The following is a 113,850-nucleotide window of genomic DNA, read 5'->3' on the forward strand; positions in this document are numbered from 1 at the left end:
TCCGCCCCTTGCCCCGCACCTCGACCGTGGCGCCGTCGCCAGGCTGGCGAGCGTCGGCCCGGCTATTGTTGCAGGATCCGATAAGCCCGCCGCCCATGCCGCGCGCGCGGCCCAGGCCGCCGTCGATCCGCACCTGATCGCCGCGACGTTCGATGCGCAGTTCCGGCAGATCGGCTGAGCCCTGGGTGATCTCCACCCCGACATCCGCGCGGTCTTCCGGAATGACGATCACACGCGCCACCGCATTGCGGATGGTCACTTCAGCGGCGAGCGCCGGAGCCGCCAGAACGGCGGATGCGGCCAGGGCGGATCCCAAGGCGGCGGCGATAGCGGCGGGTTTCATCAGCGAGCTCTCCCTGTCTCTGTGTCCAGGCGAGACTGGGGGCCCCACGTCGCAAAGTCAGTTTAAATCGAGGTCATGAACCCCTTTTAACCTTGGCCTCCGGCCGCCTCGGCGTTCAGTCGCCCGGCGCCGTCCACGGCGCCCGCCTGGGGCACGAAGTCACGCTCGAAGTTCTCCAGACGGCTCTTCAGGGCGCCGGTCTTCTTCAGCAACACCGACGCCGCCCACCGCGCGGCCAGTTCAGGCGTTCCCATCTGGTCGGTCGAGCGGGGCGCCCCTCCCCGGCTGCGCACCACGGCGTTGGTGTAGAGGGCCCCTCGTCTCAGTCGCGAACTCCAGGTCTGGAAGTCGACCGAAAGGGAGACGCAGAACCGGTCCAGATTCTCCACCCGATGCGGCGCGAAGAAGGGCCAGGTCAGCGCTTGACCAGGCTCCAGGTCGATCGCCTGAGCGTCCTGTTCGAAGGCGCGGACATAGGGGATTTCCTCGGTCGTCTGCCGTGCAATCACCTGCTCCATGCTGCGCTCGGGCAGATGCGCCTCATCGCCCGGAAAGACGAACAGCCGCTTGCGGCCGCGCATGTGGAACAGGATCACCCCGGACGCGTCGAAGTGGTAGGGCACCCGAGCCTTCGGCGACGACAGGATCAGCTGACCATTGCGGCTGACCGCCTTCAGACCCGGATAGGCCTCGCCCATGATGCGGTCGAACTCGGCCATCGTCGCCTGCCACAACTCGGGCCAGCCGCGCTCGACGTCGCGCATATTGACCCATAGACGGCCCTGCTGGATCGCCTCAAGCAGTTCGGCGCCGTTCAGCCGCCCGCGCGCGCCCGTCCTCAGGCTGACCTGCCCTTCGTCGTCGTAGTCGTACAGGTTGATGTCGAACAGATCCGGAGGATACCGGTCCAGCACCTCGGCCAGGGCCTGATCCTCAGCGAAGCCGTTGGCGACCAGGGCATGCGCATGGACTGCCGCCTGGCTGATCGGACCCGCATAACGCGTCATGGAAGCCGTCATTCCGTTTCCTCCTCTACCGGCCTGTCCGGCCGCCCCTATTTCCGCACCATGTCGACGGCGGCGCGCAGCGCCCCCGAGGCTCGGCCCGCCAAGCTCGTTTCACACGCCTCGATCACGGCCCAGCGGCGCCGCGTACTGGTGCGCAGACGCTGCGCCCGCTCACGGCCCGCCAGGCCGACCGCGGCGCTCATCGTGGCGCACAGGGCCCTGGACACGCCGGGCCGGGCCACGACGCCTTCGACGGTCGCCAGACCCCCGTCATCGTAGTATTTCTTGTAGTAGCCGCCTACGCCGACGCCGTAGTCGAAGGTCCGGTAGCCCCGTTCGGACCCCAGCCGGATCGTCTCCTGCGTCAGCACTATGCCCGGCGACCAGCGCGCGACTTCCTGGTTATAGACCGGGAACCACAGGTGGAAATGACGCCCCGCGTGCATGGAGTATTCCATCGCCACCACGCGGCCATCGACGCGCAGCACCGCCATCGAGGCGCCGAAACCGTCTTCGCCCTCGCAGTCCATCAGGGCGTGCAGGACCGGGCCGGTCCAGCCGCAGGCGAAAATGTCATGCAGCCCGGTGCGGCGGTACTGTTCGCTTTTTTCGATGATCAGCCGCTCCAGCAGGGCGTGATCGTGCAGGCAGATTTCGATCTCGACCGTCTTGAAAGCCCCGTCCAGCCCCCGCCGCGATCGCTCCTTGTCCTTGAAGTATTTCGGAAAGGCCTTCCTGCGCCGCGCGTACCAGGCGTCGAAGCCCCCTTCGTCCGGCACGATCGAGACGACACTGTTATTACGGGGCATCTGTTCCGGCGCTTCACCGATCCAGGCGGCGGCGGCGAAGCGCGGCGCCCCCAGCAGACGCGCCGCCTCCTGCATCGAGGGCTTCTGATCCTTGGGACCGATGACCCCGTGATAGTCGTTCATCGGCGCCGCCAGCGGCTGGATCGTCCCGCCCCGGCGCTGATGCGGATAATAGCCTACGACGCGGCCGTCCCGTTTGAAGACAGCCACGGCCGAGCCGGGACAGATCGCCCCCGCCGTGCGCGCGAACTCCCAGCGGAAATAGGGGCTGCTCAGGTCCGGATCCGCGCGCGCCCAGTCATTCCACTGCGCGCCGTCATGGGCCGTCAGCTCGGCCAGGCTGCGGATTTCGACTGACAGTGTTTCCGACATGACGCTCCCTTCGGAACGATCACAGCAAGTCCCGTTCCATCCCGGCTTGATAAGGCCAAGCTCTTGAGGCGGGGTTAGCGCGCAGTCGCGTTGGCGCAGAAACGGAGCCTCTTGTCGCCCCCGGCATTGTCTTGGGCAGGAGGTCCCCATGACAACGCCCCGCCCCAAGAGCCGCGACACCGAGAACGAGAACCAGCGCCCCGACAAGGCCGGTCATCCGCCGCGTCCCGCGACCGAACCGAAAGGCGCCGAAGGCAGCAGCAACTCCGGCCGCACCGAAACCGACCCTGCGACCGGCGAACCGAACCACTGAATGCAAAACGGCCCCCGGATCGCTCCGGGGGCCGCTCTGTTACGCTTACGCTTACTCGTTACTGGCGAACCAGCGAGGGCCAAGGCCCCCGCTCATTCTGACGTCGATATTACTCGACGATCTTGGCCACGACGCCGGCGCCGACGGTGCGGCCGCCTTCGCGGATGGCGAAGCGCAGCTTCTCTTCCATCGCGATCGGCGTGATCAGCTCGACGTCCAGCTCGGCGTTGTCGCCCGGCATGATCATTTCCACGCCTTCCTTCAGGCGCACGATGCCGGTCACGTCCGTCGTGCGGAAGTAGAACTGCGGGCGGTAGTTCGTGAAGAACGGCGTGTGACGGCCGCCTTCTTCCTTGTTCAGGATGTAGGCCTCAGCCACGAACTTGGTGTGCGGGGTGATCGAACCCGGCTTGCACAGCACCTGGCCGCGCTCGACGTCTTCACGCTTGGTGCCGCGCAGCAGCACGCCCACGTTGTCGCCGGCTTGACCTTGGTCCAGCAGCTTGCGGAACATTTCGACGCCCGTGCAGGTCGTCTTCTGAACCGGACGGATGCCGACGATTTCGACTTCTTCACCGACCTTGACGATGCCGCGCTCGACGCGACCCGTCACCACGGTGCCGCGGCCCGAGATCGAGAACACGTCTTCGACCGGCATCAGGAACGGCATGTCGATCGGGCGTTCCGGTTGCGGGATGTAGGCGTCGACCGCCGCCATCAGCTCCAGAATGCGCTCTTCGCCGATCTGCGGGTCGCGGTCTTCGACAGCGGCCAGGGCCGAGCCCTTGATCACCGGAATGTCGTCGCCCGGGAACTGGTACGAGCTGAGCAGCTCGCGCACTTCCATTTCGACCAGCTCCAGCAGCTCCTCGTCGTCGACCATGTCGACCTTGTTCAGGAACACCACCAGGGCCGGAACGCCGACCTGACGCGACAGCAGGATGTGCTCGCGGGTCTGCGGCATCGGGCCGTCAGCGGCCGAGCACACCAGGATCGCGCCGTCCATCTGGGCGGCGCCCGTGATCATGTTCTTCACGTAGTCGGCGTGGCCCGGGCAGTCCACGTGCGCGTAGTGACGGTTGGCCGTCTCATATTCCACGTGCGACGTGTTGATGGTGATGCCGCGCGCTTTTTCTTCCGGCGCGTTGTCGATGTCGGCGTAGTTCATCGCCTTGCTGCCGCCGGCCTTCGCCAGCGTCATCGAGATCGCCGCCGTCAGCGTCGTCTTGCCGTGGTCAACGTGGCCGATCGTGCCGATGTTCACGTGCGGCTTAGTGCGTTCGAACTTTTCCTTGGCCATTCTCTAGCTCCTGGAATCCCCAAAGCGGGGGTCCAAATGGGTTTGGGGATAGGTGGGGCGATTTGTGCTCAAACCGCCCCGTTTTCAAGTGCGTCCGTCCGAAAGACGGATTTAGGCGTACTTCTTGATCACTTCGTCGGCGACGTGTTGCGGCACCGCTTCATAGTGGTCGTACTGCATGGTGAACTGGGCGCGGCCCTGCGACATGCCGCGCAGCGTGTTCACATAGCCGAACATGTTGGCCAGCGGCACGAAGGCGTTCACGACGACAGCGTTGCCGCGCATGTCCTGACCTTGGATCATGCCGCGACGGCCGTTCAGGTCGCCGATGATCGAGCCCAGGTACTCTTCCGGGGTCACGACCTCGACGGCCATGATCGGCTCGAGCAGCTTCGGTCCGCCCTTCTCCTTCAGTTCGCGGAACGCGGCCCGCGAAGCGATTTCAAACGCCAGCACCGAGGAGTCGACGTCGTGGAAGGCGCCGTCGATCAGGGTCGCCTTGACGTCGATGACCGGGAAACCGGCCAGCAGGCCGTTGTCCTTGGCCGACTTCAGGCCCTTTTCCACGCCCGGGATGTATTCCTTGGGCACGGCGCCGCCGACGATGGCCGACTCGAAGACGAAGTCCGAACCCGGCTCGCCCGGCTCGAACACCAGCTTGACGCGGGCGAACTGGCCCGTACCGCCGGTCTGCTTCTTGTGGGTGTAGTCGATCTCGGCCTTGCGGCTGATGGATTCGCGATAGGCCACCTGCGGCGCGCCGATGGTCGCTTCGACCTTGTAGGTGCGCTTCAGGATGTCGATCTTGATGTCCAGGTGCAGCTCGCCCATGCCCTTCAGGATCGTCTGGCCCGACTCGTGGTCGGTCGAGACGGTGAAGGACGGATCTTCCGAAGCCAGCTTGGCCAGGGCGACGCCCAGCTTCTCTTGGTCGGCCTTGGTCTTGGGCTCGACGGCGATCTCGATCACCGGCGCCGGGAATTCCATCTTCTCGAGGATGACCGGCGACTTCAGCGGATCACACAGGGTGTCGCCGGTGCGGGTTTCCTTCAGGCCAGCCAGGGCGACGATGTCGCCTGCGTAGGCTTCCTTGATGTCTTCACGGTTGTTCGAGTGCATCAGCAGCATGCGGCCGACGCGCTCGCGCTTGTCGCGCGACGAGTTCAGCAGCGACTGGCCGGTCTCCATCTTGCCCGAGTAGACGCGGCAGAAGGTGATCGAGCCGACGAAGGGGTCGTCCATGATCTTGAACGCCAGGACCGACAGGGCTTCATCGTCCGAAGCCTGACGCGAGGTCGGCTCTTCGGTCTTGAAGTCGATGCCCGGAATGGCGGGGATGTCCACCGGCGACGGCAGGTAGTCGACGACGGCGTCCAGCAGGGGCTGCACGCCCTTGTTCTTGAAGGCCGAGCCGCACAGGATCGGATAGAAGGCGCCCGAGATGACGGCCTTGCGGATGCAGCGCTTCAGCACTTCCACCGACGGCTCTTCGCCGCCCAGGTAGGCCTCCATGGCCTCGTCGTCGATCTCGACGGCGTTGTCGACCAGGTACTGGCGGGCTTCGGCGGCGGCGTCGGCCAGGTCAGCCGGGATGTCGCGCACATCGGCCGAGGCGCCGACTTGGTCGGTTTCCCAGACCAGGGCCTTCATCTCGACCAGGTCGATCACGCCCTTCAGGTTCGATTCCGAACCGATCGGCAGTTGGATCGGCACAGCCTTGGCGCCCAGACGGTCGCGGATCGACTCGACCGACTTCTCGAAGTCGGCGCCGATCTTGTCCATCTTGTTGACGAAGACGATGCGCGGAACCTTGTACTTGTCGGCCTGGCGCCAGACGGTTTCCGTCTGCGGCTCGACACCGGCGTTGCCGTCCAGAACGGTCACGGCGCCGTCGAGCACGCGCAGCGAACGCTCGACTTCAATGGTGAAGTCCACGTGGCCGGGGGTGTCGATGATGTTGAGGCGCTTCTCTTTCCAGAAGGCGGTCGTCGCGGCCGACGTGATGGTGATGCCGCGTTCCTGCTCCTGGTCCATCCAGTCCATGGTGGACGCGCCATCGTGCGTCTCGCCCATTTTGTGGTTCTTGCCGGTGTAGAACAGGATCCGCTCGGTCGTCGTCGTCTTGCCCGCGTCGATGTGGGCCATGATGCCGAAGTTGCGGTAGTCTTCGATTTTATGTGTGCGGGGCATTGGATTTGCCTTCCGGGAGCTTCGCGGACGCGCGAGCGCCCTGGGATGTCGGATATGACGGCGCGGGCGGTTCAGTCTGAACGCCCGCGCCGGATCGTCTGATTGGCGACCGTCCCATTATCCGAAGAAGAGGGACGGTTTTAAGACGTTACCAGCGGTAGTGGCTGAAGGCGCGGTTGGCTTCGGCCATCTTGTGGGTGTCTTCGCGCTTCTTGACGGCGGTGCCACGGTTGTTCGAGGCGTCCAGCAGCTCGGCGGCCAGCTTTTCGGTCATGGTGTTCTCGCCGCGGTTGCGCGCAGCGTTGACCAGCCAACGGATGGCCAGGGCGCGACGACGGTCCGGACGGACCTCGACCGGCACCTGATAGGTGGCGCCGCCGACGCGACGCGAACGAACTTCGACGGCCGGAGCGACGTTTTCCAGCGCAGCGTGGAAGGTTTCGACCGCAGTCTGTTCCTTCTTCTTGTCAGCCAGGATGTCGAAGGCGCCGTAAACGATGTTTTCGGCGACGGCCTTCTTACCTTCGTACATGACGTAGTTCATGAACTTGGTGACCACCAGGTCGCCAAACTTCGGATCCGGCAGAACTTCACGCTTCTGAGCGCGGTGACGACGGGACATGGATGTATCCTCTTAAATCTGTAGGGCGCTAGGAGCGGATTACTTCGGACGCTTGGCGCCGTAGTGCGAACGACGCTGCTTGCGGTCCTTGACGCCCTGGGTGTCGAGCACGCCGCGCAGGATGTGGTAGCGAACGCCGGGCAAGTCCTTCACGCGGCCGCCGCGGATCAGCACGACCGAGTGCTCCTGCAGGTTGTGGCCTTCGCCGGGGATGTAGCACACGGCTTCGACGCCGTTCTTGGCCAGACGGACCTTGGCGACCTTACGCAGAGCCGAGTTCGGCTTCTTCGGGGTCGTGGTGTAGACGCGGGTGCAGACGCCGCGGCGCTGGGGCGAACCCTCCAGGGCCGGGACCTTGTTGCGGACCGGCTTCGGCTTGCGGGGCTTGCGGATCAGCTGGTTGATCGTGGGCATTCGAATTCGTCTCTTTTCGATGTGGAGGCGTGTGTCTTTCGACCGGAGCGCCTCATGAGCCTTCTTTTGAACGGGACCGAAGCCCCGCCCGGGTGTTATCGAGCCGAACGAGACGCCCAAACAGAAAAACCGGAACGCGCGCTTCGGGCGTTCCGGCGGGCGCAGCCCGTCCGTTCGATTGTCACGATCTGAGCGAACGGCGAACCGCCCACCTCTCGAAAGTGCGCGGCTTCTACGCGCGATCCGTTAACAGGTCAAGAGATTCGCAGAGGCGCCGGCCTTATCGCACGCCGTTCGTCCTGTTCAGCGCTCCGCCCACATATCGCCACGCTTGCAAAGCCATGTTCTCATTGAGGGATGGGGAGGTCGCATGACCGTCGCGGTTCTGGACAGATTGAGCTCGGGCCGCCCGTCGGGCCGACGACGCGCGGCGACGATCGGCGTCTCGGTGCTGATCCACGGCCTGCTGCTGGCCCCCCTTGCCTTCCAGACCGTCAGACCGGCGCCGAATCTGGTCACAACCACGCTTCCGATCGTCTATCTCGATATAGAGCCGCGCCCTCTTCTGCCCGATGAGCGGCCGCGCCTGCCCGCCGTCGCCCCCGCGCCGCAGGTCCGCCCCGCGGGTCCGTTCAGCCGCGAAACGGCGCCCGCTCTTACCGCCGCCGAACGCCCCGCCCCGCTGGCGCCGCGCCTGGCCCGCGAAGCCCCCGACGGCGCGCCCGCCCCGCCCGGCGCACAAGCCGCCGATCCCTGGCAGGTGACGCCCGAAAGCCAGGCCGCCGCCACGGCGCGTGCGCTGCGCACCTCTCCGGCGGGCTGCCGCTCGACGGAACTGCTGACCCGCGCCGAACGGGCCCTCTGCGACGAGCGGTTCAATGAGCGCGCCGCCGAGGCTGCGGCGCGTCGCCCCATCGCCGGCAGCGGCAATTCAGAGCGCGACGCCCGTTTCGCTCGCGAAGGCGCGCGCGAGCTGCAACGCTATGAGGCCAAGCGCCGCCCGCTCAGCGGGGGCGTCGGCGTCCTGGCGCCGCAGGACTGCCCCGGCTCCAACTTCGGCACGGGCTGCGCGGGCGCCCATCTGGATTCCTCGATGCAGATGGACTCCAGCCGGAATGTCCAGACCCGCCGCGACGGCGCCCCCGCCTCGGGCCGCCCGATGACGCCCGGCGCCGCCGGCCCCCGCGAGGCGATGCGGCCGCAGTAGGCTTCCAGCACACGGCCCCCATGAGCTCGCCACGCCCAACAGCCTCAAGTAGCGCAAGGCGCGGTAGGCCGACAAACGGCCTCAAGCAGCGCAAGGCGCGACAGGCCAAACAACCGGCCTCAAGTAGCGCAAGGCGCGATAGGCCAAACAAACGGCCTCAAGTAGCGCAAGGCGCGATAGGCCAAACAAACGGCCTCAAGTAGCGCAAGGCGCGATAGGCCAACAAAAAAGAGCGGCGCCTTTCGACGCCGCCCTCTTCAGTCTTTCAGGTCTGAACCCGGATCAGTCGGCCGACTGTTCCAGCTCCAGGGCCAGATCCGCGGGAAGCGGCTCGACCGCCTCTTCGCGGGCTTGGGTCAGCACAGCGTCGCGCTCGTTGGCGATCTTCTGCAGGCTGCGCAGGTAGGCGCCGGTGCCGGCCGGGATCAGACGGCCGACGATGACGTTTTCTTTCAGGCCTTCCAGCATGTCCTTCTTGCCGTGGACCGAAGCCTCGGTGAGGACGCGGGTGGTCTCCTGGAACGACGCCGCCGAGATGAAGCTGCGGGTCTGCAGCGACGCCTTGGTGATGCCCAGCAGGACCGGCTGCGTGATCGCCAGACGGCCGCCACGCTTCTCCACCTTGGCGTTCTCGACAGCGGCTTCAGCCACTTCGACCGTGTCGCCACGGATCAGGGTGGTTTCGCCGGAGTCGATGACTTCGACCTTCTGCAGCATCTGACGGACGATCACCTCGATGTGCTTGTCGTTGATCGGCACGCCCTGCAGTCGGTAGACCTCCTGCACTTCGTTCACCAGATACTCGGCCAGCGCCTCGACGCCCTGGATGCGCAGCAGGTCGTGCGGATCCGGGTTGCCGTCGATGATGTAGTCGCCCTTCTGGATCAGGTCCCCGTCGTGGACGGAGATGTGCTTGCCCTTGGGGATCAGGAACTCGACCGCTTCGCCCTGGTTGCCGTCGGCATCCGGCTCCGGGGTGATCTTGATGCGGCGCTTGTTCTTGTAGTCGCGACCGAATTCGACGCGACCGTCCATCTCGGCGATGACCGCGCAATCCTTCGGACGACGGGCTTCGAACAGTTCGGCCACGCGCGGCAGACCGCCGGTGATGTCCCGGGTCTTGGCGCCTTCAGTCGGGATACGCGCGACGATGTCGCCCGGCTTGACCTCGTCGCCGTTGGCCACCGACAGGATGGCGCCGACGGGCAGCAGATAGCGCGCGTCAGAGCCGCTCGACAGCTTGGCGTAGCTGTCGCCCTGGGTGACGCCCATGGCCGGACGCAGGTCCGCGCCGCGCGGGCTGGCGCGCCAGTCGGAGACGACGCGCTGGGCGATGCCCGTGGCCTCGTCGGTCTCTTCCTTGACGGACAGGCCGTCGACCAGGTCCTCGAAGCGCACCACGCCGCCGACTTCCGTCAGGATCGGGGTGGTGTAGGGGTCCCACTCGGCCAGGCGCTGGTTCTTGGCCACTTCGGAGCCTTCCTTGACGCGCAGGCGCGCGCCGTAAGGCACCTTGTAGGATTCGCGGTCCTTGCCGTCGACCGTCACGGTGACCACGACGTTGCGGCTCATGGCCACCGGATCGCCGTGGGCGGCGATAACGGTCGGGCCGACGACCTTGATGACGCCGGCGTTGGTCGCCTCGAAGAAGGAGGTTTCCGCCACCTGGGCCGTACCGCCGATGTGGAAGGTCCGCATCGTCAGCTGGGTGCCCGGCTCGCCGATCGACTGTGCGGCGATGACGCCGACCGCTTCGCCGATGTTGACGTTGGTGCCGCGCGCCAGATCGCGGCCGTAGCAGGTCGCGCAGATGCCGGTGTCGGCTTCACAGGTCAGGGCCGAACGGACCTTGATGGACTGGACGCCCACCTTGTCGATCAGCTCGACTTCCTCTTCCTGCAGATAGGTGTCGGCAGGGAACAGGACTTCGCCGCCCGGCTCCTTGATGTCCTCGGCCGCGTAACGGCCCAGGACGCGCTGGCCCAGCGAGACGAGCACGTCGCCGCCTTCGACCACGGCGCGCAGGGTGATGCCGCGCGTCGAGCCGCAGTCTTCCTCGGTGACGATGGAGTCCTGCGCCACGTCCACCAGACGACGGGTCAGGTAACCCGAGTTGGCGGTCTTCAGCGCGGTGTCGGCCAGACCCTTACGGGCGCCGTGGGTGGAGTTGAAGTATTCAAGGACGGTCAGGCCTTCCTTGAAGTTCGAGATAATCGGCGTCTCGATGATCTCGCCCGAGGGCTTGGCCATCAGGCCGCGCATCCCGCCCAGCTGCTTCATCTGCGCCTGCGAACCACGGGCGCCCGAGTTGGCCATCATGTAGACCGAGTTGATGTCCGGCTCCTGACCCTTGATCAGGACGCGCGGCTGGGCGATTTCGCCCATCATCTCATCGGCGATCTTGTCCGTGGCCTTGGCCCAGGCGTCGACGACCTTGTTGTACTTCTCGCCCTTGGTGATCAGGCCGTCGGCGTACTGTTGCTCGTACTCCTCGACCTGAGTGCGGGTTTCGTTGACCAGCTGTTCCTTCTTGGCCGGGATGACGATGTCGTCCTTGCCCACCGAGATGCCCGCCTTGGCCGCCTCGCGGAAGCCCATCTGCATCATCTGGTCGGCGAAGATGACCGTCGCCTTCTGACCGCAGTGGCGATAGACCTGATCGATCAGGTTGCCGATTTCCTTCTTGGTCAGGTTCTTGTCCAGAAGGTTGTAGCCGATGTTGGCGTTGAGCGGCAGCAGAGCGCCCAGCTTCATCCGGCCCGGCGTGGTGTCGATCACCTTGGTCACGACTTCGCCTTCCGAGTTCATCTCGGTCCAGCGCGCCTTGATCTTGGTGTGCAGGGTCACGACACGGGCGTCCAGCGCCGCGTCGATTTCGCCCATGTTGGCGAACAGCTTGCCCTCGCCCGGCTGACCTTCCTTGACCAGCGACAGGTAGTAGAGGCCGAGCACGATGTCCTGCGACGGCACGATGATCGGCTTGCCGTTGGCGGGCGACAGGATGTTGTTCGTCGACATCATCAGGACGCGCGCTTCCAGCTGGGCCTCGAGGCTCAGCGGGACGTGCACGGCCATCTGGTCGCCGTCGAAGTCAGCGTTGAACGCCGTACAGACCAGCGGGTGCAGGCGGATGGCCTTGCCCTCGATCAGCTTGGGCTCGAACGCCTGGATGCCCAGACGGTGAAGCGTCGGAGCGCGGTTCAGCAGAACCGGGTGCTCGCGGATGACCTCGTCCAGGATGTCCCAGACGGCGGGCTGCTCGCGCTCCACCATGCGCTTGGACTGCTTGACGGTGCCCGACAGGCCCTTGGCGTCCAGACGCGCGTAGATGAAGGGCTTGAACAGCTCCAGCGCCATCTTCTTGGGCAGGCCGCACTCGTGCAGCTTCAGCTCGGGGCCCACGGTGATGACCGAACGGCCCGAGTAGTCGACGCGCTTGCCCAGCAGGTTTTGACGGAAGCGGCCCTGCTTGCCCTTCAGCATGTCGGCCAGCGACTTCAGCGGACGCTTGTTGGCGCCCGTGATCACGCGGCCGCGACGGCCGTTGTCGAACAGGGCGTCGACCGACTCCTGCAGCATCCGCTTTTCGTTGCGGATGATGATGTCCGGCGCGCGCAGCTCGATCAGGCGCTTCAGGCGGTTGTTCCGGTTGATGACCCGGCGATACAGGTCGTTCAGGTCCGACGTCGCGAAGCGGCCGCCGTCCAGCGGCACCAGCGGGCGAAGCTCGGGCGGGATGACCGGCACGATGGTCAGGATCATCCACTCGGGCTTGTTGCCCGACTCGATGAAGGCCTCCAGCAGTTTCAGGCGCTTGGACGCCTTCTTGGCCTTCAGCTCCGACGGGTTGTCGGCCAGTTCGGCGCGGTGCTTCTCGGCCTCGGCGTTCAGGTCGATCGCCATCAGCAGGTTGCGGACGGCTTCAGCGCCGATCTCGGCCGTGAAGCCGTCGTCGCCGAACTCTTCCTGATAGTGATAGAATTCGTCTTCCGTCAGCAACTGGTTCTGCTTCAGCGGGGTCAGGCCCGGCTCGGTGACGATGTAGTTCTCGAAGTACAGGACGCGTTCCACGTCCTTCAGCGCCATGTCCAGCATCAGCGAGATGCGGCTCGGCAGCGACTTCAGGAACCAGATGTGGGCGACCGGGGCGGCCAGGTCGATGTGGCCCATGCGCTCGCGACGGACGCGGGCCAGGGTGACCTCAACGCCGCACTTCTCGCAGATGATGCCCTTGTACTTCATGCGCTTGTACTTGCCGCACAGGCATTCGTAGTCCTTGGTCGGGCCAAAGATACGGGCGCAGAACAGGCCGTCACGCTCGGGCTTGAACGTGCGGTAGTTGATGGTTTCCGGCTTCTTGATCTCGCCGAACGACCACGAGCGGATCTTCTCCGGCGAGGCCAGGGCGATCTTGATCTGGTCGAAGGTCGGGGTGACCGGAACCGGGTTGAAGATGTTCAGGACTTCCTGGTTCATCTTTTTTCCTTCTGCGGGAATGCCCCGCGAAAATCATTCAGAGAGGAGAACAGGCGGACCGCCCTTCCCCGCCGGGGCGAGGAAGGGCGCTTGATCCGATCAGCTGTTTTCCAGCTCCACGTTCAGGCCCAGCGAGCGCATTTCCTTCACGAGCACGTTGAACGACTCGGGGATGCCGGCCTCGAAGCTGTCGTCGCCGCGGACGATGGCCTCGTAGACCTTGGTCCGGCCGGCCACGTCGTCCGACTTCACCGTCAGCATTTCCTGCAGGGTGTAGGCGGCGCCGTAAGCTTCCAGAGCCCAGACCTCCATTTCCCCGAAGCGCTGACCGCCGAACTGCGCCTTACCGCCCAGCGGCTGCTGGGTGACGAGCGAGTACGGGCCGATCGAACGGGCGTGGATCTTGTCGTCGACCAGGTGGTGCAGCTTCAGCATGTAGATGTAGCCGACCGTGACCGGACGCTTGAACTGCTCGCCGGTCTGACCGTCGTACAGGATCGACTGGCCCGAACGGTCCAGGCCCGCCGATTCCAGCAGGTCCTCGATGTCCGAGATGCGCGCGCCGTCGAAGACCGGGGTCGCGAAGGGCACGCCCTTAGACAGATTCTTCGCCAGTTCGATCAGGTCTTCCTCGTCGTCCGGCAGCGGGGTGTCCGCGCCATAGACCTCGGTCAGACGCTCGATCAGAGCCTGCTTCTGACCGCCGTGCTGCCAGGCTTCCAGCAGACCGGAGATCTGCTTGCCCAGACCGGCGGCGGCCCAACCCAGGTGGGTCTCGAAGATCTGACCGATGTTCATGCGCGACGGCACGCCCAGCGGGTTCAGCACCACATCGACGTGGGTGCCGTCTTCCAGGTACGGCATGTCCTCGATCGGCAGGATCTTGGAGATGACGCCCTTGTTCCCGTGACGGCCGGCCATCTTGTCGCCCGGCTGCAGCTTGCGCTTCACGGCCACGAAGACCTTGACCATCTTCATGACGCCAGGCGGCATCTCGTCGCCGCGTTGCAGCTTCTCGACCTTGTCTTCGAAGCGGCGGTCGAGGGCCTTACGGGCGTCCTCGAACTGCTTCTTCATGGCCTCCAGCTCGCCCATCGCCTTCTCGTCGTCGAGGGCGACCTGCCACCACAGGCCCTTGGACACTTCGGCCAGCTTCTCTTCGGTGACCTCGCCGCGGCCCATGCCCTTCGGGCCGGACACGGCGGTCTTGCCGAGTAGCAGCGGCTTCACGCGGCCGTAGACGTTGCGCTCAAGGATCTTGAGCTCGTCGTCGCGGTCCTTGCCCAGACGCTCGATCTCGGCGCGCTCGATCGCCATGGCGCGCTCGTCCTTGTCGATGCCGTGGCGGTTGAACACGCGCACGTCGACGATGGTGCCGGCGACGCCGGGCGGCAGGCGCAGCGAGGTGTCGCGCACGTCCGAAGCCTTCTCGCCGAAGATGGCGCGCAGCAGCTTCTCTTCCGGAGTCATCGGGCTCTCGCCCTTCGGCGTCACCTTGCCGACCAGGATGTCGCCCGGCTGGACTTCGGCGCCGATGGCCACGATGCCCGCCTCGTCGAGGTTGCGCAGGGCTTCCTCGCCGACGTTCGGAATGTCGCGGGTGATCTCTTCCGGGCCCAGCTTGGTGTCGCGGGCCATGACCTCGAACTCTTCCAGGTGGATCGAGGTGAAGATGTCGTCGCGCACGATCCGTTCGGAGATCAGGATCGAGTCTTCGAAGTTGTAGCCGTTCCAGGGCATGAAGGCGACCAGGGCGTTGCGGCCCAGAGCCAGTTCGCCCAGGTCCGTCGACGGGCCGTCGGCGATGACGTCGCCGGCCTTCACCGCATCGCCCACGCGCACGATCGGGCGCTGGTTGATGCAGGTCGACTGGTTCGAACGCTGGAACTTCGACAGGCGATAGATGTCGACGCCCGAGCGGCCGGCTTCCACATCGCCCGTGGCGCGCACGACGATACGGGTGCCGTCGATCTGCTCGACCACGCCTTCACGACGGGCGACCACGACAGCGCCGGAATCCACGGCCACGACGGCTTCCATGCCGGTGCCGACCAGCGGCGCGTCCGACTTCACCAGCGGCACGGCCTGACGCTGCATGTTGGCGCCCATCAGCGCGCGGTTGGCGTCATCGTTTTCCAGGAACGGGATCAGGGCGGCGGCGACCGAAACGACCTGCTTGGGCGACACGTCCATCATGTCGACCGCTTCCTTGGTCAACAGCTGGGAATCGCCGTTGATCCGGCCCGGCACCAGCTCCTCGACGATCTCGCCGTCCTTCAGCTCGATGTTGGCCTGGGCGATGACGTGCTTCGCCTCTTCCATGGCCGAGATGTAGACCACCTCGTCCGTCGCCTTGCCGTCGACCACGCGACGGTACGGGCTTTCGATGAAGCCGTACTTGTTCACGCGGGCGTGGGTGGCCAGCGAGTTGATCAGACCGATGTTCGGGCCTTCCGGCGTTTCGATCGGGCAGATGCGGCCATAGTGCGTCGGGTGAACGTCGCGGACTTCGAAGCCCGCGCGCTCACGCGTCAGACCGCCCGGGCCAAGCGCCGACAGACGACGCTTGTGGGTGATTTCCGACAGCGGGTTCGTCTGGTCCATGAACTGCGACAGCTGCGACGAGCCGAAGAATTCACGCACCGCGGCGGCGGCCGGTTTGGCGTTGATCAGGTCGTGCGGCATGACCGTGTCGATATCGACCGAGGACATGCGCTCCTTGATGGCGCGCTCCATGCGCAGCAGGCCGACGCGGTACTGGTTTTCCAGCAGTTCGCCGACCGAACGGACCCGGCGGTTGCCCAGGTTGTCGATGTCGTCGATCTCACCGCGGCCGTCCTTCAGGCCGACCAGGATCTGCAGCACCTTCAGCACGTCGTCCTTCTGCAGGACGCGGATTTCGTCAGAAACCTCAGGGGTTTCCAGACGCATGTTCATCTTCACGCGGCCCACGGCCGACAGGTCGTAGCGCTCGGCGTCGAAGAACAGGGAGTTGAACATGGCCTCGGCCGCTTCCGGCGTCGGCGGCTCGCCCGGGCGCATGACGCGATAGACGTCGAACAGCGCGTCCTCGCGGCCCGTGTTCTTGTCCACGCGCAGGGTGTTGCGCATGTAGGCGCCGACCGTGACGTGGTCGATGTCCAGCACGTCGATGGTGGTGAAGCCGTTGGCTTCCAGCAACTCGATCGCCGCGGCGTCCAGCTCGTCGCCCGCCTCGGCGTAGATTTCGCCGGTCTGATAGTTGACGGCGTCGGAGGCCAGATACTTGGTCAGCAGGGCGTCAGCCGCCAGCGACAGCGACTTCAGACCGCCGTCGGCCAGCTTCTTGGCGGCGCGGGCGCTGATCTTCTGACCGGCCGGGGCGACCACTTCGCCGGTGTCGGCGTCGACCAGGTCGAACTCCGGCTTCACGCCGCGCCAGCGTTCCGGCTTGTAGGGCGTGACCCAGCCTTCGCCGCGCTTCTCGTACGGAACCGTCTCGTAGAAGGTCTTGAGGATCTCTTCCCCGTCCATGCCCAGGGCATAGAGGAAGGTCGAGGCCGGCAGCTTACGACGACGGTCGATACGGACGTAGACGATGTCCTTGGCGTCGAACTCGAAGTCCAGCCACGAGCCGCGATACGGGATCACGCGGGCGGCGAACAGCAGCTTGCCCGACGAGTGGGTCTTGCCCTTGTCGTGGTCGAAGAAGACGCCCGGCGAGCGGTGCATCTGCGAGACGATCACGCGCTCGGTGCCGTTGACGATGAAGGTGCCCTTGTCCGTCATGAGCGGGATGTCGCCCATGTAGACGTCCTGCTCCTTGATATCCTTGACCGAACGGGCGCCCGTTTCTTCCTCGGTCTCGAACACGATCAGGCGCAGCTTGACCTTCAGCGGCGCGGCATAGGTCATGTCGCGCTGGATGCATTCCTCAACGTCGTACTTCGGGTCCTCGAACTCGTAGGAGACGTATTCCAGGACGGCGCGCTCGTTGAAGTCCTTGATCGGGAACACCGACTTGAAGACCGCCTCGATGCCCTCGTCGTTGCGCAGGCCCGGACGCGACTCGCGCTGCAGGAACTGCTCGTACGAAGCGCGCTGAACCTCGATCAGGTTCGGCATCTGCACGGCTTCGGGAATGCGCCCGAAGCTGTAGCGAATGCGCTTCTTGCCGGTAAACGACGTGGCGGCAGCGATCTTACCCAAGGCGAGACCGTCGGTGGACTTGGCCATTCTGTTTTCCCAATCGCGGCCCCTTGCGAGGCCCGCTCTCAATGCAGCAGCCACGGCGCGCCGACCGGCGATCCGTGACCGTTAAATGTCTCTCGGCGTCCACCCTCGATCCTCACGCGGATCAGGACGCCTGGATGTATCCGCCCCCTTGGGGAGGGGCGACGCCTTCGCACCGGTCGGAGGGCGACAAACCGGGCCTCGGCGCTTTCGCGCGGGATTCATGGAATCTGCGAAGCGCGCATATATACGCCCTTCTTCGGCGAAATAAAGGCCCTGTGCATAATCTGATCCTGGACCGTCATCCCGGCCATGCGGCGCAGCCGGGCGGAGCCGGGACCGCCCAAGACGCGGCGCTTCCGGACGATCCCGGATAGCCGCTGCGTGTCTTCCAGGATGACAGGAGCGGGGCGTTCGCTCAATCATCTGGCGCGATGACGCTGATATGATAAGCCTTGCGTTATGAAGCACATCGCCCTGCCCCTCTTCGCCGCTCTATCGCTCGCCGCCTGCGCCTCGACGTCCGATGTCGGCTACCCCGGCCTGCGCGAGGCGGTCGGACCCGCGACTCAGGAAAATTGGGAGGTCGGCCAGGCCGCCTATCTGATGTGGAACAGCCAACGTCGCGGCTGGACCTCGACCCCCTCGGGCCTGCAATATCGCCTCGTCAGCAAGGCCAATCCGAACGGCGCCCAGCCGACCGCGACCGACACGGTCAAGGTCCACTATCGCGGCACCTTCATCGATGGGCGCGAATTCGACAGCTCCTACTCGCGCAACGAGCCCGCGACCTTCCCCCTGAACCGCGTCATCAAGGGCTGGACCGAGGGCGTGGCTCTGATGCGCGAGGGCGAGACCTATGAGTTCGTCATCCCCGCCGACCTGGCTTACGGCTCGCGCTGGATGGGAACGGAAATCCCCGCCAACTCGGCGCTGCGCTTCACGGTCGAACTGCTGGACGTGAACCCGCAGGGCTGACGGGTCGGCCGCGACACGGAATCGTCATTCGCCTTGACGACGCCGGCGACACGCTGTCGTCTGCGCCTCCTTGTCGAGGTCGCGTGGGGGCGGCCGTCCTGAGATAGCCGTCATGCAACGTTTCCTCCTGGCCGCCAGCGCCTCGGTCCTTCTGTTCGCAGCGGGCGCGCCCGCGCTGGCCCAGGTCGGCACGCCCGCCCTTCGCGTCGCGCTCGCGCCGATTCCGGCCGCCAAGGACGAAGCGTATCCCGGCGTCATCAAGCTGCATGTCGACGCCACCGACATCGACCGGCGCCTGATCCAGGTGCGCCAGACCATCCCCGTCAGCGGCCCCGGCCCGCTGATCCTCTTCTATCCGCAATGGATTCCCGGCCAGCACGGCCCGGTCGGCCCGGTCGCCAACGTCGGCGGCCTGACCTTCACCGCCAACGGCCAGCGGCTGGCATGGGTGCGCAACACCGTCCAGCCCTGGGCCTATCAGATCGAGGTTCCGGCCGGGGTGAGCGAGGTCGATGTCGCCTTCCAGTGGCTGACGCCGATTGAGGGCGCTCAGGGCCGCGTCGTCGTCACGCCCGAGATGCTCAACATCCAGTGGGAAAAGGCCCTGCTCTATCCAGCGGGCTATTACTCGCGCCAGATCACCTTCCAGCCGACGCTGAGGCTGCCGCAGGGCTGGAACTACGGCGCCGGGCTCGACACCGTCAGCTTCGAGAATGGCCTGGCCACCTTCGCCCCCATCACGCTGGAGCATCTGGCCGACAGCCCGGTCTTTGCGGGCGCCCACTATCGCCAGATCGACCTGGATCCGGGCGGCCGCTCGCCGGTGCGCCTGAACGTCGTGGCCGACACCGCCAAGATGCTGGAAGCCAGCGACGAGCACATCCAGCTTCACCGCAATCTGGTCCAGCAGGCCGACCGCCTGTTCGGCGCGCGCCACTTCAACCACTACGACTTCCTGCTGGCGGTGACCGACAAGCTGGGCGGCATCGGCCTGGAGCATCACCGCTCGTCCGAGAACAGCGTCGACGTGAAGTATTTCACCGACCGCGAGGCGACCCTGGCCGACCGCGACCTGCTGGGCCACGAATACACCCACAGCTGGAACGGCAAGTGGCGCCGCCCGGCGGATCAGCTGACGCCCAATCTGAACGAGCCGCTGCAGAACTCCCTCATGTGGGTCTATGAGGGCCAGACACAGTATTGGGGCCTTGTCCTGACCGCCCGCGCGGGGCTGATGAGCAAGCAGCAAGCGCTGGACGTGCTGGCCATGAGCGCAGCCAGCTTCCAGAACATCCCCGGCCGCCAGTGGCGCGCCATGCAGGACACCACCAACGACCCGATCATCAGCCAGCGCCGCCCGCAGCCGTGGGGCTCCTATCAGCGCAGCGAGGACTATTACCGCGAGGGCTCCCTGATCTGGCTGGACGCCGACACCCTGATCCGAGAGCAGACGAGCGGAAAGCGATCGCTGGACGACTTCGCCAAGGCCTTCTTCGGCGTCGAGGACGGGAACTGGGATCCAGCCCCCTACACCTTCGCCGACGTGACCTCGACCCTGAACGGGGTGCAGGCCAACGACTGGGCCGCCTTCCTGCGCGAGCGGCTGGACGCGGTCGGCCCCGGCTCGCGCGGTCCCTTGGACGGCATCGAGCGCGGCGGCTACCGCCTGGTCTTCAAGGAGGAGCCGTCCGGCTACATGGGCGCCCTGTATAAGGAACTGGGCCGCAACGACTTCACCTATTCGCTCGGCTTCATGATGAACAATTCGAACAAGATCACCTCCGTCCTGTGGGGCGGCCCGGCGTTCGAGCAGGGCCTGACCTCGGGCTGGGAAGTCGTCGCCGTCGGCGGCCGCGCCGCCTCGGCCGACGTGCTGAAGGAGGCCGTCACCGCCGCCAAGGGATCGCCCGAACCGATCGAGCTGATCCTGAAGAACGGCGACGTCTTCAAGACGGTGCGCTTCGACTACCACGACGGCCTGCGCTACCCGCACCTGGAGCGCATCGAAGGCACGCCCGACCGGCTGGGCGACATCCTGTCGCCGAAGCGGCGGTAAAGCCACGCGCGGCGTCTCTCCCTCCCCTTCATGGGGAGGGTGGCTGATGCCGTCAGGCCGAAGCCGGGTGGGGCGGCAAGGCTGATCAAGCGCCGGCGTCCTACATCGCCAAGCCCTCCCCACCCGGTCTCCGCTTCGCTGCGACCACCCTCCCGATGAACGGCAGGGAGAAGGTCGCGCTCCGTCGCCGCCCACCTTCTCCCCCGAGGGGAGAAGGGTTACGAGAACAGTATGATCATCACTCGCCGCCTGCCCGCCGCCGCCCTCGCCCTGCTGCTGTCCTCCGCCGCCTCGACCGCCCTCGCCCAGCAATGGACCGGCCCGCAGGCGCCCGCCGCACCGACGCCGCAGAACACGCCCTTGGCCCTGCCCCGCGCCCTGCCGCCGATCCCAGCGCCGAACGCCGAGGCCTATCCTGGCGTCATCCGCTATGAGGTGGACGCCACCGACGTCGAGAAGAAGATCGTCCGCGTGCGCCAGACCATCCCGGTCCAGCCCGGCCATCTGGTCCTGCTCTATCCGAAGTTCTTGCCCGGCAACCACGCCGCCACCGGCCCGATCCAGCTGGTCTCTGGCGTGACGGTCCAAGGCGGCGGACAGCGCATCGGCTGGCTGCGCGACACCATCGACCCCTACGCCTTCCACCTCGACGTGCCGCAAGGGATCAGCGAGATCACCGTCGAGTTCCAGTGGCTGACCCAGCCCGACAACTCAACCTGGCGCGTCGTCATGACGCCCGAGATGGTCAATCTGCAGTGGGAGAAGGCCCTGCTCTATCCGGCGGGCTATCGCTCGACCGGCATCACCTTCGCCCCGTCGATCCGCCTGCCGCAGGGCTGGAAATACGGCGTCGCCCTCGACACCGAAAGCTTCGTCGACGGTTTGGCCACGTTCAAGCCGACCGACCTCTACACCCTGATCGACAGCCCCCTGTTCGGCGGCGCCCACTTCCAGCGCATCGCCATCGACCCGCGCCGGGGCGACGGCGAAGGCGCCGTGCACCTGAACATCATCGCCGATACGGCCAAGGATCTGGCGCCCACGGCCGAGCAACTGGGCTGGTTCGAAAATCTGGTGACCCAAACCGACCGTCTGTTCGGCGCCCGCCCCTATGACCGCTACGACTTTCTGCTGGCGGCGACGTCCAAGCTGGGCGGCATCGGACTGGAGCATCACCGCTCGTCCGAGAACTCGGTCCCGGCCGACTTCTTCACCAACTGGGGCAAGAGCATGGGCGCCGTCGGCCTGCTGCCGCACGAGTTCACCCACGCCTGGAACGGCAAGCGCCAGCGCCCCGCCGACGAACTGACCGCCAACCACAACATTCCGACGCAGAACACTCTGCTGTGGGTCTATGAAGGCCAGACCGAATACTGGGGCGACGTGCTGACGGCGCGCTCGGGCCTGGCCTCCAAGGCCGACATCCTGACCAGCTTCGCCGAGGTTGCGGCTTTCTACGCCAACCAGCCGGGCCGCGAATGGCGTCCGCTGCAGGATACGAACAACCACAACTTGCTCGGCTATCGCACTTCGAACCCCTATTCCTCGTGGATGCGCGGCACCGGGGACTACTACCGCGAGGCCCTGCTGATCTGGCTGGACGCCGACACCCTGATCCGCGAGGCGACGGGCGGCAAGAAGTCGCTGGATGACTTCGCCAAGGGCTTCTTCGGCGGCGACGACGGCTCTTGGGCGCCGCGCGGCTATACGTTCGACGACGTTGTGACGGCGCTGAACGCGGTCCACCCGCACGATTGGGCGACCTTCCTGCGCACGCGCCTCGACGCCAACGGGCCGGACGCCAAGGCGCCGCTGGACGGTCTGACCCGCGGCGGCTACCGCCTCACCTACACCGACAGCCTGACCGCCGATGAAAAGCGCGTCCAGTCGGGCTGGGCCAACGATTTCCAGTATTCCCTGGGCTTCACCCTGTCGTCCTCGAACAAGCTGACCGGCATCCGCTGGGGCGGCCGCGCCTTCGAAGCCGACATCGGGCCGGGCTGGGAACTGGTCGCCGTCAACGACGTCGCCGCCTCGGCCGAGAAACTGCGCGACGCCGTCACTGCCGCCAAGGGAACCGACGCCCCGATCCGCCTGCTGCTCAAGAACGGCGACCGCTATCGCACGGTCGACTTCGACTACCACGACGGCCTGCGTTACCCGCGCCTGGAGCGCATTCCCGGCACGCCGGATCGGCTGGGCGACATCCTCAGCCCGCGTCGGCGGTAGGGACCAAGGCGCGGCACCTCTCCCTCCCCGTCTCGGGGAGGGTGGTCGGAGCGAAGCGGAGACCGGGTGGGGGCGGCCAGGCGATCCCGACCTCGGCGTCCTGAGAGCCTCGTCGCGCCCACCCGGCTTCACCCTGTCGGCTCAGCCACCCTCCCCGGGACAGGGAGGGAAAAACGCAGCGCATATCTTTACCGCCAAAAAGAAAACGGGCCGGAGGTTTCCCTCCGGCCCGTCTTGCTTTGAAAGCTGTCTCTGGCGAACCAGAGGCCAGATCCGAAATCTTACTTGATTTCGACCTTGGCGCCGGCTTCTTCCAGCTTCTTCTTCAGCTCTTCAGCGGCTTGCTTCGAGACGTTCTCGACGACCGGCTGCGGAGCGCCTTCGACCAGGTCCTTGGCTTCCTTCAGACCCAGGTCGGTGCGGACGCCGCGGACTTCCTTGATGACGTTGATCTTCTTGTCGCCGCCGTCAACCAGGACAACGGTGAACTCGGTTTGCTCTTCAGCAGCTTCAGCCGGAGCAGCGGCGCCGGCGACAGCAGCGACGGCGACCGGAGCAGCAGCCGAGACGCCCCACTTGTCTTCCAGCAGCTTCGACAGTTCAGCGGCTTCCAGGACGGTCAGAGCCGACAGTTCTTCAACGATTTTGGCGAGATCAGCCATGTTAGTCTTCCTTCGGTAGGATGAGGTTCAGAGAGATATGCAGAGATGACGGGGCTTAGGCGGCGTCTTTGGTCGCGTACGCGTTGAAGACGCGAGCCAGTTGGCCGGCCGGCGCCTGCAGGACGCCAGCAACCTTGGTCGCCGGGGCTTGCAGCAGGCCGATGAGCTTGCCGCGCAGTTGATCCAGCGACGGCAGCTTGGACAGGGCCTCGACGCCCTTGGCGTCCAGAACCTTGTCGCCCATGAAACCGCCAAGGATGTTGAACTTGTCGTTCCCCTTGGCGAATTCGGCCGTGACCTTGGCGGCGGTGACCGGGTCGGCTGCATAAGCGATGCCCACGGGACCCTTGAACAGGTCGTGGTACTCGCTGCCTTCCTCGACGCCCAGCGCCTTGAGCGCCAGACGGTTCTTCACCACCTTGAACGCACCGCCTTCTTTACGAAGGCGACGGCGCAGGTCTTCCATCTCCACAACGGTCAGACCCAGGTTGTGGGTCACGACCACGGCGCCCGCGTCGGCGAACACGCTCTTCAGCTGTTCGATCGACTCGGCTTTTTGTGCGCGGTCCATTGTGGTCTCCAGTTTTGGCATTCGCCGCCGGGCTTATTCCCGACGACGGATTTGGCTTAAGCGCCATGCATCGCTGCACAGCGTTCAGGCCGGTCTTATTGTCCGAAGGAAGCGCGGCCCGCCCGCCGGATACCGGCAGGACGAAAGCTCTTTGCATCCCCATCTCCCCACGGCGCCAGAGGGCTCTCTGGACGATTATGACGCGGGCGACCCCCGCATCCCGAAGTTCTCGGACAGGCATCGTCAGAACCGAGGCCCTGACGAGATGCGGGCTCTATACACGGCCCGGCGGGAAAATCAACCACAGGGCTTGGGTGGAAGGCAATCGCCCTACTCGGGCGCGCCGCTAGGCTGAAAGTGAAGGATCAGTTCCGCCAGTTCCGCCTCGTCCACCACGGCTGCAGCGTCATCAGCCGACATCCAGCGGCGTTCGCGCTGGGCGTCCTCGGGCCAGGCGCCCAGCTGGATGAAGACCTCCAGCGGATAGACGCTGGCGATGGTGGCCTGGACCCGCCCGGACTTCAGCCGCTTGCCATAGCGGAACCAGCCGATGGGCGCGCCCATGACGTCGCCTTGAACGCCCGCCTCCTCATAGGCCTCGATCACGGCGGCCTCGGCGTCGGTCTTGCCCGCCATGCGGTTGCCCTTGGGGATGACCCAGCGCCGCGTCTCACGCGAGGTGATCATCATGATCTCCACGCCGTCCGGCCCGTGCCGCCAGGGCAAGGCCGCGACCTGGCGCGTCTCCGATGACAGGGTCCGGGGCTTGTTCGACATCAGGTCAGGAACAGGCCGCCCAGGGCGTAGAACAGGGCGCCGATGGCGGCGGCCGCCGGCATGGTGATGAACCAGGCGGTGACGATGCTGCGCGCCACGCTCCAGCGCACGGCCGAGACCCGCTTGGCCGCACCCACGCCGACGATGGCGCCGGTGATGGTGTGGGTGGTGGACACCGGAATGCCCATGCTGGTCGCCGCGAACAGGGTGATGGCCCCGCCCGTCTCGGCGCAGAACCCCTGCTGGGGGCTAAGCCGCGTGATCCGCGACCCCATGGTGTGAACGATCTTCCAGCCGCCGAACAGCGTGCCCAGGGCGATGGCCGCCTGACAGGTGATGACCACCCAGAAAGGCACATGGAACTCGGCCCCCAGCATGCCGCGCGAATAGAGCAGGATGGCGATGATGCCCATCGTCTTCTGGGCGTCGTTGCCGCCGTGCCCCAGCGAATAGGCCGAGGCGGAGACGAACTGCAAACCACGGAAGATTCTGTCGGCGAAGTTCGGATTGGCCTTGGCGAACAGCCAGGACACGATCAGCACCAGCAGCAGCGCCAGCAGGAAGCCGATGGCCGGAGACATGAAGATGGCGCCGACCGTCTTCAGCACGCCGCTGATGACCACGGCTCCGCTGCCCGCCTTGGCGATGCCGGCCCCCAACAGGCCGCCGATCAAAGCGTGCGAACTGGACGACGGAATCCCGAACATCCAGGTGATGACGTTCCAGAGAATGGCGCCCATCAGAGCGCCGAAGATCACCTGATCCGAAATGACGTCGGGCGAGATGATGCCCCGGCCGATCGTGTCCGCAACGTGCAGCCCGAAGAACAGAAAGGCGATGAAGTTGAAGAAGGCCGCCCACCCGACCGCATAGATCGGCGGCAGGACGCGCGTGGCGACGATGGTGGCGATAGAGTTGGCCGCATCGTGCAGGCCGTTCAGGAAGTCGAACAGCAGGGCGACGCCGATCAGGAAGACCAGGATCAGGAGGGCGTGATCCATGATGGTTCTACAGGTGCTCGACCAGGACGCCGTTGATGCGGTTGGCCACATCCTCGAACCGGTCGATCACCTTCTCCAGGTGATCCAGCAGTTGGCTGCCGATGATGAAGCCCAGAGTGTTGCCGCCCGTGCCGTCATGGCGGTGCGCCTCATACAGCGCCTTCATCCCGGCGTCGTACAGGTCGTCGCTGCGCGCCTCCAGGTCGGTGATCTGTTCGGTCAGGACGTTCAGCCGGTCGTGATTCTTGCGCATGGCCGGCAGCAGGGTGAAGGCTTCCTGCGTCAGGGCCGCGCACTGCACGGCGATGTCGGCCAGTTCCTGCATCTTCGGCGAGAAGTCGCGCATCTCGTACAGGGTGACGACCTTGGCCGCCTTCTGCATCTGGTCGATGGTGTCGTCCAGAGAGTTGGTCAGCCCCCGGATGTCGGCCCGGTCGAACGGGGTGATGAAGCTACGGCGCACGGCGAACAGAACCTCGCGCGCGACCTCGTCGGCTTCCTCTTCATGCGCGACCACCTTGGCGCACCATTCGCTGGTCTCGGGCCCGCCGTCCATCATCTTGCGCAGCGCGGCAGCGCCGTGGGCCAGGCTCAGAGCATGGGCGTCGAACAGCCGAAAGAAGTTATCTTCCTTAGGCAGCAGCGCCTGAAACCAGTTGAGCATGAAGCCTCTCCGATACGGTCGCCGCCGGGGCGCCCGGGCTCCAAGACCGGATTCCCACCCGCCTCGTCAAGTCATCCGGGTACAGAACGGTGGATTAGCCTCGCTGTTCCGCGCTCCGTGGCCCGCCCACGGTGCGTCTGCGCGGCCCATCGAACAAAGAAAACGGCCCCGGAAGATCGCTCTTCCGGGGCCGTCGTCATTCTTAGCCGTGAAGCCTATCAGGCGCCCAGCGAAGCCGGGTCGACCTTGAAGCCCGGGCCCATCGTCGAGGACAGGGCGATGCGCTTCACATAGGTGCCCTTGGCGCCCGACGGCTTGGCGCGGACGAGAGCGTCCACGATGGCCTTGACGTTGGCTTCCAGGGCGTCCTGGGTGAACGAGGCCTTGCCGATGCCGGCGTGGACGATGCCCGCCTTCTCGACGCGGAACTCAACGGCGCCGCCCTTGGCGTCCTTGACGGCCTGAGCGACGTTCGGGGTCACGGTGCCGACCTTCGGGTTCGGCATCAGGCCGCGCGGGCCCAGCACCTTACCCAGACGGCCGACCAGGGCCATCATGTCCGGCGACGCGATCACGCGGTCGAACTCCATGAAGCCGCCGGCGATCTTCTCGTACAGGTCTTCAGCGCCGACGTGCTCGGCGCCGGCCGCCTTGGCTTCTTCAGCCTTGGCGTCCTTGGCGAAGACGGCGACGCGGACGTCACGGCCGGTGCCCGAGGGCAGGTTCACCACGCCGCGGACCTGTTGGTCGGCGTGACGCGGGTCGACGCCCAGGTTGATGGCGATTTCGATCGACTCGTCGAACTTGGCCTTGGCGTTGTCTTTCACCAGCTTGATGGCTTCCGAGAAGACCAGCAGGTCTTCGGTCACGCCCGTGCGGGCCTTATGGGCTTTGGTCTGCTTAGCCATGTCTTTAGCCCTCCACCACTTGAATGCCGATGGCGCGGGCCGAGCCCTCGATGATGCGCGACGCGGCGTCCAGGTCGTTCGCGTTCAGGTCCTTCATCTTCTTCTCGGCGATTTCGCGCAGTTGCGTCTGCGTGATCTTGCCGGCGAACTCGCGGCCGACGAGCTTGGAGCCCGACTTGATGCCAGCGGCTTGCTTCAGATACCAGGTCGCCGGGGGCGTCTTGGTGATGAAGGTGAACGACTTGTCCTGATAGACGGTGATGACGGTCGGAAGCGGGGTGCCCTTGGCTTCCTTCTCGGTCCGCGCGTTGAACTCCTTGCAGAAGCCCATGATGTTCACGCCGCGCTGACCCAGAGCCGGGCCGATCGGGGGCGAAGGCGTGGCCGAGGCGGCCGGCACTTGCAGCTTGATATAGCCGAGAATCTTCTTGGCCATTGGTCTCTCCTATGAATGACCCGATGACGATGCGTCGGGCCGGTGAGCCGTGGTCCGGCATGGCTGCCTCCCACGGATTTGACGCTGGGCGACTCCAGGGTCGTCCAGCGAAGGCGCGCGTTTAGCAGGCAGACCCTGAAAACGCAAACGGGACCGCCCGGAGACGGTCCCGATCTCTGCGTGGCGTCAGCGGCCGATCAGGCGCTGACCTTCTCCACCTGATTGTATTCCAGATCGACCGGGGTCGGGCGGCCGAAGATGGAGACGGCCACGCGCAGGCGGGCGTTCTCTTCGTCGACGCTCTCGACCTGGCCGTCGAAGCTGGCGAACGGGCCGTCGGTGACCTTGACGTTCTCGCCGATGTCAAAGCGGATGGTGGGTTTCGGACGCTCGACGCCCTCTTCCACCTGGCCGATGATGTTCTGGACTTCGCGTTCCGAGACCGGCAGCGGCTTGGTGCCGCCCGCGGCGCCCAGGAAGCCCGTGACCTTCGGCGTGTTCTTGACCAGGTGATAGGCCTCGTCGGTCATCTCCATCTTCACCAGCACATAGCCGGGGAAGAATTTGCGCTCGGCGTTGACCTTCTTGCCGCGACGGATCTCGACGACATCCTCGGTCGGGACCAGGATTTCGGAGAAGGCGTCTTCCAGGCCCTGTTGCCTGGCCTGGTCGCGCAGCTGTTCGGCGACCTTTTTCTCGAAGTTGGAATAGGCGTGGACGATGTACCACTTGTGGCGGGGATTGGCTGCCGGCTTGGGCGCTGCATCGGTCATGTGCGCGTCTCCTTTATTGGCCAAGGCTGAGGATGATGCGGGACGCGAAGCCAAGGCCCGTATCCACGATCCAGAAGAAAGCGGCTGCGATCAGCACCATGATGAAGACCATCACCGACGTGATCCAGGTCTCCTTGCGGCTGGGCCAGGTGATCTTGCGGGCCTCAGCGCGGACTTCGCTGATGAACTGGGGGATGGACGTCTTTTTCTTCGGCGCGGGCGCGTCGACGGCCACGGTCGCTGCGCCTTGCGCGGCTGCTGCGGTCTTGGTCCCCGTGGTGCGGCGGCCGCCGGGGGTCTTCGCCTTGGCCATTTGACGTCTCTTCAACCTCTGGATCCTGCTGCCCCACATGGGAAGTCCCAGGCGATAACAACAGGGGGAATGGCAGGAGTGGAGGGACTCGAACCCCCGGCCCTCGGTTTTGGAGACCGATGCTCTACCAGCTGAGCTACACTCCTAGTGTCCCGGACAAAGATCAGCGCGCCGTGGAAATCGTTCCAGCGGCGCGACCCTCGCCAGAGGGGGGCGTATGCCCGAGCCCTACGGCCATTTCAAGGGCCATCTGCGCCGCAGACGCATGAAGCCGCGGATTTTCCTCAGAACAACCGCGCCACCGCGCTCGGCTCATAGCTCAGGCCTTTGACCAGATCGTCGGCGTCGCCGATCGAGAAGGTCTGGGCGCGGCTGCGGCCATCGATCACCGCCACAGCCTCGATCTCCTCGGGAACAACCTTAACCACCGCCACGGCGTCCCCGCCCGGCGCCCAGGGGCTGACTTCTGGCGCGCGCTTGATGATCAGATCGTTGACGCGCTTCACCTCGTCGCCGTCCGTGACCTCTTCGGCGCGACCGTCGATGGAGACGCCGACCGCCTCCCCCTCCTCGCCCACGCCGCGCACGGCCACGCCCACGCGCGGATCTGCGGTCAGGTTCTTCAGCTTCTCGCTGTCGCGGCCGGTAACGAAGTAGAGGTTCAGCCCGTCGTTCAGATAGCCGAGCGTCGCAGCCTGAGGCCGCCCATCCGCCCGATTCACCGCCAGGGTCATCAGCTTCTGACTATCCAGCAGCTTCAGGATGGCGGCGACCGCCCCGCCATGGATCGGGGTCGTGCGCGAGGTCGAGCTCATGGCGATTCTCCAACAGAAGGCGACAGCAGACTGGGACGGCAGCTTCGACCCGGCCTTGACGCAGATCAAGGCGACTGGACGCCGCTTCGGTTCCAATCGTCCCATGACAGAGTCCCGCCTCGCGCCCGAAGCGCCTCGTCTCGAGGTGTCCCCCCTCAGCAAAGCCGAGGCGCCCGCCGCCTTTGCGCTGGCGCGGTTGTGGCGCCCCAGTCTGGAGCCCGCCCAGTGGGACGCCTTCCTGTCGGCCTGGCGCGCCGCGCCGGAAAGCCGCGGCATCCTCAGCGCCCGTAATCAACGCGGCGGCGTTCTGGGCTTCGTCAGCTGGTGGCGCCAGCCTGATCTGGAGTACGGCGAAACGCTGTGGGCCGGCCCCTTCGTGGTGCGCGAAATGGGCGTGCGCCCGCTGGTGCGTCAGAGCCTGGCCGTCGAGCTGACCGCCTTGGCCGCCCAACTGGGCGCCCGGCTGCGCTATGCCGAAGAGGCCCAGGCGCCGGACTGCGCCGTCGAAAGGACGGCTAGGACAGGCTGACCTATTCGGAATCGGCGACGCTTGGCCTAGACTGCTCCGTCATCCGGGAGACGACCTTCGTGAACACCGCTGCGGCCCAGACCCAAATCGAAGAGGTGCGTCTGGAGGACGTGCATCCGTGCGCCAACTGCGGCGCCCGTCCGCTGGGCGTCTGCGCCGACCTGAAGGGGCATGAGCTGCAGAGCATGGCCTGCGCCAGCGAGACCGTCACGGCCCAGCCCGGACAGGCCCTGTTCCACGAAGGCGATCCGAATCCCTTCGTCTTCAATGTGGTGGACGGGGCGGTGAAGCTGTATCGCCTGCTGCCCGACGGACGACGCCAGATCACCGGCTTCCTGTTCCAGGGCGACTTTCTGGGCCTGGGCGGACGCGGCGCGTCCAGCTTCACGGCCGAGGCGCTGACGCCGCTGAACGCCTGCCGTTTCCGGCGCAGCGATTTCGATCAACTGCTAAACGCCCTGCCCGCGCTGGAGCACCGGCTGGTGGCGCTGGCCGGGGACGAACTGATGGCGGCGCAAGAACAGATCGTGCTGCTGGGCCGCAAGACCGCGCGCGAGCGGCTGGCCAGCTTCCTGACCCGTCTTGCGGAACGTCAGGTTCAGTTGGGCGGCCCGGAGGGTCAGGTCCACCTGCCGATGACCCGGCTGGACATCGCCGACTACCTGGGCCTGACGATCGAGACCGTCAGCCGGGTCTTCACCCAGTTCAAGACCTCGGGCCTGATCCAGCTGCTGCCGGGCAATGACGTCGCCCTGCCGGACCCAGCCGCACTCAAGGCTCTGGGCGAAGGCGCCGCCTGATCCATTTCGACGAATAGGGTGAAGGGGGCGCGGCCTGACGTTCCGCGCCCCTCCCCGCATCGGCTCTTAGAACTTGCGGCCGACGCCCACCGACACGACCCAGGGATCCAGACTGACGCTGCTCTTCAGCGCGCCGCCGTTGATCTTGGCGTCCGTGTCGAACCACACCTTCTTGGCGTCCAGGTTCAGCGTCCACGGGCCGGATATGTTCCAGTCGGCCCCGGCCTGAAGCGCGACGCCGAAGCCGTCATCCAGATCGACCTCGAAGCCGTTTTTGTCCTTGCCGCTGAAGAAGGCCATGTAGCTGACGCCCGCCCCGACATAGGGGCTGACCGTTGCGTTCGGCGTCGGCCGGTATTGCAGCGTCACCACCGGCGGCAGCACCCAGGTCTCGTGCACGGCCACATCGGTCGTCCCGCCCTTGGCGCGCACCTCGTGCTGGGTGGCGCCCAGAATGGCCTCGACGGCCCAGTGGTCGGCGACGAAATAGGTAAAGCCCAGCGTCGGCATCCAGTCGTCGCCCACATCGACCTTCAGGCCGCTGTCGGCCCTGGCGGCGGTGACGATGGCGTCGTCGGCCTGGGGCAGGACGCCCGTCATGCGGGCCGTCACAATCAGCGAGCCCTTGCCCACCGGTTCGGGGGCGGTCGTCTGGGCGGATGCGGCGCCGGCGACGGCCAGCAGGCTGACGGAGGCGATAAGGGCGGCGGCGGTTTTCATCGGTTCAATCCCCGACATTCGCCGGGTCGGAAGAGGGCCCGGCTTCGATGTCCCAATCACTGTGAACACACGCCGCCTGCTCCGCCTTGATCCATCGCAAGCGACGGATATTTCATCCGTTTCGCCCAAGAAAAATCCCCTCCGGCGGGCGCCGAAGGGGATGATTCAGTCCAGTCCGTCAGAGGACGGGGATCAGGGCTCGGAGTGCCCCTCGTCCCCTTCGTCGAACAGGCGGAACTCGTGCCACAGGCCGTTCAGAACACCGAAGGCCACCGCCAGGCCGAGGCCCAGGATCCAGGCGAAATACCACATGAGATGATCTCCTTTCGCGGGATCAGTAGAGGTCGGGGTTGGTCTTCAGCGCGTCCATCGTCGAGCGACCCCACAGCACCTTATAGACCCAGGAGGTGTAGAGCAGGACGAAGGGCAGGAAGACCACCGTCGTCACCAGCATGATGAACAGGGTCGTATGGCTGGACGAGGCGTTCCACACCGTCAGGCTGGACTGGGCGTCGATTGAGCTGGGCAGGATGAAGGGGAACATCGACAGGCCGACCGTCGAGATGATCCCGACCGCCGAGGCCGACGATCCGCCGAAGGCCAGGGCGGCCGACTTGCGCCACATCCCCAAAAGGCCGACCGCAGCGCCCGCAAAGCCTAGAACGGGTGCGATGATCATCCACGGATAGCGGCCGTAGTTGTCCATCCAGGCGCCCGGCGCCGCCTCGACCGCCGTGCGCAGCGGGTTGGAGGCGCCCGCCGTATCGACCACGCCGGTGATGCGGAAGCCCATGTCGCCGAAGGCCACTATCGCCCCGCCGATGGCGAACAGCACCAGGCTGGCCACGCCGGCGGCGGTGCCGATGGCGCGGGCGCGTTTCAGCACCGGACCCTCTTCGCCCTTGATCGCCAACCAGGCGGCGCCGTGCAGGACCAGCATGGACACCGACAGCAGGCCGCACAGCAGGGTGAAGGGCGTGAACAGGCCCAGCAGGCCGCCTTCATAGAAGCTGCGCAGGTCGCTGGTCAGGCGGAAGGGCGCGCCGATGAGGACGTTGCCGACCGCCACGCCGAACACCAGAGCCGGGAAGAAGCTGCCGATGAACAGGCCCCAGTCCCACATGGAGCGCCAGCGCGCCTCAGGCCGCTTGGAGCGGTATTTGAACGACACGGGCCGCAATATCAGCGCGGACAGCACCAGGAACATCGCCAGGTAGAAGCCCGAGAAGCTGACGGCGTAGACCTGCGGCCAGGCGGCGAAGATCGCCGCCCCGCCCACGATCAGCCAGACCTGGTTGCCTTCCCAGGTTGCGCCGATGGTGTTGATCACCATGCGACGCTCTTCATCCTTCTTGGCGACGAAGGGCAACAGGGCGCCGACGCCCATGTCGAACCCGTCGGTCAGGGCGAAGCCGATCAGCAGCACGCCCAGCAGTCCCCACCAGATCAGGCGGAGGGTGGTGTAGTCGAGGGGGAGTTCCATCTCTCTTTTCCTTCAACGACCGGGTCAGGCGACCGCGGGCTCGCCTTCCGTGCGGGCGTCTTCTTCACGGGCTTCCTGTTCGGCGAACGGCCCCTTCTTGACCGCGCGCAGGATCAGGCCGACCTCGACGACGGCGAGGGCGCCGTACAGCAGGGTGAAGCAGATGATCGTGGTCCACAGGTGCGCCACGGTCAGGCTGGACGCGCCCAGGAAGGTCGGCAAGACGCCTTCCACGGCCCACGGCTGACGACCCACTTCGGCCAGCAGCCAACCGGCCTCGATGGCGATCCACGGCAGCGGGATGGCCAGGACGGCCAGACGCAGGAACCACTTGGTCTCATGCTTGCGCAGGGTGCACAGCACGAAGGCCGTGCCGAACAGGCCGATCATCAGGAAGCCGATGCCCGCCATGAAGCGGAAGACCCAGAACATCAGCGGCACGTTCGGCACCGTCGACCAGGCGGCCTGCTTGATCTGGTCCGGCGTGGCCGTGCGCGGGTCCTCGACATAGCGCTTCAGCAGCAGGCCGTAGCCGAGGTCGTTGCGGACCGTCTCGAACTGACCGCGCGCGGCCATGTCGGTCGGATCGGCCTTGACCTTCTCCAGCGCGTCATAGGCGACGACGCCGCGTTCGATGCGGTCTTCGGCGACGGCGACCAGCTCCAGGATGCCCTCGACCGGCTTGTCGATGCTGCGCGTCGAGATCAGGCCCAAGACATAGGGCACCTTGACCTCGAAATGGGTGTGACGGTCCTCAAGGCTGGGCAGGCCGAACAGGGTCAGGCCGGCCGGCGCCGGCTCGGTGCGCCACATGGCTTCCAGCGCGGCCAGCTTCATCTTCTGGTTGTCGGTCAGGGCGTAGCCCGACTCATCGCCCAGAACGACCACTGACAGCGAGGACAGCAGGCCGAACGCTGCGGCGACCGTCATCGACCGCTTGGCGAAGCCCTTGTGCTTGCCCTTCAGCAGATAGAAGGCCGAGATGCCCAGCACGACCACGGCGGCGCAGACGTAACCGGCCGACACGGTGTGCACGAACTTGGCCTGGGCCACCGGGTTGAAGATCACCGCCATGAAGTCGGTGATTTCCATGCGCATGGTGTCGGGATTGAAGGCCGCGCCGACCGGGTTCTGCATCCAGCCGTTGGCCACCAGGATCCACAGGGCCGACAGGTTGGTGCCCAGGGCGACCATGAAGGTGACGAACAGGTGGGCGTGCGGCTTCAGCTTGTCCCAGCCGAAGAACATCAGGCCGACGAAGGTCGCCTCCAGGAAGAAGGCCATCAGGCCCTCGATCGCCAGCGGCGCCCCGAAGATGTCCCCGACGTAGTGCGAATAGTAGCTCCAGTTCATGCCGAACTGGAATTCCATCGTCAGGCCGGTGGCGACGCCCAGCACGAAGTTGATGCCGAAAATCACGCCCCAGAAACGGGTGATCGTCCGCCAGATCGGCCGGCGGGTCATCACATAGATGCTCTCCATGATGACCAGCATGAAGGAGAGGCCCAATGTGAGGGGCACAAACAAAAAGTGGTATAGCGCCGTCAGTGCGAACTGAAGGCGTGAAAGGTCTACGACCGCCAGGTCGATCATCGTTCCAGGCTCCTGACCGCCAGCCCCCATCGACCGGCGTTCTACTCTAACCTAAAGCCACGCGGTTTGGCGCGCCTTGATCCTGATCAAAGCCGACAGGGCCGACTCGGACTAGACGGCGTTTCGCCCAAGGTCCTTTCGTCCCATGGGCCTTTTGCCCAATCCCGCGTCGTCGGCGATCATGGCTGATCCGCTGATCGACCCTGGAGACAAGATGACGGCCCAGCCGATCGCCCCCAACGCCCCGGCCTTAGACGAGACGCCGCCCGCCGCCTGGCTGAAGGCTGCGCTGACGCCGTGGCGGCGGCTGATGACGCTGGGCGGGGCGCTGGTCATCGCCGACACCGTGCCTGCGGTCGGATTCGCAGCCGGTCTGGCCCTGGCGGTCGGGGCCCTGCCTCAAGGCATCGACGGCGCCCTGCCGGGCCTGGGTCTGGCGGCTGTCTCCCTGCTGGCGCGCGGCGCGCTCAGCCACACGGCGGTCAGGGTGAACACTCGCGCCGCCCGCGCCGCCAAGAACGGGATACGCCGCTCCATCCTGACGGAGGCCCTGTCCGGCCGCCTGTCCGACGCCGCCGCCATGACCGCCGTCGTCGAAGGGGTCGAGGCGCTGGACGGCCATGTCGCGCGCTTTTCGCCCGCCCGCACGGCGGCCGCCGCCTCACCGCTGATTCTGATCGCCGTCACCGCCGTGGTCAGCCCCTTCACCGCCGGCATACTGATCTTCACCCTGCTGCCCTTCATCATCGGCATGGCCCTGACCGGCATGGCGGCGGGCGTCGAAAGCCGCCGTCAGTTCCAGGCGCTGGAGCGCCTGTCGGGCCTGTTCCTGGACCGGGTGCGCGCCCTGCCCGCCATCCTCGCCTTTCAGGCCGAGACGCAACAGAGCCGCGTCATCGCCCGCGCCTCGGACGACCTGGCCCGCCGCACCGGCAAGGTGCTCAAGGTCGCCTTTCTGTCCTCGGCGGTGCTGGAGTTCTTCTCCGCCCTGGCCGTGGCCCTGGTCGCTGTCTATTGCGGCTTCAACCTGCTGAAGCTGCTGCCCTTTCCGGCGCCGGAACAGCTCAGCCTGACTCGCGCCTTCTTCGTTCTGGCCCTGGCGCCGGAAGTCTATCAGCCGATGCGCCGCCTCGCCGCCGCCTACCACGACCGTCAGGCCGCCGAGTCCGCCGTCCCCAGCCTGCGTCGCCTGAGCGTCGAAGCCGCGCGGACCACGCGCCCGCCTCGCCCCGGCCAGGCGCCCGCCATCGCCTTCCGCGACGTCGCCATCGCCTATGACGGCGCGCCTGTGATCGAGGGCTTCACTCTGGATGTCGCCCCCGGCTCCATCGTCGCCCTGACCGGCCTCAGCGGTTCGGGCAAGAGCAGCCTGCTGCACTTGTTTCTGGGCCTGTCGCCCCTCAGCGCGGGAGAGATCATGGTCGGCGATACGCGCCTGTCGCAGGCGGGCGACCTGACCGAGTGGATCGCCTGGGCCGGGCAAGCCCCTGTCGTCATTCGCGGAACCCTGGCCGAGAACATCGCCCTGGCCCATCGCGGCGCGACGCCCGAGGCGGTGGAGCAGGCTGCGCGCAAGGCGGGCCTGAACGGCGCGCTGGATCGTCTGATCGACGAACGCGGCGGCGGACTGTCGGGCGGCGAGCGCCGCCGTCTGGGCCTGGCCCGCGCCTTCCTGAAGCCCGCACCCCTGCTGCTGCTGGACGAGCCCACCGCCAACCTGGACGCCGAAGCCGAAGCCGCTCTGCTGCCCGTCATTCGGGAGGCCGCGCGCGGCCGCACCGTGCTGATCGCCACCCATTCCGACGCGGTGGCAGCCCTGGCCGACAAGGTGGTGCGCCTGTGAGCCGGTCCGATTCGCCCGGCGTCGCCCGCCTGAAGGCCCTGACCCGCGCGCAGGAGAAGGCTCAGCGCCCGCGCCTGCTGGCCGCCTCTGTCACCGCCGCCCTGGTGTCGGCCGGCGCCGTCCTGCTGCTGGGCCTGTCGGGCTGGTTCATCACCGCCGCCGCCCTGGCCGGGGCCGCCGGACCCGCCGTGGCCCACGTCTTCAACTACATGGTGCCCAGCGCCATGATCCGCTTCTTCGCCATCGTGCGCACCGCCTCGCGCTATGGCGAGCGCGTCACCGGCCACGACGCGGCGCTGAAGGCGCTGGCCGCCCTGCGTCCGCAACTGTTCATCGGCCTGGCCCGCGCCCCCACGACCAAGGCCCTTTCCTTGGCGGGCGGCGAGGCCTCCGCTCGACTGGTTCAGGACGTGGACGCGATTCAGGACCGTTTCGTGCGCCTGTCGACGCCCTGGGGCGCGGGGGCCGGCCTGATCGCCGGCGTCGGCATGGCGGCGCTGGCCGGATGGGCCCCGGCGCTGGTCGTCGCGGGCGCCGCCGCTCTGGGCGTCATCCTGGCCGTCGTGATCGGACGCCGCTTCGCCGAGCCCGCCGGCCAGCGCCTCCAGCAGGCGTCCGGCGCCCTGAAGACCGAGTTCGCCGCCCTGGCCGCCGCCGCGCCCGAGCTTCAGGCCTATGGCATGAAGGCCTGGGCCGCCGACCGCCTGGCGGAGCACGGCGACGCGGTCGAGGACGCAGCCGAGCGACTGGCCCGCGCCGGCGGTCTGATCATGGCCAGCCAGAGCCTCGCCATGGCCGTTGGCGTGACGGGCGCCGCTCTGGCGGCAGGCGCCGGCGCTCCTGCGCTGACCGCCCTGTCCATGCTGGCCGCCGTCGCCACGGTCGAAAGCGCAGGAACCCTGCTCAACGCCCTGCGCCAGAACGGCGCGGTGAAGGCGGCGGTCCAGCGCCTGGGCGAGCTTCTGGACGAGGAAGCGCCTGCCTCGCCGATCTCCGCCGTTTCCCCGACCCTGCGCCTGCCCAGCGCCGACCTGACGGTCGCCCCGCCGCAACGTCTGGCGATCGCCGGCCCGTCCGGGGCGGGCAAGACGACCCTGATCGAACGCCTGATGAGCCTGCGCCCCGCCTCGCCCGGCGAAATCCTGCACGGAGAGGTCGACGCCGCCGCCCTCGACGCCGAGACCCTGCGTCCCCTGTTCGCCTATGCGCCGCAACAGGCTGTGCTTCTGACCGGCAGCGTGCGCGAAAACCTGCGCCTGGCCGCCCCGTCGGCTGCCGACGACGATCTATGGGCCGCGTTGGAAGACGCCGCCTTGGCCGACCGCGTCCGCGCCGCGCCGGGCGGGCTCGATGCGTCCGTAGGCGAGAACGGAGCCCGCCTGTCGGGCGGCGAGCGCCGCCGTCTGGGCCTCGCCCGCGCCTATCTGCGCCCGGCGCCCTGGCTGGTGCTGGATGAACCGACCGAGGGTCTGGACGCCGCTACCGAAGCGCAGGTTCTTGAACGGCTCGCCGCCCGTCTGCACCACAGCGGCCAGGGCCTGATCGTCGTCAGCCACCGCCCGGCGCCCCTCGCCCTGTGCGATGTCGCCCTGACCGTTTCAGGCATAGCCGCCGACGGCCGCATCCAGATCAGCGCAAAGCCCCGGCAGGCCGCCGCCTGATAGGGCGATATCTTTGATCTCTATCAAGGCGACGCTTGCCGTCAGCCGCTTTTCTGTAGGCAGAGGAGAACACCCATGCCCGCAGACATCATCGCCCCCGTCATCGCCATCGGCGCCTTCTTCATGACCTTCATCGTCGGCATGGCCTACGGCTGCATCGCCAGCAGCCTGGCCAAGCCTGAGAAGGGCTGAGCATCATGGCCCTGCATCACATCCGCCTGGAACTGGCGCGCGAGCCTGACCATCCGCACGGCAACGCCGACGACGGCTATGACCTGGTGCTGACGCTGGACAAGGACGCCCGCCTTGACGCAGCCGCCATCGCCGCCGCGCCAGAGAACACCCGCGTCCGCCGCTTCAAGGGGACCCAGACGCTGGCCGTCGGCCAACTGACGCGCGCCGAAGACGGCCGGTGGGTTCTCGACCTTCCAGGCGAAGATACGGACGCAGAGGGCTTCCGTCTGGACGACGAACAGTTCGTCGTCGGCGAATACGTCTCCCTGGCCCAGCCGGGCGGGGATATGCGCGCCTATCGCGTCACCCTGGCCCAGCCGCTTCCCACGGCCTGACGACCGCCGACAATCGAAGGCGTCCGCGCGACGCCGCCTGAGAGATCAGGCGGCGTCGTCGGCGTGTGTGTGGATCATCGGACGGAACAGCAGCTTGTCGATGCGGCGGTCGTCCATGTCGATGACTTCGACCTCGAAACGGCCCAGTTGCAGGATGTCGCCCTCGTTCGGCACGCGCGACAGGTGGTGCAGCACCAATCCCGCCACCGTGTGGAAGCCTTCGTGTTCGCCGAAGTCTTCGCCCAGGATTTCACCCAGTTCGTCCAGGTCGACCTGACCATCGACGGCCCAGGTGCCGTCGGTGCGCTTGCGCACGGCGGTCTCGGTCTCGTCGTGGCTTTCGTTGAAGTCGCCGGCGATCATCTCCAGCAGGTCCGTCGCCGTGACCACGCCTTCAAACGCGCCGTATTCGTCGACGACGAAGGCCATGTGCACCTTCGATCCCTTCAGGATCTCCAGCGCCTTCAGCACCGAGGTCGACTGGGGGATGAAGGCCGGTTCGGCCACCAGCGTCTCGACGTTGAACTCGCCATTGGTCAGCAGGCTGTCCAGCAGGTCCTTCTTGTGGACCACGCCCAGCGGATTATCGATGTCGTTGTCGCGCGCCACGACGATGCGCGAATAGGGACAGGTGCGGATTTCCTCGCGCAACGTCTCTTCGGAATCGTCCAGCGCGATCCAGTAGACCTCGTGACGCGGCGTCATGGCCACGCGGACGGCCCGGTCGCCCAGACGCAGGATCTCTTCGATCATCTCCTGCTCTTCCGGCTCGATCAGGCCCGCAGAGGTGCCCTCGGCCAGAATGCTCTCGACCTCTTCCTGGGTGACATCCGAACCATCGCGGTCCTTCACGCCCATCAGCTTGAGGATGCCCGAGGTCGAAGCCGTGAGCAGCAGCACGAACGGCTTCATCGCCAGGGCCAGGGTCGCAATCGGGCCGGCCATCTTGGAGGCGATCGCCTCAGGGAAGATCAGGGCCAGACGCTTGGGCACCAGCTCGCCGACGATCAGCGAGACATAGGTGATCAGCACCACCACCACGGCGGTGGCGATGATCTGCGAATACGGCGCCAGGGCGGGCAGGTTCGCCTTGAGGATTTCATCCAGTTGGCCGGCGATGGCCGCTTGACCATAGGCGCCCGCCAGAATGCCGATCAGGGTAATGCCCACCTGGACGGCGGACAGGAACTGCGTGGGCTCCTCGGCCAGCTTCAGCGCGGCTCGGGCGCCCCGGTCGCCTCTTTCGGCGCGGCTCTGCAGCTTGGACTTTCGGGAGGACACGACCGCAAGTTCGGTCATGGCGAAAAGGCCGTTCAGCACCACAAGCAGCAGCACGACGACGATAGCGATGGTCAACATCGAAAAGGGAGAAGCCCTGACGCGGCGCGACTAACGGCGTCCGCGCAGCCTATAGTAAAGATGAACTTCGGTCTGCGCCAGCGTTCTTGTCCCCTATGCGGCGAGCATTACGCCGCCCCGCATCAGGCCGCCGTTGAAATCGCGACTTCCGACCAGGCCTCGGCCGCTGCGGCGCCCCGCTCCATCCCGTCCAACAGAATCTGCAACGTCACCGGCTTGGCTGTCAGATGGTCCGCCCCGGCCTGCATGGCCTTCACATGATGCGCCTCGGTCGTGTTGGCGGTCAGCATGACGATCGGCGTACGTCGCCGGCCTGATTGCGCCTCGGCCGCCCGAATTCGCCGCATGGCCTCAAGCCCGTCCATGACGGGCATCTGCATATCCATCAGCACCATGTCGAACGGCTCAAGCATGAAGCGCTCGACGCCCTCGGCGCCGTTGTCTGCGGTGACGATGTCAAAGCCCAGCGGCTCCAGCAGACAGCGCACCACCATCTGATTGGCCGGATTGTCCTCCACCGCCAGCACGCGCAGGCGTCCAGGCGCTTCAGACTCGTCCCCCGTCGCCGTCGGAGCCTCGGCGGGATTCGACGCCTGCCGCTCGATGGGTATGGCCACGCGGAATACGCTGCCCCGTCCCGGGGCCGACTCCGCTGAAATCGCGCCGCCCATCAACTCCGCCAGCAGGCGACAGATCGACAGACCCAGGCCGGTGCCGCCGAACTGGCGAGAGATGGCGTCGTCGGCCTGGACGAACGGCTGGAACAGGCGCTGCGCCGCCTGTTCGTCGAAACCGATCCCCTCATCCTCCACTTCGATCAGCAGGCGTTCAGCCTGTGCATCGCCGGCCACATCGACGCGGACCGCCACATGGCCCTGAGCCGTGAACTTCACCGCATTGGACACCAGATTGGAGACGATCTGCGCGATTCTTACGCCGTCGCCGACCACCATGCCGTTCGCCGCGTCGCTGAAGGTCGCCGCCAGCGTCAGTCCCTTGGCCTCCGCGCCCGCGCGGCGCATCTCCACGACCGCGCCTATGTCGGCCCTCAGGTCAAACGGCGCGGGCGCCAGGGTGAACTGGCCGGCCTGCATTTTCGACAGGTCCAGCATGTCATCCAGCACCCGCCGCAACGCGTCCCCCGCCCCCGTAATCAGATCCAGCATCTCGTTCTGACGCGGCGTCAGGGCCGTGTGCGTCAGGGCCGACGCCAGCCCCAGCACGGCGTTCAACGGGGTGCGGACCTCATGGCTGATGTTGGCGAAAAACCGATCCCGCGCCTCGGCGGCCACGCGCGCCTCGGACTGGGCGACCTCCAGCGCCTTCAGCGCGCGCACGTGGTCCGAAACCTCGAACCGAATGGCGGTATAGGTTTCCGGCCGCCCGTCAGGCCCGAGGTTCGGCACAATGGTGGTGTCCACCCAATAGGGCTCGCCAGCCTTGCTGCGGTTTTCAATGGTGCCGCGCCAGACCTGCCCGCTCGCGATAGTGCGGTACAGATTGCGAAAATAATCGCGCGGGTGGGCGCCTGAGTTCACCACCCGGTGCGTCTGGCCGATCAGTTCCGCCCGCGAATAGCCGCTGACCGCCTCGAATTTGTCGTTGCAATACAGGATCCGACCCGCCCGATCGGTGATCGCCACAATGGCGGCCTCGTCCAGTGCGGCAGAGAGCCCTGCCCGGCGGGGCCAATCGACGTCAGACATAGGGTGGGAGGTCCTTTCAGACCGCCACATGCGCCCGTCATCGCTGCCAAATGCTTAATCTTAACCACCGACCAAGGTCTATGGTTACGCTTTGATCCCGCGCAACGCGCCCGTCGGCCATGCAAAACGGCCCCCGGATCGCTCCGGGGGCCGCTCTGTTACGCTTTACGCTTGGCCTAACGCCCTTGCGGGCTGCTTGAGGCCGGCACTGCGGCCTAAGGCCTTTGCGGGCTGCTTCAGGCCGGTACGCTTACGCTTACTCGTTACTGGCGAACAAGCGAGGGCCGAGGCCCTCGCTCATTCTGACGTCGATATTACTCGACGATCTTGGCCACGACGCCGGCGCCGACGGTGCGGCCGCCTTCACGGATGGCGAAGCGCAGCTTCTCTTCCATCGCGATCGGCGTGATCAGCTCGACGTCCAGCTCGGCGTTGTCGCCCGGCATGATCATTTCCACGCCTTCCTTCAGGCGCACGATGCCGGTCACGTCCGTCGTGCGGAAGTAGAACTGCGGACGGTAGTTCGTGAAGAACGGCGTGTGACGGCCGCCTTCTTCCTTGTTCAGGATGTAGGCCTCAGCCACGAACTTGGTGTGCGGGGTGATCGAACCCGGCTTGCACAGCACCTGGCCGCGCTCGACGTCTTCACGCTTGGTGCCGCGCAGCAGCACGCCCACGTTGTCGCCGGCTTGACCTTGGTCCAGCAGCTTGCGGAACATTTCGACGCCCGTGCAGGTCGTCTTCTGAACCGGACGGATGCCGACGATTTCGACTTCTTCACCGACCTTGACGATGCCGCGCTCGACGCGACCCGTCACCACGGTGCCGCGGCCCGAGATCGAGAACACGTCTTCGACCGGCATCAGGAACGGCATGTCGATCGGGCGTTCCGGTTGCGGGATGTAGGCGTCGACCGCCGCCATCAGCTCCAGGATGCGCTCTTCGCCGATCTGCGGGTCGCGGTCTTCGACAGCGGCCAGGGCCGAGCCCTTGATCACCGGAATGTCGTCGCCCGGGAACTGGTACGAGCTGAGCAGCTCGCGCACTTCCATTTCGACCAGCTCCAGCAGCTCCTCGTCGTCGACCATGTCGACCTTGTTCAGGAACACCACCAGGGCCGGAACGCCGACCTGACGCGACAGCAGGATGTGCTCGCGGGTCTGCGGCATCGGGCCGTCAGCGGCCGAGCACACCAGGATCGCGCCGTCCATCTGGGCGGCGCCCGTGATCATGTTCTTCACGTAGTCGGCGTGGCCCGGGCAGTCCACGTGCGCGTAGTGACGGTTGGCCGTCTCATATTCCACGTGCGACGTGTTGATGGTGATGCCGCGCGCTTTTTCTTCCGGCGCGTTGTCGATGTCGGCGTAGTTCATCGCCTTGCTGCCGCCGGCCTTCGCCAGCGTCATCGAAATCGCCGCCGTCAGCGTCGTCTTGCCGTGGTCAACGTGGCCGATCGTGCCGATATTCACGTGCGGCTTAGTGCGTTCGAACTTTTCCTTGGCCATGGCCAAACTCCTGTGGCCCGGGTCCGGAACGGAGGGGCGCTGTGCTCAGTTCATAAAACCTGGAGCGGGTAGCGGGAATCGAACCCGCATATTCAGCTTGGAAGGCTGCTGCACTACCATTGTGCTATACCCGCGCGAAGAATGCGGCTGCACCGCCCTTCGTTTGAAGAGCGACGTTTCCGCACCCGATTCCTTTCTGGACTCCCGGCCCGGCGGGCATTGAAGGCGCGTGGTGGGGGAAGCAGGACTCGAACCTGCGAAGCTTACGCAGCGGATTTACAGTCCGCCCCCTTTGCCGCTCGGGACATTCCCCCAGCGCGCCTTATGTCAATGCCGGTCTGGAAACGCCGAAAACAATCTTTCGATCATTTCGCGACGAAAGCCTTCGCTGTCGGGCGACGCCTGCAGTAGAGGAAGCGCCTGAACCGAAAGCCCTGGGGCCCAAATCGGAGGCCGTCTTATAGTGTCGTCATTTCGAGAACGCAACGACCGGAAAACCGGTAAAAAACAATCTTTCCACAAGAGGGACGAAACACGCCCAAAGCGGGCTCAAACCCCCGCGCCGCAAGGCCGCCACCCCGCCGAAAACGAGCGCAAACCCGCCCGGTCGCGCCCGGACGCCGATAATTTTCTTTGGGGACGCCACCCGGTTCTGGCCGCTTTGGCGAATCCGGCCCGTCGCGGAACGGGCCGTCTGATGGTCACCGAAGACCGCGCCGAAGAGATTCAGCGCGAGAATCTGGCGAACGGTCACCGAATCGAGGTGATCGATTCGGTCGCTCTTGGCCGGATGCTGCCCGCCGGGGCCGTACACCAGGGCATGGCCTTCAAGGTCCAGCCGCTGGAAGGCGTCGATCTGGAAGACCTGGCCGAACCGGCTGAAGGCGTCATCGTTATGCTGGATCAGCTGACGGACCCTCAGAACGTCGGCGCCATCTTCCGCTCGGCCCTGGCCTTCGGCGCGCGCGGCATCGTCGTGCAGGACCGCCACTCCCCCGCCCTCGCCGGCGCCCTGGCCAAGGCCTCGGCCGGCGCGACCGAGCGCCTGCCCTGCGCCCGGGTGACGAATCTCAGCCGCGCGCTGGAGAAGCTGGCCGATCACGGCTGGCGCGCCATCGGCATGGACGGCGGCTCGGACCTGACGCTGGAGCAGGCGCTGGACGCCCGGCCGACCGTCATCGTCATGGGCTCCGAAGGCGACGGCGTGCGCCGTCTGGTGGCCGAGCACTGCGAGGCCATGGCCCGCATTCCCATGCCCGGCGGCTTCGAGAGTCTGAACGTCTCCAACGCCGCCGCCATCGCCCTGTATGAGGTCGCCAGGGCCCAAAGCCGCGCGAGCTAAGAAGGCGAACGCCCGCGTCAACTCGCCCCTGCGGCGTCTTGGCGCGGGCCCCGCCGGGCATTAAGAGTCGCGCATGGACTTCCTCTCAAATCCCGAATTGATCAGTCAGGCCTCCGCCCTCGGCAAGGTGCTGATGATCGACCTGGTGCTGGCCGGCGACAACGCTGTCGCCGTCGGCCTGGCCGCCGCCGCCCTGCCGCAGGAACAGCGTCGCAAGGCCATCCTGATCGGGCTGGCCGCCGCCGTCGTCATGCGCATCGGCCTGGCGCTGATCACCGTGCAGTTGCTGGCTATCGTCGGCCTGCTGCTGGCGGGCGGCTTCCTGCTGCTGTGGGTCTGCTGGAAGATGTGGCGCGAGCTGCGCGAACAGGCCACCCACGATCAGGCCGAAGCCGAGGCCGAGATCGAACGGGCCATGGCCATTGAACACGGCGGCGGCCCTTCGCCTGAAGAGTTGGGCCTGAAGCGCAAGACCTTCGGCGCCGCCCTGATCCAGATCATGATCGCCGACCTGACCATGAGCCTGGACAATGTGCTGGCCGTGGCCGGCGCCAGCCATGACCACCCGTGGATCATGGTGTTCGGCCTGATCCTGTCCATCGCCTTGATGGGTCTGGCGGCCACCTTCATCGCCAAGCTGCTGAACCGTTATCGCTGGATCGCCTATGTGGGCCTGGTCATCGTCCTGTACGTCGCCCTGCACATGATCTGGGACGGCGGACGCTCGGTCATCGTGCGCACCGGCCACACAGACCAGTTCAACGCCTCGGCCCCCGCCTTCCTCGACATCAGCGCCGAGGAAGAGGCAAAGCACCTGCGCCACAGCGGCGAGGGTCCGGGACGGCACACGCCCGAAGCCTTGCCCGGCGGCCGCGAGCGACGCGATCCGCCCCCGCCGACTGTCGCGCCGACGGATACCGCCTCCTAGAAACACGAAAGGCCCGGATCGCTCTGGGCCTTTTTTCATGGGGCGGACACTGCTGAAGCCACGAGAAAGGGTGGAACAAGATCATTGTTATCATTGTGGAGCTTTGAATAACGACGTAAAAACTTGTCAGTTTTCCAACCTCCGGGGGCCTTATGGCAAAGGGATTTAACTACCGAAAGGCCACCGGCTGGACAGCTGCGGCCCTGGCGGCCAGTGCGGTCCTGGGCATGGCAGCAGCCGCTCAGGCGCAGATCACCCTGGGCGGTAACCACACCAATGTATCCTGCAATGGCGGTGCGAACGGCACGGCAACGGTCAATCCCTCTGGCGGTTTAGGAACCTATACCTATAGCTGGTCCCCCTCGGGTTGGGCAGGGGCGACGGCGGTAGGGCTGACGGTCGGTACCTATACGGTCACAGTGAACGATGGAGTCTCAACACCCGCTACCCGGTCCTACACTATTACTCAACCGACGGCCCTGAGCGCCAACGCCTTCAAGACCGATGTTACGGTTAACGGCGGTTCAGATGGCACGGCGAGGGTGAACGTTACCGGTGGCACGCCGGGCTACACCTATTCGTGGTCACCGACTGGCGGTAGCGCCGCGACCGCTACTGGCCTCGCTAGCGGCACTTACACCGTGACAATATATGACAGCAATTCCTGCTATCTACAGCACCACGTGAGCGTCGGCGACCCGGCAGCCGTCGTGGCCCCCACGGTATCGAGCGTTAATGTTCCTGCCAACGCCACATATGGGCCGGGCAACCCGCTGAACTTCACCGTAAACTTCAACCAAGCGATTACAGTCGACACCACGGGCGGGACACCCTATCTGAACCTAATGGTCGGTAGCACCACGCGCCAAGCCACCTATGTAAGCGGGTCTGGATCAACAGCCCTCATCTTCCGCTACACGGTTGTCGCAGGCGACAATGATGCCGACGGCATTACCATTGGCACCCTAAACGCCAATGGTGCAACACTCCGCAACGGATCGACCGATGCCAACCTGACGCTGAACAGCGTGGGTTCAACCACGAGTGTTCTGGTCTCATCACCGCCGCCGGTCCCCATCCCTACCCTGACGGAATGGTCGATGATTCTGCTGACCGGTGTCCTGGCGCTATTTGGTGCGGCCCGTCTTGGCTGGCTGCCTGCTGCGCGCAAAAGCTGACACTGGCTGAACCGGTTTCCGAAATAGCAAAAAGGCCCAGAGCGATCCGGGCCTTTTTCATATCCTTACGGCTGCTGATCAGCCTTCTGCGCCGCCAAAGCGTTCGGTCCATTCGGCCACCTGGGCGTCCTCGATCTTGGCGAAGAGGACAGCCGCCGCCGCAACGGTTTCGCCCTCAGGCACAAGGTTCAGCAGGTCGGCATCTAGATCAGGCCAGGACAGGTCCGTGGCAGTGACCGTCTGACCAATCTTTTCGGCGCTGGACGGCATGAAGGGGGCGGCAATCCTGGCAAACAGGGCCACCAGCGACAGGCCGGTACGCACCACAACGGCAGCGCGTTCGCGGTCGGTCTTGAGTGCCGTCCAGGGGGCGGCCTCTTGCAGGTACTCATTACCCATGACCCACAGGGCGCGCGCAGCCTGAGCTGCCTTGCGGAACTCCATAGCCTCAAACTCGGCGGTCAGGGCTTCCAGACCAGCCTTGATATCCGCCGCCAGCTTGGCCTCCAGCGCGCCCGGCTCTCCGCCCGCAGGCACGACGCCGTCGAACTTGGATTCCGTGAACTTGACGATGCGGTTGACGAAGTTGCCCAGCACGTCGGCCAGGTCCTTGTTCGTCGTCGACTGGAACTGTTCCCAGGTGAAGGCCGCGTCGGAATGCTCCGGCCCATAGGCCGTCAGGTGCCAGCGCCAGTAATCGGCCGGAAGCAGCTCCAGCGCCTGATCCATGAACACGCCCCGGCCCATGCTGGTCGAGAACTTGCCGCCGTACCAGTTCAGCCAGTTGAAGGCCTTCAGCTGGTCCACCGTCTTCCACGGCTCGCCTGAGCCGAGGATGGTCGACGGGAAGCTGACGGTGTGGAAGGCCACATTGTCCTTGCCCATGAACTGGACGTAGCGCACGTCCTCGGCGCCCTCGTCCAGACGCCACCAAGAGCGCCAGTCGCCGCCGGTCTTGTCGGCCCATTCCTCGGTCGCGCCGATGTATTCGATGGGGGCGTCGAACCAGACGTAGAAGACCTTGCCCTCCATGCCCGGACGCGGGCCGCCGTCGGGTCCGACAACCGGCACGCCCCATTTCAGATCGCGGGTGATGCCCCGGTCGATCAGGCCCTCGTCCAGATGCTTATAGGCGATGGAGCGGGCCAGCGGCTGCCACTGAGGCGAGCGGGCGTCGACCCAGGCGCGCACTTCGTCGGCCACCTTGGTCTGCAGCAGATAGAGGTGGCGCGTGTCGCGGACCTCCAGGTTGCGACTGCCCGACACTGCTGAATAGGGGGCGATCAGGTCGGTCGGATCCAGCAGGCGGCCGCAGTTGTCGCACTGGTCCCCGCGCGCCTTCTCATAGGCGCAGTGCGGGCAGGTCCCTTCGACGTAGCGGTCGGGCAAGAAGCGGGCGTCGTCGATCGAATAGATCATCCGGTCGACGCGCTCTTCGATCAGGCCGCGCTCTTCCAGCACCTTGGCGAAGTGCTGGGTCAGGCGGGTGTTCGGGGCGTTGGAGCTGCGGCCGAAGATGTCGAACGACAGGTTGAAGGCCTCGCCCGCGCGGCGCTGCACCTCGTGCTGTTCGTCGCAATAGGCGCGCACGTCCTGGCCGGCGGCGGCGGCGGCCAGTTCGGCCGGGGTGCCGTGTTCGTCGGTGGCGCAGACATAGAGGACGTCATGCCCCCTCGCCCGCATGAAACGCGCCCACACATCGGCGGGCAGCATCGACCCGGCCAGATTCCCAAGGTGCTTGATGCCGTTGATATAGGGCAGCGCCGAGGTGATGAGGATGCGGGCCATGATTATCCGAGTGACAAGTGACGAGTGACGAGTGACGAGTGGTTAGTGGCGAGTGAGGCGAGCTACCGCAACACCGAACGGCGCATTAATGCGTTTCGCTCGCCACTCGATACCCGCCACTCGCCACTTCTCAAAGCCTCCGCGCGATGCGCACGAAGCGCCCGGTCAGCAGCGCGCCCGAGATCAGGCTGGCGACGATCACCGACCAGACCAGTCCGTCCACCCCGATCCGATGCGCCAGGAACCAGCCCAGCGGGATCATGATCAGACCATAGGACAGCAGGTGCATCAGCGTCGGCCACACCACGTCGCCTGCCGCACGGTTGGCCTGCGCGGCGACCACCTGCATGGCGTCGGCGACGAAGAACAGGGTCGCCAGCACCAGCGCCGGCGCCGCGATGGCGAGGATCGCCGGGTCGGTCGTATAGGCGCCGACGATCAACCGCGCCGACGGCCAGATGATCAGGGCGATGATGAAGGCCAGCACCGTCACTACGCCGATGCCGGCCAGGCCGCCGCGCATCACGCCCGCCTTGTCCGCTGCGCCATAGCTGCGGCCCACCAGCACCGCCGTCGCGGACGACAGTCCCATCGGCACCATGAAGACGATGGCCGAGATATTGATCACGACCGCCCAGCTGGCGGTCTGGGCGGCGCCCAGCTGACCGGCGAACAGGGTCATGGCGGCGAATGCGCCGACCTCGATGAAGTTCGACGCGCCCGCGCCCAGGCCGACCTTCATCTGCTGGCTCTCGACCGCCTTGTCGCGTTTGGGCTTCTTGAACACGCCCCAGGCCCGCGCCTCGGGCAGGCGCAGGATGAAGATGACCAGAAAAACCGCCAGCGCCGTGCGCGCGCCGAACGTCGCCCACGCCGAGGCCACGGCGCCGTGCAGGCCGATGCCCAGCAGGTCCGGCACCAGCAGCAGGTTCAGCGCCAGATTGACCGCATTGGCCACCCACATGGCGACCATGCCCGCCTTGGGCCGGTGCAGTCCCTCCAGGAAGAACTGGGCGCAGACCGAAATCAGATAGGCCGGCATCGACAGGGCGAAGACCATCAGGGCGGGCGTCGCGCCCTCGCCCAGACCTTCCTCCAACCCCATATGAACGAGTCCGAACGGTCCGAGCAGCAGCAGACCGATCATCGAGACCAGACCGATCTGCAGCGAATAGGTCATGCCGCGCCTCAGGACGGCGCCGACCTCGTCGCCCCTGCCCTCGCCCAGCAGGCGGGCGGTCATGACCTGCACCCCCATCATCAGGCCGACCGCCGTGGTCAGCACGACTGAGGACGGCGCCCAGGCCAGGGAATGAAAGGCCAGCTCGCGGCTGGCGTAGTGGCCGACGACGATGGCGTCCGTCAGCCCCATGGTCATGATGCCCAGACGCGCCATGACGACCGGCCAGGCCAGCTTCAGCAGCTCGGACAGGGCGGCGCGGGTTTTGAAGCTGAACAGGGCGTGGGTCATCGGAGGCCGCAACAGCCACGCGCCCATGCGCGCGTCAATCGATTTTCCGAGCGCTTCGGGCGCCTACCAGGCGCCCAGTTCGCGCAGCTCCCGCGCCAGCTCGGGTGGCAGGTCCGTCGGCTCGGCCACCGACAGGTCCGGCGGAACGTCCTTGTCGAAATAGCGCCAGCCCTGAAACGGCCGCCGGGCCAGCGGCGCGGTGCGGATGACCTCGCTGTCCAGCTTGATCTCGCACCGGCCGGCCTTGCCCTCGCCCACCGTCGTGATGTCGAGGATGCGCTGACGGCAGGTCACGACGCCCTTCATCACCCAATAGAGCGAGCCGCCGTCCTCGATCTCAGCGGCGCGCTTGGGCGTCATGCGGGTGTGGACGATGCGCCAGTCGGACCGCTTGGCGTTCGCCTCTAGGGTCTCGACCTCGGAGACGCCGACGCAGAGCTTGATCATGTGCAGGGGCATGAAACGCCGCCTCTACTCCGTTCATCCCGGCGGACGCCGGGACCCAGTAAGAGCCCCGCACGCGACGCTCGACAAAACGCTCAGCCCAGTTCCCGACCTCGGCGATGAGACCAGAGAACTGGATCCCGGCATCCGCCGGGATGAGCGGGGGTTTAGTCCGCCGCCTTTACTACGGCCAACACCGCGCCGTCCGCGACCTGATCGCCGACAGCGACGTTGAACTCGGCCACCACGCCGTCGAAGGGCGCGGTCAAGGCGTGCTCCATCTTCATGGCCTCCAGCACCAAGACCGGTTGCCCCTTGGTCACCGCGTCCCCGGCCTTGGCGGGCGCAGCGACGATCTTGCCCGGCATGGGCGCGCGAAGGCCGCCGTCGGATGCGGCGACGCCGGCCGGGCCGCTGGACTTGCGGCGCCGGAACTCGACCACGTCGCCGCCGTCGAACACCAGCACCCGCTCGGCGTCGGGCGACAGGGTGCTGACCACCTCGCCGTCAACTACAACCATGCCCGGCTCGCCATAGACCTGAGCCGAGCCGAAGTCGCCGTTCACCGTGAAGCTGGACGACCGGCCGTACCAGCCCGGCTCGCCCGTCAGGGTCAGGGCGTGGGCCACGCCGTCATGGTGAAACGCCGTATGCGCTTGCGGCGCTGCGTTCAGGCGGAAACCGAACAAGCCTGCGCGGGCGGGCGCAAGCACATTGTCCGGCGCGTCAAAGGCGGCGGCGTCCGCCTCGAGCCCGATCTGACCGGCCGCAGCGGCCAGGGCGCGAGCGGAAACCTGAGCCGGGGCGATCAGCGCTCCCTCCTCCGCCGCGATGAAGCCCGTGTCCACGTCGCCCTCAATGAAGCGCGGATGCTCCAGGCAACGCGCCATGAAGCCCGCATTGGTCTTCACCGGCCAGACCTCGACCTCGCGGCAGGCGTCGGCCAGGCGGGCGGCGGCAGCTTCGCGGGTGTCTTCATGGACGATCAGCTTGGCGATCATCGGGTCGTAGAACTGGCTGACCTCGCCGCCCTGCATCACGCCGGTGTCGACGCGGATGTCGTCGGGCATGACGAAGTGCTCCAGATGCCCGATCGACGGCAGGAAGCCGTTGGCCGGGTCCTCAGCATAGAGGCGGGCCTCCATGGCCCAGCCCTTCATCTGGATGTCGGCCTGCGCCAGCGGGATCGGCTCGCCTGCCGCGACGCGCAGCTGCCATTCGACCAGATCGACGCCGGTGATGGCTTCCGTCACCGGGTGCTCGACCTGCAGCCGGGTGTTCATCTCCATAAACCAAATGCGGTCGGCCTTCAGCCCGTCGGAGGCGTCGGCGATGAACTCGATGGTGCCTGCGCCCTGATAGTCCACAGCCTTGGCGGCGCGCACGGCGGCGGCGGTGACGGCGTCGCGCGTGGCCTGATCCATGCCGGGCGCGGGAGCTTCCTCGATCACCTTCTGGTGGCGGCGCTGCAGCGAGCAGTCGCGTTCATGCAGGTGGACGACGTTGCCGTGGCTGTCGCCGAAGACCTGCACCTCGATGTGGCGCGGGCGAGTGATGTAGCTCTCGATCAGCACGCGCGGATCGCCGAAGGACGACTGCCCCTCGCGCTGAGCCGACGCCAGATTTTCAGCGAAGTCCTCGGGCCGGTCGACCTTGCGCATCCCCTTGCCGCCGCCGCCCGCGACCGCCTTGATCAGCACCGGGAAGCCGATACGGTTCGCCTCGGCCGCCAGGGTCTCCAGCGACTGGTCCTCGCCCTGATAGCCTGGGGTGACGGGCACGCCCGCCTCGATCATCAGCTTTTTCGCCGCGTCCTTCAGACCCATGGCGCGGATCGACGACGGCTTGGGGCCGATCCAGACGATGCCGGCCGCCGCCACCGCCTCGGCGAAGTCGGCGTTTTCGGACAGGAAGCCGTAGCCGGGGTGGATGGCCTCCGCCCCCGTCGCCTTGGCCGCCGCCAGCACCTTGGCCGCGTCCAGATAGGACTCGCGCGCCGCCGCCGGGCCGATCAGCACCGCCTCGTCCGCCTCGCGCACATGCAGGGCGTTGGCGTCGGCCTCGGAATAGACGGCGATGGTGCGCAGGCCCATGCGACGGGCGGTGCGGAAGACGCGGCAGGCGATCTCGCCGCGATTGGCGACCAGGACGGATTTGAACATCAGGCTTTCCGAAGTGGCGAGTGACGAGTGGCGGGTGACGAGAAGGCGCGGGCGATCATGCGTCGCGCGAAAAGAGTCGGAGTGGCGAGATCCGTCGACGAGTCAGCCTCGCCACTCGTCACTCGCCACTCACCACTCATTGCGCCCAGTTCGGCGCGCGCTTGTCGAGGAAGGCGCGGACGCCCTCCTGGCCCTCGGGCGAGACGCGGGCGCGGGCGATGCGCTTGGCGGTCTCTTCCAGCAGACGGTTGTCGATATCCTCGCCCGCGACATCGTTGACCAGCCGCTTGGCGTCGCCCATCGCGCCCGGCGCATTGGCCGACAGGCTGTCGGTCAGCATGGAGATGAACTCCTCCACCGAGCCTTCGGGCAGGACCATGTCGATCAGCCCTGCATGGGCGGCGTAATCGGCGTCGAAAATGTTGGCCGTCAGGAACAGCTGGCGCGCGCGGCGCGCGCCGACCGCCTCGATGACATAGGGGGCGATTGTGGCCGGGATCAGGCCCAGTTTGACCTCGGAGAAGGCGAAGCGCGTCCCCTCGACCGCCACCGCCATGTCGCAGGCGGCGACGATGCCCGCCCCGCCGCCCATGGCCGCGCCCTCGACCAGGGCCACCGTCAGCGCCGGCACGTCGTGCAGGGCCTTCAGCATCTTCGCCAACCCCATGGCGTCGTCGCGGTTGTCGCTTTCGGACCAGTCGGCCGCGTCGCGCATCCAGTTCAGGTCAGCGCCCGCGCTGAAGGTCCCGCCGGCGCCGCGGATGAAGACCACGCGCACCCGGTCGGCGCCTTGCAGGGTCTCAAACGCCTCGTACAGGGCGGCGATGGTGGCGGCGTCGAAGGCGTTCTTCTTCTGCGGCCGGTTGATGGTGACGAAGACCACGCCGTCGGCCGTGGCGTCGATCTGCACCAGATCGTCGTTCGCATCCGGCGCCGGGTCGGCGACGAAGGGATGGGCGATGGCGTTCATCTCCGCCGCCTCGGCGTCGGTGATGTCCAGAGCGTTCAGCTCGTCTTCGTTAGGGTTTTGATCAGTCATGGTCGGCTCCTCTCAGCCGGTAGAACGCATCAGGCGGCGTCACGGCGCGCCGCAGAGAAATATCCCGCCTAGACCGGATCACAGCGGCTGGCCCGAACGGTCTTGCCGTCCTGCTCGATCCGCAGCGACACCCCGGCCACCGGCGACAGGCGCAGGATCTGAACCATGGTCTGGTCGCCTTCAGACGACTGGTTCTCCAGCACCACCCGAATAGCCTCGCCCTGATCCTTCAGCGGCTCCAGCGCCACCAGTCTGGAGGTGTCTTCATAGCCCTTGATCTCGGTGGCTGTGATGACGAAGCGCGTGCCGCTTTCCTGTCTGGCGCAGCCGTCGTCGCTATAGTCCCACTCACCGCGATAGCCGACGGGAAAGACCGCCTGCGCCGGTTCGCCCGCGCGGGCAGCAGCCTCTTCCGCCGCCGAAACCGGGTCGGCCTGGGGCTGTGCCGCGGCTTCCAGCGCAGGCTCGGCCACCTCTGGCGTCGGAGCGTCCGCCTGCGATCCGCAGGCTGCGAGCAAGGCCGTCAAAGCGATCAGGGCCGCGGTCTTCTTCATGTCTCAGTCCTCGTGGCGGGCATTCGGCCCTGACGGGCCGCGGCGGTCATTACATCCGGAACACGCCGAAGGTCGTCTCGGGGATGGGGGCGTTCAAGCTGGCGCTGATGGCCAGGCCCAGCACGTCGCGCGTCTGGGCCGGATCGATGACGCCGTCGTCCCACAGGCGGGCGGTGGCGTAATAGGGATTGCCCTCGTCCTCGTACTTCTGACGGATCGGCGCCTTGAAGGCTTCGGCCTCCTCCGGCGTCCATGTGTCCGCGTCGCGGTGAACGGTGGCCAGGACGGAGGCGGCCTGCTCGCCGCCCATCACGCTGATGCGGCTGTTGGGCCAGGTGAACAGGAAGCGCGGCGAATAGGCCCGGCCGCACATGCCGTAGTTGCCGGCCCCGAACGACCCGCCGATCAGGACGGTGAACTTGGGCACCTCAGCCGAGGCGACGGCCGTCACCAGCTTGGCGCCGTGCTTGGCGATGCCTTCGGCTTCGTATTTGCCGCCGACCATGAAGCCCGAGATGTTCTGCAGGAACAGCAGCGGGATCTTGCGCTTGCAGGCCAGTTCGATGAAGTGTGCGCCCTTCTGGGCGCTTTCGCTGAACAGCACGCCGTTGTTGGCCAGGATGGCGACCGGCTGGCCCCAAATGCGGGCGAAGCCGCACACCAGCGACGTGCCATACAGCGCCTTGAACTCGTCCAGTTCCGAGCCGTCGACGATGCGGGCGATGACCTCGCGCACGTCATAGGGGGCGCGGACATCCTCGGGGATGATGCCGTAGAGCTCGGCCGGATCGTAAGCCGGGGCGCGCGGCTCGCGCACGTCCAGGGGCTGGGGCTTGGTGGTGTTCAGATTGGCGACGATGGAGCGCACGATCTCCAGCGCATGCTCGTCGTTCTCGGCCACATGGTCGACCACGCCGGACCTGCGCCCGTGGGTCTCGGCCCCGCCCAGTTCCTCAGCCGAGATGACCTCGCCGGTCGCAGCCTTCACCAGCGGCGGCCCGGCCAGGAAGATGGTGCCCTGATTGCGCACGATCACCGTCTCGTCCGACATGGCCGGCACATAGGCGCCGCCCGCCGTGCAGCTGCCCATGACGCAGGCGATCTGCGGGATGGCCTTTGCGCTCATCCGCGCCTGGTTGAAGAAGATGCGGCCGAAGTGGTCGCGGTCCGGAAAGACCTCGGCCTGGTGCGGCAGGTTGGCCCCGCCCGAATCGACCAGATAGACGCACGGCAGATTGTTCTGCTCGGCGATCTCCTGCGCGCGCAGGTGTTTTTTCACCGTCATCGGGAAGTAGGCGCCGCCCTTCACCGTCGGGTCGTTGGCGACGATCATGACCTCGCGCCCCGACACCCGGCCGACGCCGCAGATCATGCCAGCGCCCGGCGCCTCATCGCGATACATGCCGTTGGCGGCCAGCTGACCGACCTCCAGGAAGGGCGAGCCCGGATCCAGCAGGCGCTCGACGCGATCACGCGGCAGCAGCTTGCCCCGCGCCACATGGCGCTCGCGGCTGGCGTCCGAGCCGCCCCGGGCCGCCATGGCGACCTTTTCATAAAGCTCGTCCCGCAGGGCGCGATTGTGCGCATCCAGCGACTTGAAAGCAGGACTGTTGCGATCGACGGCGGAAATCAGCTTGGGCATGCCTAAGGTTTAGGAGGCTTCCGCGCCGGGGGGAAGCCGTTCGGTTCACCGAAGACAAAATCCGCTATATCTCCTCCTCATGGCCCCGCTTCGACCGGACACCCTCGCCGCCGCCCTGACCCGCGCCTTCGAGGGCGCGCAGGACAGCCGCGCCAGCTGGTTCGCCCTGACGCGGGGCGAGCGGCTGTTTTCCGCCGGCGACCGGGCCGACACCCTCTATCTGCTGCGCGCCGGGCGGCTGGGCGTCTTCCGTCGCGACGACGGCCGCGTCCCGCAGATGATCGCGGTCATCAAACCCGGCGAGCCGGTCGGCGAACTGGCCATGCTGGCGGGCACCTCGCACATGTCGGACGTGGTCGCCCTGCGCGACAGCGACGTGCTGGCCCTGCCGCGCGAGGCCTTCTTCGACGCGGCGCGCACTGATCCCCTGCTGATGTCGGAACTGGGTCAGATCATGCTGACCCGCGCGCGTGAGCGCGGCGGGGGGACCGAGCCCAATGTCTTCGGCTTCGTCTCAGCCCGCGACAAGCCGATCCGCGCCTTCGTCGAGCGCGTCGCCCGCGCGGTCGAGGCTCGGGGCGTGACCTGCCACGTCATCGACAGCTCGGCCCTGTCATCGGCGGCCGAATGGTTTTCGCGGGTCGAGGACGCCCACGACTACGTCCTCTATGTCGCCGAGGCGAACGAGCCGAACTGGGCCGCCCTGTGCGCGCGTCAAGTCGACCGCCTTTTCCTGGTCGGCGCCGCCGACCGCCCGCCGCCCCCCGCCCCGCCTGTGGCCGACGAATGGGACGACGCTGGGCAGCGCACCGATCTGATCCTGCTGCGCGACCCGCGGATGCCGCGCCCCAGCAACACCCGCGCCTGGCTTGACGTGCTGAAACCCGGCCGCTGGTTCCACGCGGTCGAAGGCCTGTTCGACGACACGGCGCGGATCGCCCGGCTGATTACCGGCTCCTCCGTCGGGGTGGTGCTGTCCGGCGGCGGCGCGCGCGCCTATGCCCACATCGGCGCGCTGAAGGCCTTGCGCGAGTCTGGCACGCCCATCGACTTCATCGGCGGCGCCTCGATGGGGGCGGTCATCGGCGCCGGCCCCGCCCTGGGCTGGTCCGACGAAGAGCTGGAGCACCACATCCGCCAGGCCTTCGTCCTGTCCGACCCTCTGGCCGATATCGCCCCGCCCATCATCGCCATGACCCACGCCCGCAAGGTCAAGGCGCTGATGAAGGAGGCCTTCGGCGACGTGCAGATGGAGGACATGCTGCTGCCCTTCTTCGCCGTCTCGACCAATCTGACTGCAGGCAAGCTGGAGGTGCACCGCGAGGGCACGCTGCGCCACGCCTTGCGCGCCTCCATCTCCATTCCCGGCGTCATGCCGCCTGTGGTGATGAACGGCCAGGTGCTGGTCGACGGCGCCGTTCTGCGCAACTTCCCCAGCGACGTGATGCGCCGGTTGAACAGCGGCCCGCTCGTCGGCGTCGACGTGTCCCAGTCGCGCGGCGTGGACGCCAAGGCGCTGGAGAATCCCCCCTCCTGGTGGCGCTGGATCCTGTCGGGGGCGTGGAAGCACGGCCCGCCAATCGTCTCCATCCTGATGCGCGCGGCCACCCTGTCCAGCGAGGCCGAGCGTATTCAAGCCCGCGCCGAGACCGATCTGTTGATCCTGCCGCCCTCCGACGGCGTCGATATCCGCGACTGGAAGGCCTATGAGCCCGGCGTCGCCGCCGGCTATGAGGCCGCGCGCGCCGCCCTGGACAGCCTCAACGGCCCGGTCGAGACCCTGCACCGGCGCCGCCGCGCCGACGCGCCACAAGAAACAGTCGAGGAAATGGCAGAAGCGTCCTTCCCTCAGGACGTTTTGGAAACGCCCGGCCCAACACCTGGCCCAGGCGCGTCAGGAAGGCGTCGCGGCTGGCTGGGTCTTCGCAAAGCGCGGTGAGATAGGGCCGCAGCGCCGTCCCCTTCATCCACTCCAGCACGGCGTCGTCGCCTTCCAGCACATGCAGATAGGTGGTGGACCAGATGTCGACCTCCTCGCACAGACCCGCCACGGCGTCGTAATAGGCCTCGGCCCCCAGCAGAGGCTGAATGGTGTCCACGCCGTTCAGCCGCTCGCTCCAAGGGCCGCCCGCCGCCGTCTGGCGCATCAGCGCATGATGGCGCGTCTCCCACGCCATCGGCATCTGCACCGCGAGCACGCCGCCCGGGGCCAGCGCCTCGGTCATCCGCCGGAACAGGGCCGCATGATCCTGCGCCCACTGTAGCGAGGCGTTGGCCAGGATCAGATCGACGGGCGCATCCGGCGCCCAGCTCTGCAGATCGCCCTGCACCCAGCGCACGTCGTCCGGCAGGCCGCGCGCCTGTTCCAGCATCGCCGCGCTGGAATCCAGCCCGTGCACCCGCGCGCCCGGCCAGCGTCGTTTCAGCAAGGCCGCATGCTGTCCCGTGCCGCAGCCGATGTCCCAGACCTCATGCGGGTCCAGATCGTCCGGCAGATGCGACAGCAGGTCGATGGCCGCGCGATCACGCTGGCGCTCAAAACGATTGTATTGGTGGGGGTCCCACGCCGGCGACGTCATCGTCATTATTCTCCCTCGATCATCGCGAAAGCGATTCGAGGGAGAATGGTACAGCCTCTCAGGATTGAACTGAGGACCTCCGGCTCCACAAACCGGCGCTCTAACCAGCTGAGCTAAGGCTGCACATCTCTGCGCGAGGGCGGTTCTCTAGCGGGCCTCGCCGTCGGGGGCAAGCGGCCTTTTCGCCCTCGCGCGGATTTTATCTTCTTTACCCGTCAGTTCCAACCGCGGCTGGCGATATACTGCTGCAACTGGGCGATCCGGGTCTGGTCCGACGGGTGGGTCGAGGCGAACTCCGGCGTGCCCGACTGACGCCCCGCCGCCATCGCGCGCCACAGCGTCAGCGACTCAGACGGCTTGTAGCCGGCCGCCGCCATGTAATCGACGCCCAGCCGATCCGCCTCCAGCTCGTGGCTGCGCGAGAAAGGCAGCAGCACGCCCAACTGGGCGCCCAGGCCGCCGAAGGCCTGCACCGCCTGGCCATAGTCCCCTGCCCGGCTCTGCACCGCGCCCAGCACCAGGCCCGTCGTCTGCGTCGTCGAGGCCCGCTCGGCCGCATGGCGCGCAACGACGTGGCCGACCTCGTGACCGATCACGGCGGCAAGCTGGTCGTCGTTCTTGGCGATGGCGAGCAGGCCCGTCGTCACGCCCATATGGCCGGACGGCAGGACGAAGGCGTTCGGCGTGGCGTCGTCGAACACCGCATAGTCCCAGTGACGATTGGTCAGGTTCGCCGCCTGGACGATTCGATCGCCGACGCGGCGGACGCGCGCGTTCTGGGCGGCGTTGTTCGACACCTTCTGCGTCCTCAGCGTCTCGGCCCAGGCGCCCTGCGACTGCTGGATCAGGGCGCTGTCGTCCATCAGAACGAACTGGCTTCGGCCCAGCGCCTCATTATAGGCGCAGCCGCCGACGCCGACGCCAAGAAGGCTCGCGCCAACGGCCAGAGCAACGAGGATGGGTTTGTGGGACATGGGGCCTCCAGACAGCAATCGCTGTCCATAATGCACAGCCTGTCGGCTCGGCTCCACGCTCTCTTCACCTTGAGCGGCGGCAGCGCGGCTTGGACCGGCCTCATCATCGCCTTCGCGGCAAGGAATCAGTCTCTCAACGTGAGCCGTGATCCGCGCGGATCGCTCCAAACGGCTCATGCGCCGTGTTCGGATCCTCGGAACAGGCCCGAAGATGACGCGACGGAATAAACCACGCCCATGACCCTGCTGGTACGCCAACCTCGAGGCCGAAGACGGCCACAAAAAAACGCCCCGAGGCGAAACCTCGAGGCGCTTCTTTTCGTTCAGTGCGATCGCTCGCTTAGTCCAGGTTAAACGGCACCCGGACCACGAACTTGGCGTTCGTTGCAGCGCCATCGACCGTGCGGGGCGAAAGCTGCCCGCGCTGGACGATGCGGACCGCAGCGGCGCCGAAGCCCATGCCCGACGGCTCTTCCGAGACGACACGGCAGTCTTCAGGACGACCGCTCGGGGTCACCGTACATTCGACCGTGGCCGAACCACCCACGCCGCGATCAAGAGCGCGCTGCGGGAAGTCCCGTTCGGTCGGACGCGGCGGGCGAGCCCACTGCGGGTTGGTGATCACCGAAGGACGCGGCGGCGCGGGCGGCGCCGGCGGAGGCGGAGGACCTGGGACGATCACGGGCGGGCCCGTGTATTCGACGCGGTCTTCCTTCTTCGTCGGCTCGATCGGCAAGGTCACCGGCGGCGGAGGCGCCGAGGTGTTGACGACCGGCTCGCGCACCTGAAGCTTCGGCGGCGGAGGCGTGTCCGGCGGCGGAGGCGGCGGCGGCGGAGGCGGAGGCGGTGGCGGCGGCGCCATCAGCTCCACATCTACAGCCTCGTCCACATAGTTGAACTCCTGGAGTTCGAACTTGCTCTTGTAGAGGTAAAGACCCGCAAGAACGTGAACGGCGATAGAGATGCCGATCCCGATCATTGCGCCCGTCGAAAGTTTTTTCTTTCTCGGAGCGTCGAGCAGAGGGTCGCGGTGCTCGCGATGTTCAGCAGTCATGCTTGCGTCACGCCCCCTTACGACTGATCTTCGCCAACCAGGGCGACACTGTAGAAACCATTATCCTGCAAGGCGTTCATGACCTGCATGAAGTCCCCGTAACGCGTTTGCTGGTCAGCGCGGATGAAAATCCGCTCCTGCTCAGGGTCACGTGTTCCGATCTGGACTTTCAGATCATCGCCCAACGAGCCCACCGTGGTCCGGAAGTCGCCGATCCACACTTCACCGCCATTCTGGATGGAGATGAAGACAGGCTTGGGCGGATTCTGGGCCGGCGGAGCGACGGCGCGAGGAAGCGTCACCGGCACCGACACGGTGGCGAGCGGAGCCGCCACCATGAAGATGATGAGGAGAACAAGCATAATGTCCACGAAAGGCGTGACATTGATTTCGCTGTTCGCCTCGACGGTGTACTTGCCGCCGCCGGAACCGGAAAGTTTGGCGGCCATTCGGCTTACGCTCCCTTGTCGAGTTGACGCGAGATCGAGTTGATCAGCTCAGCGTTGAACCCGTCGGCGCGAGCGCCGTACGAAGCGATGCGGGTGTTGAAGTAGTTATAGAAGATAACCGCCGGGATAGCCGCGAACAGGCCGATACCGGTGGCCAGCAGGGCTTCAGCGATACCCGGAGCAACGACGGCCAGGTTGGTGGTGTTCGATTCGGCGATGCCGATGAACGAGTTCATGATGCCGTACACGGTGCCGAACAGACCGATGAACGGACCGCCCGAACCGACCGACGCCAGGAACTGCTGGCCGCCCGACAGACGGATGCCCAGACCACCTTGAACGGCGCCGATGGCGTTGTTCGCGCGGTCGATCGTCGAGCCGCGGTGAACGCCGGCGACGTCCAGGCCGGCTTGACGCGACAGCTCCACTTCGCCGGTGGCGGCGGCGGCCATGTCGGCCAGCGGGTTGCCGTCGAACTCTTCCGAGGTGGCCAGGCGACGGATGTCAGCCAGGGTGCGAGCACCGCGGTACTCTTCCAGGAAGCGGTTGGTCTTTTTGCTCAGCGAGCTGAACTCGACCAGCTTGATGAGCAGCAGCGTCCAGGAGAAGATCGAGGCCAGGATCAGGCCGGCCATGACGACCTTAACGACCGGGTGCGCCATCATGAACATGGCGATCGGGGTCAGGCCCGCACCGCCGTGACCTTCGGCGGCGGCTTCTTCCGTGGCGGCTGCATCAGCGGCCGGGGTGGCGGCGTCGGCGGCCGGAGCGGCGGCGTCGGCAGCGGCGGGAGCCGAAGCGGCGGCCGGAGCGGCCGGAGCGGCTGCGTCCTGCGCCAGAACCGGCGAGCTCGCCATCAGGACGGCGGCGCCGGCCATTGCGAGGAGGATATTCGTCTTCTTATCGAGCATGTTTCGCCAGTTCCTGCTTTGGTCTGACTCGTGGAACCCAAGACGGCGGCCGCGTCAGTCGGCCGCGCCTTTACAGTGAAATCTTTTCCTCCCGCCGGATTTCTCCCCCGCCGGTCGGCGCCGCAATCCTCCAAACGTCGAAACGTCTGCGGACCTGGCGACAGAGACAATATCTCGCCGCCCACAGCCTGCAAGCAGGAATGCGGTCCTGTCCCTTTGGCGAAGCCCTATCTTAGCGTCAAGGGCGGAAAATGTCTTTTCACCCCCGGCCGGACGCAGCGCGGCGCGACACGCACAAAAAATGCACGTCACTGTCATGATCCGGCAACAAACTTGCAGTGTTACCGATTGTTAAGAAAAGTTTAGGCCCATGACGAATTTTCGGCTTTTTTGCGGCCGAAGCGAAGATTCATCATTTAGGGGAAAGTGGTGCCTGGAGGCGGATTCGAACCACCGACACGCGGATTTTCAATCCGCTGCTCTACCAACTGAGCTATCCAGGCTTCGCTTTGCGTCGCGAGAGGCGGCTCTATAGGCGAGCCTGGGCGGGCTGTCCAGACGCCAATTCACTCAATTCCGCGATCTTTTTCATCATCGTGCGCTTCTTCGGCGGGAATGGCGTATCCGCCGGTGAACCAGCGTTGCAGATCAACGTCGGCGCAACGCTTGGAGCAGAAAGGCTTATAGGCTGCGACAGACTCGGCGCGGCGGCAAATGGGGCACTGGGCCATGCATCAGCCCTCCTTGATATGAAATTCGCCCGGTGCGGCGTCGGGGCGGATATGGGCGCGCGGCCCCAGTTCAGCCGCCCACGGCGACAGAATCATTTCAGAGGCCGGGCTGCAATGCAGCGTGAAACGCGGCGTCGCCCGATCTGTCGCCAGCGCCAGCCGCAGGCGATGCAGGGCGGCGCGTTCGGCTGCGCCCGGCCCGGCCAGCCGCTCGTCCGCCGGCGTTCGGCCCCACGGCAGGGACAGTTGCAGCAGCCCGAACCGACTGAGCGGCCCCACCGCGACGCCTTGCGTCCCGGCGAAAGCCTGACGCGCCATGTTCAGGGTGCTTTCGGGATGCAGGCCCACGCCCGCCAGATCGACCGCCGCCAGACCGCCCCACCCCGTCAGGCCCAGCAGGCGCGCGGTCTGGCGCAGGCCCTCGCGATTCACCGCCTCGCGCCCCTTGCGGGAATCACGACCGGCGACAGGGGCGTAATCAATGTCGACCGCGATCAGGGCGCGCGTGCGCTGGATCGCCAGATCCAGGCCGACCTCCGAAACAACGACGCCGCCCGCCAGCGCCTCGTCCTGAGCCTCGGTCGCGGCGCGAATGGCCGCGGCGCCGGTCTCTATAGGCATATCGGGATAGAGAGCCCGCAGGATCGCCTCAACGTCAGGCCCCGGCGCCAGCAGGCGCGGCTCGCCGCTCGCCTCGCCCAGACGACGCAGCACCGGCCCCTTGCGCTCGCGGGGCTCGGCGGTGATTTCCAGTTCCAGCTTGGCGCCTTCGGTCGGGCGATCCGCCTTGCCCAGAGGGAGGAAGCCGAACGGCTCGCCGCAGCCCAGGTCGACGAAGGCGCCGTGCAGCCCCGGCGCCAGCCGCGCCACCCGGCCCACGAGGCGCGCGCCCAGGCGATACTCGGGGCGGTCGTCCTCTCTATGAAGGATCAGCGTCTCGGCGCGGCCGTCGCGGAACGCCACGCCTCGGGTCTCGCCCGGAGCCGCGTCCAGGAAGACCTCGACATCGGCCATCAGGCCGCCCCGCCTCGCCATCCCGCGCCGCGAAGAAGGTTCGCCGCCTCATACAAAGGCAGCCCCATGACGGCGGGATGGCTGCCGACGATTCGGGTGATGAAGGCCGCCGCCCGGCCCTGGATGCCGTAGCCCCCGGCCTTGCCCCGCCATTCGCCCGCGGCGACATAGGCGGCGATCTCGCCGTCCGACAGCGGCTTGAAGCTGACGCGGGTTTCCACCACCCGCCAGGAGGTCCGCCCGCCTCGCACTACGGCCACGCCGGTGAAGACGCGATGATTGCGGCCCGACAGCAGCTTCAGAAACCGGGTCGCCTCGGCCTCATCGACGGGCTTCTCCAACAAGCGACGCCCGACAGCCACCACCGTATCGGCGGCCAGGACCACGTCGTCGGGATGGCGTTCGGCCACGACAGCGGCCTTGGAACAGGCCAGGCGCTGGGCCAGACGCGGCGGCGTCTCGGCCCGCTGGGGCGCTTCGTCGATGTCGGCAGGATCGACCACATCGGGCGCAATGCCGATCTGCGCCAGCAGCTCGATGCGGCGCGGGCTCGACGAGGCCAGGATCAGCCTCGGAGCCGGAGCGTCAGGACGCGACACGCGCGTCCTTACTTGAAGCGATAGGTGATGCGACCCTTGGTCAGGTCATAGGGCGTCATTTCGACCAGCACCTTGTCGCCGGCCAGCACCCGGATGCGGTTCTTGCGCATCTTGCCCGCAGTGTGGGCGATGATCTCGTGATCGTTTTCCAGCGTCACGCGAAACGTCGCGTTGGGCAGCAATTCGCTGACCACGCCGGGGAACTCAAGCAGTTCTTCCTTAGCCATGCGGCCTCTCTCGCCCGGTGAATACGGCATAAGGCTCGCGCCGGGCGTGAGCGCGAGCCGTAAAAGTGAGGGCGCCTAATGCACCAAAACGCTTAGATAGTCGAGTTCAGCCCCGACGATAGAGCGCGCAGACCAAAGTAAAGAGCCGCCGGGCGGTCTCCTGGTCCATCTCGACCTTGCCTTCCAGACGCGCTTTCAGCAGGGCCGCGCCTTCGTTGTGCAGGCCCCGGCGCCCCATGTCGACCGACTCGATCTGACTGGGCGAAGAGCCGCGCAACGCCTCGTAATAGCTTTCGCAGATCAGGCCGTAGTCGCGGATCACAGTCTTCATCGGCGTCAGCGACAGGACATGGGTGCGGCTGAAATCCGGGCCGGTGATCTCGAAAGCCAGGCGATTGTCCTGCGACGACAGCTTCAGCGCATAGGGGCCCCCTGCGGCGCCTTCGGGCACGAAACGGTTCTGCTCCACCAGGTCGAAGATGGCGACGCGGCGCTCATGCTCGATCTCAGCCGTCGCGGCCGGCAGGGAGGCGTTGTCGATCTCGATCGCCGTCAGCTTGTGCGTCGCGCTCATCAGCCCGCCTCGTCCAGATGGGTGGGCGCCACCCGCGCAGGCCAGCGCTCGGACAGATCGGTCAGGACCGCGTCCAGGCATTCGACGTCGATTCGCAGGTCTCCGCCGCCAGCGAACATCATGAACACCCGGCCGCCTGGCGCCTCGGTCGGCTGAAAGTCCATCGCCAGCAGCTCCAGCGCCTGATCGGGTAGGCGCGGCAGACGGCGGCTCTTGACCGCCTGGACGTCCCCGAACTGCATGGCCGCCATCACGCGCGCGCCCCCGCATTCCCAACAGAAGCGCGACAGGACCACGGTCAGGCGCCGCGCCTCCTTTTCCCAGCGGATGTCGACCGGACGCATGATGGCATCCTGAAGCGCGGCCGAAATGATCTGCAGGTCGTCCGCGTCCTCGGCCAGCAGGCGCAGCGGCGCGATCGGCGCGGCCTCCCCGCCATCGCCGTCGATCACCGGATCAGGGATGGATTCGCCGTCAGTGCTCATCGCCCTCCCCCTTGATGCGTCGGACATCGGCGCCGCAGGCGCCTAGCTTCTCTTCCATGCGCTCGAAGCCGCGATCCAGGTGATAGACGCGGCCGACCGTCGTCTCACCTTCGGCCACAAGACCGGCGATGACCAGAGACATGGAGGCGCGAAGATCCGTCGCCATCACCGGCGCCCCCTTCAGCTCCTCGACGCCGCGCACCACCGCCTGGCCGGCGTGGACGGTGATGTCGGCGCCCAGACGCGCCAGTTCCGGCGCGTGCATGAAACGATTCTCGAAAATGTTTTCGTGGATGACGCTCGTACCTTCGGCCGTCGTCATCAGGGCCATGAACTGCGCCTGCAGGTCGGTAGCGAAGCCCGGATAGATCTCGGTCGTGGCGTCGACCGCCTTCAGCCGCTGCGTCGGATCGCGGCGCACGATCAGCCCGTCGTCAGTCGGCTCGATCTCGACCCCCGCCTCGATCATTTTGTCGGTCAGGGCGGTGATCAGGTCAGCGCGCCCCTTGGTCAGGCGCACTTGGCCCCCGGCCATAGCCGCCGCGAGCGCATAAGAGCCCATCTCGATCCGGTCGGGAATCACCGACCAGGTCGCGCCCGACAGGGACGAGACGCCGGTGATCGTCAGCACGTCGGTGTCCAGGCCCTCGATCTTCGCGCCCATCGCGATCAGGCAGCGGGCCAGGTCGCCGATCTCGGGCTCGCGCGCCGCGCGCTTCAGCACCGTGGTTCCGTTCGCCAGCACGGCGGCCAGCAGGGCGTGTTCGGTCGCGCCCACTGATACGAAGGGGAACTCGATCTCGGCCCCGCGCAGCCCCTTGGGCGCCGTGGCGGAGACATAGCCCTCTTCCAGCTCGATCGCCGCGCCCATCGCGGTCAGCGCCTGCAGGTGCAGATCCACTGGACGGGCGCCGATGGTGCAGCCCCCCGGCAGGGAGACCTTGGCGTGCCCCGTGCGCGCCAGCAGCGGCCCCAGCACGTTGAACGAAGCCCGCATCTGACGCACCAGGTCATAGGGAGCGAAGGTCGAGGTGAGCTCTGGCGCGTGGAACAGGGTCTCCTGGCCGTCCGCTCCGTCGCGCTCGGTCACTTCCACGCCGAACTGGCGCAGCAGCTGGCCCAGGAATCGCGTGTCGGCCAGGCGAGGCATATTCGTCAGCAACAGGGGCTGATCCGTCAGAATCGACGCCGCCATCAGCTTGATCGCCGAGTTCTTGGCGCCGCTGACCGGAATGGAGCCGTTGAGGCGGTGGCCGCCGTGGATGACGATGCTGTCCATGAGTATCGGGGAAGTCCTGGGGGGCTCGGACCCCTACGGCCCGGCGAACCGGCTATCTAGCAAGCCTGGCGGCGCCGGCGAAAGGCCGGAACGTCGCAAGAGGGATGACTTTCAGTTGCTTTCCTTGGCCGGGCGCGCGCCGCCCGCGCCCGGCGCCTTGCGGCGACGCAGATTCGCACGCAGGGCGGCGGCCAACCGGGCCGCCCGCTCGGCCTTCGCTGCGGCGGCAGGTGCAGGTGAAGATGGGACGGCGGCCTCGGGGCCCGCCCCATCAGCGTCTTTAGTCGGCTTATCCATGGACGCAGCAGACCGCGCCGAAAGATTTTGATCAAGCGTGCATTTTTGGCTTGGCCCGGCCAAAACCTTTGGCTATACGGCCGCTTCCTCAGTGACCCGCCGCCGTAGCTCAGTGGTAGAGCGCATCCTTGGTAAGGCTGAGGTCGGCAGTTCAATCCTGCCCGGCGGCACCATCGGAGCCCAAACCTGCAAGGGTTTGGGCTCCGGCCATTTCTGGCCCCTGAAATCCTGATCTACTGCGCCACTGCCGATAACAGAGCAGGCTGCAGGCTTTGCTTTTGGACAGGCGCGCAGGGGTCCCGAGACTTCTCCGAAGAATATTCGGCCTTATCGGTCTTATCCCGACTGGCCAAGGTCCGGCCGCTGCCGCTAGCCTCGCCCCCATCTGTATACGTTTGATAGCCGAGGGGGCTTTCATGAAGCGCGTTCTATTGACTACGGCTGCGGCTTTAACCGTAGCCTTTCCGGCGTTCGCCCAGGATCCGAACTCGGCGACCACGCCCAAATGGGACGTGCAGAACCCAACCGGCGGCGCCCAGCGCGACATCAACATCAACGTCGATGAAGGCACCTGGATGGCTGTCGACGTCAGCTCTGACGGCCGCGAGATCGTCTTCGACCTGCTGGGCGACATCTATGTGATGCCCATCGGCGGCGGCGAAGCCCGCCCCATCGCCTCGGGCGTCGCCTGGGACATGCAGCCGCGCTATTCGCCGGACGGCCGGTTCATCGCCTTCACCTCGGACCGTGGCGGCGGCGAAAACCTGTGGGTCATGGACCGCGACGGCTCCAACCCGCGCCAGGTTTCGAATGAAACGTTCCGCCTGCTGAACTCCCCGGCCTGGACGCCGGACAGCCAGTTCGTCGTCGGCCGCAAGCACTTTACCTCTTCACGCTCGCTGGGCGCGGGCGAGATGTGGATGTACCACCGCTCGGGCGGCGGCAGCGGCGTGCAGCTGACCGAGCGCCGCACCCAGCAGAAGGACACGGGCGAGCCCGCCTTCTCGCCCGACGGTCGCTATATGTATTTCAGCGACGACGCCACGCCGGGCGGCGTCTTCGACTACTCCAAGGACCCGAACACCCAGCTCTATGTGATCCGTCGACTGGATCGCGAGACGGGCGAGATCAAACCCTTCGTCACCGGCCCGGGCGGCTCGGTGCGCCCGACCCCATCGCCGGACGGCAAGTCGCTCGCCTTCGTGCGTCGCGATCGCTACCAGTCGGTCCTCTACGTCATGGACCTGGAATCGGGCCGCGAGACGCCGATCTACGACGGCCTTGACCGCGACATGCAGGAGACCTGGGCCATCCACGGCGTCTATCCGGGCTTCGCCTGGACGCCGGACAACGGCTCCATCGTCATCTGGGCGGGCGGCAAGATCCGCCGCATCGACGTGGCCTCCAAGGCCGTCAGCGAGATCCCCTTCCGGGTCACCGACACCCGCCGGGTGCAGGAGACCGCCCGCTTCCCCGTCGAGGTGGCGCCGGACCAGTTCGAAGTGAAGATGATCCGCTGGGCGCAGACCTCGCCCGACGGCTCCAAGGTGGTGTTCGAGGCCTTGGGCAATCTGTGGGTCCGCGACCTGCGCAACGGCGTGGCCGGAACGCCGCGCCGCCTGACGCGCCAGAGCGATCATTTCGAGCTGTATCCGTCCTGGTCGCGCGACGGCCGCTCGATCGTCTACACGACCTGGAACGACGACAAGCTGGGCTCCATCCGCGTGGTTCCCGTCGCAGGCGGCGAAGGCCGGACCATCACGACCAACCCCGGCCACTATCTGGAGCCGCGCTTCTCGCCGGACGGCCAGACGGTCGTCTACCGCACGTCCAGCGACGGCTATTTGCGCTCGGCCCTGTGGAGCCGCGAGCCGGGCATCTACCGCGTTTCCGTCCGCGGCGGCGAACCGGTCAAGATCACCGATTCGGGCACGACGCCGCAGTTCGGCGCCAGCAACGACCGCATCTTCGTCAGCGCGCGTGAGGGCGACAAGCGCGTCCTGCGCTCGATGAACCTGTCGGGCGGCGACGTGCGCAACCACCTGAGCAGCGAATGGGCGGCCGAGTTCTCGGTCTCGCCGGACGAGCAGTGGATCGCCTGGACCGAGCGTTTCAACGCCTATATCGCGCCCTTCGCCTCCACGGGCCGCGCCATCACGGTCGGCGCCGACACCAAGGCCCTGCCGCAGACGCGCGTCACCCGCGATGCGGGCGAATGGCTGCACTGGTCGGGCGATTCCAGCCGCCTGCAGTGGTCTCTGGGACCGGAGCTGTTCTCGCGTCCGCTGAGCGAGAGCTTCGCCTTCGTCGACGGCGCTCCGGCAGCTCTGCCCAAGCCCGCCGAGCATGGGATCAAGATCGGCTTCACCGCCGACTACGCCCGCCCCAGCGGCGTCACCGTCCTGTCCGGCGCCCGCCTGATCACCATGAAGGGCGAGGAAGTCATCGAGGACGGCGTCGTCGTCATCAACGGCAACCGCATCGAGGCCATCGGCCCGCGCGGCTCGGTCACGGTTCCGGCCGGCGCCCGCGTGATGGACATGGCCGGCAAGACGATCATCCCGGGACTGGTCGACGCCCACTGGCACGGCCGCATGGGCTCCGACGAGATCATCCCGCAGCAAAGCTGGGTGAACTACGCCGCCCTGGCCTTCGGGGTGACGACGCTGCACGACCCGTCGAACGACACCAGCGAGATCTTCGCCCACAGCGAACTGGCCAAGGCCGGGCGTGTTGTGGCGCCGCGCATCTTCTCGACCGGCACCATCCTCTACGGCGCCGCGACGCCGACGACGGCCGTGGTCAACAACCTGGACGACGCGCGCTCGCACCTTCGCCGGATGCAGGCCGCCGGCGCCTGGAGCGTCAAGAGCTACAACCAGCCGCGCCGCGAACAGCGCCAGCAGATCCTGCAGGCCGCCCGCGAACTGGGCATGATGGTCGTGCCGGAAGGCGGCTCGCTCTATAACGTCAACATGAGCATGCTGGTCGATGGTCACACCACCATCGAGCACTCGGTGCCGGTGGCGCGCATGTACGACGACGCCGTCCAGCTGTGGTCGCAGACGGGCACGGCCTATACGCCGACCCTCATCGTCGGCTTCGGCGGCGCCTGGGGCGAGAACCATTGGTATGAGGTCACCGACGTCTGGAAGGACCCGATCCTGAGCCAGTATGTCCCGCGCCGCATTCTGGACGACCGTTCGCGCCGTCCGGTGAAGACCCCGCCGGAAGAGCTGAACCACATCTCCATCGCCCGCGAATCCAAGCGGCTGATGGATCAGGGCGTCTCGGTCCAGATCGGCGCCCACGGCCAGCGCGAAGGCCTCGGCGCCCACTGGGAGCTGTGGATGTTCGAACAGGGCGGCATGAGCGCCCACGAAGCCCTGCGTGTCGGCACCATCAACGGCGCCCGCGCGCTCGGCATGGACAAGGACATCGGCTCGCTGGAGGCCGGTAAACTGGCCGATCTGGTCGTGCTGGACGCCAATCCGCTGGTGAACCTGCGGGACTCGACCAAGATCAGCCACACCATGATCAACGGCCGCCTCTACGATAACCACATGAACGAGGTCGGCGGCCCTCAGCGCAAGCCATTCTGGTTCGAGAGCGAAGACGGTCAGGCCTGGAGCGCCTCGGGCACGGCTACGGCCGCCGAGAGCCACGGCCACACCCACGACTGATCCCGCCGCACGGCAGGAACGCGAAAGGGCCCGGCATCCGCCGGGCCCTTTTTCGTGAGCAGTTCAGTTGGGGCGTTGATCACGCCCTTTCATCCCGCTCATCCCGAAGGACGCCGGGATGAGCGGCGATAACAGACGCAACTCAGAACAAGCCCGAGGATGGCCGAGGGCCGGCCTCTCGCCCCTGCGCCCCACAACCGCACAATGAGCGAGTTGAGGTTACTCCCCCAGTCCGCGCACCGAGGCTTCCAGCAGGGCGTTGCGCCGCGCCGCGCGGCCCTTCAGCCAGCGCATGGCGAGGACCAGCGCCGCCACCACCGCGCCGAAGGCCAGCAGCCACAGGGTCGGGTTGTGCGCCTCGCTCATCATCTCCAGTCGGGCCAGCCCCTTGGCGGCCAGATAGCCGGGCGCCAGCATGGCCAGCACCCACACGAAGGCCGAGGTCACGTTGGCGAACTGGAACACGCGCTGGCGCATCTGCAGCACGCCCACCATCACCGGCACGAAGGCGCGCAAGGGACCGAAGAAACGGCCGATGAAGATCGAAGCCACGCCGTAGCGACGGCAGTACAGGCGCGTCCAGGCCAGCTTGCGGCGGTGCGGCACCAGCAGGTGATGACGTAGCACCCGCGTGCCCAGCCGCCGGCCGATCCAGTAGGAGATGGCGTCGCCCATGACGGCGCCGATCACGCACCCGCCGATGACGGTGAAGGGATCCAGCACGCCGGCCGCCACCAGTCCGCCTGCGGCGACCAGCAGGCCCGTCGCGGGCACGAAGGCGCCGATCACGACCAGCGACTCAAAGAAGGTCACTGCGCCAAGGATCACGCCGGCCCACATGGCGTTGCGGGCGATGAAGTCGGCGGCCGAACTAAGCAAACTGTCCATACTGATCCTTTGCACGAGGGCATATGGGATCAGGCGCTATCAAGGGAATGCGACGATGCGACGCCCGGCCCTAAAAAAGGTCGGCGTGGCCTATGGGACGCACTTTATCGCCCGTCTGACTATCGTCCGGCGTCGCCATCCCGGTCGCGCGCGGGGTCAGCCTGCCGCTCGTCCATGCTGAAGGGGCGGATGCGACTGGGGCGTTCATGCGGACTGCGCACCCCCATCGGCCCCGGCACGGCGCCATAGGCGTCGCGCCAGCCGTAGCCGTTCAGCCCATAGCGGCCCGCGTCATAATAGCCGTAGGGACCGTAGCCATAGCCCCAGGGCGCGTTCTTGGTCTGGCTGACGCTCAGGTTAAGCGTGCCGTTTTCACCCAGCGGCATGGAGACGGCGGCGGCGAAGTCGCGATAGCCGCCGGTGCCGATCCCGGCGCTGACCTCGCCGTGCATCTTGCGCGGCGCGGCCTCTTCCCAGGCGTCGGCCCATTGCTCGACCGGCGGCGGCGAACCCGCCTTGCGCTCGCCGATCCAGCGAGAAATCTGGTCTTCGGTGCTGAGGCCGTGCGGCGCCGCCGTCTGCAGCGTCACAGCAGGCGAGGCCTCGCCCACGGTCTCGGCCAGGGCGGCCGCGCTGGCGGTCGGCACGGCGCCCGAACCCGCGCGCGGAGCGGTCGAAACCACGCCTTCGGGATCATTGCTCGCCAGCAAGAGGGAGGCGGTCATGAGTTCGATCAGCATACGCATCTACTCCCGTTCACAACCACCCTACCCCTAAATGCGGCCAAGGTCAGGCGGTCCCGTCGCCGCGCCCCAAAGGATCGGGCAAGGCTTCGCCTTCGGCCACGAAGCTCAGCGCCACCGAGTTGATGCAGTAGCGCAGGCCCGTGGGCGGCGGCCCGTCTGGGAAGACGTGGCCCTGATGGCTGTCGCAACGGGCGCAGCGCGTCTCGACGCGCACCATGCCGTGGCTGTCGTCGCGCACGGCGCGGACATGGGCCGGATCGACCGGCTCGGTGAAACTGGGCCAGCCGGTGCCGCTCTCGAACTTGGTTCCCGACCGGAACAGCGGCAGGCCGCATTCGCGACAGCAGAACACCCCTGCCCGCTTTTCGCCCAGCAGGGTGCCGCAAAACGGCGCCTCGGTGCCGTGCGCCAGAAGCACGCGCTTCTCTTCCGGCGACAGGTCGGCCTCCAGCGCAACGCGCTGGCTGTCGGTCGGAGGCGTCAGGTCATAGCCGGAGGCGGAGCGCATGGCGGCGTGAGATTCGGTCTGGGTCATGGTCTGAAAATAGGAAGGGCCGGACGGTCGTTCCACCGTCCGGCCCTCGATAGGCTGATTTAGATGGTTGCGATCAGCCGAACAGGCCGGCGACCCAGGCGCGAACGGCCGTCTCATCCGTGGCGTCGCCCGTGTAGGCCAGCGCGCCTGCAGGCGCGTAGGGCGAGTTGTTGCCGCGCTGACGCGTCGTCCACGCCTTATGACCATAGCTCAGGTCGGCGTAGTTGGACGGCAGACGCAGGGTCGTCGGCTCGATGAAGATGGTGTCCTCGGCCGTGGTCGAACCGGCGATGCGCACGTTCGGCAGGCGGCTCAGCAGGTCCAGCGTGTCCAGGCACCCGCCCGAGCAGCCGGCGTCCACCAGCACGACCACCTGGCCCTGCACCGGATTGGCGGCGCCGGTGTCCGGGGTCGCCGGACGGCCCGGCATGACGAAGGTCGGCTGGCCAGCGGCGATAGCGCTGTCGAAGGCGGCGACGATGGCCTGGGTCTGTTCGATCACCGCGCCCGATTCCTGAACGAAGCGCGGATCAGACTGCATCCGGTTCAGAGTGTCGGCGAACCACTGGCGGTTGCCCGGCGTGGCGCGATAGGTGATCTGACCGGCTTCCGGCTGGCGGCTGACGGTGAATTCCGGCGACCAGATGCGGTTCGCCAGCCCATAGCCGCGCGAGGTGGCGTTGACCGAGGCGCCGTTGGCGCCGCGCAGGTCCAGCACAAAGCCCTGCGGCCCGCGAATAGCGGCGGACTGGGCCTCGACCTGGGCGAAGAAGGCGTCCCAGCCCGCGTCATCGGCCAGCGAGTGAACGCTGACCCACGGACGCCCGTCGACCATCTGAACCGACAGCGGCGCGCCCGAAGGCACATAGACCGAGGCGCGATAGGCGGCCTCCAGATTCTGGGCCGTGGCCGGCTGCGGCGACAGGGTGAAGCTGCGGGTGCGGCGGCCGACCTGGAACTCGCAGGTCCCCGGCACGCCCGTCGTCATCGGGTTGTTGCGGTTCCAGAGCAGATAGGGGGCGCTGCGGACGCGACCGGCTTCGGTCGTCAGGTCGCCCTCGAACTGGTCCAGCTTGGCCTTGGCCAGGTCCTCGATCGGCTCGGCGTTGCAGCTCTTCAGCACGGCGCCCAGCGGCGGCGCGCCGCGCACGCCGTCCTGAACATAGGAGACGACGTACTGGCCGTTGCGCCAGGCCGTGGCCACGCCCGGCCAGCTGGTGGCGAAATACGGGCCCAGGCCCTCATAGGTCGGGCGGGCGGCGATGTTGGAATCGCGGAAGCCGTTGGCGTACCAACGCAGCAGATAGGCGTGGCTGTCGCCGCTGTTGACCTGTCCGGCCTTGGCCTGGGCCTGCTGCAAGCCGGCGTCCAACCAGCTGCGGAACGTCGCGCTGGCCTCGCCCGGCGTCACGGCGGCCGGATGGTTGTCGCGCAGGGCCGCGTGCATAGCCTGTAGATCCTGACGCGCCAGATCGCTGAAGTTCTGGGCCGAGGCGGCCGAGGCGGCGAAGGTCAGGGCCAGTGCGGCCGCCGACGCGGAAAGCAGGCGTTGCATGAGGGAATCTCCCGGTGTCCGTCTAAAACGCGGTATCGCCGGGTTTTAGACTCATTAACGGCGCCGTCGCCACCCCTGCGGCGAATTGCGCAGCTTATTCGCCGCGCGCGGCTTCCGCTCGCGCCTGATCCATTTGATGGCTGGCGCCGCAGCCGCCAATGAGGTCAAAAGACGACGCTTATGATCGCCCTGACCGACCTTTTCCTGACTTCGACCGGCCGCGTGGGACGCAGCGGCTTCATGGCGGGCGCCGCCGTCCTGCTGGGCCTGTGGACCGTCGTAGACCTCGTGCTCGGCCTGTCCGGCTGGCTTCACGCCCTGATCGCTGCCGCCCTGATTTATTGCGGCTTTTGCATCCTGTCGCAGCGCCTGCATGACCGGGGGCGCTCAGGCTGGTGGAGCGGACCGGTCCTGCTGGCCTTCGCCCTGGCCTGGCCGCAGCCCATGACCCTGCTCGGCTGGATCGCCGTCGCAGGACTGGCCGTCGTCGCCGTCGACCTGGGGGTCCTGCCGGGCCAAAAGGCCTTTAACCGCTACGGCGCCGCGCCCGGCGCCCGGCGTCACAGCGGCGCGACGCCCGGCTGAACCGGGCCGAACACCCGCTGGAAGGACGACTTCAGCGCGTCGTCCGCCTCGTCCATCGTCGCCAGCACCCCCAGATCGACCAGGCTGGTCACGCCGTGCTCGGTGATGCCGCACGGCACGATGCCGCCGAAATGGTCCAGGTCCGGCTCCACGTTCAGGCTGATCCCGTGGAAGCTGACCCATTTGCGGACCTTGACGCCGATGGCGGCGATCTTGTCCTCACGGCTCCAGCCCGCGCCCTTGCGCTCGACCCAGACGCCGACGCGGCCCTCGCGCATTCCGGCCTCGACGCCGAAACGGTCCAGGGCGCCGATGATCCAGTCCTCCAGCCCATGGACGAAGCCGCGCACGTCCTTGCCTCGCTTGTTCAGGTCCAGCATCACATAGGCCACGCGCTGGCCAGGCCCGTGATAGGTGAACTGCCCGCCCCGCCCGGTCCGGTGCACAGGAAAGCGATCCGGCGCCAGCAGGTCGTCGTCCTTGGCCGAGACCCCGGCCGTATAGAGCGGCGGATGCTCCAGCAGCCAGACCAGCTCCTCAGCCTCGCCGGCCGCGATCGCGGCCACGCGCGCCTCCATGGCGGCTTCGGCGGCGGCGTATTCGACATAGCCGGACGACAGCGCCCATTGGACGGGGCGCTCATCCTCGCGGAGCAGGCTGTGTTGGGCAGAGTTTAACGGGTCGGCAAGCATGATGCCCTCAATGTGGGGCCGAACGCGGCGGCGCAAGGGTCGCCCGGTGATTTGCGAGTATCTTCTTTGAGCCAGATCGAAGCCGTCGATGTCGAGATTTCGGTCGTGCTGGGCCGTTCGGTCCTGCCTATGCAGCAGCTGCTGCGCATGGGCCGTGGCGCGGTGATCCCGCTGGACGCCTCGGAAAGGGACGAGGTCTGGATCCTGGCCAACAACCACCCGGTCGCGCGCGGCGAGATCGAGATTCGCGACGACCGCATCGCCATCACGGTGACGCGGCCCGCGGATGTCTATGATTTCATGGCCGGCGCCGCCTAAGTCTTCCCTCTCCCGGCGGGAGAGGGAAATGCGCCTGTCTCTGCTATTTCCGCAAAACGCTCTTTTCTTTCCGCTCTCTCTCCGCTATTGCCCGCCCTCCGATGCGAGCGGTCGTGGCGGAATTGGTAGACGCGCAGCGTTGAGGTCGCTGTGGGGCAACCCGTGGAAGTTCGAGTCTTCTCGACCGCACCATCTGATCTGACAGGGCGAATCTCGGCTAGATACGGCTGACAACCAACTCCAGAGGAGGCAGACACGTGACCCACACGGACCTTGCCCCTCTGCGCCCCGAAGACGCCCAGCTGGAAAACGAAAGTCACGCCGCCCTCGGTGAAGACTACGCCCTGACGGCGGCCTTCGTCGAAAAAGTGGTGGACGCGGCGGACGACGGCGATGGCCTGCGCCTGCGCAGCCTGCTGGAAGACCTGCACCCCGCCGACGTCGCCGATCTGATGGGCTTTCTGACCGCCGAGCATCGCTCGGTCGTGGTCCAGTGGCTGCCGCCGGACCTGCTGGCTGAATCCCTGCCCGAAATGGACGACGGCATCCGCGAGCAGGTGCTGGAGCGGGTCCCCTCGGCCACCTTGGCCGAAGCCCTGCAGGAGCTCGATTCGGACGACGCCGCCTCGGTGGTCGAAGACCTTGAGGACGATCAGCGCGAGCGCGTCCTGGCCGCCATGCCCGAGGTTGACCGCGCCGCCATCGAATCCTCGCTCGGCTATGAAGAGGATTCGGCCGGCCGCCTGATGCAGCGCGAGTTCATGGCCGCGCCGCAGTTCTGGAACGTCGGCGACACCATCGACCACGTCCGCGCCCAGGGCGACGACCTGCCCGAGCTCTTCTTCGACATCTATGTCGTCGACCCGATGAACCGCCCGGTCGGCGGGGTGGCCATCAGCCGGATGCTGCGCAGCCCGCGCACCACTCCGCTGACCGAACTGATGGAGCCGGTCAACGTCATCGAGGTCGACGTCGATCAGGAAGAGGTCGCCTATATCTTCGAGAAGTATCACCTGATCTCGGCGCCCGTGGTCGATACGGGCGGGCGGCTGGTCGGCCAGCTGACCGTCGATGACGTCGTCAACATCATTCAGGAAGAGAACCGCGAGGACATCCTGCGTCTGGCCGGCGTCTCGGACGAGGACCGCTCGTCCAGCGTGCTGGAGATCGTGCGCGGCCGCGTGCCGTGGCTGGGCATCAACCTGTTTACCGCCGTCCTGGGCGCCAGCGTCATCGCCCTGTTCGAGGGCACCATCCAGCAGATCGTCGCCCTGGCCGTGCTGATGCCCATCGTCTCGGCCATCGGCGGCAATGCAGGGACGCAGGCCCTGACCGTCACCGTGCGCGCCCTGGCGACGCGCGAACTGAACGCATCGAACGCCCTGCGCACCTTCTGGCGCGAGATGGCCGTGGGCCTGGCCAACGGCTTCATCCTGGCGCCGCTGATCGGCATGGCGGCAGGGTTCTGGTTCCAGGATTGGCGCATCGGCGCCGTCATCGGAACGGCCATGATCCTCAACCTGCTGGTCGCCGCCAGCGTCGGGGTGCTGACGCCGCTGACCCTGGCCAAGCTGAAGTTCGACCCGGCCGTGTCTTCGGCCGTGTTCGTGACGGCGACGACCGACTTCTTCGGCTTCCTGATCTTCCTGGGCCTGGCGACCATCGTCCTGCTGTAGATCTGACCTGAAACGGCCCCGCCCGTTTCGGAACAAGGCTTGCTCCGCCCCGGTCAGGGCGAGAACGCCCGTTTCGAATTGGGTCAGTCCGTGTCCGCAGCCGCGCCGCAACGCCGCAAGGTCTCTCGTGAAGGCCTTCTGCTGATCAAGAGCTTCGAGGGCTTTCGCCCGCGCACCGTACTGCGCCGCGACGGGACGCCGGTCATCGGCTATGGCCACGCGCGCTCGGCCCGGCCCGGCGCCGTGGTCAGCGAGGCCGAGGCCGAGCTGCTGCTGCAATACGACCTGATGCCCATCGTCGCCCTGTTGAACGAGCGGATGCGCCTGCCGCTGAACCAGCATCAGTTCGACGCCCTGGCCAGCTTCATCTTCTCCATCGGCCTTGAGCGGTTTCAGGCTTCCGACGTACTGGAGAAGCTGGACGCCAACGCGCTGCCCGAGGCCGCCGTCGCCCTGTCCGCCTGGCCCGAGCGCGCGTCCCCGCCGGTCGACGCCCTTTATCGCCGCCGCTCGGCCGAGCGCGCCCTGTTCGACACGGCGCCCGACCAGCCCGCCCCGCTGGACGCCCTGCTGACCGCCCCGGTGCGGGGCCCCGGCGCGGAGGCCGCCTCCGCCGACGCCCCGCCGCCCAGCGTGCCCGTCCTGCGTCACGAGAAACGCGCCGCCAAAGCCGCCGCCGGCGACGCCGCCCTGGGCGACAAGGGCGCCGTTCTGTTCATCGGCGGCGTCGGCGCCCTGGCCTTCGCGGCCGGAATCGCCGCCTTCCGACGCGCCCTGAACGCCCCCGCTTCGGGCGACGCCACGGTGGTGATCGGCGCCGGGCTGGCGGCGGCGGGGCTGGTCTTCATCGGCGTCGCAGCCTGGAGCTTCCTGCGCGCCAAGGACCATCCGCCAAAGCACAAACAGTCGCGCTAACAGGCGTCTTTGCGAAGGCCGCGCACGATGCTACGCCTTTGGGCATGAGCATTCCCTTCGCGCCCCAATCCATGGAATTCGGCCTCGGCGAGACCGCTGACGCCATCCGCGACACCACCGCCCGCTGGGCCGCCGAACGGCTGGCCCCCCGCGCCGCCGAAATCGACGAAAAGAACGAGTTCGCCCGCGACCTGTGGCCCGAGATGGGCGAACTGGGCCTGCACGGCATCACCGTCGAGGAAGAGTTCGGCGGTCTCGGCCTCGGCTACCTCGAACACGTGGTGGCCATGGAGGAAGTGTCGCGCGCCTCGGCCTCGATCGGGCTCAGCTACGGCGCCCACTCCAATCTGTGCGTCAACCAGATCCGCCGCTGGGGCACGCCCGAGCAAAAGGCGAAGTATCTGCCCAAGCTGATCTCGGGCGAGCACGTCGGCTCGCTGGCCATGTCCGAAGCCGGCTCTGGCTCGGACGTCATGTCCATGCGCACCCGCGCCGAGAAGAAGGGCGACCGCTATGTCCTGAACGGCACGAAGTTCTGGATCACCAACGCCCCCCACGCCGAGACCCTGGTGGTCTATGCGCGCACCGGCGACGGCAACGGCGGCGTCACCGCCTTCCTGATCGAAAAGGGCATGAAGGGGTTCAGCGTCTCCAAGAAGCTGGACAAGATGGGCATGCGCGGCTCGGACACGGCCGAACTGGTGTTCGAGGACTGCGAGGTCCCCGAAGAGAACATCATGGGCGGCGAAGGGCGCGGCGCCGCCGTGCTGATGAGCGGCCTGGACTATGAGCGCGCCGTCCTGTCGGCCGGTCCGCTGGGCATCATGCAGGCCGCGCTGGACGTGGTCCTGCCCTACGTCCGCGACCGCAAGCAGTTCGGCAAGCCTATCGGCTCCTTCCAGCTGATGCAGGCCAAGGTGGCCGACATGTACGTCGCCCTGAACAGCGCCCGCGCCTATGTCTATGCCGTCGCCCGCGCCTGCGATCAGGGCAAGACCACCCGCTACGACGCGGCGGGCGCCATCCTGCTGGCCTCCGAGAACGCCGTGAAGGTCACCCTGGAGGCCGTCCAGGCCCTGGGCGGCGCCGGCTACACCAAGGAATGGCCGGTCGAGCGCCTGGTCCGCGACGCCAAGCTCTACGACATCGGCGCCGGCACCAACGAAATCCGCCGCTTCCTGATCGGCCGCGAGCTGTTGGGAAGCTGATGTGATCGGGCGGGGGGCTTTGCTGGGCGCTCTGGGCGCGCTTTTCGCCTCCACGGCCTGGGCTCAGGCCCCCGCGCCGACACTTGATCAGGACGCCCTGATAGCGCAGGCCGAGCGCGTCGAACGACACGCCGACGCGCTCAGCCGCCTGTGGCCCGGCTACTGGCCCAACGATCAGCCCTTCATCCTCTATGCGCCGGATATCGGCGCCGTCTTCGGCGGCGCCCGGCGGCCTGGCACGCCCCGCTTCCGACCCGGCCGCTTGGAAGGCGCCGAGTTTCATTTCGTCCTCGATTATCCTTCCGGCGTTCCGGACACGGTGCTGTTGCGACCCGACGGCGCCGACGACGACCTGTCGACCCTCTTCCACGAACAGTTTCACGACTTCCAGAACACGGCCTTCCGCTGGATGTCCGGCGACGGGCATCAGGAATTCGTCGATCTGGATGCAATACCCGACCTGGCCGGTTTCATCGCCGCGCTGGATCTGGAGCGTCTGGTTCTGCAGGCGGCCCTGCTGGAGCCTGACGCACCCGCCCGAAAGCAACTGGCGCGAACCTATCTGGCGCTCAGGACAGCGCGCAGCGCCGATCTGCCGGCCGAAGTTCTGGCGGTGCAGCAGCAAAGAGAATGGTCCGAAGGCACGGCCGAGTTCATCGGTCTGCAGGCCAGCCACCTGATCGCCGGTCGCCCCGACGCAGCCCTGCCTTCCGCCATCGCCAGAGCGCTCGCAGCGCCCGGTCAGAACGACATGAGTCTGGTTTCCGAGCTGTTCCGTTGGCGCGCCTACCCCGTCGGGGCCGCCCTGACCTGGCTGTTGGCGGACGTGGGCGCGGACCAGTGGCGAACCCAGGTCGGTCAGGGCGCCCCGCTGGATGTCCTTCTGCGCCAGACGATCGGCGAAGGTTCCGCCGAGGACGTTTCGGCCGCAGCCGCGCGTTTCAACCTTGCCGCCCTCAAAGCCCAGGCGATTGAGAGACTGGCCCATGCGCCCGCAGGCGTCACGACCCGCGAAGCCTTCCTGGATCAGGCCCCGCACTGGCTGGTTCTGGAACTGAAATCGCCCGTCGATCGCGGCAAGGAAATCCAGTTGTCCTTCTCGGCGGCGGAGATGACCCCGCTGGCCGACGGCGCCATCGCCCTGCCGCACGGCATGGTGGTCATGGAGGCTCCGGGGCTGGCTTTGAAGAGCGAACGCAGTCCGGCCCTGATCGAGGCTCCGGTCGGCGTGGTGGCGAACGGCGTGATCGCACACGCCGTCACCCTGCCCCTGGCAGCCGTCGACCTTCACGAATTACGCGCCAGCGAACCCTTTCTGCTTGAGAAGGAAGGCCTGTCGCTGCGCATCGACGCGGCCGACGAAATCCAGCAGCAGGCCGGCCGAACCCGGATCAGTTTAACCCTGCCCAAGGAACCCTAGGACAGGCGAACAGTTGCTCCCTTCTCGAAAGGAGATCGTCATGCCCGCCAAATCCGCCGCCCAGCAGAAAGCCGCCGGAGCCGCCCTGGCGGCCAAGCGCGGCGATACGCCCAAGTCCAAGCTCAAGGGCGCGTCGAAATCCATGATGGAATCGATGAGCGAGAAACAGCTGGAAGAGTTCGCCCACACCAAGCGCAAGGGCAAACCCGAACACGTCTCGAAACATTAGGCGTCTAGTGCACAGCAACCGTAGCGGTAGGGATGGCGCAAGGCGCTGCGGCCTCCTAACTACGCGTATGACACCGTTCTGAGTCTCGCTTTATGACGCTCGTTTCCGCCCCACCGCCCGATGAGGGACGGACCTTTTCCGACGTGCTGGAGCAACTGGGCCAGGGCGAGGCTGAAAAACTGTCTCTGCGCGAAATGATCGAGGCGTTCGGCGAGCGCGGCTTCGGCGCCGTCATCCTGATGCTGGCCTTGATGGCGCTGTTTCCCTGGCCGCCGGGCGGCAAGGCGGTGTTTTCAGTTCCTATCATCCTGATCGCCGCGGAGTTGGCGCTTCAACGCGACCGAGTATGGCTGCCCCGCTGGCTGCTGAAGCTGTCGGTGAGCCGCGCCGCCTATCGGACGGCCGTCGAAAAGGTCCTTTCGCGCCTGCGTCGGGTCGAGCGTCTGACGCGCCCCCGCTGGCCCGCTCTGACCGGCGAAGCCGCAGACGTTGGAATCGGCGTGATCTGCATCCTTTTGGCGCTGATGATGGCGTTGCCGGTGCCTTTCGGCGACGCCCTGCCCGGCCTGACCCTGGCCCTGTTCGGCCTGGGCATCATCCAGCGCGACGGCGCCTTCATTCTGGCCGGCATGTTCGGCACGGCGGTGTGCGGCGTCTATCTGGCTCTGGTGTGGACCACGGTGGTCGCGGTGGTCAGCGGCGTCGCCCACTGGGCCGCTAATCTGTTCTAGGGCCGCCTGACGGAGCCTCAGCCTGCGTCGGTCTGACCGCTGAGCCCCTGCATGATCATGCGGTTGATCTCGATCAGGGTCGAGAAATCATCCTCGCCGCGCATGACTTCGGACGTGTGCCGGCTGACGAACAGGCTCAGTGAAATGAACTGCGCCCGCATCGCCTGCGGTAAGGCGTTGTCCGGGTCCGTGCAGGCGGTCGCCAGCGTCGACCACAGCCGACGGTTCCAGTCCAGCGCGTCCATCCGCCCGGCGACATCCGACCTTTCCAGGGTCGAGGCGTGCATCAGGGCGCGCGTCACCTGGCCGAACAGCCGGTATTCCATTTCACGCGGGGATTCAGCCCGCGTCGCCGCCGTCTTGTACGCCTGAAGCGACATTGCCGAGCCTTTGATCTTCGTAATCGACGATTTTGCGAGCGCCCATCAGGGCCTTGTAATACTGACGCGCCAGCACGTGTTTCGAGCAGGCGACGCATTCGGTCAGGATGTCTGGATTGCGCACCGCGCCCATGAACTCCGTCAGGCGCAGGGCGAACTCGTCATAGAATTTCGGCGCGTCGGCCTCATCCAGATACATCATCATGACGGGGAAATAGATGCGGCGCGCAGGGCTGGTGACGTCCTCGGGCTGCATGATGTCCTTTTCGCGCAGGACGCTGGCTTTGTTCTGCAGGATCAGCACGCCGCGACGGTCGCCGTTCTGGACGACGGCCCCGTTCAGCACGAATTTCTCGCCGGGTTTCAGCGACAGTTTCAGAGGCAAGGGAAGGTCTCCGTGGCGCCGCCCTCACCGTGACGGCCGGCCGCTGACGAACTGTAAACCGACGTGGTTAACCATCCCTTCACTTGGGCCTTCCCCGCGTCGTGGCGGCGCAGGCGGGAACGCCCTGACGAGCCGCGCCGTTGATCTGTCGTAAGGGAGACAATGATGGCAGGACCCGACTTCGAAACCGACGCCCAGGATCAGGCCGAGGTTTATGACGAGACCCATATGGACGATGAGGGCGACGGCGAGCTGTCGTTCGACGAAGCCGACGACGTTCTGGACGTTACCCAGTTGGACGGCGACGCAGACGCCGAACCCTTCGACGAAGACGACCCCGATCTCGATGCGGAACTGGCTTTGGACGGCATAGAGGCCGAGGCGGACGCCCTGCTGGGCGTCGACAGCGTCCGGCTCAGCCAGGCCGACGGCGACGGCGCCCCCGCGTCGGGCGCCGACGAAGTGGAGCTCGTCTACGCCGGTCTGATGCGCAACCAGCGCGGTGCCCAGGCCAGCGCCGCCCATTGGGAAGCCAAACGTCTCTCCGACGACGACATCGAAGACCTGGGCTACGGCCCCGAACAATGAGGAAACCCATGACCGACAAAACCTACTCCAAGACCCAGGAAGACGCTGACCCCAACACGCCCCCGGCCAAGCGCGCGCCCCACGAAAGCGGCAAGCCCGACCAGCTGAAGGACAAGGAAAAGGACGCCGAAAACCGTCAGGAAGCCCTGATCGACGAGGGCGTCGAGGAAACCTTCCCCGCCAGCGACCCGGTGTCGGCCAAGCGCATCACCTGATCCTGCCGCCTGTTCACGCCCATCTCTTTAAGCTACCTGCTCCCTTCCCCCGGAATGGAGCAGGTTTTGCATGAGCCGGTTCGAAGGCACGTCCAACTACATCGCCACCGAAGACCTGAAGGTCGCCGTCAACGCAGCCGTAGCGCTTGAACGGCCGTTGCTGATCAAGGGGGAGCCCGGCACGGGCAAGACGGTCCTGGCCTATGAACTGGCCCGCGCGCTGAATGCGCCGCTGATCACCTGGCACGTCAAGTCGACGACCAAGGCTCACAACGGCCTGTACGAATACGACGCCGTCAGCCGCCTGCGCGACAGTCAGCTGGGCGACGCGCGGGTCCACGACGTCCGCAACTATCTGAAGAAGGGCAAGCTGTGGGAGGCCTTCACCGCCCCCGCGCGCCCCGTCCTGCTGATCGACGAGATCGACAAGGCCGACATCGAGTTTCCCAACGACCTGCTGCAGGAACTCGACCGCATGGAGTTCTACGTTCAGGAGACGGACGAGACGATCCGCGCCGAGGTCCGCCCCGTCGTCGTCATCACCTCGAACAATGAGAAGGAGCTGCCGGACGCCTTCCTGCGCCGCTGCTTCTTCCACTACATCCGCTTCCCCGACGCACAGACGATGCAGGACATCGTCGAGGTCCACTTCCCCGGCATCAAGCCGCGCCTGGTGTCCGAGGCTCTGAAGACCTTCTATGAAATCCGCGACACGCCGGGCCTGAAGAAGAAGCCGTCGACGTCGGAACTGCTGGACTGGCTGAAGCTGCTGCTGGTCGACGACGTGGCGCCGGAGACCCTGCGTGAAAAGACGCCGGGCAAGCTGATCCCCCCGCTGCACGGCGCCCTGCTGAAGAACGAACAGGACGTGCATCTGTTCGAGCGCCTGGCCTTCATGAGCCGTCGCGAAGGCGCCCGTCCCGGGGGCTGAAGGGGCGGCGGTTTTTCGCCCCTATCCCGCCGCCTTTCGATTACCGCGATTTCACTGGTCCCAGGGCGCTTATGGCGCACAATCGGGACCTTGAGTGGAGCCGACCATGCAACAGATCACCTGGCCTGTTATCGCTTTGGCGCTGATGGCCGCCGCCTGCGACAACCCGGGTACGGTGCGCATCACCACCTCTTCGACCTCGGATTCATCCGGGGTGCTGAAGGTCGTCGACGCCCTGCAGTGTCCCCAGACCCAGGGTGTGCTGACGCGCAAGGGTTCGGCCCGCGCCGACGGGTCGTGCGTCTATGGCGGGCCGCGCGGTTCGGAAGTCATCCTGCAACTGGTTCAACTGGACGGCCGCTCTTCCACCGAGGCTCTGAAAAGCTTTGAGAACCGCCTGACCTCCGACCTGCCCGAGGCCGTGGCCGAGGTGGAGGCTGAAAACGCCCGCGTGGAGGCCGAGGCCGTCAGGGCTGAGGCGGACGCCGCCCGCGCCGAAGCCGATGCGTCGCGCGCCGCCGCAGACGCCGAGGCCGCAGCCGGCGAAACCGCCCAGGTCAGGATGCCGGGCCTGCGCGTCGATGCTCAGGGCGACAAGGCCACCGTCCGACTGCCCGGCATGCGCATCGACGCCGACGGCGACCGCGCCAACATCCGCATCGGCGGCCTGACCATCCGCGCGGACGACAAGTCCAGCCGCGTCAACGTCTCGTCCGGCGACGATGCGGTGAACATCGACGCGACCGACGCCGCCGCCCGCATCCGCACCAGCGGTTCCGGCGAGGCGGTGCGCGCCACCTTCCTGATGACCGGCAAGGAGGCCTCGGCCAGCGGCTGGCGCACCGTGGGTTATGAGGCGCGCGGCCCGGTCGGCGGCCCGATCGTCGTCGCCACCGTCCGCAGCAAGGACCGCGATCCGGACCGCCTGTTCGACGCGGCCAAGGCGCTGGTGACGCTAAACGTCGGCGATTAACCCCCATCTATCGCAACGGCCGCCCTTGATCGCGCGTTCGGTCTGAGTCACCAGCCTGAGCATGCGCAACATCAAGACCTTGGCCGAAGAAATCGAAGACGCCGGCCCCGCGCCCCGAGTCCGCAAACCCAAGCCGCCGCGCGCCTGGCAGCGGATGCTGTCGGGTCGCCGCCTGGATTTGCTGGACCCCTCGCCGTTCGACATCGAGATCGAGGACATCGCCCACGGCCTGGCCCGCGTCGCCCGCTGGAACGGCCAGACCATCGGCGAGCACGCCTTCTCGGTCGCTCAGCACTCCCTGGTGGTCGAGGAGATCGCCGCCCACATCCGGCCGGGGCTGGAGCCGAAATGGCGCCTGGCCGCCCTGCTGCACGACGCCTCGGAATACGTCATCGGCGACATGATCTCGCCGTTCAAATCGGCGCTTGGCTCCAGCTACAAGGATTTCGAGGCCCGGCTGGAAGCCGCCATCCACGTCCGCTTCCAGCTGCCGCCCAAGACGCCGCAGACGATCAAGACCCTGATCAAGAAGGCCGACAAGGCCTGCGCCTTCTATGAGGCGACGCAGCTGGCCGGCTTCACCCGCCGCGAGTCCCTGCAGATCTTCGGCGCCCCGCCGCCCGGCTATGACCTGGTGATCGAGCCCCAGCCCGCCGCCATCGCCCAACAGCGCTATCTGGACCGCTACCGCGTTCTGGCCGAAGCTGTCGGCATCCTGCCCGGCGCCGACGCCTGGCACACCGAATAGGACGCTTGATGAAGCAGGGGGGCGAACAGGGCGTGCGGATCGGCCTGTCGGCCGTGGTCATCGCCCTGCGCGACCGTCAGGCCGTGGTGCTGACCACCCATGCCTCGGACGGCGCCGCCGCCCTGCCCTTCGGCCCGTTCGATCCGGCGCGCGACCGCACCTTTGAACTGGCCCTGCGCGCCTTCGTCACCGAACAGACCGGCTTTCCGCTCGGCTTTGTCGAGCAGCTCTACACCTTCGGCGACGCCGGTCGCGCCTCGCCCCGCGCCACCCCGGGGCCGGAACGCGCGCGCGAAGTCTCGGTCGGCTATCTGGCCCTGACCGCCGAGGCGCCCGACGCGCCCGGCTTCGCCTCGGGCCGGGACGCCGCCTGGACGCCCGTTTTCGACATCTTTCCCTGGGAAGACTGGCGCCAGGGCCGCCCCGCCGTCCTGGCCAGCCTGCGCTCCGACCTGGCCGATTGGGCAGGCGATGATCCCGCCCGACGCGGCCGCGCCGAGTCCCTGTTCGCCCTCTCGCCCGACACGCGCTGGAACGAAGAGCGCGTGCTGGAACGCTATGAGCTCCTCTATGAGGCGGGCCTGGTCGCCGAATCCGCCCGCGATCATGACCGGCCGATCCCGGCGCCCCTGGGCGACCTGTCCATGACCTCGGACCACCGCCGCATCGTCGCCACGGGCCTTGGCCGACTGCGCTCCAAGCTGAAGTACCGCCCGGTCCTGTTCGACCTGACGCCGCCGACCTTCACCCTATCCGCTCTGCAGAACGCAGCCGAGGCTGTGGCGGGCCTGTCCTTGCACAAACAGAACTTCCGGCGCGGCGTTGAGCGCACCGGCCTGGTCCAGCCCACAGGCGTTTTCGCCAGCGACACCGGCGGCCGCCCGGCCGAACTTTTTCGCTATATCGGCCCTGAACCGTCCGGCGGCGCCCCCTCTGGACTGGCCCTTCCCGGACAGCGTTGAAGCGCCAGTCGATTTTCTTCGACATACGGCTTGCAGCCCGGCACGGCTTTCATTAGAGAGACCGCTCGCTCAGCCCCATTAGGGACTACCGACCCGCGGAGAGGTGGCAGAGTGGTTGAATGTACCGCACTCGAAATGCGGCGTACGTGGAAGCGTACCGGGGGTTCGAATCCCCCCCTCTCCGCCACACACTTTCCCTCCTGAAATTGTAGAATTGCGCTCCCGCCCGATAGCTTGGGTGGTTGTAGGGCAGGCGTCGCTGTCTTCAGGCCAGAGCCACGGGCGGATCACTGCGGCGTCTGGGTTTCCCATCAGTTCCCGCCCGGTTCCCAAACTTTTCGTGTAGCGCTGCAGTAGGAACCGGCTTCACCCCTGTTGCTTGATTTCACTCAATCAACAGGGAGAACCGCCATGACAGACGTCCAACCGAACGGCCCCAACCGCGACGACGAGACCGGCCTCGATGGCGACGAGGTCGAAGCTGGCCGAGCCGCTCGGAAGGCGGCCGCCAACCAAGATTCAGAGCAAACCAGCAACCCCGCTGACCGAAGCGCGACGCCCGCAACCGGCGGCGCTGGCGCGGCTGGCGCCGGCGGTCCCAAGGGCTTCGGCACAGGCACCTGAACAGGACGGAGGGGAGAGCGAGGCGCGAGCAACGACCTTGTTCTCCCCTCCTTCACAGGGAGAAAACAATGACGGCAAACGATCAAGACCCTCGCAGCCCCGCTGACAAAGACAGCCTTCAGGCGCAGGCCCGCCGCGAAACCGGCGATGCGGAACGCCGCGACCGACACCCCGATCCCAGCGTCACCACTCCTCAGCCGGACGGAAACCCTGACCAACGCCGAAAGTTGGAAGAAGAAGCCGCCAAGGCGCCCGCGCCGACGGTGCCGATCGCCAACCCGGATTGAGCCATTCGTTGAGATTGGCCAACATCGCTCAATATTTTGAGCATCACAAACGCTAAATCAACAACTTAGCCCCCGCGCAAAAAGGGCTTGTTGCATAATCCGTAATGCGGCCCACTCTCACGCTGGCGATCCCTCAGAGAAGATCGCAGGCAGGATGGGCGGAAACGAGTGGCGGCGCCATTTTCCACGGACAAGGTTTTCATCAACGGCGTATGGCGGTCCGCCGCCGACGGCGCGACCCTGCCCATCGAGAACCCGTCGACGGGCGAGGTCATGGGAGCCTTGGCCGCCGGGACCGCCGCAGACGTGGACGCCGCTGTCCGCGCCGCGCGCGCCGCCTTCGATGGAGACTGGGGCCGCATGACGGCCGTCGAGCGCGGCCGCATCCTGGCCCGCATGAGCCGCGAGGTTGAAGCCCGCATCGACATGCTGGCCGAGCTTGAGGCGCTGGACGTCGGCAAGCCGGTGAAGCAGGCTCGCAACGACGTCGTCGCCCTGGCCCGCTATCTCGAATTCTATGCCGGCGCGGCGGACAAGCTGCACGGCGAGACCATTCCCTTCCAGGACGGCTACACCGTTTACACCCTGCGCGAACCGCACGGGGTGACGGGCCACATCATCCCCTGGAACTATCCGATGCAGATCATCGGGCGCTCGGTCGTGGCGGCCCTGTGCGTCGGCAACGCCGTGGTGCTGAAGCCCGCCGAGCAGGCGTCGCTGACCGCCCTCGCCTTCGCCCACATCGCCGCCGACTGCGGCCTGCCCGCAGGCGCGCTGAACGTCGTGACCGGCACAGGCGCCGAGGCGGGCGCGGCGCTGGCCGCCCATCCGGGCGTCAACCACCTGTCCTTCACCGGCTCGACCGGCGTGGGCGTCGCCATCCAGCAGGCGGCGGCGGTCAACGCCGTGCCGGTGACGCTGGAACTGGGCGGCAAGTCCCCCCAGCTGGTGTTCGACGACGCCGATCTGGACAAGGCCCTGCCCTTCCTCGTCAACGCGGGCGTCCAGAACGCAGGCCAGACCTGTTCGGCCGGATCGCGCGTGCTGGTTCAGCGCGGCGTCTATGACCAGGTCGTGCGCCGCATGGCCGAGCGCTTCGCCGCCCTGACCGTCGGCCCTGCCATGGACGACCGCGATGTCGGCCCCCTGGTGTCCAGGAAGCAGCAGGCCATGGTCGAGAGCTTCGTCGACAAGGGCCGCGCCGACGGCCTGATCGTGGCTCAGGCGACGCTGACCGACCTTCCGTCCGGCGGCGCTTATGTCGCCCCGACCCTGTTCGCCAATGTCGCGCCCGATCACCCGCTGGCGCAGCAGGAAATCTTCGGCCCCGCCGTCGTCGTCATCCCGTTCGAGACGGAAGACGAGGCTGTCGCCATCGCCAACGGCACCGACTACGGCCTCGTCGCCGGGGTCTGGACTAGCGATGGCGGACGGCAGATGCGGCTGGCCAAGCGGCTGCGGGCCGGACAGGTCTTCATCAACAACTACGGCGCGGCGGGCGGGGTCGAACTGCCCTTCGGCGGCGTCGGCAAGTCGGGCCACGGTCGCGAGAAGGGGTTCGAGGCGCTCTACGCCTTCACCACCCTGAAGACCGTCGCGGCCCATCACGGATAGCGCAAGGGAGTGGCCTCTTGGGGGAGAACAGATCGAAGCGGCTGGAGGGCAAGCGAGCGATCGTCACGGGCGGAGCCTCCGGCTTCGGCGCCGGCATCGCGCGCCGCTTCGCCGAGGAAGGCGCCCGCGTCATCGTCGCCGACCTGAACGGGGAGGCCGCCCGCGCCCTGGCCGCTGAATGGGGCGACGCCGATCTGGGCGTGAAGGTCGACGTATCCAGCGCCGCCGACGTGGCGGCTCTCGCTGAAACGGCGAACCGCCTGCTGGGCGGCGTCGACATCGTGGTCAACAATGCGGGCGTCGGCCACACGCCCCAGCCGCTAGACGAACTGTCGGACGAAGCGTTCGACCGCATCGCCGCCGTCAACATGCGCGCCATCTATCTGATGTCGAAGGCCTTCGTGCCGGCGATGAAGGCGCAAGGGTCCGGCGCCATCCTCAACATCGCCTCGACCGGCGGGGTCAGCCCCCGGCCAAACCTGACCTGGTACAACGCCTCCAAGGGCTGGGTCATCACGGCCACCCGCGCCATGGCGGTCGAACTGGCGCCCTTCCAGGTGCGGGTGAACGCGCTCAATCCCGTGGCGGGCGACACCCCTCTGCTGAAGACCTTCATGGGCGAGGACACGCCCGAGATGCGGTCCAAATTCCTCTCGTCCATTCCGCTGGGCCGCTTCTCGACGCCGGAGGACATGGGCGCCGCCGCCGCCTTCCTCTGTTCGGACGACGCCTCGATGATCACCGGCGTGGCGCTGGAGGTGGACGGTGGCCGCTGCATCTGACCGCGTCTTCAAGCTTCTGGTCCTGCCGGGCGACGGCATCGGCCCGGAGATCATCCGCGAGACCCTGCGCATCGTCGACTGGGCCCGGAACGCCGGGCTGCGGATTGAACTGAGCGAGGGACTGGCCGGGGGCGCCAGCATCGACGCCGTCGGCGCGCCCATAGCCGAGGATGTGGTAGAGCAGGCCCTGGCGTCCGACGCCGTCCTGTTCGGCGCCGTGGGCGGGCCGAAGTGGGACCACCTGCCCCGCGCCCAGCGGCCCGAGATGGGCATTCTGCGGCTGCGTCAGGCGCTGGACCTCTACGCCAACCTGCGCCCCGCCGTCTGCTTCGACGAGCTTCTGGACGCCTCGGCGCTGAAGCCCGAGCTGATCCGGGGCCTCGACATCCTGATCGTGCGCGAGGCGACGGCGGGGGTCTATTTCAGCCTGCCCCGCGCCAACGAGGTCGGCCCCGACGGTCAGCGCCGCGCCTATGACACCCAGGCCTATACGGAAGGCCAGATCGCCCGCGTCTGTCGCACGGCGTTCGAGCTGGCGCGCACACGCCAGCGCCGCGTCTGCTCGGTCGACAAGGCCAATGTCATGGAGACCGGCGCCCTGTGGCGCGCGGTCGCCACCGAGGTCGCCGCCGACTATCCCGACGTGGAGCTGTCGCACATGTACGCCGATAACTGCGCCATGCAGTTGGTGCGTCGGCCGGACCAGTTCGACGTCATCGTCACCGACAACCTGTTCGGCGACATCCTGTCCGACGCGGCGGCGGCCCTGACGGGGTCGCTGGGCCTGCTGCCCTCGGCCTCCCTGTGCGGGCTTGGACAAGGCGGCCGCAGTCGGGGCCTGTATGAGCCGATCCACGGCTCTGCGCCGGATATCGCCGGGCAAGGCGTCGCCAACCCCATCGCGACCATCCTGTCCTTCGCCCTGTGCCTGCGCTGGTCCTTCGACCGAGCGGACCTGGCCGACCGGCTTGAGCGCGCCGTGCGTCACGTCGTCTATAGCGGCGTCCGCACCCCCGACATCGCCCATGCCGGCATCGCCGCCGTCTCCACCATCGAGATGACCGACGCGGTTCTGACCGCCCTGCACGCCCAGTGAGGTTCGACCCATGAGCACCCCCACCCTGCAGACCGTCATGGAGCTGATCGACGGCCGCACCGACGAACTGGTCGCGCTGACGCAAGACCTGATCCGCTTCCCCACCATCAACCCGCCGGGCGAGGCCTATCGCCCCTGCGCCGAATACATCGGCGAGCGGCTGAAGACGCGCGGCTTCACCGTCGAATATGTGCGCGGCGAAGGCTCGCCGGGCGACAGCGACGCCTATCCCCGCACTAACGTCATCGCCCGCTGGACAGGCAGCGAGCCCGGCCCTTGCGTCCACTTCAACAGCCATATCGACGTGGTCGAGGTCGGGTCCGGCTGGACCGTCGATCCCTTCGCAGGCGTAGTGAAGGACGGCCGCGTCTATGGCCGGGGCGCCTGCGACATGAAGGGCGGGCTGGCCGCCTCCATCATCGCCGTCGAGGCCCTGATCGATTCCGGCCTGCCCCTGCCCGGCGCGCTCGAAATCTCCGGCACGGTAGACGAGGAATCCGGCGGCTACGGCGGCGTCGCCTATCTGGCCGAGCGCGGCTGGTTCTCAGAGCCCAAGGTCAACCACGTCATCATCCCCGAGCCGCTGAACGTGGACCGGGTCTGCATCGGCCATCGCGGCGTCTGGTGGGCCGAGATCGAGACGAAGGGCCGCATCGCCCACGGTTCCATGCCCTTCCTGGGCGATTCCGCCATCCGCCACATGGGCGCGGTGATGGAAGAGTTTGAATCCAAGCTCTATCCCGCCATGGCCGCCCGCCATTCCGACATGCCGGTGGTGCCCGAGGGCGCGCGCCAGTCGACGATGAACATCAACTCCATCCACGGCGGTCAGGCCGAGGGCTTCGACGGCCTGCCTGCGCCCTGCGTCGCCGATTCCAGCCGCATGGTCATCGATCGCCGCTTCCTGATCGAGGAGACGCTGGAGGATGTGAAGGGCGAGGTGAAGGCCATCCTCGACGGGCTGGCGGCCCAGCGCCACGGCTTCCGCTATGAGATGCGCGACCTGTTCGAAGTGGCGCCCAGCATGGCCGACCGCGACGGCCCCGTCGCCAGCACGACCGCCGCCGCCATTGAGACGGTGTTGGGACGCAAGGCCCAGTTCGTCTGCTCGCCCGGCACCTATGACCAGAAGCACATCGACCGCATCGGCCGGCTGAAGGACTGCATCGCCTACGGCCCCGGCGTGCTCGACCTGGCGCACCAGCCCGACGAATGGGTGGGCATTGAGGACATGACCAACTCGGCCAAAGTCATGGCGCGGGCGGCCTATGATCTGCTGACCCGCAAACGGAACTGACAGGGTGGCGCGTGGCGATATGGACGAAGAGAACATCATCGGCCCGCGCCTGCGGGCGCTGCGGGATCGCCTTGGCCTGTCGCAGCGCGCGCTCGCTCGCAAGGCGGGCGTGCCGTCCAGCACCGTCAGCCTGGTCGAGAGCGGCCGCACCAGCCCCTCGGTCGGCTCGTTGAAGCGGCTGCTGGACGCGGCGGGCATATCGCTGGGCGACTTCTTCAGCTCGGAGTTCGAGACCCCGACCAAATACTTCTATCGCCACGACGAACTGACCGACATCTCGCGCGGCGAGGTCTCCTACCGTCAGCTGGGCTCCAGCCAGGATTCCAGCCTGCAGATCCTCTACGAGACCTATCAGCCCGGCTCGGACAGCGGGCGGGTCATGCTGTCCCACGAGGGCGAGGAAGGCGGGCTGATCATCTCCGGCCGGCTGGAAGTCACGGTCGACGGCCAGTCGCGGGTGCTGAAGGCAGGCGACGGCTACCTGTTTCCCAGCGTCCTGCCGCACCGTTTTCGCAACGTCGGCGACTGCCCCTGCGTGGTCATCAGCGCCTGCACTCCGCCGACCTTCTGACCGCGCCGTTGCGGGCGATCATTATAACGATCACTGGAATATTTTTGCCATCAATCTCAGCGGTATAGTCCTATGAAGAAACAGGCTTGCCGTAATTAGCGATCCGTCGGCTACTCATTCCCGAAAGGGGGAAGGCCGTGACGAAGGATGACTGCATGACCGCCGCCAGAGCCGCCAACGATCTCGATCCTTTCTGGATGCCGTTCACGGCCAACCGCGCCTTCAAGGCCCAGCCGCGCCTGCTCGCCTCGGCCAGGGACATGCACTACTTCACCCCCGACGGCCGGGCGGTGCTGGACGGCACGGCCGGCCTGTGGTGCGTCAACGCCGGCCACGCGCGCAAACCGATCGTCGAGGCCATCCAGCGCCAGGCCGAGGTTCTGGACTACGCCCCAACCTTCCAGCTGGGGCATCCGCTGGCGTTCGAGCTGGCGTCGCGTTTGGCCATGCTGCTGCCCGGCGACCTGAACCACGTCTTCTTCGCCGGCTCGGGGTCCGAGGCGGTCGACAGCGCCCTGAAGATCGCCCTCGCCTGTCAGCGCGCCAGGGGCTTTGAGAACCGCACCCGCCTGATCGGCCGCCAGAAGGGTTATCACGGCGTCGGCTTCGGCGGCATTTCCGTCGGCGGGCTAGAGAACAACCGGCGCGGCTTCCCCACCCTGCCCGGCGTCGACCACCTTTCGCACACGCTGAACCTTGAGGAAGCCGCCTTCACGCGCGGCCAGCCGACCTGGGGCCTGCACCTGGCCGATGAGCTGGAAGCCCTGATCGAGACCCACGGCGCCGAAACCATCGCCGCCGTCATCGTCGAACCCATGTCCGGATCGGCCGGGGTGATCGTGCCGCCCCTCGGCTATCTGGAGCGCCTGCGCGAGATCACGGCGCGGCACGGCATCCTGTTGATCTTCGACGAGGTCATCACCGGCTTCGGCCGTCTGGGCGCCCTGACGGCGGCCGAGGCGCTGGGCGTCACGCCCGACCTGATGACCTGCGCCAAGGGGCTGACCAACGGGGCCGTGCCCATGGGCGCCGTCGGCGTCAGCGCCGCCGTCTATCAGTCCGTGGTCGAGGGCGCCGCCGGCCCGGGCATCGAGTTCTTCCACGGCTACACCTATTCCGGCCATCCGCTGGCGGCGGCGGCCGGGCTGGCGACGCTGGATGTCTATGAAAGCGAAGGCCTATTCCAGCGCGCGGCCGAACTAACGCCCTACTGGCAGGACGCCGTGCACAGTCTGAAAGGACTGCCGCATGTCATCGACATCCGCGACATGGGTCTGGTCGCGGGCATTGAGCTTGAGCCCCGCGCCGGCGCGCCGGGGGCCCGCGCGACGGAAGCCTTCCACCGCGCCTTCGACGACGGCATTCTGATACGAGTGACAGCAGATGTCATCGCGCTGTCGCCTCCTTTGATTATCAGCCGCGACCAGATCGACGAGTTGATCGATCGCCTTTCCAGCATCATCAAAACCATCAGATAGATATCAGTGGTATTGAGGGGGACGATATGAACAAATATATCTTGGCGTCTTCTGTCAGTTTACTGACAATCGCCGCATTCTCCAGCGCCAACGCTCAGAGCGCCGCCCGCTCAGGAGAACAGGCCACGCGCGTCGATGAAATCATCGTCACCGCCCAGCGCCGCGAACAGGCCAGCCAGGACGTGGGCGTCTCCCTCAGCGTCGTCGGCGGCGAGCAGTTGGACGAGAAGGGCATTTCGGTCGTCAACGATCTTGAGAACGCCGTCCCCAACATGGAGGTCGACAGCCAGTTCGGCGGCGGCCAGCCCCAGTTCCGCATCCGCGGCATCGGCGCGCGCGAATACTCCTCGAACAACGCCTCGACCGTCGGCATCTACGTCGACGAAGTGGCCCACCCCTATACCGTGACCACCCAGGGCGCGATGTTCGACATCGCCCGTCTGGAGGTCCTGCGCGGACCGCAGGGCACGCTTTACGGCCGCAACACCACCGGCGGCGCCGTCAACATCATCACCAATGCGCCCACGGCCGACTTCCGCGCCGGCTTCAACGCCGAATACGGGACCTTCGACCGCTATAAGGTCGAGGGCTATGTCTCGGGCCAGATCGCGCCGAACCTGCTGGGCCGCCTGGCCGCCGTCACCGAACAGGGGGGCGCCTGGCAATACCACCGCGACACCGGCGAAAAGCTGGGCGACCTGAACAAGACCGCCATTCGCGGCCGCCTGACCTGGGACGTCAGCGAGACGATCACCGCCGACCTCAGCGCCACCTATTCGATCGACAAGTCCGACGGCCGCGGCTTCCGCCTGCTGGGCCCATACACCGTCTCGGGCAACAGCGTGACCTATCCCAAGGACACCGCCTGGCGCATCACGGGCTGGGGCATCTCGCCGGAAATGGCGGCGGTGGCCGGGGTCGGTCTGAACGCCAAACCCTTCCGCGACAACGACGGCTTCGACATCAGCGCCCGCATCAAGGCCGATCTGGGCTGGGCCGATCTGACCTCGATCACCGCCTACCAGACCTTCTCGCGCAGCGAGTTCAACGACTGGGACAGCACCCGCTTCAATGAGTCGAACGTCTTCTTCTACAACGATATCGACGTCTTCGCTCAGGAACTGCGGCTGAGCTCGAACGGCGACGGCCCGTTCAACTGGATGATCGGCGCCCACTATGCCGATGAAAGCATCGACGGCGGCTTCTACACCAACTTCCGGGGCAACCCGAACCTGATCAACACCGGCTATGGCCAGTCGGTGTCGGCCTTCGGGATTTTCACCCACAACTCCTACCAGGTGAACGAGCGGCTGAACCTAATCGCCGGCCTGCGCTGGGAGACGGAGGAACGCACACTGGACAGCAGCGGCACCGTTGTCGCCCCCAACCCGCCTCCGGCCCCCCAATCCTATGACACCGACCTCAACGAGGTTTCAGGCCGTCTGGGGCTGGAATACAAGCTGACGGACGACGCCCTGTTCTACGCCAGCGTAGCGCGCGGCGTGAAATCGGGCGGCTTCACCACCTATAACGCCACCTCTGCGACCCCGTTCAAACCGGAAATCGTCATCGCCTATGAGGCCGGGATCAAGTCCGACCTGTTCGACCGCCGCCTGCGTTTGAACGGCGCCCTGTTCTACTACGACTACAAGGACCAACAGGTTCAGGGGCTGGAGTACGACCGCATCACCGGCCGCCTGGGCAAGATCACCAATGTGCCCAAGTCGCACATCTACGGCGGCGAGATCGAGCTGACCTGGGTGCCTTTGGACGGCCTGACCATCAGCCAGAACCTGGGCTACAAGACCGGCGAGTATGACGAATACAACGCCATCGACGGCGCCAAGACCGACGCCGCCAACCCCAAGGACGGTCCCTGGGACATCATCATCACCAATGACCGTTCCGGCGAGCGCCTGTCCTTCCCCAAGATGAACTACGGCGGTTCGGTCAGCTATGATTTGGACATGGCGGGCTGGGAGCTGCGCGCCGAGACCAACTATAACTATCGGGACGAGCTGTATTCGGTCAGCTCCTCGTCGATCATCGACGCCTACTGGCTGTGGAACGCCAACTTCAGCGTCAGCCCGGCCGGCTCCAACTGGCGGGCGGGCCTGTGGGTGCGCAACATGTTCAACACCTACTACGAAGAGACGCGCAACGGCTTCAACGGCTCGGCCCGTCCGACCACCTCGCCCAGCCAGGGCCGCACCTACGGCGTGCGCCTGTCGATGAACTTCTAAGAGGCCTCCTCCCAAGCGGGGCGGGCCGGTTCCGGCCGGTCCGCCCCGCGCCTTTTGCTGATGGTATGATGGCTTGCTCCGCCCCCCGCCTTGATCGTCGCGCCCTGCTGACGGGTCTGGTCGTCGCGCCCGCCGTGCTGAGCTTCGGCCGGGCGCAGGCGGGCGGCGCCTATCTGTTTCCGCTGGGCGTCGCCAGCGGCGATCCCGCGCCGGACGGCTTCGTCATCTGGACCCGGCTGGCCGCCGATCCTCTGGCCGCCGATGGGCTGGGCGGCCTGTCTGGAGACGTTCCCGTGCGCTGGGAAGTCGCCGTCGACGACCAGTTCCGCCGCATCGTCGCCGCCGGAAACGTGACCGCCTCGACCGACGCCGCCCACAGCGTCCACGTCGAGGTCGCGGGCCTCGCCCCTCACCGCCCCTACTGGTACCGCTTCACCGCCCAGGGCCAGCAGAGCCCGACCGGCCGCGCCCTGACCACGCCCGCTCCGAACGCCAGCGCGGATCGCCTGCGTCTGGCTGTCGCCTCCTGCTCGCACTGGGAGCGCGGCTATTTCAGCGCCTATGGCCACATGGCCGACGAACAGCCCGACCTGACCCTGTTCCTGGGCGACTACATCTATGAATACAGCCTGGGGCCGGACCGCGCCGACCAGGTGGTGCGCCCCTACAACCTCGAGGAAGCGACCACGCTGGCGGGCTATCGCAACCGCTACGCCCTGCACCGCACCGACGCGAACCTGCAGCGCCTGCACGCCGTCGCCCCCTGCCTCGCCGTCTGGGACGACCACGAGGTTCAGGACGACTACTCCGGCGTGTGGTCCAAGATCCGAGGCGTCGCCCCAACCGACTTCCTGCAGCGCCGCGCCGCTGGATACCAGGCCTTCTACGAGGCCATGCCGATCCGTCGCACGCGACTGAGCGCCGCCCTGCAGATGCCGATCTATCGCCGCGTCCGCTACGGCAGGCTGGCCGAGTTCTTCATGCTGGACGGGCGCCAGTACCGCTCGAAACAGCCGTGCAGCGCCGGCGAGAACGGCGGCAAGGGCCAGATCGTCACCGACGCCGCCTGCACCGACCGGCTGGACCCGTCGCGCACCTTCCTGGGCTTCGAGCAGGAGCGCTGGCTCTATGACGGCCTGGCCCGCGCCGAGGCGCGCTGGAACATCCTGGGCCAGAATCTGGTCATGGCGGGCCTGCGTCTGGCCCGCAGCCCGGCCGAGGAAAACCGCTACTGGACCGACACCTGGGATGGTTTCCCCGCCGCCCGCGACCGGCTGACCTCCGCCCTGTCCGAGTTGAAGCCGTCCAATCCGGTGGTGCTCAGCGGCGACTACCACTCCTTCTGGACCAACGACGTGAAGCTGGACAGCCGCGACCCGTCCTCAGCCACGGTGGCGACCGAGTTCGTCGGCACCTCCATCACCTCGACCGGCCCCAGCTACGACGGCCTGATGGCGGTCATGCCGAATAATCCGCAGGTGAAGTTCTTCGACAGCCGCCCGCGCGGCTATATGTCGATCGACGTGCGCCCCGACCGCATGGATACGCGCTATCAGGTCATCAGCGACGTGCGCGATCCCAATGCCAGCGTCTCGACCCTGAAATCCTGGACCGTGGAATCGGGCCGCCCCGGCGCCGTCGCCGCATGATCACTGCCTACTGGAGTTTCCCCATGACCATCTCGCGCCGTTCTTCCTCTCTCATCGCGATGAGCCTGGCTCTCGCGCTTGGCGGAGCGTTGAGCGGTTGCGCCGGCACGGCCGGGACGCAGACAGCAGCCGCGACGCCCGCGACCTTCTGGGAAGGCTTCCGCGACCACCCGCACGGCTATCTGACGGCCGAGAACACGCCCAACGCCGCCAACTTCCTGCCGCCCCCGCCCGAAGAGGGCTCGCTGCGCGAACAGGCCGACATCGCCGCCTATCGCGCCATGCGCGCGCTGGAAGGCTCCGAGCGCTGGGCCATCGCCCGCGCCGACAACGAGATTGAGACGCCCGGCGCCCCGCGCGCCTTCGACTGCGCCCTCGGCTTCAAGTTCGAACCCGAGAAGATGCCGACTCTCACCCTGCTGATGGGCAAGATGCTGGGCGATCTGGAGATGATCCAGACCCCGGCCAAGAAGGGCTATTTCCGCAAGCGCCCCTTCGTGGTCGAGCCGCTGCCGACCTGCATCGCGCCGGAAAGCTGGCTGGGGGCCAGCGGCTCCTATCCGTCCGGCCATTCGGCGCTGGGCTGGGCCTGGGGCCTGGTGCTGGCCGAACTGGCGCCCGACCGTGCCGACGCCATCCTGCGGCGCGGTCTGGCCTATGGCGAAAGCCGCGCGGTGTGCGGCGTCCACTACCCCAGCGACGTCGAGGCGGGCCGCATCGTCGGCGCGACCATCGTCACCCGACTGAAGGCCGACCCGGCGTTCCAGGCCGACTTCGCCCGCGCCAAGGAAGAGTTCGACGCCGCCCGCGCCGCCGCGACGGAGGCGACCGCCGCCTGCCCCGCCTCCCTGTCGCGCCAGCCATGGTGAGGCGCGCTTAATCGATGGCGTGAGGGGAAAGCCATGACGTAGGCTGACGCAGATCGGCCACGTCGCAAGGGGGAGATCGAGGGAAGGTGACGAAGACAGGGGCGACATGCGTCGCGACAGCATCACGACGGCGCGGCCGGAACGGCGGGCTTCGGCCCGGCCTGATCACGCTTATGCTTTCGCTGGCGCTGTGCCTCGTCTGGGGCCTGACGGCGCCGCAGGTTCAGGCGCAGGCGCCGCGCGACCGTCTGGTCCTGGGCCTGCCGCTGGAGCCGCCGAACCTTGATCCGACCTCGGGCGCGGCGGCGGCGGTGGACGAAGTCGTCTACGCCAACGTCTTCGAGGGCCTGACCAGGCTGACCCAGAACGGCGCGGTCGCCCCGTCGTTGGCCGACACGTGGGAAGCCGCCCCCGACGGCCTGACCTGGACCTTCCACCTCCGGCGCGGCGTGACCTTCTCCGACGGCTCGCCGTTCGACGCCTCCGTCGCCAAATTCTCTCTCGACCGCATCACCGCCGAGGGCTCGACCAACGCCCAGAAGGCCCTGTTCGAGCCGATCAGCAACGTCGAGGTCATTGATCCGGCGACCATCCGCATCCACCTGTCGCGGCCCGTGGCGACCCTGCCCTACGTCCTGGCCTGGGGCGACGCGGTCATGGTCTCGCCCAGCAGCGCCGCGACCAACGCCGTCACCCCCATCGGCACCGGCCCGTTCAGGCTGCAGAGCTGGCAGCGCGGCAGCCAGCTGACCCTGATCCGCCGCGACGGCTATTGGGGCACGCCCCCGCGCCTGAACACCGTCGTCTTCCGCTTCATCAGCGACCCGACCGCCGCCTTCGCGGCCGTAAGCGCCGGCGACGTGGACGCCTTCCCCAACTATCCCGCGCCCGAGAACGTGGCCCAGTTCCAGCGCGACCCGCGCTTCCGCGTCGTCGTCGGCGCCTCCGAAGGCAAGGTCATCCTCGGGATCAACAACACCAAGGCGCCGTTCAACGACGTGCGGGTGCGCCGCGCCCTGTCCTACGCCATCGACCGCGACGCCCTGATCCAAGGGGCCATGTTCGGCTTCGGCCAGCCCATCGGCAGCCACTATTCGCGTCAGGCGCCGGGCTATGTCGACCTGACCGGCCTCTATCCACACGACCCGGCCAAGGCGCGTCAACTGCTGGCCGAGGCGGGCTATCCCAACGGCATCGATGTAACGCTGCGACTGCCGCCTCGCCCCTACGCCCGACGCAGCGGCGAGGTGCTGATCTCGCAGCTGGCGCAGGCGGGCATCCGCGCCAGGATCGAGAACCTGGAATGGGCCCAGTGGCTGGATCAGGTGTTCAAGCGCCGCCAGTTCGACCTGACCATCGTCGAACACGTCGAGCCGATGGATTACGACATCTACGGCCGCAAGGACTACTACTTCGGCTACGACAGCCCCGCCTTCGACGCCCTGCTGGCGCAGGTCAACGCCGCGCCGGACGAGCCGACGCGCAACCGCCTGCTGGGCGATCTGCAACGCCGCATCGCCGAGGATGCGGTCAACGGCTTCCTGTTCCAGTCCTCGCGCATCGGCGTGTGGAAGGCGGACGTGAACGGCCTGTGGATCAACGGCCCCATCGCCGCCAACGATGTCACCGGCGCCTACTGGACCGGCGCAGGCGCAGCGGGCGCAGCGACTGCCGAACGCACCGGCGGCACCCTGCCCTGGGGTTGGATCAGCCTGATCGCGGGCGCGGCGCTCCTCGCCTTCGTCGCCTGGCGCTTCGGCGCGGCCTGGCTGCTGAAGAAGCTGGGCGGTCACGCGCTGACTCTGTTGGCGGCGACCGTGGTCATCTTCCTGCTGCTGCAGGTCGTGCCCGGCGATCCGGCCAGCTATATGATGGGGCTGAACGCCAGCCCGGAATCCATCGCCGCCCTGCGCCAGCAGATGGGCCTCGAAGGCTCGGGCCTTGAGCGCTACTTCGCCTGGCTCGGCGACCTGCTTACCGGAAAGTTCGGGACCAGCTACACCTATCAGGTGCCGGTCGGCGGCCTGATCGCGGAACGCCTGGCCGTGTCCGCGCCGCTGGCCCTGATGGCGACGATCCTTTCGCTGGCCATCGCCCTGCCCATCGGCGTCACCGCCGCCAGCCGCAGGGGAACCGCCGTCGACACCGGCCTGATCGGCGTGACCCAGATCGGCGTCGCCCTGCCCAACTTCTGGATCGCCATGCTGCTGATCCTGCTGTTCTCGGTGAACCTGGGCTGGTTCTCGGCGGGCGGCTTCCCCGGCTGGAGCGCCGGCTTCTGGCCCGCCTTCAAGGCCCTGATCCTGCCCGCGGTGGCCCTGGCCGCGCCGCAGGCCGCCATCCTCGCCCGCGTCCTGCGCACCGCCCTGCTCGACACGATGAACGAGGACTATGTCCGCACCGCCCGCGCCAAAGGCCTGTCGGTCAATCAGGCCCTGTGGCGACACGCGCTTCGCAATGCCTGGATCCCCGTCCTGACCATCCTCGGCCTTCAGTTCCCCTTCCTGCTGGCCGGCGGCATCATCATCGAGAACGTCTTCTCCCTGCCGGGCCTCGGCCGGCTGGTCTTCCAGGCCATCACCCAGCGCGACCTGATCGTGGTGCAGAGCGTGGTGGTGGTTCTGGTCTTCGCGGTGGTCCTGGTCAGCTTCCTGATCGACCTGGCCTATCTGTTCGCCGATCCGCGACTGAGGGGACGCCGCGCATGACCGACGCCCCTGCCGTCATCGCAACCAAGACCCGCGTGCGCTGGCCCCTGTCCCTGATCGTCGGCGCTAGCCTGACCGCCGTCGTGCTGGCGACCGCCCTGCTGGCGTTGGCCTGGACGCCCTATGACGTCGAGGCGGTGGACATCGCCGCCAAGCTGACCGCTCCCTCCGCCGCCCACCCGTTCGGCACGGACCACTTCGGCCGCGACGTGCTGTCGATGATCATGGCGGGGGCGCAGAACTCCCTTGTCGTGGCCTTCGTCGCCGTCGGCATCGGCGTCGTGATCGGCACGCCTCTGGGCCTGGCCGCAGCGGCGCGCGGCGGCTGGATCGACGAACTGGTCATGCGCGGCAACGACCTGATCTTCGCCTTCCCCGCCCTGCTGTTGGCCGTGATGATCACCGCCGTCATGGGACCGGGCGCGATCAACGCGATCATAGCCATCGGCGTCTTCAACATCCCCGTCTTCACCCGCGTCGCGCGCGGCGCGGCCCAGGGCCTGTGGACCCGCGAATACGTCCTGGCCGCCCGCACGGCGGGCAAGTCCAAGGCCCTGATCTCGGTCCAGCACATCCTGCCCAATCTGATGAGCCTGCTGGTCGTGCAGGCTGCGATCCAGTTCGCCGTCGGCATCGTGGCCGAGGCGGGCCTGTCCTACGTCGGACTGGGCGCCCAGCCGCCCGCGCCCAGCTGGGGCCGGATGCTGGCCGAGGCGCAGACCATGATCGGCTTCGCGCCCTGGCTGGCGATCATGCCGGGGCTGGCCATCTTCGTGACCGTGCTGGGCCTCAGCCTGACCGGCGACGGCCTGCGCGACCTGTTCGACCCGCGCGTGCGGCGGGAGCGTTGACCATGACCGTCCTCGACATCCGCGACCTCAGCCTCTCGATCGGCCAGACGCCGATCCTGAAGCACGTCAGCTTGTCCGTCGCCCCCGGCGAAATCCTCGGCCTCGTCGGCGAGAGCGGCTCGGGAAAGTCCATGACCGCGCTGGCCGTGCTGGGCCTGACACCGCCGCGCGCGACCCTGACCGGCGAGATCCGCCTGAACGGCCAGCTCGTCTCGAACGCCCCCGACGCCGTGATGCAGAAGGTGCGCGGCCGCGACGTGGGCGTCATCTTTCAGGAGCCGATGACGGCCCTGAACCCCGTCATGACCATCGGCGATCAGGTCGCCGAGACGGTGCGCCTGCACAAAAACGCCTCGCGCAAGGAGGCCCTCGCCGTCGCCCGCGCCGTGCTGGATCGCGTCGGCCTGCCCGCCGAACGCTTCCCCCTGACCCGCTATCCGCACGAGCTGTCGGGCGGCCAGAGACAGCGCGTCGCCATCGCCATCGCCATCGCCTTGACGCCGAAACTGTTGATCGCGGACGAGGCGACGACGGCGCTGGACGTGACGACGCAGGCTCAGGTGCTGGACCTGCTGAAACGGCTGGTGCGCGAGGACGGCATGGGCCTGATCCTCATCACCCACGACCTCGCCGTCGTGGCCGAGACCGCCGACCGGCTGGCGGTGATGAAGGACGGCGAACTGGTCGAGGAAGCGCCCGTCGACCGAATCCGCACCGGCATGGCGCACCCCTATTCCCAACGTCTGCTGGCCAACGCCACCCACGCCCCTACGCGGCGCAGCCGCCCGCAAGCCGACGCCGCCCCCGTGCTTCAGGTCGAGGGTCTGGTGCGCGACTACGGCGGCGCGCCCGCCCTGTTCGGCAAATCGAAAGCCTTCCGCGCCGTCGATCAGGTCAGCCTGTCGATCCAGCCGGGCGAGAGCGTCGGTCTGGTCGGCGAAAGCGGCTGCGGCAAGTCCACCCTGCTGCGCGCCATCCTCGCGCTGGAGACGCCGCAGGCGGGCCGCGTCCGGGTCAAGGGCCGCGACATCACCGCCGCGCGCGGCGCCGCCCTGAAATCCATCCGCCGCGACATTCAGGTGGTGTTCCAGGACCCCTACGGCAGCTTTGATCCGCGCTGGAAGGTCAGCGATCTGGTGGCCGAAAACTTCCACCTGCTCGCCGCCCGCCCCACCCCGCTTGAGGCCCGCCGCCGCGTCGACGAAATGCTGGAGCGCGTCGGCCTGTCCAGCAACGCCGCCGACCGCTATCCGCACGAGTTCTCGGGCGGCCAGCGCCAGCGCATCGCCATCGCCCGCGCCCTGATCACCGAGCCGTCTGTCATCTGTCTGGACGAGGCGGTCTCGGCGCTGGACGTCTCGATCCGCGCGCAAATCCTCGACTTGCTGGCCGACCTGTCGGATCGCCTCGGCCTGTCCTACCTCTTCGTCACCCACGACCTGACTGTGGTGCGGACGGTGACGGATCGCCTCTTGGTCATGCAGGCCGGAAAGATCGTCGAACAGGGCGAGACGGCCGCCGTCTTCGCCGCGCCTTCGCACCCCTATACGCAGAAACTTCTGGCGGCGACGCCGGATCTGGTCCGCAATAAAGCTCTGGAAAAGGAAACCGCCGGATGAACCGCAGAACCGTCCTCGGCTCGGCCCTGATCGGTGCCGCCGCCTCCGCAGCGGGCGCTGCGAGCGCCAAACCGGCCGCGCAAAGCGCCGCGCGCGCCCCAAGCCAATCTTCTGGCCGCACCGGCCCGCTGAACCTCATCACCGACGTCGAGGGCCTCAAGGTCGGTCAGGCGCACGACGCCAAGGTGCGCACCGGCGTCACCGTCATCCTGGCCGAAAAGCCCGCTACGGCCGCCGTGGACGTGCGCGGCGGCGGCCCCGCCGGGCGCGAGACCGACGTGCTGCGCCCAGAAAACCTGGTGCAGGAGGTGGACGCCATCATCCTGTCGGGCGGGTCGGTCTATGGCCTCGGCTCGGCCGACAGCGTGGCCGCCTGGATGGGCATGCGCGGGCGCGGCTACGGCATGGGCGGGGCGCCCGGCGTGCCGCCCTCGCCCATCATCCCGACCGCCTGCCTCTACGATCTGGCCAACGGCGGGAACAAGCAGTGGGAGATGGAGCCGCCCTATCGCCGCCTCTCGGTTCAGGCGCTAGAGGCGGCGGGCGACCGCTTCGACCTCGGCACCGCCGGCGCGGGCTATGGCGCGGAGGCGGGCGCGCTGAAAGGCGGCGTCGGCTCGGCCTCGGCGGTCATGGAGGCGGGCTGGACGGTCGGCGCCATCGTCGCGGTCAACAGCGTCGGCTCGGTCGTGGCGCCGGGCGGCAAGAGCTTTTGGGCCGCCCCCTATGAGATCGGCGACGAGTTCGGCGGGCTGGGGTCGTCCGGCCTGCACGCCTCGGCCGAGGACTGGGGCCTGTCCAAGTTCCGGCCCCAGCCGCGCGAGAACACCACCATCGCCTGCATCGCCACCGACGTGGCCCTGACGCGAGTCGAGCTTCAGCGCGTGGCCATCATGGCGCAGGACGGCATGGCCCGCGCCATCCGCCCGGCCCACGCCCCCTTCGACGGCGACACCCTGTTCAGCCTCTCGACCGGCAAGAAGGTGATCGCGGACCCAGCCATGCGCCAGATCGCGGTGGCCCAGCTGGGCAATGTCGCCGCCGACGTCCTGGCCCGCGCCGTAGCGCGCGGCGTCTATCACGCGACCAACTATGAGGGCGTCACCGGCAAGACCTGGCGCGAGATGGCCTGACCCCCTCCCGCCGGGAGAGGGTCTCGATCAGCCGTAGGCTTAGCGGACGCCCAGCGCCAGGGCGTCCGGACGGCGGGTGTCGGCGGCGCCCAGGAAACGATCGCCGTCGAGCATGATCGACTGGGTGCTGCCCATCGTCATGGACGGACGCACCGTGTGGCCGCGCTCGCGCAGCAGCCGCTCCACGTCGGGCGAGAAGCCGCCTTCCAGCTCCAGCGGGCTGTCGCCGCCGCCCTGATTCAGGCGCGGCCGCATGGCGGCTTCGGCCACGTTCAGCTGGTGGTCGATGACGTTGGAGACCAATTGCACCATCGTCGCGATGATATAGCCGCCGCCCGGCGTGCCGGTGACCAGCCACGGCTTGTCGTCCTTGAACACGATCATCGGCGTGATGGTCGAGCCCAGACGCTTGCCCGGCGCGGGCGAGTTCGGCTTGCCTTCCGTCCCCCAGTAGAAGTTGTCCAGGTGGTTGTTCAGCAGGATGCCCGTGCCGACCGGCGCGACGTGGGCGCCGTAGGAGTTCGACAGCGTATAGGTGTTCGACACCGCATTGCCGTAGGCGTCGGCCACCGAATAGTGGGTCGTGTCCTTGCTCTCGAACGGATAGGGATTGCCCTCCGGCACGTCAGCGGCCTTCAGCGTCCTGTCCAGCGAGATCAGCTTGACGCGCTCGGCGGCGAATTCCTTGCTGGCGAGGCCCTTGGCCGGGGTCGTCCACTGCGGCGCCCCGCCGATCAGGTTGCGATCGGACGAGGTGATCTTCATCGCCTCTGAGATCAGGTGCAGGCTGTCGACGCTGCCCCACCCCATCGCGCGCAGGTCGAAATGCTCCAGCAGGTTCAGCGCCTCGGCAACGCTGACGCCCGAGGCCGTCGGCGGCATGAAGGAGATGCGATGGCCGCGATAGCTGCCCCAGATCGGCTCTGACACATCGGCGCGATAGGCCGCCATGTCTTCCATCGTGATGACGCCGCCGCCGGCTTGGACGCCCGCCACGATCTGACGCGCCAGTTCGCCCTTGTAGAACTCGTCCGCGCCGCCGCGCGCCAGCTTGCGCAGGCTCTCGGCCAGCAGGGGCTGACGGAAGACTTCGCCCGCCCGATAGGCCGTGCCGTCGGCCTTCAGATAGGCTTCGCGCGCGCCCGGATCGGTCGCCAGGACGCGGGCGCGGCCGCCGGTGGCGTCAGCCTCGCCGTCCGACAGGACATAGCCGTCCTCGGCCAGGGCGATGGCCGGGGCCACCAGATCCGCCCAGGGCATGGAGCCGAAACGCTGGTGCGCCTCCCACAGGCCCATGACGGTGCCCGGCACCGCCACATTCTTGAAGCCCGACGGCTTGGAGCGGTCGAACTTGCCGTCCGGCCCCAGCAGCAGGTCAGGCGTCGTCGCCGCCGGGGCCGTGCCGTAATAGTTGATGGCGATGTCCTGGGCCGGACGATCCTGCGTGGCCGCCATGTGCACGACCATATAGCCCGAGCCGCCGATGTTGCCCGCGCGCGGCAGGGTCACCGCCTCGGCGAAGGCCACGGCGATGGCCGAATCCACGGCGTTGCCGCCCTGGCGCAGAATGTCGACGCCGACGCGGGTCGCCGGATCGCTCTGGCTGACCACCATGCCGCCGCGCCCCACAACGGGGCTGTGGATCTGGCCGTAGTTGACGATGTCGCCGCCGCTGCCGGTGGTCGGCCGAACCTGGACCGCCGCCTCCTGGGCGATCCCCGGCGCCGCCAGCAACATCAGGGCCGCCGCCGAAACAGCCGTCGCCGACTTCATCAAACGCAAACGCATAGAAAATCCCCGGCTCAAGTCCGCGCGTCGCTGAAGGCTGTCGCCCCCGCAATGCTTTCTCACAGGACAATATTATCAAGAACCCTAGCGATAGCATTGCCGAAAACCGCAGTTCAAGGACGAGGTTGAGTGATTATCACGCCCATTATTTGGGATATCGGCAATATTTTTCCGGCTAAGGTTGACGTATAGCACTGTGACCGCTTCAAGTCCGAACTGAGGCGATCTCTCCACGCTGCGCCCGATTTCGATTCGTCGATGCGGCGTGCGCCGGGACCGGCCTCTTCGACATACAGATCAGTCAGCGATGCGACCCCTGCCCAAAAACAGGAGCGCAGAACGATGACCACAACGGGGATGATTATTTCTATGAGCACTGTCTTGGCGCGTCGCACCATGCGAACGGCCCTGCTGGCCACCACCGCCTTGTTCGGCGCGACCGCCGCCTTCGCCCAGGAGGCGCAGGACGACGTCACTCAGGTCGAGGAGATCGTCGTCGTCGGCTCGCAGATCCGCGGCTCCAAGGTGACGGCCGCCCTGCCGGTGACCGTCGTCAGCGAAGACGACATCATCGCCGCCGCTCCGGCATCGGGCGACGACCTGTTCCGCTCCATCCCCCAGATGGGCGATGTGACCTTCAACTCCTCCTACCTGCCCTACACCTCGAACGCGGCGCGCGGCGACACCGGCTCGGTGAACCTGCGCAGCCTGGGCATCGGCAACACCCTGGTGCTGCTGAACGGCCGCCGCGTCGTCGGCCACCCGACGTCGCAGGCCAATGAGCACCTGGTGCCGGTCCTGACCTACAACACCAACGCCATTCCGGTGTCGGGCCTGAAGCGCATGGAAGTCCTGCGCGACGGCGCCGCCGCCATCTACGGCGCCGACGCCGTGGCCGGCGTGGTCAACACCGTCCTGCGCGACGACATGGACGGCCTGACCGTCTCGACCCAGTATGGCGGCGCCGAAGGCACCGGCATGCGCGAGCTGAACCTGTCGATCTATGGCGGCAAAGACATTCAGGAGGGTCGCGGCAACATCTCGGCCTTCTTCAACTACGACCACCGCGACGAGCTGAACACGCTCGATCAGGACTACACCGCCTCCAACGACCTGACCTCGCTGTTCGCCGGCACTGGCTTTGAGAACAACAGCAGCCTGAACGGCACCTCGCCGCTGACGCCCTGGGGCCGCTTCACGGTCAGCGGCTCGGGCGCCACGATCAACGGCAAGGCCTACAGCGGCTTCACCGTCCTGCCGGGCACGCACAAGGACTGCGTCACCGCCATCGGCGACGGCCTGTGCGTCATGAGCGGGGCCAACCTGCCGTCGGAGCTGAACACGGACATGGCCAAGCTGGGCCTGACGGTCATGCCTGAGGTCGACCGTTTCAACCTGTTCGTCACCGGCAAATACCGCATCAACGACGCCGTCGAGGCCTTCGGCGAGCTGGGCGGCTACTATGCTGAATCACAGGCCTGGCAGGAGCCGATCGCAACGGCCTCGGCCGTGCCCTTCATCATCCCCGGCACGAACTACTACAACCCGCTGGACGGCAATCAGAACCTGACCCTGACCGGCTATCGGTTCATGGACATGGGCCCGATCAGCGTCAATGTGGTCAACAAGCAGTACCGCATCCTGGGCGGCCTGCGCGGCGACTGGAACGGCTGGAACTGGGAAACCGCCCTGACCTGGTCGGAAGCGTCGGCCAAGGACGTGTCGGACAACATCTCCGCCACCAAGCTGCAGGAGTGGGCCGCCAAGTCGACCCCGGACGCCTACAACTTCTTCAACGGCGGGTCGCTGACCAACCCCAAGGTCGGTGACGACACCCTGTCGAACCAGGCGGCCCTGGACGGCATCCGCGTCGACATGGTCCGCAAGACCAAGACCGAACTGGGCATGTGGGACTTCCGCGTCTCGCGCCCCGACGTCTATCAGCTGCCCGCCGGTCCCGTCGGCGTCGCCGCCGGCATCGAGCTGCGCACCGAGACCCAGCTGGACGACCGCGACAGCCGCGTCGACGGCACGATCCGCTTCACCAACCTGCGCGGCGTCCAGTCTTCGGACCTGATCAACCAGTCGGAGAACCCGGACACCTACGGCGAGCGCGACGTCTTTTCGGCCTATGTCGAACTCGCCGCCCCGCTGATCTCGCCGGACATGGGCGTGCCGCTGGTCCACAACCTGGAAGTCCAGGTCGCTGGCCGCTTCGAGGAGTATTCGGACTTCGGTTCGGTCGCCAAGCCCAAGTTCGCCGCGGCCTGGGACATCGTCGACGGCTTCCGCATCCGCGGCTCGTGGGCCCAAGGCTTCCGCGCTCCGAACCTGGAGCAGATCAACGCCACCGTGATCACGCGCTCGAACACCAGCAACGACTGGATCTACTGCGAGGCCCTGCGCGTTCAGGGCGGCCTCAAGACCGCCACGGGCGCGATCGACAACACCCTGCGCGGCTGCGGCGCTTCGATGAGCTCCAGGGTCGCCGACGAGTTCAAGGCGAACTTCAGCCAGACCCACGCTCGCAAGTCGACGCAGGAGCGCCGCTCGGGCAACCCTGACCTGGCGCCGGAAGAGTCCGAAACCGTCTCGCTGGGCTTCGTCATCCAGCCGCGCTTCATCCCGGCTGAGTTCGGCGACTTCACCTTCACCGCCGACTGGTGGCAGGTGAAGCAGGAAGGCATGGTGGGCCTGTTCCGCGGTCAGAACGCTCTGACGCTGGACTACCTGCTGCGCAAGCAGGGCTCGTTCAACGAGAACGTCGTGCGCGCCGATCCGACCGCCGCCGACATCGCCATCTTCGCCGGCTCGGGCCTCGAGGCGGCGGGCGAAGTCCTCTACATTAAGGACGCCTACACCAACCAACAACCGCAAACGGTTGAGGGTCTGGACCTGGGCGTGATGTGGCGTCTGCGCGGCACCCAGTATGGCGACTTCAACGTCAATCTGAACGTCTCGCACCTGATCAAATACTATCTGGACATGGCGCCGGAGACCAAGATGCTGGCCGACGCCCAGGCTTCGGGTCAGCTGGACGAGGCCATCTTCCTGTCAGGTTCGTTCGGCGACATGATCGCCGACTTCGGTCGCCCGGAATGGAAGTGGTCGCTGTCGGCGACGTGGCGCAAGGACGACTGGACGGTCGGCGCCTTCACCCAGTACATCTCGTCGCTGTATGACGACAGCCTGACCAACTCGGCGGGCGATTACTGGACGGTGGACTCGACCATCACCGCCAACCTCTATGCGGAATACGCCTTCGACGGTTCGCGCTTCAGCGAGGCGCTGGCCGGCTCGGCCGTTCGCGTCGGCGTGCGCAACATCACCGACGAACAGCCCCCGCTGGCCAGCGGCGGTTATGTCGGTTCGGTGTACCAGCCCTACGGGCGCTACTGGTACGCCAGCTTCCGCAAGTCCTTCTGATCAGTCTCTGATTGGTTTCGGGGCGGTAGGCGATGACGCCTTCCGCCCCTTTTTTCTGTTTTGCTCACGGAGTTCCCATGAAGCCCGTTTCGATGCGCGTCCTCGCCCTCGCCGCCGCGATGACCAGCCTGCCCCTGGCCCCCGCCGTCGCCGCTGAACTGTCGCCCCAGGCCAGGGCCCAGATCACCTCGACCGTCGAGCGCAACCAGGCCGCCCTGGACCACGCCGCGCTGGAGATCTGGAAGTTCGCCGAGTTGGGCTATCAGGAGACCCAGAGCGCCGCCCTGCTGCAGGATCAGTTGCGCGACGCCGGCTTTGTCATCACTCCCGGCATCGCCAATGAGCCGACCGCCTTCCTGGCCAGCTTCAAGAACGGCGCCGGCCCGGTCATCGCCGTCCTGGCCGAATACGACGCCCTGCCTGGGCTGTCGCAGACCCTGAACCCTGTCCAGGAGTCCGCCGGCGGCCATGCGGGCCACGGCTGCGGCCACAACCTGTTCGGCGCCGCCTCGGTCCACGCCGCCATCGCCGTCAAGGACTGGATGGTCGCCAACAACATCAAGGGCGAGCTGCGCGTCTACGGCACCCCGGCCGAAGAAGGCGGCTCGGGCAAGGTCTACATGGTCCGCGACGGCCTGTTCGACGACGTCGACGTGTCGCTGCACTGGCACCCCGGCAATGTGAACTCGGCCCGCCAGGGCGACACCATGGCCAACGTCTCGGGCAAGTTCCGCTTCTACGGCACGGCGTCCCACGCCGCCGCCGCGCCCGACAAGGGCCGCTCGGCGCTGGATGGCGTCGAGGCCCTGAACTACATGGTCAACATGATGCGCGAGCACGTGCCGGACCGCACCCGCATCCACTACGCCATCACCGACGGCGGCAAGGCGCCCAACGTCGTCCCGGCCTATGCCGAGGCCTATTACTACGTCCGTCACAACAACCCGGAGATCGTCCGCTACGTGCTGGAGCGGGTGAAGAAGGCGGCGGACGGCGCGGCGCTGGGCACCGGCACCCGCGTCGAGTTCGAGGCCATCGGCGGCGTCTATTCCATGCTGCCCAATCAGGCCCTGATGACGGTCATGGACCGCAACCTGCGCCATGTCGGCGGCATCACCTGGACGCCTGAGGAAACCGCCCTGGCGACCGAGATCCAGAAGACCCTGACCTCCAAGCCGGACCTCGCCAGCGTCGGTCAGATCGAGGACGCCGTGATCGGCGGCGACTTCGGCGGCTCCACCGACGTGTCGGACGTGTCCTGGGTCACGCCTACGGTCGGCCTGTCGACGGCGACCTTCGTGCCCGGCTCTGCGGGCCACAGCTGGCAGAACGTGGTGGCGGCGGGCACGACCATCGGCCTGAAGGGCGCCCATCTGGCGGCCAAGACCCTGGCCCTGACCACCGCCGAGCTGTTCCAGAGCCCGGACACCATCGCCGCCGCCAAGGCCGAGTTCGAACAGCGTCGCGGCCCGAACTTCGAATACCGCGCCCTGCTGGGCGACCGCGCCCCGGCGCTGAACTATCGCGACTAAAATCGCCTGAGGCCGCCTTCTTCCCTTGCGGGAGAAGGCGGACGGATAAGGGGCTGCCGGGCGTCAGGCTCGGCAGCCCCTTTTTCATTCCGCCATAAAAAGCCTCAGTCCGCCTTTACGGGCGCCCGCGTTCCGATGGTGCGGTCCAGGAAGTCCAGGTAGGTCCGCCACTGGTGCAGCTGGCGATCATTGCCCCGGATGCCGTGGCGCTGGCCGGGATAGAGCATGGTCTCGAAGGGAATGCTCTTTTCCTGCAGGGCGTTCAGCACCCGCGTGGTGTTCTCGAAGATGACGTTGTCGTCGGCCATGCCGTGCATCAGCAGCAGACGGCCCGTCAGATTGTCGAAGCGCCCCAGCACGTCCGAGGCGGCGTAGCCCTCCACGTTCGCCTGCGGCGTCGACATATAGCGCTCGGTATAGGCCGTGTCGTACAGGCTCCACTCCGTCGGCGGCGCCCCCGCCAGCGCCGCAGCCAGCCCCATCTTCGGCTCGGTCAGGGCCATCAGGCTCATGAACCCGCCGTAGGACCAGCCCATCATGGCGATGCGGCCAGCGTCGACATAGGGCAGCGAGCGCAGATAGTCCGCGCCGATCACCTGATCCTCGATCTCGGGCTGGCCCATCTTCAGATAGAGGGCCTGTTTGAACGCGGCCGAACGGTCGCCCTCGCCCCGGTTGTCCAGACGGAAGACGATGTAGCCCGCCTCGGTCAGCAACTGCGTCGTCGCCCCCTGCCAGGCGTTCTTGACGCCGCCGCCCGACGGGCCGCCATAGACCTGCATAACGACCGGATACTGCTTCGACGGATCAAAGCCCGGCGGCGTGGTCATCTGCCACACCAGGGTCTGGCCGTGGCTCTGCAGGGTGCCGAACGTCGGCTTCTGCTGGCGCTCGGCGTAGGGCCAGAAGGGGTGGCCGGGCTGCAGCCTGTTCTCCTCGATCCAGCGCACGCGCTGGCCGTTGATCGAATACAGCGCCGACTG

At 66.9% G+C, this 113,850-nt stretch carries 99 protein-coding genes, 8 tRNA genes and 1 pseudogene (2 of these 108 running past the window's edge); 48 read left to right on the forward strand and 60 right to left on the reverse strand.

The features are described from left to right. From DA69_RS07570 to DA69_RS07580, 3 genes are all read right to left on the reverse strand, one after another. Positions 1-343, reverse strand: partial view of a GIN domain-containing protein gene (locus DA69_RS07570; protein ID WP_025978159.1) — the 5' end (the start) only. 548 nt of this gene lie to the left of the window's left edge; the window shows 343 of its 891 coding nt (coding positions 1-343); its start codon is at positions 341-343; its stop codon lies off the left edge, out of view. Positions 344-429: 86 nt separating this feature from the next. Beyond that, a complete protein-coding gene (locus DA69_RS07575) occupies positions 430-1,362 on the reverse strand; it encodes a cupin-like domain-containing protein (protein WP_025978160.1) in 933 nt (310 codons plus the stop codon). A gap of 35 nt (positions 1,363-1,397) precedes the next feature. Next, the gene (locus tag DA69_RS07580; RefSeq protein WP_025978161.1) at positions 1,398-2,531 is read right to left on the reverse strand and encodes a GNAT family N-acetyltransferase; all 1,134 of its coding nucleotides are present in this window, start codon (positions 2,529-2,531) and stop codon (positions 1,398-1,400) included. Positions 2,532-2,679: 148 nt separating this feature from the next. Between DA69_RS07580 and DA69_RS14700 the strand changes: the two genes are divergently transcribed. Beyond that, on the forward strand, positions 2,680-2,844 hold the full coding sequence (locus DA69_RS14700) for a hypothetical protein (RefSeq protein ID WP_167349647.1): 165 nt from the start codon (positions 2,680-2,682) through the stop codon (positions 2,842-2,844). A 109-nt stretch (positions 2,845-2,953) separates the two neighbouring features. On the opposite strand, the gene tuf (DA69_RS07585) is transcribed toward DA69_RS14700, so the two are convergent. The 4 genes from tuf (DA69_RS07585) to rpsL form a co-directional block, all read right to left on the reverse strand. Then, positions 2,954-4,144, reverse strand: a complete 1,191-nt coding sequence (tuf, locus tag DA69_RS07585) for an elongation factor Tu (RefSeq protein ID WP_064108282.1) — start codon at positions 4,142-4,144, stop codon at positions 2,954-2,956. Between the two features lie 111 nt (positions 4,145-4,255). Then, a complete protein-coding gene (gene fusA, locus DA69_RS07590; protein ID WP_025976279.1) occupies positions 4,256-6,334 on the reverse strand; it encodes an elongation factor G in 2,079 nt (692 codons plus the stop codon). 148 nt (positions 6,335-6,482) lie between these two features. Further along, positions 6,483-6,956 (reverse strand): 30S ribosomal protein S7, encoded by a 474-nt coding sequence (gene rpsG / locus DA69_RS07595; RefSeq protein ID WP_025976278.1) that lies wholly within the window; start codon positions 6,954-6,956, stop codon positions 6,483-6,485. Between the two features lie 39 nt (positions 6,957-6,995). Continuing rightward, positions 6,996-7,370: a 30S ribosomal protein S12 gene (rpsL, locus tag DA69_RS07600; protein WP_003165508.1), complete on the reverse strand. Its 375-nt coding sequence runs from the start codon at positions 7,368-7,370 to the stop codon at positions 6,996-6,998. Between the two features lie 370 nt (positions 7,371-7,740). Between rpsL and DA69_RS07605 the strand changes: the two genes are divergently transcribed. After that, positions 7,741-8,577, forward strand: coding sequence for a hypothetical protein (locus DA69_RS07605; RefSeq protein WP_025976277.1), 837 nt, complete (start codon positions 7,741-7,743; stop codon positions 8,575-8,577). Positions 8,578-8,859: 282 nt separating this feature from the next. On the opposite strand, the gene rpoC is transcribed toward DA69_RS07605, so the two are convergent. Together rpoC and rpoB are read right to left on the reverse strand one after the other, a co-directional pair. After that, positions 8,860-13,053: a DNA-directed RNA polymerase subunit beta' gene (gene rpoC, locus DA69_RS07610; protein ID WP_025976276.1), complete on the reverse strand. Its 4,194-nt coding sequence runs from the start codon at positions 13,051-13,053 to the stop codon at positions 8,860-8,862. A 99-nt stretch (positions 13,054-13,152) separates the two neighbouring features. Further along, positions 13,153-17,268 carry a DNA-directed RNA polymerase subunit beta gene (gene rpoB, locus DA69_RS07615; RefSeq protein ID WP_025976275.1) on the reverse strand — a complete coding sequence of 1,372 codons (4,116 nt, stop codon included), beginning with the start codon at positions 17,266-17,268 and terminating at the stop codon, positions 13,153-13,155. 459 nt (positions 17,269-17,727) lie between these two features. Here rpoB and DA69_RS07625 point away from each other — a divergent pair, with 459 nt between their 5' ends. The 3 genes from DA69_RS07625 to DA69_RS07635 all read left to right on the forward strand — a co-directional run bounded on the left by DA69_RS07625 (position 17,728) and on the right by DA69_RS07635 (position 22,528). Further along, positions 17,728-18,243: an FKBP-type peptidyl-prolyl cis-trans isomerase gene (locus DA69_RS07625; protein ID WP_025976273.1), complete on the forward strand. Its 516-nt coding sequence runs from the start codon at positions 17,728-17,730 to the stop codon at positions 18,241-18,243. A gap of 112 nt (positions 18,244-18,355) precedes the next feature. Then, on the forward strand, positions 18,356-20,299 hold the full coding sequence (locus tag DA69_RS07630; protein WP_025976272.1) for a M61 family metallopeptidase: 1,944 nt from the start codon (positions 18,356-18,358) through the stop codon (positions 20,297-20,299). Between the two features lie 231 nt (positions 20,300-20,530). Beyond that, positions 20,531-22,528, forward strand: a complete 1,998-nt coding sequence (locus DA69_RS07635) for a M61 family metallopeptidase (RefSeq protein WP_029972304.1) — start codon at positions 20,531-20,533, stop codon at positions 22,526-22,528. A gap of 281 nt (positions 22,529-22,809) precedes the next feature. Here the strand turns inward: DA69_RS07635 and rplL are convergent, their stop codons facing one another. The 11 genes from rplL to DA69_RS07690 form a co-directional block, all read right to left on the reverse strand. Then, on the reverse strand, positions 22,810-23,190 hold the full coding sequence (gene rplL, locus DA69_RS07640) for a 50S ribosomal protein L7/L12 (RefSeq protein ID WP_025976270.1): 381 nt from the start codon (positions 23,188-23,190) through the stop codon (positions 22,810-22,812). A 55-nt stretch (positions 23,191-23,245) separates the two neighbouring features. Continuing rightward, complete coding sequence (gene rplJ / locus DA69_RS07645) at positions 23,246-23,761, reverse strand: 50S ribosomal protein L10 (protein WP_024355300.1); 516 nt, start codon at positions 23,759-23,761, stop codon at positions 23,246-23,248. Positions 23,762-24,091: 330 nt separating this feature from the next. Next, positions 24,092-24,538 (reverse strand): NUDIX hydrolase, encoded by a 447-nt coding sequence (locus tag DA69_RS07650; protein ID WP_025976269.1) that lies wholly within the window; start codon positions 24,536-24,538, stop codon positions 24,092-24,094. Further along, positions 24,538-25,539: an inorganic phosphate transporter gene (locus tag DA69_RS07655; RefSeq protein WP_025976268.1), complete on the reverse strand. Its 1,002-nt coding sequence runs from the start codon at positions 25,537-25,539 to the stop codon at positions 24,538-24,540. Before DA69_RS07655 ends, DA69_RS07650 begins: the two co-directional genes overlap by 1 nt. A gap of 7 nt (positions 25,540-25,546) precedes the next feature. Further along, the gene (locus DA69_RS07660) at positions 25,547-26,203 is read right to left on the reverse strand and encodes a DUF47 domain-containing protein (protein ID WP_025976267.1); all 657 of its coding nucleotides are present in this window, start codon (positions 26,201-26,203) and stop codon (positions 25,547-25,549) included. A 218-nt stretch (positions 26,204-26,421) separates the two neighbouring features. Further along, entirely contained in the window at positions 26,422-27,111 is a 690-nt protein-coding gene (gene rplA, locus DA69_RS07665) for a 50S ribosomal protein L1 (RefSeq protein ID WP_025976266.1), read from the reverse strand. Positions 27,112-27,115: 4 nt separating this feature from the next. Further along, positions 27,116-27,547: a 50S ribosomal protein L11 gene (gene rplK / locus DA69_RS07670; RefSeq protein WP_024355292.1), complete on the reverse strand. Its 432-nt coding sequence runs from the start codon at positions 27,545-27,547 to the stop codon at positions 27,116-27,118. Between the two features lie 197 nt (positions 27,548-27,744). After that, the gene (gene nusG, locus DA69_RS07675; RefSeq protein WP_025976265.1) at positions 27,745-28,320 is read right to left on the reverse strand and encodes a transcription termination/antitermination protein NusG; all 576 of its coding nucleotides are present in this window, start codon (positions 28,318-28,320) and stop codon (positions 27,745-27,747) included. A gap of 13 nt (positions 28,321-28,333) precedes the next feature. After that, entirely contained in the window at positions 28,334-28,633 is a 300-nt protein-coding gene (gene secE, locus DA69_RS07680; RefSeq protein ID WP_025976264.1) for a preprotein translocase subunit SecE, read from the reverse strand. Between the two features lie 70 nt (positions 28,634-28,703). Continuing rightward, positions 28,704-28,779 (reverse strand) — tRNA-Trp (locus DA69_RS07685). Positions 28,780-28,917: 138 nt separating this feature from the next. Next, positions 28,918-29,448: a pyridoxamine 5'-phosphate oxidase family protein gene (locus DA69_RS07690; RefSeq protein WP_029972303.1), complete on the reverse strand. Its 531-nt coding sequence runs from the start codon at positions 29,446-29,448 to the stop codon at positions 28,918-28,920. On the opposite strand from DA69_RS07690, the gene DA69_RS07695 reads away from it, so the two are divergent. Together DA69_RS07695 and DA69_RS07700 are read left to right on the forward strand one after the other, a co-directional pair. Further along, complete coding sequence (locus DA69_RS07695; protein WP_025976262.1) at positions 29,447-29,977, forward strand: hypothetical protein; 531 nt, start codon at positions 29,447-29,449, stop codon at positions 29,975-29,977. The two genes, DA69_RS07690 and DA69_RS07695, sit on opposite strands and share 2 nt — an antisense overlap. Positions 29,978-30,036: 59 nt before the next feature. After that, positions 30,037-30,777, forward strand: coding sequence for a Crp/Fnr family transcriptional regulator (locus DA69_RS07700; RefSeq protein WP_025976261.1), 741 nt, complete (start codon positions 30,037-30,039; stop codon positions 30,775-30,777). 66 nt (positions 30,778-30,843) lie between these two features. On the opposite strand, the gene DA69_RS07705 is transcribed toward DA69_RS07700, so the two are convergent. From DA69_RS07705 to DA69_RS07720, 4 genes are all read right to left on the reverse strand, one after another. Continuing rightward, positions 30,844-31,497, reverse strand: coding sequence for an OmpW/AlkL family protein (locus tag DA69_RS07705; protein ID WP_025976260.1), 654 nt, complete (start codon positions 31,495-31,497; stop codon positions 30,844-30,846). 192 nt (positions 31,498-31,689) lie between these two features. Next, positions 31,690-31,809: a cytochrome bd-I oxidase subunit CydX gene (gene cydX, locus DA69_RS07710; RefSeq protein ID WP_024355286.1), complete on the reverse strand. Its 120-nt coding sequence runs from the start codon at positions 31,807-31,809 to the stop codon at positions 31,690-31,692. Between the two features lie 22 nt (positions 31,810-31,831). Then, positions 31,832-32,980: a cytochrome d ubiquinol oxidase subunit II gene (gene cydB, locus DA69_RS07715; protein WP_025976259.1), complete on the reverse strand. Its 1,149-nt coding sequence runs from the start codon at positions 32,978-32,980 to the stop codon at positions 31,832-31,834. 24 nt (positions 32,981-33,004) lie between these two features. After that, positions 33,005-34,570 carry a cytochrome ubiquinol oxidase subunit I gene (locus DA69_RS07720; RefSeq protein WP_025976258.1) on the reverse strand — a complete coding sequence of 522 codons (1,566 nt, stop codon included), beginning with the start codon at positions 34,568-34,570 and terminating at the stop codon, positions 33,005-33,007. Positions 34,571-34,754: 184 nt separating this feature from the next. On the opposite strand from DA69_RS07720, the gene cydD reads away from it, so the two are divergent. The 3 genes from cydD to DA69_RS07735 all read left to right on the forward strand — a co-directional run bounded on the left by cydD (position 34,755) and on the right by DA69_RS07735 (position 38,646). Beyond that, the gene (gene cydD / locus DA69_RS07725) at positions 34,755-36,416 is read left to right on the forward strand and encodes a thiol reductant ABC exporter subunit CydD (RefSeq protein ID WP_235599133.1); all 1,662 of its coding nucleotides are present in this window, start codon (positions 34,755-34,757) and stop codon (positions 36,414-36,416) included. Then, positions 36,413-38,077, forward strand: coding sequence for an amino acid ABC transporter ATP-binding/permease protein (locus tag DA69_RS07730; RefSeq protein WP_025976256.1), 1,665 nt, complete (start codon positions 36,413-36,415; stop codon positions 38,075-38,077). The genes cydD and DA69_RS07730 overlap by 4 nt, the downstream gene beginning before the upstream one ends. A gap of 197 nt (positions 38,078-38,274) precedes the next feature. Continuing rightward, on the forward strand, positions 38,275-38,646 hold the full coding sequence (locus DA69_RS07735; protein WP_025976255.1) for a hypothetical protein: 372 nt from the start codon (positions 38,275-38,277) through the stop codon (positions 38,644-38,646). A gap of 45 nt (positions 38,647-38,691) precedes the next feature. Here DA69_RS07735 and DA69_RS07740 read toward each other — a convergent pair whose 3' ends face one another. The 5 genes from DA69_RS07740 to DA69_RS07760 form a co-directional block, all read right to left on the reverse strand. Next, positions 38,692-40,005, reverse strand: a complete 1,314-nt coding sequence (locus tag DA69_RS07740) for a hemolysin family protein (RefSeq protein WP_025976254.1) — start codon at positions 40,003-40,005, stop codon at positions 38,692-38,694. Positions 40,006-40,127: 122 nt separating this feature from the next. Further along, positions 40,128-41,711, reverse strand: a complete 1,584-nt coding sequence (locus DA69_RS07745; protein WP_025976253.1) for a PAS domain-containing hybrid sensor histidine kinase/response regulator — start codon at positions 41,709-41,711, stop codon at positions 40,128-40,130. Between the two features lie 314 nt (positions 41,712-42,025). After that, a complete protein-coding gene (gene tuf / locus DA69_RS07750; protein WP_064108282.1) occupies positions 42,026-43,216 on the reverse strand; it encodes an elongation factor Tu in 1,191 nt (396 codons plus the stop codon). A 60-nt stretch (positions 43,217-43,276) separates the two neighbouring features. Beyond that, a tRNA-Gly gene (locus DA69_RS07755) sits at positions 43,277-43,350 on the reverse strand. Positions 43,351-43,446: 96 nt separating this feature from the next. Next, positions 43,447-43,530, reverse strand: a tRNA-Tyr gene (locus tag DA69_RS07760). Positions 43,531-43,679: 149 nt separating this feature from the next. Here DA69_RS07760 and rlmB point away from each other — a divergent pair. The 3 genes from rlmB (at position 43,680) to DA69_RS14345 (ending at position 46,664) form a co-directional block, all read left to right on the forward strand. Beyond that, positions 43,680-44,558: a 23S rRNA (guanosine(2251)-2'-O)-methyltransferase RlmB gene (gene rlmB, locus DA69_RS07765; protein ID WP_025978305.1), complete on the forward strand. Its 879-nt coding sequence runs from the start codon at positions 43,680-43,682 to the stop codon at positions 44,556-44,558. 73 nt (positions 44,559-44,631) lie between these two features. Beyond that, entirely contained in the window at positions 44,632-45,486 is an 855-nt protein-coding gene (locus DA69_RS07770) for a TerC family protein (protein WP_025978304.1), read from the forward strand. A gap of 152 nt (positions 45,487-45,638) precedes the next feature. Then, complete coding sequence (locus DA69_RS14345) at positions 45,639-46,664, forward strand: SprB repeat-containing protein (protein WP_082891467.1); 1,026 nt, start codon at positions 45,639-45,641, stop codon at positions 46,662-46,664. Positions 46,665-46,742: 78 nt separating this feature from the next. Here the strand turns inward: DA69_RS14345 and metG are convergent, their stop codons facing one another. The 7 genes from metG to DA69_RS07805 form a co-directional block, all read right to left on the reverse strand. Continuing rightward, complete coding sequence (gene metG, locus DA69_RS07775) at positions 46,743-48,452, reverse strand: methionine--tRNA ligase (protein ID WP_025978303.1); 1,710 nt, start codon at positions 48,450-48,452, stop codon at positions 46,743-46,745. 130 nt (positions 48,453-48,582) lie between these two features. Beyond that, a complete protein-coding gene (locus tag DA69_RS07780; RefSeq protein WP_035302650.1) occupies positions 48,583-49,923 on the reverse strand; it encodes an MATE family efflux transporter in 1,341 nt (446 codons plus the stop codon). Between the two features lie 63 nt (positions 49,924-49,986). Further along, complete coding sequence (locus tag DA69_RS07785; protein WP_025978301.1) at positions 49,987-50,382, reverse strand: DUF1489 family protein; 396 nt, start codon at positions 50,380-50,382, stop codon at positions 49,987-49,989. Positions 50,383-50,534: 152 nt separating this feature from the next. Further along, on the reverse strand, positions 50,535-52,529 hold the full coding sequence (locus DA69_RS07790) for a biotin carboxylase N-terminal domain-containing protein (RefSeq protein WP_025978300.1): 1,995 nt from the start codon (positions 52,527-52,529) through the stop codon (positions 50,535-50,537). A 136-nt stretch (positions 52,530-52,665) separates the two neighbouring features. After that, a complete protein-coding gene (locus DA69_RS07795; RefSeq protein ID WP_025978299.1) occupies positions 52,666-53,568 on the reverse strand; it encodes an enoyl-CoA hydratase-related protein in 903 nt (300 codons plus the stop codon). 68 nt (positions 53,569-53,636) lie between these two features. Next, complete coding sequence (locus DA69_RS07800; protein ID WP_025978298.1) at positions 53,637-54,122, reverse strand: hypothetical protein; 486 nt, start codon at positions 54,120-54,122, stop codon at positions 53,637-53,639. A 49-nt stretch (positions 54,123-54,171) separates the two neighbouring features. Next, positions 54,172-55,764 carry a carboxyl transferase domain-containing protein gene (locus tag DA69_RS07805; RefSeq protein WP_025978297.1) on the reverse strand — a complete coding sequence of 531 codons (1,593 nt, stop codon included), beginning with the start codon at positions 55,762-55,764 and terminating at the stop codon, positions 54,172-54,174. Between the two features lie 79 nt (positions 55,765-55,843). Here DA69_RS07805 and DA69_RS07810 point away from each other — a divergent pair, with 79 nt between their 5' ends. Continuing rightward, a complete protein-coding gene (locus DA69_RS07810; RefSeq protein ID WP_025978296.1) occupies positions 55,844-57,703 on the forward strand; it encodes a patatin-like phospholipase family protein in 1,860 nt (619 codons plus the stop codon). Positions 57,704-57,944: 241 nt separating this feature from the next. Here DA69_RS07810 and DA69_RS14895 read toward each other — a convergent pair. The 15 genes and pseudogenes from DA69_RS14895 to DA69_RS07875 all read right to left on the reverse strand — a co-directional run. Then, positions 57,945-58,349: pseudogene (locus tag DA69_RS14895) on the reverse strand (methyltransferase domain-containing protein); the annotation flags it as partial. A gap of 40 nt (positions 58,350-58,389) precedes the next feature. Continuing rightward, positions 58,390-58,466 (reverse strand) — tRNA-His (locus DA69_RS07815). 92 nt (positions 58,467-58,558) lie between these two features. Beyond that, on the reverse strand, positions 58,559-59,317 hold the full coding sequence (locus DA69_RS07820; RefSeq protein WP_025978294.1) for a M48 family metallopeptidase: 759 nt from the start codon (positions 59,315-59,317) through the stop codon (positions 58,559-58,561). Positions 59,318-59,657: 340 nt separating this feature from the next. Continuing rightward, entirely contained in the window at positions 59,658-60,371 is a 714-nt protein-coding gene (locus DA69_RS07825; RefSeq protein WP_025978293.1) for an energy transducer TonB, read from the reverse strand. Between the two features lie 17 nt (positions 60,372-60,388). Beyond that, positions 60,389-60,820: an ExbD/TolR family protein gene (locus DA69_RS07830; RefSeq protein ID WP_025978292.1), complete on the reverse strand. Its 432-nt coding sequence runs from the start codon at positions 60,818-60,820 to the stop codon at positions 60,389-60,391. Positions 60,821-60,825: 5 nt separating this feature from the next. Beyond that, positions 60,826-61,731 (reverse strand): MotA/TolQ/ExbB proton channel family protein, encoded by a 906-nt coding sequence (locus DA69_RS07835; RefSeq protein WP_025978291.1) that lies wholly within the window; start codon positions 61,729-61,731, stop codon positions 60,826-60,828. A 427-nt stretch (positions 61,732-62,158) separates the two neighbouring features. Next, positions 62,159-62,234, reverse strand: a tRNA-Phe gene (locus DA69_RS07840). Between the two features lie 63 nt (positions 62,235-62,297). Continuing rightward, positions 62,298-62,462, reverse strand: a complete 165-nt coding sequence (locus DA69_RS14355) for a DNA gyrase inhibitor YacG (protein ID WP_082891468.1) — start codon at positions 62,460-62,462, stop codon at positions 62,298-62,300. Between the two features lie 3 nt (positions 62,463-62,465). Beyond that, on the reverse strand, positions 62,466-63,476 hold the full coding sequence (locus DA69_RS07845) for an RNA-binding protein (protein ID WP_025978290.1): 1,011 nt from the start codon (positions 63,474-63,476) through the stop codon (positions 62,466-62,468). Continuing rightward, a complete protein-coding gene (locus DA69_RS07850) occupies positions 63,476-64,075 on the reverse strand; it encodes a Maf family protein (protein ID WP_025978289.1) in 600 nt (199 codons plus the stop codon). Before DA69_RS07850 ends, DA69_RS07845 begins: the two co-directional genes overlap by 1 nt. 8 nt (positions 64,076-64,083) lie before the next feature. Then, a complete protein-coding gene (gene infA, locus DA69_RS07855; protein ID WP_003164348.1) occupies positions 64,084-64,302 on the reverse strand; it encodes a translation initiation factor IF-1 in 219 nt (72 codons plus the stop codon). 106 nt (positions 64,303-64,408) lie between these two features. Beyond that, positions 64,409-64,876: a UPF0262 family protein gene (locus tag DA69_RS07860; RefSeq protein WP_025978288.1), complete on the reverse strand. Its 468-nt coding sequence runs from the start codon at positions 64,874-64,876 to the stop codon at positions 64,409-64,411. Continuing rightward, positions 64,876-65,361, reverse strand: coding sequence for a DUF2948 family protein (locus tag DA69_RS07865; protein ID WP_025978287.1), 486 nt, complete (start codon positions 65,359-65,361; stop codon positions 64,876-64,878). The genes DA69_RS07860 and DA69_RS07865 overlap by 1 nt, the downstream gene beginning before the upstream one ends. After that, the gene (gene murA / locus DA69_RS07870; RefSeq protein WP_025978286.1) at positions 65,351-66,640 is read right to left on the reverse strand and encodes a UDP-N-acetylglucosamine 1-carboxyvinyltransferase; all 1,290 of its coding nucleotides are present in this window, start codon (positions 66,638-66,640) and stop codon (positions 65,351-65,353) included. Before murA ends, DA69_RS07865 begins: the two co-directional genes overlap by 11 nt. Before the next feature lie 111 nt (positions 66,641-66,751). Beyond that, the gene (locus DA69_RS07875) at positions 66,752-66,937 is read right to left on the reverse strand and encodes a hypothetical protein (protein WP_025978285.1); all 186 of its coding nucleotides are present in this window, start codon (positions 66,935-66,937) and stop codon (positions 66,752-66,754) included. A 98-nt stretch (positions 66,938-67,035) separates the two neighbouring features. Between DA69_RS07875 and DA69_RS07880 the strand changes: the two genes are divergently transcribed. Then, positions 67,036-67,110, forward strand: a tRNA-Thr gene (locus tag DA69_RS07880). Positions 67,111-67,353: 243 nt separating this feature from the next. Beyond that, positions 67,354-70,620, forward strand: a complete 3,267-nt coding sequence (locus DA69_RS07885; protein WP_029972681.1) for an amidohydrolase family protein — start codon at positions 67,354-67,356, stop codon at positions 70,618-70,620. A gap of 219 nt (positions 70,621-70,839) precedes the next feature. Here DA69_RS07885 and DA69_RS07890 read toward each other — a convergent pair whose 3' ends face one another. The 4 genes from DA69_RS07890 to DA69_RS07905 form a co-directional block, all read right to left on the reverse strand. After that, positions 70,840-71,508, reverse strand: coding sequence for a DedA family protein (locus DA69_RS07890; RefSeq protein ID WP_025978283.1), 669 nt, complete (start codon positions 71,506-71,508; stop codon positions 70,840-70,842). Between the two features lie 119 nt (positions 71,509-71,627). After that, the gene (locus DA69_RS07895) at positions 71,628-72,248 is read right to left on the reverse strand and encodes a hypothetical protein (protein ID WP_025978282.1); all 621 of its coding nucleotides are present in this window, start codon (positions 72,246-72,248) and stop codon (positions 71,628-71,630) included. A 49-nt stretch (positions 72,249-72,297) separates the two neighbouring features. Beyond that, positions 72,298-72,789, reverse strand: coding sequence for a peptide-methionine (R)-S-oxide reductase MsrB (gene msrB, locus DA69_RS07900; protein WP_025978281.1), 492 nt, complete (start codon positions 72,787-72,789; stop codon positions 72,298-72,300). 73 nt (positions 72,790-72,862) lie between these two features. Continuing rightward, on the reverse strand, positions 72,863-74,344 hold the full coding sequence (locus DA69_RS07905; RefSeq protein ID WP_025978280.1) for a hypothetical protein: 1,482 nt from the start codon (positions 74,342-74,344) through the stop codon (positions 72,863-72,865). A 180-nt stretch (positions 74,345-74,524) separates the two neighbouring features. Here DA69_RS07905 and DA69_RS07910 point away from each other — a divergent pair, with 180 nt between their 5' ends. Continuing rightward, entirely contained in the window at positions 74,525-74,929 is a 405-nt protein-coding gene (locus tag DA69_RS07910; RefSeq protein ID WP_025978279.1) for a DUF805 domain-containing protein, read from the forward strand. On the opposite strand, the gene lipB is transcribed toward DA69_RS07910, so the two are convergent. Continuing rightward, on the reverse strand, positions 74,905-75,621 hold the full coding sequence (gene lipB / locus DA69_RS07915) for a lipoyl(octanoyl) transferase LipB (protein ID WP_025978278.1): 717 nt from the start codon (positions 75,619-75,621) through the stop codon (positions 74,905-74,907). The two genes, DA69_RS07910 and lipB, sit on opposite strands and share 25 nt — an antisense overlap. 12 nt (positions 75,622-75,633) lie before the next feature. Between lipB and DA69_RS07920 the strand changes: the two genes are divergently transcribed. From DA69_RS07920 to DA69_RS07955, 8 genes are all read left to right on the forward strand, one after another. Then, positions 75,634-75,939, forward strand: coding sequence for a FliM/FliN family flagellar motor switch protein (locus tag DA69_RS07920; protein WP_201105605.1), 306 nt, complete (start codon positions 75,634-75,636; stop codon positions 75,937-75,939). A gap of 107 nt (positions 75,940-76,046) precedes the next feature. After that, positions 76,047-76,131 (forward strand) — tRNA-Leu (locus tag DA69_RS07925). Positions 76,132-76,196: 65 nt separating this feature from the next. Further along, positions 76,197-77,615: a magnesium transporter gene (gene mgtE / locus DA69_RS07930; RefSeq protein WP_025978276.1), complete on the forward strand. Its 1,419-nt coding sequence runs from the start codon at positions 76,197-76,199 to the stop codon at positions 77,613-77,615. Positions 77,616-77,654: 39 nt separating this feature from the next. Then, positions 77,655-78,530 (forward strand): lysozyme, encoded by an 876-nt coding sequence (locus DA69_RS07935; RefSeq protein WP_025978275.1) that lies wholly within the window; start codon positions 77,655-77,657, stop codon positions 78,528-78,530. Positions 78,531-78,574: 44 nt separating this feature from the next. Beyond that, positions 78,575-79,738, forward strand: a complete 1,164-nt coding sequence (locus DA69_RS07940) for an isovaleryl-CoA dehydrogenase (protein WP_025978274.1) — start codon at positions 78,575-78,577, stop codon at positions 79,736-79,738. Between the two features lies 1 nt (position 79,739). Further along, positions 79,740-81,158, forward strand: coding sequence for a hypothetical protein (locus DA69_RS07945; RefSeq protein ID WP_145915908.1), 1,419 nt, complete (start codon positions 79,740-79,742; stop codon positions 81,156-81,158). A gap of 40 nt (positions 81,159-81,198) precedes the next feature. Then, positions 81,199-81,387, forward strand: coding sequence for a DUF3008 family protein (locus DA69_RS07950; RefSeq protein WP_025978272.1), 189 nt, complete (start codon positions 81,199-81,201; stop codon positions 81,385-81,387). A gap of 92 nt (positions 81,388-81,479) precedes the next feature. Continuing rightward, positions 81,480-82,118 (forward strand): exopolysaccharide biosynthesis protein, encoded by a 639-nt coding sequence (locus tag DA69_RS07955; protein ID WP_025978271.1) that lies wholly within the window; start codon positions 81,480-81,482, stop codon positions 82,116-82,118. A 17-nt stretch (positions 82,119-82,135) separates the two neighbouring features. On the opposite strand, the gene flaF is transcribed toward DA69_RS07955, so the two are convergent. Together flaF and flbT are read right to left on the reverse strand one after the other, a co-directional pair. Beyond that, positions 82,136-82,498 (reverse strand): flagellar biosynthesis regulator FlaF, encoded by a 363-nt coding sequence (gene flaF / locus DA69_RS07960; protein WP_029972678.1) that lies wholly within the window; start codon positions 82,496-82,498, stop codon positions 82,136-82,138. Next, positions 82,458-82,883: a flagellar biosynthesis repressor FlbT gene (flbT, locus tag DA69_RS07965; RefSeq protein WP_025978269.1), complete on the reverse strand. Its 426-nt coding sequence runs from the start codon at positions 82,881-82,883 to the stop codon at positions 82,458-82,460. Before flbT ends, flaF begins: the two co-directional genes overlap by 41 nt. A 162-nt stretch (positions 82,884-83,045) precedes the next feature. Here flbT and DA69_RS07970 point away from each other — a divergent pair, with 162 nt between their 5' ends. The 21 genes from DA69_RS07970 to DA69_RS08075 all read left to right on the forward strand — a co-directional run bounded on the left by DA69_RS07970 (position 83,046) and on the right by DA69_RS08075 (position 106,121). Beyond that, a complete protein-coding gene (locus DA69_RS07970) occupies positions 83,046-83,471 on the forward strand; it encodes a hypothetical protein (protein ID WP_029972677.1) in 426 nt (141 codons plus the stop codon). Between the two features lie 8 nt (positions 83,472-83,479). Further along, complete coding sequence (locus DA69_RS07975) at positions 83,480-83,686, forward strand: hypothetical protein (RefSeq protein WP_025978267.1); 207 nt, start codon at positions 83,480-83,482, stop codon at positions 83,684-83,686. A gap of 70 nt (positions 83,687-83,756) precedes the next feature. Further along, positions 83,757-84,617, forward strand: a complete 861-nt coding sequence (locus tag DA69_RS07980; protein WP_025978266.1) for an AAA family ATPase — start codon at positions 83,757-83,759, stop codon at positions 84,615-84,617. A gap of 106 nt (positions 84,618-84,723) precedes the next feature. Further along, positions 84,724-85,590: a hypothetical protein gene (locus tag DA69_RS07985; RefSeq protein WP_025978265.1), complete on the forward strand. Its 867-nt coding sequence runs from the start codon at positions 84,724-84,726 to the stop codon at positions 85,588-85,590. A gap of 154 nt (positions 85,591-85,744) precedes the next feature. Then, entirely contained in the window at positions 85,745-86,338 is a 594-nt protein-coding gene (locus tag DA69_RS07990; protein ID WP_025978264.1) for a YfbR-like 5'-deoxynucleotidase, read from the forward strand. 8 nt (positions 86,339-86,346) lie between these two features. Then, complete coding sequence (locus DA69_RS07995) at positions 86,347-87,300, forward strand: NUDIX hydrolase (RefSeq protein WP_025978263.1); 954 nt, start codon at positions 86,347-86,349, stop codon at positions 87,298-87,300. 97 nt (positions 87,301-87,397) lie between these two features. Next, positions 87,398-87,487: transfer RNA gene (locus DA69_RS08000), tRNA-Ser, on the forward strand. Between the two features lie 505 nt (positions 87,488-87,992). After that, positions 87,993-88,211, forward strand: a complete 219-nt coding sequence (locus DA69_RS08010; protein WP_025978261.1) for a hypothetical protein — start codon at positions 87,993-87,995, stop codon at positions 88,209-88,211. A gap of 168 nt (positions 88,212-88,379) precedes the next feature. Further along, on the forward strand, positions 88,380-89,825 hold the full coding sequence (locus tag DA69_RS08015) for an aldehyde dehydrogenase family protein (RefSeq protein ID WP_025978260.1): 1,446 nt from the start codon (positions 88,380-88,382) through the stop codon (positions 89,823-89,825). A 17-nt stretch (positions 89,826-89,842) separates the two neighbouring features. Continuing rightward, positions 89,843-90,607: a glucose 1-dehydrogenase gene (locus DA69_RS08020; RefSeq protein ID WP_025978259.1), complete on the forward strand. Its 765-nt coding sequence runs from the start codon at positions 89,843-89,845 to the stop codon at positions 90,605-90,607. Further along, complete coding sequence (gene leuB, locus DA69_RS08025; RefSeq protein ID WP_025978258.1) at positions 90,591-91,703, forward strand: 3-isopropylmalate dehydrogenase; 1,113 nt, start codon at positions 90,591-90,593, stop codon at positions 91,701-91,703. Before DA69_RS08020 ends, leuB begins: the two co-directional genes overlap by 17 nt. Before the next feature lie 10 nt (positions 91,704-91,713). Further along, positions 91,714-93,000: an acetylornithine deacetylase/succinyl-diaminopimelate desuccinylase family protein gene (locus tag DA69_RS08030; protein ID WP_025978257.1), complete on the forward strand. Its 1,287-nt coding sequence runs from the start codon at positions 91,714-91,716 to the stop codon at positions 92,998-93,000. Positions 93,001-93,019: 19 nt separating this feature from the next. Further along, positions 93,020-93,571, forward strand: a complete 552-nt coding sequence (locus tag DA69_RS08035; RefSeq protein WP_025978256.1) for a cupin domain-containing protein — start codon at positions 93,020-93,022, stop codon at positions 93,569-93,571. Between the two features lie 155 nt (positions 93,572-93,726). Then, positions 93,727-95,049, forward strand: coding sequence for an aspartate aminotransferase family protein (locus DA69_RS08040; protein WP_025978255.1), 1,323 nt, complete (start codon positions 93,727-93,729; stop codon positions 95,047-95,049). A 26-nt stretch (positions 95,050-95,075) separates the two neighbouring features. Next, positions 95,076-97,292 carry a TonB-dependent receptor gene (locus DA69_RS08045; protein ID WP_025978254.1) on the forward strand — a complete coding sequence of 739 codons (2,217 nt, stop codon included), beginning with the start codon at positions 95,076-95,078 and terminating at the stop codon, positions 97,290-97,292. Between the two features lie 68 nt (positions 97,293-97,360). Beyond that, positions 97,361-98,941, forward strand: coding sequence for an alkaline phosphatase D family protein (locus tag DA69_RS08050; RefSeq protein WP_235599134.1), 1,581 nt, complete (start codon positions 97,361-97,363; stop codon positions 98,939-98,941). 23 nt (positions 98,942-98,964) lie between these two features. Next, positions 98,965-99,810, forward strand: a complete 846-nt coding sequence (locus DA69_RS08055; RefSeq protein ID WP_235599135.1) for an acid phosphatase — start codon at positions 98,965-98,967, stop codon at positions 99,808-99,810. A 173-nt stretch (positions 99,811-99,983) separates the two neighbouring features. Continuing rightward, positions 99,984-102,518 (forward strand): ABC transporter substrate-binding protein, encoded by a 2,535-nt coding sequence (locus tag DA69_RS08060; protein ID WP_025978251.1) that lies wholly within the window; start codon positions 99,984-99,986, stop codon positions 102,516-102,518. Next, positions 102,515-103,369 carry an ABC transporter permease gene (locus DA69_RS08065; protein ID WP_025978250.1) on the forward strand — a complete coding sequence of 285 codons (855 nt, stop codon included), beginning with the start codon at positions 102,515-102,517 and terminating at the stop codon, positions 103,367-103,369. The genes DA69_RS08060 and DA69_RS08065 overlap by 4 nt, the downstream gene beginning before the upstream one ends. Positions 103,370-103,371: 2 nt before the next feature. Further along, entirely contained in the window at positions 103,372-104,988 is a 1,617-nt protein-coding gene (locus tag DA69_RS08070) for an ABC transporter ATP-binding protein (protein ID WP_025978249.1), read from the forward strand. Further along, on the forward strand, positions 104,985-106,121 hold the full coding sequence (locus DA69_RS08075) for a P1 family peptidase (RefSeq protein WP_025978248.1): 1,137 nt from the start codon (positions 104,985-104,987) through the stop codon (positions 106,119-106,121). Before DA69_RS08070 ends, DA69_RS08075 begins: the two co-directional genes overlap by 4 nt. Positions 106,122-106,160: 39 nt before the next feature. Here the strand turns inward: DA69_RS08075 and ggt are convergent, their stop codons facing one another. Next, positions 106,161-107,909 carry a gamma-glutamyltransferase gene (ggt, locus tag DA69_RS08080; RefSeq protein WP_025978247.1) on the reverse strand — a complete coding sequence of 583 codons (1,749 nt, stop codon included), beginning with the start codon at positions 107,907-107,909 and terminating at the stop codon, positions 106,161-106,163. A gap of 369 nt (positions 107,910-108,278) precedes the next feature. On the opposite strand from ggt, the gene DA69_RS08085 reads away from it, so the two are divergent. Together DA69_RS08085 and DA69_RS08090 are read left to right on the forward strand one after the other, a co-directional pair. Then, positions 108,279-111,335 carry a TonB-dependent receptor plug domain-containing protein gene (locus tag DA69_RS08085; RefSeq protein WP_025978246.1) on the forward strand — a complete coding sequence of 1,019 codons (3,057 nt, stop codon included), beginning with the start codon at positions 108,279-108,281 and terminating at the stop codon, positions 111,333-111,335. A 77-nt stretch (positions 111,336-111,412) separates the two neighbouring features. Next, the gene (locus DA69_RS08090) at positions 111,413-112,867 is read left to right on the forward strand and encodes an amidohydrolase (RefSeq protein WP_025978245.1); all 1,455 of its coding nucleotides are present in this window, start codon (positions 111,413-111,415) and stop codon (positions 112,865-112,867) included. A 104-nt stretch (positions 112,868-112,971) separates the two neighbouring features. On the opposite strand, the gene DA69_RS08095 is transcribed toward DA69_RS08090, so the two are convergent. After that, positions 112,972-113,850, reverse strand: the 3' end of a protein-coding gene (locus DA69_RS08095) for a S9 family peptidase (protein ID WP_235599136.1). The gene runs 1,440 nt beyond the window's last position; the window shows 879 of its 2,319 coding nt (coding positions 1,441-2,319); its start codon lies off the right edge, out of view — the gene reads right to left on this strand; it ends in the stop codon at positions 112,972-112,974.

This window comes from Brevundimonas naejangsanensis (assembly GCF_000635915.2).
In the GTDB taxonomy this organism is placed as follows: Bacteria; Pseudomonadota; Alphaproteobacteria; order Caulobacterales; family Caulobacteraceae; genus Brevundimonas; species Brevundimonas sanguinis.

What these genes read in the sequence shown, in the direction of transcription:
- DA69_RS07780 (WP_035302650.1), bottom strand. Translation starts at nt 49,923, where the DNA reads ATGACCCACGCCCTGTTCAGCTTCAAAACCCGCGCCGCCCTGTCCGAG.
- DA69_RS07970 (WP_029972677.1), top strand. Translation starts at nt 83,046, where the DNA reads ATGATGGCAGGACCCGACTTCGAAACCGACGCCCAGGATCAGGCCGAG.
- DA69_RS07800 (WP_025978298.1), bottom strand. Translation starts at nt 54,122, where the DNA reads ATGAAGAAGACCGCGGCCCTGATCGCTTTGACGGCCTTGCTCGCAGCC.
- flaF (WP_029972678.1), bottom strand. Translation starts at nt 82,498, where the DNA reads ATGTCGCTTCAGGCGTACAAGACGGCGGCGACGCGGGCTGAATCCCCG.
- DA69_RS07655 (WP_025976268.1), bottom strand. Translation starts at nt 25,539, where the DNA reads ATGGATCACGCCCTCCTGATCCTGGTCTTCCTGATCGGCGTCGCCCTG.
- cydX (WP_024355286.1), bottom strand. Translation starts at nt 31,809, where the DNA reads ATGTGGTATTTCGCCTGGATCCTGGGCCTCGGCCTGGCGGTGGCCTTC.
- infA (WP_003164348.1), bottom strand. Translation starts at nt 64,302, where the DNA reads ATGGCTAAGGAAGAACTGCTTGAGTTCCCCGGCGTGGTCAGCGAATTG.
- DA69_RS07990 (WP_025978264.1), top strand. Translation starts at nt 85,745, where the DNA reads ATGCTGTCGGGTCGCCGCCTGGATTTGCTGGACCCCTCGCCGTTCGAC.
- msrB (WP_025978281.1), bottom strand. Translation starts at nt 72,789, where the DNA reads ATGACCCAGACCGAATCTCACGCCGCCATGCGCTCCGCCTCCGGCTAT.
- tuf (WP_064108282.1), bottom strand. Translation starts at nt 4,144, where the DNA reads ATGGCCAAGGAAAAGTTCGAACGCACTAAGCCGCACGTGAACATCGGC.
- DA69_RS08010 (WP_025978261.1), top strand. Translation starts at nt 87,993, where the DNA reads ATGACGGCAAACGATCAAGACCCTCGCAGCCCCGCTGACAAAGACAGC.
- DA69_RS07835 (WP_025978291.1), bottom strand. Translation starts at nt 61,731, where the DNA reads ATGCTCGATAAGAAGACGAATATCCTCCTCGCAATGGCCGGCGCCGCC.
- DA69_RS07635 (WP_029972304.1), top strand. Translation starts at nt 20,531, where the DNA reads ATGATCATCACTCGCCGCCTGCCCGCCGCCGCCCTCGCCCTGCTGCTG.
- DA69_RS07650 (WP_025976269.1), bottom strand. Translation starts at nt 24,538, where the DNA reads ATGTCGAACAAGCCCCGGACCCTGTCATCGGAGACGCGCCAGGTCGCG.
- DA69_RS08055 (WP_235599135.1), top strand. Translation starts at nt 98,965, where the DNA reads ATGACCATCTCGCGCCGTTCTTCCTCTCTCATCGCGATGAGCCTGGCT.
- cydB (WP_025976259.1), bottom strand. Translation starts at nt 32,980, where the DNA reads ATGGAACTCCCCCTCGACTACACCACCCTCCGCCTGATCTGGTGGGGA.
- DA69_RS07995 (WP_025978263.1), top strand. Translation starts at nt 86,347, where the DNA reads ATGAAGCAGGGGGGCGAACAGGGCGTGCGGATCGGCCTGTCGGCCGTG.
- DA69_RS07740 (WP_025976254.1), bottom strand. Translation starts at nt 40,005, where the DNA reads ATGTTGACCATCGCTATCGTCGTCGTGCTGCTGCTTGTGGTGCTGAAC.
- rplA (WP_025976266.1), bottom strand. Translation starts at nt 27,111, where the DNA reads ATGGCTAAGCAGACCAAAGCCCATAAGGCCCGCACGGGCGTGACCGAA.
- DA69_RS08045 (WP_025978254.1), top strand. Translation starts at nt 95,076, where the DNA reads ATGAACAAATATATCTTGGCGTCTTCTGTCAGTTTACTGACAATCGCC.
- DA69_RS07940 (WP_025978274.1), top strand. Translation starts at nt 78,575, where the DNA reads ATGAGCATTCCCTTCGCGCCCCAATCCATGGAATTCGGCCTCGGCGAG.
- DA69_RS07690 (WP_029972303.1), bottom strand. Translation starts at nt 29,448, where the DNA reads ATGAGCTCGACCTCGCGCACGACCCCGATCCATGGCGGGGCGGTCGCC.
- DA69_RS07660 (WP_025976267.1), bottom strand. Translation starts at nt 26,203, where the DNA reads ATGCTCAACTGGTTTCAGGCGCTGCTGCCTAAGGAAGATAACTTCTTT.
- DA69_RS07630 (WP_025976272.1), top strand. Translation starts at nt 18,356, where the DNA reads ATGCAACGTTTCCTCCTGGCCGCCAGCGCCTCGGTCCTTCTGTTCGCA.
- secE (WP_025976264.1), bottom strand. Translation starts at nt 28,633, where the DNA reads ATGGCCAAGGCGAAGACCCCCGGCGGCCGCCGCACCACGGGGACCAAG.
- DA69_RS07790 (WP_025978300.1), bottom strand. Translation starts at nt 52,529, where the DNA reads ATGTTCAAATCCGTCCTGGTCGCCAATCGCGGCGAGATCGCCTGCCGC.
- rpoC (WP_025976276.1), bottom strand. Translation starts at nt 13,053, where the DNA reads ATGAACCAGGAAGTCCTGAACATCTTCAACCCGGTTCCGGTCACCCCG.
- DA69_RS07895 (WP_025978282.1), bottom strand. Translation starts at nt 72,248, where the DNA reads ATGCTGATCGAACTCATGACCGCCTCCCTCTTGCTGGCGAGCAATGAT.
- DA69_RS07735 (WP_025976255.1), top strand. Translation starts at nt 38,275, where the DNA reads ATGGCCCTGCATCACATCCGCCTGGAACTGGCGCGCGAGCCTGACCAT.
- DA69_RS07885 (WP_029972681.1), top strand. Translation starts at nt 67,354, where the DNA reads ATGAAGCGCGTTCTATTGACTACGGCTGCGGCTTTAACCGTAGCCTTT.
- nusG (WP_025976265.1), bottom strand. Translation starts at nt 28,320, where the DNA reads ATGACCGATGCAGCGCCCAAGCCGGCAGCCAATCCCCGCCACAAGTGG.
- DA69_RS07625 (WP_025976273.1), top strand. Translation starts at nt 17,728, where the DNA reads ATGAAGCACATCGCCCTGCCCCTCTTCGCCGCTCTATCGCTCGCCGCC.
- lipB (WP_025978278.1), bottom strand. Translation starts at nt 75,621, where the DNA reads ATGCTTGCCGACCCGTTAAACTCTGCCCAACACAGCCTGCTCCGCGAG.
- DA69_RS07975 (WP_025978267.1), top strand. Translation starts at nt 83,480, where the DNA reads ATGACCGACAAAACCTACTCCAAGACCCAGGAAGACGCTGACCCCAAC.
- DA69_RS07865 (WP_025978287.1), bottom strand. Translation starts at nt 65,361, where the DNA reads ATGAGCACTGACGGCGAATCCATCCCTGATCCGGTGATCGACGGCGAT.
- DA69_RS07810 (WP_025978296.1), top strand. Translation starts at nt 55,844, where the DNA reads ATGGCCCCGCTTCGACCGGACACCCTCGCCGCCGCCCTGACCCGCGCC.
- DA69_RS07985 (WP_025978265.1), top strand. Translation starts at nt 84,724, where the DNA reads ATGCAACAGATCACCTGGCCTGTTATCGCTTTGGCGCTGATGGCCGCC.
- DA69_RS07890 (WP_025978283.1), bottom strand. Translation starts at nt 71,508, where the DNA reads ATGGACAGTTTGCTTAGTTCGGCCGCCGACTTCATCGCCCGCAACGCC.
- DA69_RS08070 (WP_025978249.1), top strand. Translation starts at nt 103,372, where the DNA reads ATGACCGTCCTCGACATCCGCGACCTCAGCCTCTCGATCGGCCAGACG.
- DA69_RS14355 (WP_082891468.1), bottom strand. Translation starts at nt 62,462, where the DNA reads ATGGCCCAGTGCCCCATTTGCCGCCGCGCCGAGTCTGTCGCAGCCTAT.
- rpsG (WP_025976278.1), bottom strand. Translation starts at nt 6,956, where the DNA reads ATGTCCCGTCGTCACCGCGCTCAGAAGCGTGAAGTTCTGCCGGATCCG.
- DA69_RS07825 (WP_025978293.1), bottom strand. Translation starts at nt 60,371, where the DNA reads ATGACTGCTGAACATCGCGAGCACCGCGACCCTCTGCTCGACGCTCCG.
- DA69_RS08035 (WP_025978256.1), top strand. Translation starts at nt 93,020, where the DNA reads ATGGACGAAGAGAACATCATCGGCCCGCGCCTGCGGGCGCTGCGGGAT.
- DA69_RS07820 (WP_025978294.1), bottom strand. Translation starts at nt 59,317, where the DNA reads ATGTCCCACAAACCCATCCTCGTTGCTCTGGCCGTTGGCGCGAGCCTT.
- DA69_RS07875 (WP_025978285.1), bottom strand. Translation starts at nt 66,937, where the DNA reads ATGGATAAGCCGACTAAAGACGCTGATGGGGCGGGCCCCGAGGCCGCC.
- DA69_RS08050 (WP_235599134.1), top strand. Translation starts at nt 97,361, where the DNA reads ATGGCTTGCTCCGCCCCCCGCCTTGATCGTCGCGCCCTGCTGACGGGT.
- DA69_RS07745 (WP_025976253.1), bottom strand. Translation starts at nt 41,711, where the DNA reads ATGTCTGACGTCGATTGGCCCCGCCGGGCAGGGCTCTCTGCCGCACTG.
- DA69_RS08075 (WP_025978248.1), top strand. Translation starts at nt 104,985, where the DNA reads ATGAACCGCAGAACCGTCCTCGGCTCGGCCCTGATCGGTGCCGCCGCC.
- ggt (WP_025978247.1), bottom strand. Translation starts at nt 107,909, where the DNA reads ATGCGTTTGCGTTTGATGAAGTCGGCGACGGCTGTTTCGGCGGCGGCC.
- metG (WP_025978303.1), bottom strand. Translation starts at nt 48,452, where the DNA reads ATGGCCCGCATCCTCATCACCTCGGCGCTGCCCTATATCAACGGCATC.
- DA69_RS07795 (WP_025978299.1), bottom strand. Translation starts at nt 53,568, where the DNA reads ATGACTGATCAAAACCCTAACGAAGACGAGCTGAACGCTCTGGACATC.
- DA69_RS07845 (WP_025978290.1), bottom strand. Translation starts at nt 63,476, where the DNA reads ATGGCCGATGTCGAGGTCTTCCTGGACGCGGCTCCGGGCGAGACCCGA.
- DA69_RS07785 (WP_025978301.1), bottom strand. Translation starts at nt 50,382, where the DNA reads ATGCCCCTGCACATGATCAAGCTCTGCGTCGGCGTCTCCGAGGTCGAG.
- murA (WP_025978286.1), bottom strand. Translation starts at nt 66,640, where the DNA reads ATGGACAGCATCGTCATCCACGGCGGCCACCGCCTCAACGGCTCCATT.
- DA69_RS07980 (WP_025978266.1), top strand. Translation starts at nt 83,757, where the DNA reads ATGAGCCGGTTCGAAGGCACGTCCAACTACATCGCCACCGAAGACCTG.
- DA69_RS08040 (WP_025978255.1), top strand. Translation starts at nt 93,727, where the DNA reads ATGACCGCCGCCAGAGCCGCCAACGATCTCGATCCTTTCTGGATGCCG.
- DA69_RS07605 (WP_025976277.1), top strand. Translation starts at nt 7,741, where the DNA reads ATGACCGTCGCGGTTCTGGACAGATTGAGCTCGGGCCGCCCGTCGGGC.
- DA69_RS14700 (WP_167349647.1), top strand. Translation starts at nt 2,680, where the DNA reads ATGACAACGCCCCGCCCCAAGAGCCGCGACACCGAGAACGAGAACCAG.
- cydD (WP_235599133.1), top strand. Translation starts at nt 34,755, where the DNA reads ATGGCTGATCCGCTGATCGACCCTGGAGACAAGATGACGGCCCAGCCG.
- DA69_RS07860 (WP_025978288.1), bottom strand. Translation starts at nt 64,876, where the DNA reads ATGAGCGCGACGCACAAGCTGACGGCGATCGAGATCGACAACGCCTCC.
- DA69_RS07575 (WP_025978160.1), bottom strand. Translation starts at nt 1,362, where the DNA reads ATGACGGCTTCCATGACGCGTTATGCGGGTCCGATCAGCCAGGCGGCA.
- rplK (WP_024355292.1), bottom strand. Translation starts at nt 27,547, where the DNA reads ATGGCCAAGAAGATTCTCGGCTATATCAAGCTGCAAGTGCCGGCCGCC.
- DA69_RS08090 (WP_025978245.1), top strand. Translation starts at nt 111,413, where the DNA reads ATGAAGCCCGTTTCGATGCGCGTCCTCGCCCTCGCCGCCGCGATGACC.
- DA69_RS07705 (WP_025976260.1), bottom strand. Translation starts at nt 31,497, where the DNA reads ATGAAAACCGCCGCCGCCCTTATCGCCTCCGTCAGCCTGCTGGCCGTC.
- rplJ (WP_024355300.1), bottom strand. Translation starts at nt 23,761, where the DNA reads ATGGACCGCGCACAAAAAGCCGAGTCGATCGAACAGCTGAAGAGCGTG.
- DA69_RS07695 (WP_025976262.1), top strand. Translation starts at nt 29,447, where the DNA reads ATGGCGATTCTCCAACAGAAGGCGACAGCAGACTGGGACGGCAGCTTC.
- DA69_RS14345 (WP_082891467.1), top strand. Translation starts at nt 45,639, where the DNA reads ATGGCAAAGGGATTTAACTACCGAAAGGCCACCGGCTGGACAGCTGCG.
- DA69_RS07910 (WP_025978279.1), top strand. Translation starts at nt 74,525, where the DNA reads ATGATCGCCCTGACCGACCTTTTCCTGACTTCGACCGGCCGCGTGGGA.
- DA69_RS08065 (WP_025978250.1), top strand. Translation starts at nt 102,515, where the DNA reads ATGACCGACGCCCCTGCCGTCATCGCAACCAAGACCCGCGTGCGCTGG.
- DA69_RS07950 (WP_025978272.1), top strand. Translation starts at nt 81,199, where the DNA reads ATGCCCGCCAAATCCGCCGCCCAGCAGAAAGCCGCCGGAGCCGCCCTG.
- DA69_RS07580 (WP_025978161.1), bottom strand. Translation starts at nt 2,531, where the DNA reads ATGTCGGAAACACTGTCAGTCGAAATCCGCAGCCTGGCCGAGCTGACG.
- DA69_RS07805 (WP_025978297.1), bottom strand. Translation starts at nt 55,764, where the DNA reads ATGCCCAAGCTGATTTCCGCCGTCGATCGCAACAGTCCTGCTTTCAAG.
- DA69_RS07830 (WP_025978292.1), bottom strand. Translation starts at nt 60,820, where the DNA reads ATGGCCGCCAAACTTTCCGGTTCCGGCGGCGGCAAGTACACCGTCGAG.
- DA69_RS07905 (WP_025978280.1), bottom strand. Translation starts at nt 74,344, where the DNA reads ATGCAACGCCTGCTTTCCGCGTCGGCGGCCGCACTGGCCCTGACCTTC.
- fusA (WP_025976279.1), bottom strand. Translation starts at nt 6,334, where the DNA reads ATGCCCCGCACACATAAAATCGAAGACTACCGCAACTTCGGCATCATG.
- DA69_RS08030 (WP_025978257.1), top strand. Translation starts at nt 91,714, where the DNA reads ATGAGCACCCCCACCCTGCAGACCGTCATGGAGCTGATCGACGGCCGC.
- DA69_RS07770 (WP_025978304.1), top strand. Translation starts at nt 44,632, where the DNA reads ATGGACTTCCTCTCAAATCCCGAATTGATCAGTCAGGCCTCCGCCCTC.
- rpoB (WP_025976275.1), bottom strand. Translation starts at nt 17,268, where the DNA reads ATGGCCAAGTCCACCGACGGTCTCGCCTTGGGTAAGATCGCTGCCGCC.
- DA69_RS08060 (WP_025978251.1), top strand. Translation starts at nt 99,984, where the DNA reads ATGCTTTCGCTGGCGCTGTGCCTCGTCTGGGGCCTGACGGCGCCGCAG.
- DA69_RS07955 (WP_025978271.1), top strand. Translation starts at nt 81,480, where the DNA reads ATGACGCTCGTTTCCGCCCCACCGCCCGATGAGGGACGGACCTTTTCC.
- tuf (WP_064108282.1), bottom strand. Translation starts at nt 43,216, where the DNA reads ATGGCCAAGGAAAAGTTCGAACGCACTAAGCCGCACGTGAATATCGGC.
- DA69_RS08085 (WP_025978246.1), top strand. Translation starts at nt 108,279, where the DNA reads ATGAGCACTGTCTTGGCGCGTCGCACCATGCGAACGGCCCTGCTGGCC.
- rpsL (WP_003165508.1), bottom strand. Translation starts at nt 7,370, where the DNA reads ATGCCCACGATCAACCAGCTGATCCGCAAGCCCCGCAAGCCGAAGCCG.
- rplL (WP_025976270.1), bottom strand. Translation starts at nt 23,190, where the DNA reads ATGGCTGATCTCGCCAAAATCGTTGAAGAACTGTCGGCTCTGACCGTC.